Source organism: Streptomyces sp. A5-4 (assembly GCF_051131715.1).
In the GTDB taxonomy this organism is placed as follows: domain Bacteria; phylum Actinomycetota; class Actinomycetes; order Streptomycetales; family Streptomycetaceae; genus Streptomyces.
The window spans coordinates 6,465,395-6,580,737 of the sequence record NZ_CP178591.1 but is presented as its reverse complement, the minus strand read 5'-3'; the positions used below and the strand labels follow the sequence as shown (position 1 = coordinate 6,580,737).

Below are 115,343 nucleotides of genomic sequence, written 5' to 3'. Positions count from 1 at the left end.
GAACCCCTGCCGGCCTCCTTCGCAGGGTCCGATCACCGGGCACGCCTCCACCTCACCTCCCATGGCGTCACGGCACTCGCACGCGCCTACGGCCGCCCCCATCCCGCCGCCCCAGACACCCGCGTCGCCCCGAAGCCCGCACTCGGCTCGACGGCGGTACGTACCCGCTGACCAGCACGGCCCGGGGCCTTGACGCCCGCCACCCACGAAAGCCCTCATGCCCGACGCATCCCAGTTCCTTGCCACCGTTCTCGCCCAGCACCATCCCGCCCTCGGCGTCTTCATTCCGGCAGGGCTGCATCCACCCGCTGCCGAGCGTCGGCACATCGACGCGCTCACCCGCGCAGGCAGCGGCCTGATTGAGATCGGACTGCCTTCACATTCCGCGCCCCTCGATGGGCCAGTCATACGGGCCGCCTACCACCAGGCCCTGCGGCAAGGAACCGATCTGGCCCGCACGTTGCGTGCAGTCGAGCACGCGGCGGGCCGGGCCCCGACGGTGGTGATGGCCTACTGGGAGCCCGTCCAGCACGAGGGTCCGGAGCGGCTGGCCCGCGCCTGTGCGGCAGCCGGCGCTGCCGGTGTGATGGTCGTCGATCTTCCCGCGTACATGGCCGGACGCTGGCGCGACGCCACGCAGGACGCGGGCCTGTGCGCCCCACGCCTCGTTCCGCGCCACACCTCCCGCCCCGGCCTCCCGAGCGCTACCGCCGGAGCGTCGGGATGGCTCTACGCGCCCGCCAGCACGGCCACCACCGGCTACCAGGGCGCCCTGGACATTCCAGCCCTCGGCGCCTTCATCCAGCGCCTTCGCGCATCGAGCCCGCTGCCCGTGGTCTCGGGGGTGGGAATCTCCACCCCGGGCCTCGCAGCACGTGTCGCCCCGCTGGTGGACGCGGTCGTCATCGGCACCCCCATCGTCCGCGCCCTGGCCACCGACCCCGCCCAAGCCCCCTCGCTGATCGCATCGTTCGCCCGGGCCCTTCACCCGACCAGCACCACGGAGACCCGTGCCTGACTACCTCGCCCCGACCGAGGCCCTTTCCAACCTGACCACCGAAGCGCTCGACCTGCACCGAGCCCTGCGCGGCAGCGGCAGTGTCCACGTGCGCACCTTGGCCGCTCGGATCACCGAAGCCCAGACCCTTTCCGGCAACGCCCTGCGACTGCTCCTCACCCTCGCCCAGGACCAGCCGCGCAGCCGGGTCAAAGACCTGCTCCTCCTGGAACGGGTCGCGCAGATCGCCAAGGCTGGCCAGGACGCGGGCGCCGAACTGGCCGCGGCCCTCGCCCGCACCGTGGAGAACCAACGCCGTTGTGCCGGCGCAGCGTCGGGGCCAGTGGTTCTGATCGGCCCCTCACCGCAGCAGTTCATCGAGTCGGCTGCCGACCTCCTCGACTGCATTCCCGCCCATTACCACGCGATATACCGCGACGGCCTGCTGCCGCCCAATCTCCCCACGCACCAGCCCTCTTGAGGGCACCCCGTTTCCCTCACCCCAGGACAGGCCATTTCAGATCAGCCTCAATTCCGCGCCCTCTCGCTGGGTGCGGGAGTTCAATCCAGCACCCTCCTCGCCCTCTCAGCGGAAGGAATTCTTCCCAAGGTCGATTACGCCATCTTCGCCGACACAGGTTGGGAGCCCGAAGCCGTTTACTCTCACTTGGACCGTCTGGAACATGAGATAGCAAGACCTGCTGGCATACACGTTTTTCGCGTCTCGTCCGGCAACATTCGCAGTGACGCCTTGAATCCCGATCGTCGATTCGCCTCCATGCCTCTCCACGTCCTCAATAAGGACGGCCGACCTGGGATGACTCGGCGGCAATGCACAGGCGAATATAAAATAAAGCCCATCAAGCAGAAGGTTCGCGAACTACTCGGACACCCCTATCCTGCACGGATCCCCAAGGGGGTTTTCGTCGAGCAGTGGGTCGGCATCTCCACCGATGAATTCCATCGGGCCAAGGATGCCGACGTCAAATACATGCACAATCGACACCCCCTGCTGGACCTAGGCTGGAGCCGAGCGGACTGCATCCGTTACCTGACCTCGCTCGGGCTGGCAGAAACACCAAAATCAAGTTGCCTTGGGTGCCCTTTCCACGGCAACGCCCAGTGGAGACACATCAGGGATACGTCTCCTTCTGAATGGGCGGACGTGGTCGCATTCGACGCCGCCATTCGTCAGGGAAATGCGCGCGCCAACGCAACGGGTAACAGGCTACTCGGCGAGGCATTTCTGCACCGCTCCCGCGTCCCCCTGAGCCAGGCGCCGATCGACCATGTCACCGCTGCGGAGCGGGCCGCCCTCCAGGACGAGGCGGACAAGCTGGAGAACGGTGTCGTGGACGGCTGCTCGCCCTGGGCGTGCCGCGGGGATACGGACGCGCCGGCGCAGGACGACTTCGGGCTGGCCACTTGATAGTTGATCTCTTCGCGGGTCCGGGTGGCTGGAGCAGAGCACTGGGAGTGCTCGGTGTTCGGGACGTCGGCCTGGAGTGGGACGAGTGGGCCTGCAAGACCCGGGTGGCCGCAAGCCAGTTGACGGTGCGGACCGACGTGGCGATGTATCCGACGTGGCCCTTCATCGGCCGTACCCGCGGGCTGATCGCGTCCCCTCCGTGCCAGGCATGGAGCATGGCCGGCAAGCGACTCGGCCTGGTGGACCAGCCGCTCGTACACGAGGCCGTCGAGAACCTCGCCGCCGGCCGCGACATTCGCGAACGCCTCCTCGCCGCCTGCCGCGACGAGCGCTCCCTGCTCGCGGCGGAACCGATGCGCTACCTCCACGCCCTGAACGCCGTCGGCGAACCCGAGTGGGTCGCCATGGAGGAGGTCCCGGACGTCCTGCCCTTGTGGAAGCAGTACGCCGCCGTCCTGAGGTCCTGGGGCTTCTCGACCTGGTGCGGCATCCTGAACGCGGCCGACTACGGCGTACCGCAGACCCGCAGGCGGGCGATCCTGCTCGCTTCCCGGGTGCGCACTGCCCAGCCCCCCACTCCGACACACGCCCAAGTCGGCGAGCCTGACTCGCTGTTCGGGCCGGGCCGCACGCGCTGGGTCAGCATGGCCGAGGCTCTGGGATGGGGCGCCACCGACCGGCCCGTTCCCACCGTCTGCGCCGGCGGCGGACCCGGCGGCGGCCCCGAACCCTTCCCCTCCGGGTCCCGCAAGACCCTGTCCGACGCCCGGGAGCGGGGTACCTGGACACCGCGGCCGGACGGGATCGTCCTGCAGTCCCGCCGCGAAGGCGCCGGGTGGGCGGCCCGGCACGGGGCCCGCGAGAACCGGGCCGCGAGCGCTCCGGCGCCGACGTTCACCGCTGAGGCGCACCGCTGGTCCTGGTCCCTGCGGAGCAACAACCAGGCCAACGCCACCATCCGCTCCATCGAGGAGCCGGCGGGGACGCTGTTCTTCGGGCACCGCGCTAATGAATGCACCTGGATCGCCGAACCACCCGCCGCTCAGCAGGAAGACGCGGCGTCGGCGCCCGTCCCGGAGCCGATTCGTATCACCGCCCGCGAGGCCGGCACCCTGCAGACCTTCCCGGCGAACTACCCCTGGGCGGGCAACAAGGGCCAGCAGTTCTCGCAGATCGGCAACGCCGTGCCCCCGTTGCTCGCGGCCCACCTGCTCGCCCCGCACTTGAACATTGCCCTCAACCCCGACGACTTCACCCTGGCCGCCTGATGCCCCGCACTCCCGCACCCGACGAGGACGACCTCGACTCCATCCCGCCGCCGCACCCGGTCTTCTACGTCGAGCAGGCCCTCCTCGGTGCTCTCCTGCTCGACCCGCAGCACCTTCGCGACGTGACCGGGATCGGACCCGACGCGTTCTCCACCGCGGCCCATGCAGCCCTGTTCACCGCGATCCGCTCCCTGCCGGCCCCCGACCCGGCCGAACACGCCAAGAACACGAAGTGGCTCGCCGCCGTGCTCACTGCCGCCCGCGAGCAGGCGCGCGGGCTGTCCGCCCCGTACCTGCACCATCTGATCCAGGTCTGCCCCTGGCCCCGGCACGCACCCGCGTATGCGCGGATGGTCGAGGCCGAGCACTCCCGGCGCCGTCTGGCGGGGGCCGCTCAGCGCCTCATGCACACCGCAGAGGACACCACGCTCCCGCAGCGCGTGGCCATGACGCTCGCCGAGGCCGATGCCCTCGCCACCGTGGTGGATGAGATCGCGGCGCGGTTCCCTCCACACGCCGGTTCCCTGCCCCGCACTCCGACTCCTGAGCCGACCGCAGCCCACGACGAGGACGCGGTCGACGAGGAGCGGCTGCTGCTCGCGACAGCGACCGTGCACCCCAGCGACGTCGAGCAGATGCGATGGCTCGTGCCCGGCGACTTCACGCAGCCTTTGCACGCCGGGCTGTGGCAGAGCCTGATCACCCTGACCCGGCGCCATGCGCCCGTCGATCCGGTGACGGTCCTGTGGGAAGCACGGCAACGCGGTCTGCTCGGCCCCGGGGCCGAGCCGCGAGAGCTGCTGGAACTCCTTGCCGGACCGGTCGGCTCCCCGGAGCACTGGGGCGAGCGCGTCCTGCAGCGCTCACTCCTCGCGACAACTCGGCACGTCGGCCGGCGGATCGAGGCGTTCACCAACGACCCGGCCACCACTCCGTACCAACTCGTCGTCGGCAGCCGCCGCGCGCTCGCCGACCTGTCCTCCCTACGCACCCGTTGGCAGCACGCCACCTCCTCACCGACTCCGGCGCAACGGACCGGACGCCCCAAGGCCACGAAGGCCACGGCCGTGCCCCGCGCCGGCCCCCCACGGACCACAGCACCGCCCGCCGCGCGCAGTTCCCGCTGACCCCCACCCGCCGGTCGCCGAACCCCCAGTGGTCCGGCGACCGGCAGAAGAGAGCCCCCTTCGTGACGACACCCGCCCTCGACGCGCACGTCCGCCTCGACAGCCACCCCACCCACTCCAGTGCCGTGACCGCCTCCCTGACCGGCGCCCAGGCCCACATCGCCCACCTGGCGCTGGAGGCCGACGGCTGGACCCCAGTCGGCGAGAACATCCTCGTCCTGGCCCGCATCGACAGCGAGGAGCCCTACTGGGCACAGCAGGCCGCCAGCGCCCTGAACGTCGCGGGGATCACCACCGAGATCACCCCCGGGCTGCGGGAGGCGATCGACGAGGAGTGGACCTGGGCCAACTATCCGATGCCCTGGTGCACCCGCAGCGAGATCCGTGAAGTCTCAGCCGAGGCCCAGAAGATTCACGACGACACCCGCCACGGCCATCTCCTCATCCACGCCCACGCCCAGGACGGCCACACCACCGTCGCGGTCGGCACGTACCTCAGCGGCGGGAAGAGCGTCTACCTTCACGGCGAGAATCACCTGCGGCAGATCGCCGACACCTTCGACTCGCCCGCCCAAGCCCTTGTCGCCTTCGAGAAGATGCACGGTGACACCATGCGTCCCGGCCCGGCACGCATGACCGACACCGAACGCGCTGCCGCTAAAGCCCAAACCCAGCTCGGCGCACCGGCTGTCGAGCCCGAGCCGCCGAGCCCAGGACCAGAGACCGTCCCGGTGTATGCCGGCGACGTCAGCGATCACGATGCCCTTCTGGACACCTTCCTCGACGCTCACAGCGACTGGTCGAAGTGGAGGACCTGGTCCGACGAGACCACCCACGCCATCCACGAAGACCAGACCCTGCGCATCGAGCTCATCCACGAATCGCCCGCCGACGACACCGCCTGGACCGTAGCGGCCTACGAGACACCGGTCTCCGACCGCATGTGGGCCCTCACCGCCACCGGCGCCACCCCCGCCCCCGTGCTGCAGGAACTGCTGGATGACCTCGCCGACGGCGAGTGGGACACCGCCGTCGGCACGCCGGTGGACGAGAAGACCGTCACCACCGCCACGCAGCCCCTTACCGACGCCGGGTGGAACCACACCGTAGACGGGCGATGGATCCGCTGGACAACCCCCGCCGGGGACGCCGGAGTCCAGTTCGACGCCTTCGCCGCCCAACATCATCCGGAACAGGCCCTCGCCACCTGGACTGTCTGGGCCGGCCCGAACCCCGACCGCCCCACCTGGACCCTCCACGCATCTCCGCACACCCCCAGCTCACTGCTGGCCAACCTCTCCGAGAACCTCGCCCACGGAACCGGCACCCACCAGGCGCAGGCCATCGGCCACGAACGCAGAGCCAACCTCGCCGCCTCACCGCCGACAATCCCAGCACCCAAGGCCGGCCCTGCAGTCAGCCGTACACGCTGAGCGCTGGGCCGTCGAAGCGGGGCAACATAGCGCCAGATCGCCGGTTAGCCAAACCGGCGATCCCGCGCATCATTGGTAGTCCACCGCCACGATCTGCCCGTGCGTCGAAAGGCACCACCCGCACCGAGTACCAAACCGCTTTAGCCAGATGCCCGGCAACCCTTCAGGCTGCTGCGTAGCTCGCCCGGAACAGATCCTCGGCACGCTCCACGTCCCGCGGGGTGCGCAGCTGCACCTCCAGGTCGCCCGTGCCGTGGTGGCCGAGTCCCGTCACGTTCCGGGTGAACCCGGGAATGAGATCGACCGCTTTTGGGTCGGCCTTGAGGTAGACGAGGAGTTTGCTCCGCTGTGGCGGGCAGACGCAGGCGAAGTTCCGCAGACGCTGATACGCCCGGTATTGCTTGCGCTGGATGCGGTTCACGCCGTTCCCCAGGCCCAGCAGTGCCTCGTCAACCGCCCGTACCAGCTCGTCCATCGGCTCACTCCGACCACCGACGAGCGTCTGCCGTTGCGCCCGGCGGGCTGTCGGTGTCCGGACGCTGACTGACGCCACGGTCTCAAGGCCCAGCAGCTCGCTGCCGAAAAGGCGGTAGCGCACCAGGTCGATGCTGCGCCGGTGCTCACGGACCGCGTGCACGTCGTAGCGCGTGAAGTCGCCGGCGATACAGATCAACCGCGGTCCGCTCCAGAGCACCTGGGCCGCAGCCGTCACCCCGAGCCGGTCGCGGACCAGGTGCTCGAACTCGCGGCGGTGGTCCACCAGCCACGAGAGGTAGAACAAGCCCTGGTTGATGACGCCGGCATCGACGCCACGCTTGTATTCGACTTTACCGACCGCAGGAGCTCGTGAACCGGCTCTGAACTGCGACGACTCATAGACTACATGTCCGCGACGGGGAGTTGGGGCCGTTGCTGTAGCCCGCCTGGGTGGTCGCATGGGACGGCCCGTCCACCGGGACGGTGGACGGGCCGTGAAGTGGTTGGGCGGGAGGGATCAGGACTTCAGTACCGGTTCGGCGATGCGAGCTTCAAGGTCGGCGACGCGCCGGTCCTGGAAGCGTAGGTTCGAACGGGCGGCCTTGAGTCGTTCGTCGAGGGTGCGGTTGTCGGTGGTGAGCTGGCGGACGCGCTGTTTGAGGGTGGTGTTCTCGGTGGCAATCCGCTGGATGGCACCCTCGGTCCACTCAGCTTGCAAGTCGTCTATCTGGCCGAGGAGTTCGCCAATCCGGGTGCGTTGGGTGAAGATCTCGGTGTGGGCGGCCCTGAGGGCGTCCTCGGCGTTCAGGGCGCGTTCGCGCCAGGTCGCCTCGCGCTCGTCGTCCTGTCCAGCAAGCGCGCGGGATTGGTGTTCGTCGGCCTGCGTCATCGCTGCGGCGACCGCGGATCTGGCCTCGACGTTGTCGTAGAGGAAGGTGCGCGAGACGTCCGCGCGGCGGGCGAGGGCGGCGACGCTGACCTGGGCTTTCTCGCGTCGGAGCCGGGCGATGGCCTGGTGGACGCGCTGAAGGGCGGCTTCGGTCTTGCGGCGGCGGGCGGCCAGGGCCGCCGCGGTGCGGGGTTCGGGAACAGTGACGGTGTTCATGCAGCTTCCTGTTCGAGGTCGTCGCCGTCGGCTGTGCACGTATCGCTGTACTCGTCCGGCTCGCCGTTGGCCGCGTCGGCAAGGTCGGCGGCGCGAAAGGCCGTGGACCACACGCGGTGGAAGTAGTCCTGGGGTTTGCGCAGGTCCAGGGCGAGGGCGTCGTCGAGGAGTCCGAGGCCGGCCAGGGCCTTCTCCAGGCCGTCGATGGCGCGGGCGGTGGGCTCGAAGTAGCGGTGGAGGTAGTCGGCGGTGGCGTCGTCGGGGGCGCCCTCAGCCAGCAGCCGCCACTGTTCCCGTTTGCGACGCCAGTAGAGGAGGTCGGCGCCGGACAGGACGAACTTGTCGCAGTTGTGGCAGTCGAGGTTGAAGGGGCAGGCGCCGCCGTTCACGACGGGCTGGAAGGTGCAGAATCCGCCCTCGGCGGGGGTGCTGCGGCGAGAGAGGTCGATGGCCAGGGCCTGGGCCTGTTCTCGGGTGAGCGGGGTGGTGTCGCTGGTGAGGGGTTCACCGGGGTGGGCGGCGCCGGGTCCGGCGACCCACACGTGCTGGAGGACGTTGTCCAGGTCGCTGCTGGTCAGGTGGACGTAGTGCTCGGCCATGCGGTCGGAGACCTGGCCGAGGTAGCGGCGGATGTGTGTCAGGGTCGCGCCGTGCCGCAGCAGCCGTGTGGCCAGGGTGTGCCGGGCCTGGTGGGCGACGTAGTGACCGCCGAGGTCAAGCTCGGCGAGCCAGCTGCGGAAGCCGGTGTGGAACCAGGTGTAGGACAGAGCGCGGCGGCCGTCGGGATTGAGGATGTCGGTGGGGAACAGGGCCAGGTGGGCGCGTTCGGCAGCAGTGGGCGGACGACCGGCGTGCCGGTCGGCATAATGCGTCAGGGTCTTGCGGCGGCGTTCTTCGAGCCGGTCCAGGAGATGATCGGGGATGCGGACGGCCGCGTTCAGGTTGCCGACCTTGGTCTGGTCGTGCCAGAGCAGGGGCAGCCCGCCGTAGCGGCCGACGCAGTCCAGGCGGAGCTCGAGGACCTCTCTGGCGCGCCGTCCTGTAACGATGATGGTCTCCCACGCATCCCGCAGACCCCGGTCGTGCGGGTCGCAGCCGTCGGCGAGCTGCTGCAGGTTGGTCTCGTCCACAAGCGCCCGGGCGACCTCGTCGGGGAAGGGGTTGCGGCTGCGGGCCGTGCCCCGGCCTCCGACCGGCATGGCGGCTATGAAGGTGCGGTCCAGGCCGATCTGCTCGGCGCTGCCGCTGTCCAGCGCGCCGCGCAGAAGGGACCGGCCATAGTTGAACACCATCCGCCGCGAGGTCTCGGTGACTTTCGACCTTTTGCCGTCCAGGCGGGCCTGGCCGCGGAAGGTGAGGCCGAGGCGTTCGCGGTTGCGCAGGTCCGCAACGAAGCGGTGGACATGCTCGCCGCGCAGCACGGTGGGGTCGTGGCCGCCGCCGAGCGCCTCGGCCTCCAAAAACGCAGACAGTTCGGCGCCGGCGCGGCGCACGAAGTCCACCGGCTGGGCAGTGCGCGGGCAGCTGGGCGAGCGCAGCACGTCGACGATGTGGTCCCACAAGAGGTCGCGCAGCCACCGCTGGGTGACGCAGGTCAGGTCGACGTAGCTGGAGCGGTGCGGGAAGCGCACCCCGAAGTGCTCGGTCTCGATGTAGCCGGCATCCCGAGTGTCGGAGGGGGTGAAGTAGATCTTCCGCAGGGCCTGTTGCACCTCCTGGACCATGCGCTGGTGGTAGGCGCGGCGGAAGACCGAGGCATCCAGGCCGGCCAGGGACGCCACGTCGCGGCGCTGGCACTCGTCCGCGAGCGACTGCATCCACGTCAGATGCCACACAGCGACGGGCTGCATGCCGTGAACGTGCATGCCCCACTGAAGCTCGGCCCTCAGCAGGGGCCGCAGCCCGCGCAGGTTGACCGATCCGGTGCGGTGCACCGGCAGCTGCGCGCGGCACCAGGCACGGAAGGCGATATCGTCCTCGCAGGTCACCGGGACAGGGCGATCACGGCGCTCGTAGGTGGCGAAGAAGTTTTTCGGCGGCTTCGCCCCTCCCGGCCGCCCGGCCCGGTTGTAGCCGCGCTCGTGCGCGCCGCACAACCCCAGGGGCGAGGCGGCCAGTTCGTCGCACACGTCCGCACGACACTCACCGTAGCCCGGCAGCGCCGGCTGGTCGGCCAGCCACCGCTCGAACTCCGCCTCGCCCCTGCCGGGGAGCCGCTTCCGGTAGCTCAGCCACCGGTTGCGGTGCCGGAAGCACAGCACCAGCTGCAGGCTGAACGCCGGACGCTGCGGGCAGATCCGGCACATCATCGCCTCCGGCATCTCCGTGGCCGGCAGCGGCTCCGCACTCCGCAGGAACTGAGCCCGGCTCATCCCGCGCGCCTCCGCCTCCTGCCACTGCCCAGCGTGTACCGAGCACATCGCGTAGCGCCTCCAGCGGGGCCTCTCACAGTCGACGACCGTGCAGCTCCACGGATAGACCGGGTGCGTCGGCGGGATCTTCAGCACCCCGCCGCGCAGCACCGGGTCGAACTCGGGCCCGTTGACCAGCGCGGTGAGCACCTCCAGCCGGTCCCGACCCATGCGGGCATCCTGGAGCGGCAGCTGCGACAGCGCCGTCACTTCGTCTCACCCCAGACCGTGCGCAGGGCGGCATCGAAGACCGGGTCATGGACATCGACGTGGCCGTAGACCTCATCCACCATCGTGGCCGAGGCCCAACCGCCGGCGTCCCGGGCAATCAACGTGTTGCCCTCGGCGGCGTCAAGAACCGCGGACGTGAACGAGTGCCGGAAGGCATGGGGTTTCACGACCCCGAGTCCGGCTCGATTCCCGGCCCGGCCGAGCATCCGCCTGGCTCCGACCGGCGCCCACGGCTGTCCGGTATCGGCGCCGTGCAGCTGGACCAGGAGCATGCCGTGCCCGGCGCCGCGCGGGTACTCGGTGGTGACGTACTCGAAGTAGGTGTGCACCATCGCGGGGCTGACCCGTTTGATCAGCCCGCCGGTCACGGTGCCGTGCTCGACCCGCCAGGGGTGCTTGGTCTTGGCCTCAGCCCGGTTCGGATTGCCGGGCCGGTGGCAGACGTGCAGGTGAGGGGTGTGGCACTCGCCGCAAGCCGCATTTTCCCGCAAGTGCAGGTCGACCAGGTGAAGTCCGCAGAGCTCTCCGATGCGAAGCCCGCCGTCGGCGAGCCAGGTGACCACCAGCCGGTCCCGGGCGGCGTTCACCGTCTCCAGCAGCCTCTCCCGGGCGCCCTCCGGGAGCATCTTCGGATGCCGGCGGTGCGGCCCCTTCGGCGCCAGCGGGTTGGTGGGCCGCGACGACTTCACGTGCCCGAGGAACGACCGGCGCCGGTCCACCCGCGACGGCAGCCGCGACTTGTCGAGCTTCTTGCCGAGTTCGCCGTTGATCCCGAGGGAGGACTGATGCAGATAGAAGCCCTTCAGACAGGCCGCCGCGATCGACAACGCGGAGCGGCCGTAGGGGCGCTTGCCGACCCGCCACGGCTCGCCGAGCGGCATGCGGACCTCGGCACCGACCATGCCCATGTACCTTTCCACGTCGCGCAGTTGTACTGCGGCGAATGTCAGGCACTCCCGCTCCAGCCACCGCAGGTGGTCCACCAGCAGATACGCGTACGTCCTCTGCGTTCCCGAACCATCGTGCAGACGCAGGAACCGGTCCGCTTCCGTGTGCACCGTCCCCTCGGGCCACACGATCGTCCACGACCGCCGCCCGTCCTTCCGCTCGATCTGCTGGACCCGCAAGTCCCCGACCACCACGTGCCGTGCCACTCGTCCTCCGTACCGACTCCAGAACATGACAGACGTCCCGGACATGGTCGGTAAACAAGCCTGGGACGTGCTGGTCACAGTCCCAGACGGACATCACGGGCAGGACTACCTGCGGTCGGTAAACTCCACGATGACCGGTGAGCCGTTCTCGTCGAGACCGAGCGAGTCGATCCGACCGCCGTGGAATCCCCGCGAGTTCACGATTTCTGAAGGTATCGAAATCTGAACTGTAGGTGCTGCTGGGGGATTTGGAGGCTCTCTGGCCGTGGGTTCGCAGGTTACCCGGTCGTCGTTTCGGTGCCTGCCGGGCTGGCCGCACGGGTGTAGCGCAGGCTTGCCTGGGCGCTGAGGTTGAACATCGTGGAGATGCGGAGGGGATCGGGTCCGGCGGCGATCGCTTCTTCGAGGACCCGGTCCTGGCGGAGGCTGTCGACCGTGGCGGGCAGCCCCTTGAACAGGCGCTTGAGCCAGAAGTCGCTGACTGGACTCTTTTTCTTGGCTGTCTGCTGGGTGAGGAGGAGATGAGGGTTTGCCGAGTCCGGCCAGCGGGCGTCACGGTAGCGCCGGTACTTGCGGATGGCTTCGGCGGTGAAGTCGTCGAGTGGCCGGCTGACCTCGCCCCGCCGGAGGCGCCCGGTGCTCAGCTCGATGTCGGAGTCTTGGAGCATTCTGATCTCGTGCGGGAAGAGGGCGTGGATGCCGGCAAGGGCGACGACGGCCAGGAGGGCCGGGCTCTCAGCCGCGGCTCTGGCCACTTGTTTGAGTTGGTCTCCCGCGACCGGTGTGGGCGGGTTGACGAGGGTGTTGCCGGGCCTGATGCGTCGGGCTGGGTCGGCGAAGATCAGCCGCTGTGACTTGAGCGTCTTGAACATGTCCCGGAGCGCGACGATTTCGCGCTGGACGTTGTTCCGTTTGGCCAGCCAGTCAGTGATGTCCTCGGGGGTGACCTGCCTCAATGTCGAGTATCGGGGGGCACAGTACTCGGCAGTGAACGGGACGATCAGCCGCAGGTGGATGTCAACTGTGTGAGGCGACCTGGGGCGACGGCGAGGGGCTCCGTTGCGGAGGACGTCGAAGTAGGCGGTCACCTCGACGCGTATCTGCTCGGGAAGCCTTGCGAGGTGAGCTCTGACCAGTTGTTCGAGGGGGTCGGGTGCGTCGTCGAGCAGGATGTCGAGATCGTCGAGTATGTCGATGAGATGGACTGCGGGAGCATCGATGTCCCGGGAGAGTGCGTGCACCGTGGTGGCTTTGATCCTTTCGAAAGGCTGGTGCAGGGCCGAGAGGATCATTAATCCGCACTTCACGCGCTTGATGGTGCAGCGGTTCCAGCCCCGTACCACCGCGACGTCCCTGGCCCGATCGACGAGGAAGTCCGCATATCCGGGATCTGCCGGGGTGAATCCTGTCCAGGAGCGCCCCTTCGAGCCGTTCGGGTTCCGATAGCGCCGGAAGTCCCGGACCGGCTCGAAGAGCGTGAGCTGGATGCTCTCGGGCGGCTTCAGCAGCAGGGGGTGTCTGTGCGTCGTCTCGCTCGGCAAGTCAGGCACCTCCGCTGTTCTTGCGGTGAGGTGGTGGCGCCGATTCCATTTGATCAGGTCAGCGAGAAACGTCTGGTGCCCGATTGTGGCTGCGACCGTGAGGTCCAACCGGGCCCCGTGGCCGGCTGAAGGGACCTTGATACGGCCGGCGACGATTGCGGCCTGGTGACGGCAGGCCCGGCAGACTCCGTCACGCAGGGGGACGGTCGCGCCACACGTGCCGCACGAGTCGGCAGGGTACTTGTACCACCATGCCCTGCACGCATAGCAGAGGATCTTCGCGCCGCCCGGGTTAGGGTGCAGGCCCCAGGCCATGCAGACCTCGCAACTCTCAGGCGTCCCAAGCCCCTTGGCCTTCGCTTCCTTCGTCACAACGGCGGCATCAAGTTGCGGGAGGCCGGGCCGCCGCCGCTCCGACGACGGTTCTCACCAACAGCGGGACGGATGGCCGCCCTGCTCTCATCCTGCTCCGGTCGTTTCGCGCGGGCCTCCTCGGGCTCACGGACAAGCAGATCGCTGGGCTCGCATTGCAGCACCTCGCAGATCACGTCGAGATCGTCCAGGCGGATCGTCACCGGCTGGCCGGCCCACAGGTTGGACATCTTGCCAGCACTGATCACCAAGCCCGCGTCGGCCAGCATGCGCTGGAGTTCGGAGGACTTCCAGATGTCCCGCTTGGCCGCGGTCATCCGCAGGTTCCACTTCATGACGCTCCTCCGAATCGCGCCCGTCCACGCTCACCCGCACGGACCCACGCGTCCTCGACATGAGTCTGGTTGACGTGTACGTAGATCATGGTGGTGTTGATCCACTTGTGGCCAAGCAGCTCTTGGATCGCCACCACATCCATGCCCTGACGGTAGAGCTCCGAGGCAGCGAAGTGCCGAAGCGTGTGCGGCGTCAGCTTGCCTGCCTGCGAAGGAAGGTGCTGGGCGACCATCTTCTTCAGATGCAGGCGGAGCGTGTCGGTATCCACCCGCAGGCTCGAGCCGTCCGCGGCCCGCCGCTCCGAGGGGAACAACGGCGCCTCTGGCTCATCCACCCGATCGTCGTACTGCCAGCGGGGGCCGTCGACCCACCACTCCAGCAGCGAACGGCTCCCGTTGATCAGCGGGACGAGCCGTTCCTTCTTCTTGCCGCGCCTCCCCTTGCCCCGCAGAAGAATCTTTCCGAACTGGCCGAGCTCCCAGTGGATGTCGTCGACGTTCGCCAGGCACAGCTCCGAGACCCGGGGACCTATCAGACTCGCCAGCCTCATCGCGGTGTAACTCCGGACGATCGACAACGGTTTACGCGCCTGCGGCACCTCGTCACGCCAAGCCGAGAACAGATGCTCGACCTCCCCGAGCGGCGGCGGAACCCGCAACCGGGACAGGGTCGATCCACGGGGCCGGTTGATCTCATCCAACGGCGACTCGACGACATAGCCGGTTGCCCTGTGGATGGCGGGCTTGTGCCGTAGTTCAAGGAACTCGAAGTACACGCTGAGAGAGTGCGCCTTGTGGACCTTCGTGCCATGAGCCAAGCCCTGTTGATGTCGACCGAAGAACCGGTCCAGATCGCGAGGTTCCATCTCCCACAGCGGGCGCGTGAACCATGAGCGCACTTCGACGATCACGCCGACATCGCCGGCGACCGTCCCGTCACTGACACCGGCCGAAGCCCGGGCGAGCACGAACTCGGACAACAGATCCTGCTCGAAGGCCGCGACCTCCTCCGGCGTCGTCAAGCGCAGTTCCGGACGCAGATCCCGCACGATCGCCAGGGACACGAAACCTCCAGCTCGGCCATTTGACCAACTGATCGGACTGGACGATATTATCTCAAGAATTGTGAGATTCCATCGGGATGGACAACCTCTCGCGTGGGACGGATAGACCTCCAGGTCAGGCGCACGCTGCGGCGAGACCACGCTTCGGTGCGCTTGAGGAACCCTCGGGAGGAGAGTCAAACCGGCCCGGTGCTGTACTCGCTCGCCAGGAATCGGACACCCAGCAACGTCTCCATGTGCGCCTCGACGAGGCTCTGCACATCCGCCTCGACATCAGCAAGACGCGGCGTGACCGCGGTCACGCCGCTCTTTGTGTTGAACAGCTTCAGGCCCGACACCTTCCCCTCCTCGGTATGAATGCCGCAGGAGAACGCCCCCAAGGGCACAAATATTTCCGAAGGAGTCAACGGGCTGACTCGTTGCGATACCCCCGGGCATCGCAGCAGCTTGCCCGTGCGGCAGCCACAACACGCTCCGGCACCGCGACCACAGCCAAGCCATGAAACTGACTACCCGTCAGCCAAGTCAGCAATGGGTCAGCATTAATACCCGAAAAGGCTGTCCCTGAGTGTCGAAGCCTGATGAAGCCTCGCAACCCAAAAAACCCACTCTGACCTGCTGCGATCCAGCTCAGAGGGTACTCCCTGCTACGCTAGCCAACGCTGGTCACGTGATCAGGCTGTGACCGCTCGTTCGAGCAACGTCAGCGCCCGGTGCGGGAGTTCCGCGCGGTGCTCGTCGGCGCCGCTCAGCCAGTGCACCCGGGGGTCCCGGCGGAACCAGGAGTCCTGGCGGCGCGCGAAGCGTTTGGTGGCGCGCACGGTCTCGGTGCGCGCCTCTTCCTCGGTGCACTCCCCCGCCAGCACCGCGAGCACCTGCTGGTACCCGAGTGCGCGTGCCGCCGTGCGCCCCTCCCGCAGGCCGCGCGCCTCCAGCGTGCGCACCTCCTCCACGAGCCCCGCCTCCCACATGCGGTCCACTCGTGCGGCGATGCGTGCGTCGAGCTCGGGGCGGGCGACATCGACGCCGATCTGGACGGTGTCGTAGACCGACTCGTGGCCGGGGAGATTGGCCGTGTAGGGCTTCCCGGTGATTTCGATCACTTCGAGGGCGCGAACGATGCGGCGGCCGTTGCTGGGCAGGATCGCGCGCCCGGCGGCGGGGTCGGCGGCGGCGAGGCGGGCGTGCAGCGCACCCGGGCCGCGCAGCGTCACCTCTTCCTCCAGGCGGGCCCGTACGGCGGGGTCGGTGCCGGGGAAGTCCAGGGCGTCGATCGCCCCGCGTACGTACAGGCCCGAGCCGCCGACCAGGACGGGCGTGCGGCCCTCGGCGAGCAGCCGGTCGATGTGCACCCGGGCGAGCCGCTGGTACTCGGCGACACTCGCCGCCTCGGTGACGTCCCAGATGTCGAGGAGTTGGTGCGGGACTCCGGCACGCTCTTCGGGCGTCAGCTTGGCGGTGCCGATGTCCATCCCCCGATAGAGCTGCATGGAGTCCGCGTTGACGACCTCGCCGTCGAAACGCCGGGCCAGGGCGACACCCAGATCGGATTTTCCGGCCGCTGTGGGGCCGACAACGGCGATGACCCGCGGGGCAGTAGCTGCAGTACTCACTGCCCCAGTCTCGCAAACCCGTGGGCACCTCCTCGAACGAGCTACGTGACGGCGCACGGGCGGGGTCGTTGCCTGTTGCGAGGTTCCGACCGCCGGTTTACGGACCGGTGCCCCCGGGCGACGCAATGAGACGCTCCGGGCGGCGCGGAATTTCGCCCACACGAGTAACGTATGGAGTAGACATGGGCGTTTTTGCACGGTTTCGCCGCAAGTCCAAGGATGCCGCCGAAGGCGCAGCCGAGGAGGGGCAGGCCGCCACTCTGACGGCCGACCCCGCGGAGGAGACCGAAACGGAGAGCAAGGAAGTCGCGGCCGAAAAGACCGCCGAGGCTTCCGAGCCCGCCGAGCCGGCCACCGCCGCCGAGAGCGTGGAGATCCCCAAGCAGCAGTCGGTGGAGGAAGCGGCGGACAATGGGGCCGGCGAGAGCGCTCGTAAGTAGTCCCCCGAAGAGCAAAGGTGATCCATGGGCTTCCTGGATTCGTTGAAGGCCAAGCTTGCTCCTGCGAAGGACAAGGTCTCCGGCCTCGCGCAACAGCACGAGGGCAAGATCGAGCAGGGCCTGAGCAAGGCCGCCAAGGCGGTCGACAGCAAGACCAAGGGCAAGTACAGCAGCCAGATCCAGTCGGGCACGGGCAAGGCCAAGGACGCCCTGGACCGGATCGCCCACAAGGACGACGGCACCCCGCCGCCGGCCGGAGGCACGAAGCCTCCGACCTCTTCCTGACGGGCTGACAGGGCTGACGGAACGACGGTCCGGGCCGCAGACAGCGGCCCGGCGGGTCGGTTCGGCAGATCAACGGTGGACGGCCGTGGAGCGGACTCGCTCCACGGCCGTCCCCGTGTGTCCGCCCTCGCCACCCCTCGTTACGACCAGGCGGCGACGAAATACCCCACGCCGTACGGAGCCTCCTCGTACAGCAGCGTGCCGCCCAGCCCCGCTCCCTGAGCGGCGCCCGCGAGCACCTGCCAGGGCGCCCGGCCCGCCACCTTGAGTTCGTACGCCGCCTGCTCGTCCAGCGCGAGCAGAGCGGTCGTGTCGGCCGCGCCCAGCGCACGGGCCGCCGCCGCGTCGAAGTCCACGGCCCGCCCGTCCAGGTAGCCGGGGGCCTTGAGCGTCCGGCAGGCACTGCCGTCGCCCATCACCAGCAGGGCCACCCGCTCGGCCGCCTCGGCGAGCTCCCGGCCCGCCCGCGCGCACCGCTCTCCGGCCAGCCGCTCCTCGACGCCGAGCCCGCGGACCGGCGCGGCCGCCCAGTCCGTGCGGTCGAGCAGCCAGGCGGCCACCGCGAGGGACGGCGGGAGCGCGCGCTCCCGGGCGCCGTCGCCGCCCGCCGGGCCGAGCCGCACCTCCAGGTCCACGCCGAAGCCGCCGAAGCCGCCGACCGCACCCTGCGGGTGACTTCCAGCGCCGTCCTGAGCGGCGGGGCCGACCACGACGAGCAGGTCGGGGCGCGAGGCCGCCAGTACCCCCAGCGCGTCGGCACAGGCGGCCCGTGCGGCGTCGAGTTCCGGGGCGGCGCCCGCGGCGACCTCGGGCACGAGAAGCGGCGGACAGGGGCATACGGCGGCGGCGACAAGCATGTCCGGCAGCCTAATCCAGCCGGTCGAACCGGCGGCGACCACCGACTGCCGCCGCGCTGCTGTCAGACCGTGCCGGGCCCGTCGGCCGGCTCCGAGTCCCACTCCAGCTCGCACACCATGAAGCGGTACGCGAAGGACTGGCCGAGGGGCCCGTCGCAGATCAGTGCCCAGCCGTCCACCGTCCGGTAGATCCGGGTGCGCTTCGGCTTCGTCGGATCGCTCGGGCGGTACAGCCGCACCAGCTCCCGCAGCTGCGCCTCGGCGCTCTCCCGGGTGCCGTCCACGGTGGCGAGCAGTTCCATCGGTTTGTACTCGCCGTGCCACGCGGGGTTGTCCAGCAGCAGTCCCCAGCGCACCATGACACTCCCCGTGGTGTGTGCTGCTCCGTCGTGCCCCGCTCCGACCCGCAGCGGGGTCAGTTGCTGCCGCAGCCGCCCGTGACGGCCGGCAGCGGCTCGGGCGCTCCGACGGACGGCAGTCCGAGCATCACGCCGGCCGGCTTGGCGGCGCCGACCGTGTTGCGCTTCTCCCAGGCGTCGCCGGCGCGGGTGCGCCGTACGCCCTTGGTCTCGCCCTCGGCCAGCAGGTGGTGCGGCGCCGCGTAGGTGATCTCGACGGTGGCGACGTCGCCGGGGCGGACCTCGGCGTCGGGCTTGGTGAAGTGCACCAGGCGGTTGTCGGGGGCGCGGCCGGAGAGGCGGTGCGTGGCACCGTCCTTGCGGCCCTCGCCCTCGGCGACCATGACCTCCAGGGTCCGGCCGACCTGCTTCTTGTTCTCCGCCCAGGAGATCTCTTCCTGGAGGGCGACCAGCCTCATGTAGCGCTCCTGGACGACCTCCTTCGGGACCTGGCCCTCCATGGTGGCGGCCGGGGTTCCGGGGCGCTTGGAGTACTGGAAGGTGTAGGCCTGCGCGAAGCGTGCCTCGCGCGCCACGTGCATGGTCTGCTCGAAGTCCGCCTCGGTCTCGCCGGGGAAGCCCACGATGATGTCGGTGGAGATGGCGGCGTGCGGCATGGCCGCGCGCACCTTGTCGATGATCCCCAGGAAGCGGTCCTGCCGGTACGAGCGGCGCATCGCCTTGAGGACCGTGTCCGAGCCCGACTGCAACGGCATGTGCAGCTGCGGCATCACGTTCGGCGTCTCGGCCATCGCCGCGATCACGTCGTCCGTGAAGTCGCGGGGGTGCGGTGAGGTGAAGCGGACCCGCTCAAGCCCCTCGATGCGCCCACAGGCGCGCAGCAGCTTGCTGAACGCCTCGCGGTCGCCGATGTCGGAGCCGTACGCGTTCACGTTCTGTCCGAGCAGGGTGATCTCGGAGACGCCCTCGGCGACCAGTGCCTCGATCTCGGCGAGGATGTCGCCGGTCCTGCGGTCCTTCTCCTTGCCACGCAGCGCGGGGACGATGCAGAAGGTGCAGGTGTTGTTGCACCCGACGGAAATGGAGACCCAGGCGGCGTATGCGCTCTCGCGCCGCGTCGGCAGCGTGGAGGGGAACGCCTCCAGCGACTCCGCGATCTCGACCTGCGCCTCTTCCTGGATACGGGCGCGCTCCAGCAGCACCGGCAACTTGCCGATGTTGTGCGTACCGAAGACGACGTCGACCCAGGGGGCCTTCTTGACGATGGTGTCGCGGTCCTTCTGCGCCAGACAACCGCCGACGGCGATCTGCATGCCGGGCCGCTTCGTCTTCATCGGCGCGAGCCTGCCGAGGTTGCCGTACAGCTTGTTGTCGGCGTTCTCCCGGACCGCGCAGGTGTTGAAGACGACGACATCGGCGTCGAACTCCGCCGTGCCCTCGGGCGTGCGGACATAGCCCGCGCCCTCCAGCAGGCCGGAAAGCCGCTCGGAGTCGTGGACGTTCATCTGGCACCCGTAAGTGCGCACCTCATATGTCTTCTCGCTCATCTCGCTCCCCAGCGTACGGGGCCCCGTACCCCCTGGTCCTCACGGGCACTGAACTGGCAGGATCGCGCGCATGCTCCAAGCCCTCCCCCGTATCAGCCGCCGCCGCACCCTTCAGGGCTCCGCCGCCGCGCTTGTGGTGTTCGGGCTGCTGATGTGGTGGCTCCTGCCGATCGGGGAGTCCGAGCCGCGCGGGCGGATCACCTTCAGTACGGGCGTACCGACCGGGGTCTACCAGCGCTACGGCGAGCTCCTGGACACGGCCCTGGCGCACGATCTGCCGGACGTGGACATGCGGCTGCGGACCAGCGAGGGCTCACAGCAGAACCTGGCGCGGGTGGCCGGCGGTGAGGCCGACTTCACCATCGCCACCGCCGACGCCGTCGCGAAGTATCTACAGGACGGGATGCCGGGCGCGGAGCTGCTGCGCAGCTGTGCGCGGCTGTACGACGACTATGTGCAGCTCGTCGTGCCCAGGGGCTCCAAGGTGCGCACCGCCGCCGATCTGCGCGACAAGCGGGTCGGCGTCGGGCAGGACGGTTCGGGCGTGCGCCTGGTGTCGAACCAGCTGCTGACGGCCGCCGGGCTCAATCCCCACCTGGACATCACCCCGGTGTCCGCCGGCATCGACACCATGCCGGGGCTGTTGGAGGACGGTGACATCGACGCCTTCTTCTGGTCGGGCGGCCTGCCCACCAGTGCGGTCAGGGACCTGTCGAAACGGTTCGAGATCCGGCTCGTCCCGCTGGGCGAGCTGGTCGACAAGCTGCACGCGGCCGGCGGCGGCGCCCGCCACTACCGGTCGGCCGTGATGCCCGCCGACGCGTATCGCAGTGCCCAGGACGGGGAGGCCGTGCCGACCGTGGCGGTCGCCAACCTGCTGGTGACCACGGAGCTGATGGACGCGTCACTGACCGAGGGCCTGACCCGCACGGTGATAGGGAGTCGCGACCGGATCGGCAATCAGGTGCACGCGGCGCAGCTGGTGGACCTGCGTTCCGCGATCTATACGGACCCGCTGCCGCTGCATGAAGGGGCGCAGCGCTACTACCGGTCCGTCAAGCCGTAGCGACCGGTCACTGCGCGGGCCCTTCCGACGGCATGGCCGGCTTGGGGGACGTGCGCGGGACGGTGACGGTCACCCGCAGACCGTGGGGCGCGTTCTGGGCGTATGTGAGCCTGCCGCCGCAGGCCGTCAGCAGGGCCCGCGAGATGGACAGGCCAAGGCCGGAGCCCCTGACGTTCTGATGGCGGTTGCTGCGCCAGAAACGGTCTCCGATGCGGGACAGCTCGTCCTCGGTCAGGCCGGGGCCGTCGTCGGCGACGTCGACCGTGCAGTGCTCGCCGTTCGACGCGACGGTGACCTCGACCGCCTCGCCCTCGGGCGTGAACTTCAGGGCGTTGTCGAGCAGCGCGTCCAGGACGCTGGAGAGCGCGACGGAGTCGCCCCAGGCGGTGACGGCGGTGGAGCCGTGCTGGAGGAGGCGCACCCCCTTGTCGTCCGAGAGGGGCCGCCAGGCGGCGACCCGCTCGGCGGCCAGCGCGCCGAGGTCGATCAGTCGCAGGTCGGCGGAGGCGTGCTCGGCGAGCGCCAGTCCCAGCAGGTCGTCGAGCACCTGGGCGAAACGCTTGCCCTCCGTACGGACGGAGGCGATCTCCTCGTTGTCCTCGGGGAGCTCCAGGGCGAGCAGCTCGATGCGCAGGAGGAGGGCGGCCAGCGGATTGCGCAGCTGGTGGGAGGCGTCGGCCACGAAGGCGCGCTGCTGCTCCAGCACGTCCTCGACGTTGTCGGCCATCTCGTTGAACGAGCGGGCCAGCCGCCTGAGTTCCGGCGGGCCACCACCCGCCGCCACCCGGGAGTTCATCAGCCCGGTGGCGATGTCGTGGGCGGCGGCGTCCAGGACGCGTACGGGCCGGAGCACCCAGCCGGTGAGCCGCACGGCGGCGCCGAGCGCGACGAGCATCGCCGCGCACTCGCCCGCCGCGATCAGCAGCCAGCCCTGGAGGATCTGCGAACGCATCTGTCCGGTCGGCGAATCGGTGACCACCACGGCGACCACGTCACCGTCCCGCACCACCGGCGAGGCGACGACCAGCCGCCCGTTCTGCCAGGGCCAGACCTGCTGCGGATCGTGGCTGCGGCGCTTGTACAGCGCCTCTTGGAAGGCGTCGCGGCCCTCACCGGTCCTGGGGACGGCCCAGTCCGCGGGGGCGCTGGCCATGGCCTCGCCCTCCCGGTAGAAGACCCCCGCCTTGATCCCGTACACCCCGCTGTAGCTGGCGAGTTCGGTCTCCAGGGTCCTGCGCCGTTCGTCCTCGCCGCTCGTGTCGCGTTCGGTCTTCTTGCGTTCGGTGACGAACTGGGCGAGCGCCGCGAACCGCGCCGTGTCGTCGATCCGGTCGACGACCACCCGCTGCTGCTGCGCCGCGGCCACGCTCACCGCGAGCGGGAAGCCCAGCGCGAGGAGGATGCCCGCGAGGAGCACGATGAGCAGCGGGAGAAGGCGGGTACGCACGTGGGACTACGGTCCTTGCAGCGCGGGCGGCGCGACGAGCCGGTAGCCGACTCCGCGCACCGTCTCGATGAGGGTGGGCATCCGCAGCTTGGAGCGCAGCGACGCCACATGGACCTCCAGTGTGCGGCCCGTCCCCTCCCAGCTCGTACGCCACACCTCGCTGATGATCTGCTCGCGCCGGAAGACGACGCCGGGACGCTGCGCGAGGAGCGCGAGCAGGTCGAACTCCTTGCGGGTCAGCTGTACGTCCGCTCCGTCGACGGTGACCCGGCGGGTGGGCAGTTCGATCTGTACGGGGCCGAGCGCGAGGGCGCTGTCGGCGCCCACGGGGGGCGCGTCGCCGCTCGTGGTGCGCCGGCTGACGGCGTGGATACGGGCGAGCAGCTCACCGGTGTCGTACGGCTTGACGACGTAGTCGTCGGCGCCGAGGTTGAGGCCGTGGATCCGGGAGCGCACGTCGGCCCGCGCGGTCACCATGATCACGGGGGTGTCGGTGCGCTTGCGGATCTTGCCGCACACCTCGTAGCCGTCCTGGTCGGGCAGCCCGAGGTCGAGCAGGATGACCCCGAAGGGCTCCTTGTCGGCGGGCAGCAGGGCCTGGATGGCCTCCTCGCCGCTACGGGCGTGGACGACCTCGAAACCGTGGCGGGCGAGGATGGCGGCCAGGGCCGCCGCGACGTGGTTGTCGTCCTCGACGAGCAGCAGTCTCATGGCCCCCCTCCGGAGTATTGGTCGTTTTGGTCTCGCTGCATCCACGCCGATGCGTCACGGTCGAGTCAAGGCCCTTCCCGTTACGGGCATGTTCCGTTATGGACCCGGTATCCCCCGCCGTCGTCCTGTTCACGCGGAGTGTCCTGCCGAAGCCGGATCGTTATGCTCAATTTCCCCTCAGATGTAATGACGCTGATCGCAGCGGCTGACTAGGGTCCTCCCAATCGAGGAGGACGGAGCAAAAAGCCGATGAGCGGAGTTTCAGTGACCAAGGCCGGCGAGGATGCTGCAGCCGCAGCCGACGACCTGGTCGTGCTGAGCAACGTCAACAAGCACTTCGGCGCGCTGCATGTGCTCCAGGACATCGATCTGACCGTCGCCCGTGGCGAGGTCGTGGTCGTCATCGGACCCTCGGGGTCCGGCAAGTCCACGCTGTGCCGCACCGTCAACCGCCTGGAGACGATCGACTCGGGCACCATCACGATCGACGGCAAGCCCCTCGCCCAGGAGGGCAAGGAACTCGCCCGCCTGCGTGCCGATGTCGGCATGGTCTTCCAGTCGTTCAATCTCTTCGCACACAAGACGGTGCTGGAGAACGTCACGCTGGGCCAGATCAAGGTCCGCAAGATGGACAAGAAGACCGCCGAGGAGAAAGCACGCGTCCTGCTCGACAGGGTCGGCGTGGGCTCCCAGGCGGACAAGTACCCGGCGCAGCTCTCCGGGGGCCAGCAGCAACGAGTCGCGATCGCGCGGGCGTTGGCGATGGACCCCAAGGTCATGCTCTTCGACGAGCCCACTTCGGCGCTCGACCCCGAGATGATCAACGAGGTGCTGGAGGTCATGCAGCAGCTGGCGCGCGACGGGATGACGATGGTGGTCGTCACGCACGAGATGGGCTTCGCACGCTCGGCCGCCAACCGGGTCGTCTTCATGTCCGACGGAAAGATCGTCGAAGAGGCCACACCCGACCAGTTCTTCAGCAACCCGCGCAGCGACCGGGCCAAGGACTTCCTGTCGAAGATCCTTCACCACTGAAGCCCCACGACCACGACATAAGGATGTTCACGATGAAGCTCCGCAAATCGGCTGCTGTCGCCATTGCTGTGCTCGCGCTGACCGCTACCGCCTGTGGTGGCGAGTCCGGTACCGCCGGCGACAAGCCCAAGGACCCGGCCGGCGGCAAGAACGCGCCGAAGCTCCCGACGTACACCGCCGCCAAGGACGTCAAGATCGACTCCCCGGTCGTGAAGAAGGCCAAGTCGGTCGGCAAGCTCACCATCGGCGCCAAGAACGACCAGCCGTTCCTCGGCTTCGAGGACACGGACGGCAAGCGCTCCGGCTTCGACGTCGAGATCGCCAAGATGGTCGCCGCCGACCTCGGCTTCTCGCCCGACCAGATCACCTTCAAGACGGTCGACTCCGGTGTCCGTGAGACGACCATCTCCAAGGGCGACGTGGACCTCTACGTCGGTACGTACACGATCAACGACGAGCGCAAGAAGCAGGTCGGCTTCGCCGGTCCGTACTTCATGGCCGGCGCCGATCTGCTGGTCCGCAAGGACGAGACCACGATCAACAGCTCCGAGGACCTCAAGGGCAAGAAGGTCTGCTCCATCGTCGGCTCCACTCCCCTCCAGGAGATCAAGAAGCCGAAGTACGGTGCGAAGACCGTCGAGCTGTCGAAGTACTCCGAGTGCGTGCAGCAGCTCATCAACAACGAGGTCGACGCGGTCACCACGGACGACGCGATCCTCAAGGGCTACGCGGCCCAGCGCCCGACGAAGCTCAAGGTGGTCGGCAAGCCGTTCACCGAGGAGCCCTACGGCATCGGCATGAGCAAGGACGACAAGGCGCTCCGCGACGCGATCAACGACTCGCTCGAGTCGCACCTGAAGAACGGCGACTACAAGAAGGCGTACGACGCGACGCTGGGCCTGTCCGGCTCGCCGTTCTCCGAGCCGCCGGCGCTCGAGCGCTACTGATAGCGCCGCCTTCCGGAGTGACCTACCGGGCCCCGTACGCGCTTGAGGGGAGCGTACGGGGCGCGGTGTCCCCTGCCCGTTCGCTGTCGCCCACGAGGACTTCCCCGTGAATGTATTGCTCGACCACTTGCCGGAGTTCCGTGACGGCTTCATAGGCACCGTTCTGCTGACCGCCGCCAGTGCGCTGTTCGCGATGGTGCTGGGCGTTGTCATGGCCGGCTTCCGTGTCTCTCCCGTCCCGCCCCTGAGGTTCTTCGGCACCGCCTGGGTCACACTCTTCCGCAACACTCCGCTGACACTGCTGTTCCTGGTCGTCTGGTTCGTGGTGCCCCCCGTTTTCGGCACCGGCATGAATCCGTGGACCAAGGCCCTGCTGGCGCTCAGCTGCTACACCTCCGCATTCGTCTGTGAGGCCGTCAGGTCCGGTGTCAGCACCGTGTCGCTCGGCCAGGCCGAAGCGGCCAGGTCACTGGGCATGACGTTCTTCCAGACCCTGCGGATGGTCGTTCTGCCCCAGGCCACCCGCACCGTGGTCGGACCGCTGAGCAGCATCTTCATCGCGCTCACCAAGAACTCGGCGATCGCGGGCGCATTCAGCGTCACCGAGCTCTTCGGGGTGCAGAAGATGCTGAGCGACCAGGGGTTCGCCATCGCCCCGATCTTCCTCTGGGTGGCTCTCGCCTACCTGGTCATCACCTTCACCATCAGCGGTCTCTTCCGGCTGCTTGAGCGGCGCCTGGAGGTCGCACGATGAGTTCGAGCGTCCTGTACGACGCCCCGGGTCCCAAGGCCCGGGTACGTAACCGCACTTACTCCGTTCTCGGGACCCTCATGGTGCTCGGACTGATCGCCTTCGCGATCTTCCGACTCGCCGACCGGGGCTATCTCGCGCCCGAGATGTGGAACATCTTCAACAACGCAGGCGTCCGGTCGAACATCGGCGAAGGCATCCTGTCCACCCTCACGGTCTTCGTGGTGGCGGCAGTACTTTCGCTGGTGCTCGGCGCCCTGCTTGCCGTGGCGCGGCTCTCCGACCACCGGCCGGTGAGCGCGGTGGCCACCGGATTCATCGAGTTGTTCCGGGCCGTCCCGCTGCTTATCACCATCTACGCACTGTGGGTCGTCTTCCTGACCTACAAGAGCAACCTGGGTTTCATCGGCGAGAGTTCGGCCTACTGGGCCCTCGTCATCGGGCTCAGCGTCTACAACGCGTGTGTCCAGGCCGAGGTGCTCAGGGCCGGTGTCAACGCCGTGCCCAAGGGCCAGGTGGAGGCCGCGTACGCGCTCGGCCTACGCAAGTCGCAGGTCATGACGATGCTGCTGATACCGCAGGCAGTGCGCTCCATGCTGCCCACGATCATCAGCCAGCTGGTGGTGACCCTGAAGGACACCTCGCTCGGATACATCATCACGTACGACGAACTGCTGTTCGCCGCCCGCAAGATGGCCAACAACATCATCGTCAATGACGAGAACCCGTATGTTCCCGTGGTCCTCGTCGTCGGAGCCATCTACGTCGCGATGTGTCTGGCGCTTTCCTCGCTCGCCACCTGGATCGAGAAGCGCGGTCGCCGGGCCAAGACCGGCATCACGCCGGCCGCCGCGGTCGAACCGTTGGAGGCGCCGGGTGTGCTCGACGCATCCGCGGGTCCGCTCGGGCCGCACCCGAAGGACGGCGCCGCCGGCCCCGACGGGCCCGCCGACAAAAAGAACTGACGATATGTAAGGCAGCGGCCCCGCGCCGCTGCCTTACGTCACTTGACGCAAGCACTCGCAGTGGGTTGCATACGTTCTGTGATCGTGCACCGGGTTCAAACTGCCACTTCCCGCAAGTCCGTACGGACCGGAGGGGACGCGCCGTGGACCCGGTGATCGTCGTTGGTGCCGGTCCCGTCGGACTGGCACTGTCCCTGGCGCTCGCCGCCCAGGGCGTCCCCTCCGTCGTGCTCGACGAGGGCTCCGACAAAGAAGAAGTGCGTACGGCCAGTACGGCCGTACTGCGGCCGGACACCGCCGAGCTGGTGGAGCGGCTCGGCTGCGCCGCCGTCCGTGACGAAGGGGCGCACTGGACCGGATGGCGGTCCATGCGGCGCAACCAGGACATCAGGTATCTCACCCTCGGTGACGACGGCGACCTACCCGCCCCGCTGCACCTGCCGCAGCACACCCTCACCAACGGTCTGCGGGACGCCGCCGACGAGCAGGAGCTCGTACGGATCGTCACGCACAGTCGCCTCGACACCGTCGAACAGGACGCCGACGGCATCACCGCACACACCCGGGAGCCCGGCTCCACCTGGTGGCGCGGCAGTTTCCTGGTCGGCTGCGACGGTGCGCGGTCGACGGTGCGCAAGCTCCTCGACATCCGCTTCCCGGGGCGTACGGCGGTGGAGCGGCACGCCGTGGCCGCGCTGCGCACCGAGCTCCCCTGGCCCGGCGAAGCGTTACTCCACAGGCTGCCGCCGTGGCGCACGGGCGGCGAGGAAGTGACCGCCCGGCCGCTCACCGGTGACCTGTGGCGGCTGGACTGGCTACTGCCGGCGCGCGGCGAGCTGGTCACGCCCGAGGCCCTGGTGACACGCGTGCGGGACACCTTGGCCGGCTGGTGCGGCGAGACACCTCCGTACGACCTGATCGACACCGGTGTGTACACCCTCCACCACCGGCTGGCCCGCCGCTGGCGGCTGGGCAGGGCCTTCCTCGCCGGAGACGCGGCCCACCTGCTCGGAGCGCTGGGCACCCAGAGCCTCGACGAGGGCCTGCGGGACATCGACAACCTGGCCTGGAAGCTGGCGCAGGCCTGGCACCTGGGGGCGTCGGAGACGCTGCTCGACAGCTACCAGGCGGAGCGGCGCACCGCCGTCGCCGCCCGGCTGCGCGCCGCCGATCAGGCGCTGCCGATACTGCGCGGTGGCGGCGGCCTGCGCACATACCTGCCGGGCACCGCGCGCGGGCACGACCTGATGCTGACGGACGGACACCTGGGGCGTGGCGCGTTGGGGGCGCCACCCGAGTACACGCGCTCCCCCCTCGCACCCCCGCACGCCGAGGCGCAGACGCTCGTCGGTACGCCGCTGGGCGGACCGGTCGTGGATGTGCGGGCGACGGCGACGGACGGCACGACCGTGCGACTGCGGGACCGGCTGGGACGCGGGCGACTGCTGGTGATGCTGGTCGCACCGGGCACCGGTGTCTGGGACCGGCGGCACTGGATGAGCGCCGGGGTGATGCCACGGCTGGCCGCCGCGGTGGCGGCCCTGCCCGCGACGGCCGAGCTGCTGGTCGTCGAAAGCTACCCGGGGGCCTCCGCGCACACGGTGCTGCTCGTACGGCCCGACGGGCATCTGGTCACCGCGCTCACGGGGGTGCGTCCCGCCGAGCTGTACGCGGCGGCGGACGCGGCGCGCGGGGGCGCGCCGTCCACGGCGGGCGCCCCTCCGCACGCCGACAGTCCCGGCCGGACCGACCGGACCGACCGGACTGCGGACATCAATTGACCGTCACAGGCGCACATGGTGTACTCCGAAGCGTGACCGACACCAATGTGCGCCTGTGGCGGAGGGTCCATATGGACCTCGTCCGCTATGCGGGCTGCGTGTGTCGACCGTCCTGCTGATTCGCCCTCTTTCCTCGCGCCGTGCCGTGCTCCGCTCATGGCCGCGCGTCCACGCGAAATTCTCAGGACGGTTTTTGTGTCTCTCTCCGCACCTCTTTCCGCTGTGCCCGAGCGCGCCGCGGACACCCCTGCCGATCGCACCGCGGGCTCTGGCTCCGCGGGTCGCGCCCCTGCGGGCCCTTCCGCTGCGGAGCTGCTCGCATTCGTCCGTCGCACCGCTGCCGACGCCTCCCTCGTGGCCTCCCTGCCGCTCGACCCCGAGGGACGTACCTGGGTACGGCTCGACGGGCCCTACGGGAGTGAGGCATGGCTCATCGGATGGCCGCCCGGCAGCGGTACGGGCTGGCACGACCACGGCGGCTCGCACGGAGCCTTCGCCGCCGCGGGAGGCTCACTGCGCGAGGAGTCACTCGCGGCGCGCCTCCCCACCGAGGGCTGGAAGACCCTCGAACTGGCCGACGACGTCGACCGTGAGCGGCGGCTGACAACGGGCGAAGGGCGCGCCTTCGGTGCCCACCATGTCCACCAGGTACTGAACGAGTCCCCGGGCGAACACGCGATCTCGGTGCACGCCTACTACCCGCCGCTGCCGATGATGCGGCGCTACAGCCGCACCGGCGCGGTGCTGCGCCTGGAGCACGTCGAGCGTCCGGAGGAGTGGCAGTGAGCGGGAAGACGGTCGGCATCGACGAACTTCTGGAGCGCGTCCGCGAGGGGCTCGACCGCGTAGGCCCTCAGGAGGCCTTCGAGGCATCCTCGGCGGGCGCCCTGCTCGTGGACATCCGGTACGCCGAACTGCGCGAGCGGGACGGCCTCATTCCCGGGGCGCTGGTCGTCGAGCGCAACGAGCTGGAGTGGCGGCTCGACCCGCAGGGCAGCCACCGTGCCGCGGAGGCCGCCGACCACGGTCTGCGGATCGTGGTGATCTGCAACGAGGGATACGCGTCGAGCCTCGCGGCGGTCTCACTGCGACAGCTGGGGCTGCACCGGGCGACCGACCTCGACGGCGGCTTCCAGGCATGGCGGGCGGCGGGACTGCCGGTGACACCACCGGTGACGCCGTAAGGACGGTAAGGAACGCCCTCTCTGGAGGACGCCCCTTACCGAGGTGCGGAACCGTTCGGCCGCGCGCGGCCGGCTGTGTGCGGGCCGGGCGGGGCGGGACCAACGGTGCCCGGGGGCGCGCCGGGGGAAACGGCGGTCTCCGGGAACGGCTCGCCACCAGCGCTCACGGTGGGCGCTCCCCGCACGGCGGCATTGGGCTCGGCCTCCTCGGCGAATCCGTACCGCGCGAGGTGACGAAGGTGATAGGTGGAGGCGCCGGTGTTAAAGGCCGAGAGCCCGGGCAACGGTCGCCGAAGTGGCCGGCAGTGGAGGGCAGTTGCTGAAGAATCTGCTGCCGTGACGGCGCCTTGAGGGCGGCCGGCTCCGCGATCTCGGTACCGCCGGGGTGCTTTGCCACGCGTACGCGATTGCCTGTGCAGAAGTTGCTGTGCATGGGGGCCGGCCTGCACATTCACCCGGAGGTAAACCCCACCAACCGGCGCAGGCAGGCCAGTTGAGCCGACACCACAGTCCGCCGGGGCGGGCCCTCGGCCAGGTGCGAAGCCGGGCCCGCGGTCCGGGCCAGGGAGACAGTTCCGAGGCCGGGGCACCGGGGCCGGGGGCAGCTCGAATGTGGTTCAGATCCGGCTCGGCCTCAGCTCCGCTCGGAGCAGGCCGTACCAAAAGCCCCCTGCGTCGCTCAGAGAAGGCCGTGCACACCCCGGGCCGCACGGGCGTACTCCACGCCCCCCGCACCGCTCAGAGCGGGTCGTATTCCACGCCCCCCGTGTCGTCCTCGCCCTCTTCTTCCAAAGCGCGCCTGACCACCCGCAGGGCCATGCCCTCCGAGTACCCCTTGCGGGCGAGCATGCCCACGAGACGGCGCATTCGACGGTCGCGCTCCAGGCCGCGGGTGGAGCGGAGCTTGCGATCGACGAGCTCGCGGGCCCGCTCCTCCTCCTGGTCGGAGTCGAGTCGGCCCACGGCCTCGTCGATCAGGGCCGCGTCCACTCCCTTGGTCCGCAGCTCCCGCACGAGCGCCCGCCGGGCCAGGCCCCGGCTGTGGTGGCGGGACTCCACCCAGGCGTCCGCGAAGGCCGCGTCGTTGATGAGCCCGACCTCTTCGAAGCGGGACAGCACCTCGTCCGTAATCTCTTCGGGGATGTCCCGCTTCTGGAGCGCGTCCGCCAACTGCTTGCGTGTACGCGGATTCCCGGTGAGCAGGCGCAGGCAGATCGCGCGCGCCTGCTCACCCGGATCCTGAGGCGGCAGCCCCTTCCCGGCCCTCGACGGGGCGGAGCTGCCGCTGTCCTCTGCGTCCGTACTCCCCGGCCAGTCCATTCTCCGGGTCATGGCTTAGCTCTTGGCCGCCGCGGTCTTGGCCGTCTTGGCCTTGCTCGCCGGAGCCGGTACCGACTTCGCAGCGTCGGCCGTCACCGCGTCCGTGGCCACCGCCGCGCCACCGACCGCCGCGTCCACCGCGGGCTCGACAGCCGGGGTCTCCGGCTTCTTGACGCCGACGCCCAGCTTGTCCTTGATCTTCTTCTCGATCTCATCGGCGAGATCGGGGTTGTCCTTCAGGAAGTTGCGGGCGTTCTCCTTGCCCTGGCCGAGCTGGTCGCCCTCGTACGTGTACCAGGCGCCGGCCTTGCGAACGAAGCCGTTCTCCACGCCCATGTCGATCAGGCCGCCCTCGCGGCTGATGCCCTGGCCGTACAGGATGTCGAACTCGGCCTGCTTGAAGGGCGGCGCACACTTGTTCTTGACGACCTTGACGCGGGTGCGGTTGCCGACCGCGTCGGTGCCGTCCTTCAGGGTCTCGATCCGCCGGATGTCGAGTCGCACCGAGGCGTAGAACTTCAGCGCCCGGCCACCGGTCGTCGTCTCCGGGGAGCCGAACATCACACCGATCTTCTCGCGGAGCTGGTTGATGAAGATCGCGGTGGTCTGGGACTGGTGCAGCGCGCCGGTGATCTTTCGGAGTGCCTGGCTCATCAGCCTGGCCTGGAGACCGACGTGCGAGTCGCCCATCTCGCCCTCGATCTCCGCACGCGGCACCAGAGCCGCCACGGAGTCGATCACGATGAGGTCGATGGCACCGGAGCGGACCAGCATGTCCACGATCTCAAGCGCCTGCTCGCCGGTGTCCGGCTGGGAAAGGATCAGGTTGTCCGTGTCGACGCCGAGCGCCTTGGCGTATTCAGGGTCGAGCGCGTGCTCGGCGTCCACGAAGGCGACGGTGCCGCCGGCCTTCTGCGCGTTGGCCACGGCGTGCAGCGTCAGTGTCGTCTTACCGGAGGATTCCGGTCCGTACACCTCCACCACACGGCCACGCGGCAGTCCGCCGATGCCGAGTGCGACGTCCAGTGCTGTCGATCCGGTGTGGATCACTTCGATGGCTTCGTTCGGCCGGTCGCCGAGGCGCATGACTGCGCCCTTGCCGAATTGCCGTTCAATCTGGGCGAGCGCGGCGTCGAGCGCCTTCTCGCGGTCGGTGCCTGCTGCCATGGGTTCCACCCGATTTGCTTGAGTCGATCGCTTCACATCCAAGACGCTAACCCCTGCCACTGACAATGCGTCCCGACGCCGTCCTGGCCTGTGGATAACTCAAGGAGAGAAACCGGGCCAGAACCCCATGAGAAAGGATGTTCGATTTCGGTGTCAAGCGCACCACGCCCACCCCGTCCGAGTCTCAGGAGTCGTCTTCCCCGGACGGCCGCGTCCCGGGTGCCCCTGATGTTCCGGGCGGCCGGGCCGCCTGCCGCGGCTCGTGGCGCAGGGTCCGCCGCAGCCGCACCAGGCCCGAGAGACCTCGTCGCCGTGGATGCCTGCCGTGCACCCGCGGGTCGTCCGTCACGTCGTACCGCTTCACGTACGCGCCCAGGAAGGCCTGCAGTGTCGCGACCGCCGGAATCGCGATCAACGCACCGACCGCGCCCATCAGCGCCGTCCCGGCGACGACCGATCCGAAGGCCACCGCCGGGTGGATGTCCACCGTCTTCGCGGTCAGCTTCGGCTGGAGCACATAGTTCTCGAACTGCTGGTAGATCACGACGAAGATGAGCACCCACAGCGCGTACCAGGGGTTGACGGTGAAGGCGATCAGCATCGGCAGGGCGCCCGCCAGATACGTGCCGATCGTCGGGATGAACTGCGAGACCAGCCCCACCCACACGGCGAGCGCGGGCGCGTACGGCACATCCAGGATCACCAGCAGGATGTAGTGCGCGAAGCCGGAGATGAGCGCCATCAGGCCACGCGAGTAGAGATAGCCGCCCGTCTTGTCGACCGCGATCTCCCAGGCGCGCAGCACCTCGGCCTGCCGGGCCGGCGGCAGAACCGAGCACAGGGCGCGCCGCAGCCGCGGTCCGTCGGCCGCGAAGTAGAACGAGAACAGAAAGATCGTCAGCAGTCTGAACAGCCCGCCCAGGACGGTCGCCGACACGTCCAGAACGCCGGTCGCGCTGTTCTGGACGTACCTCTGCAGCCAGTCGGAGCGCAGCAGGCTGTCCTGGACCTCGACCCGCGAAAGCTCCGTGTGGAAGCTCTGGTTGATCCAGTTGATCACCGAGTCGAGGTACTTGGGGAAGTCCTCGACCATCTCGATGATCTGCCCGGCCAGCATCGAGCCGAGCAGCACGACGAAGCCGACCGCCGCGATCACGACACCCAGGAAAACCAGGAAGGTGGCGAGGCCCCGCCGCATGCCGCGCGCCGCCATGCGGCCGACCGCGGGCTCGATCGCCAGCGCCAGGAAAAAGGCGATCAGGATGTTGGTCAGCAGCCCGATGAGCTGGTGGAACGCCCAGTCGCCCAGTTGGAAGCAGGCATAGAGCGCGAGCGCGAGAACCATCGCGCGAGGCAGCCAACGGGGCATACGGGCCGAAGCTTGGGCCGCCGCGAAGGCTGTGGGCGACGACGCCGTCGGCGACTCTTCGTTCCGGGCGGAATTCTCGGCGGACTCGTCAGTGGGTGCCACCGGATCAGTCTCGCCCATGCGCGTGCGGTCCGGCCGGCCGCCCCGGCGTCAGCGTTTGTCCGCGGGAACGTCCATCGAGGAACAGACGACACGCCAGACGGCCTTCGCGTCCCACCCCGCGGCGAGTGCCTCGTGGACCGTACGGCCTCCGAGCTCGGTCATCACATGGTCCAGGGCGAAGGAGTCGGCGTACGCCTCACCGAAGTGGTCCGCCATCCGATCCCAGAAAATCGTCAACCGCATGAACCAAGTATCGCGCCCCTGAGAGTGCAGCCCTGTCCGTACACCTTGCCGTGAGCGTTCTGGGCCCTACGGTCGTTGCATGGCTGGATCCGGAGCTTCCCTTCTCTCGCGCGGCGAGCACTTCATCTGGCTGACGGCCCGGGTGCTCGAGCAGCGGCGGTTCGCCTACCACTTCCTGGGCGGCGGCAGCGATGCGGTCGAAGCGGCGCTCGCCGCGTACCAGGGTGAGGACGGCGGCTATGGACACGCGCTCGAACCCGATCTGCGGGGGCCCGTCAGCCAACCGCTGCACACCGCGCACGCGCTGTCCGTCCTCGACTCCATCGGCCGCTGCGAGGGCCTGCGGGTGGAGCGGATGTGCCGCTATCTGTCCGACATCTCGACGAAGGACGGGGCGCTGCCCGCCGTCCACCCTTCGCTACGCGGCTATCCCGCCGCGCCCTTCATCCCCATCGTCGACGACCCGCCGAGCGAATTGCTGGCGACCGGCCCCGTGGTGGGGCTGCTGCACCGAAACGAGGTGTGGCACGCGTGGCTCTTCAGGGCGACCGACTTCTGCTGGGCCGCCATCGACGCGCTGCGCGCTTCCCACCCGTACGAGATCCGGGCGGCGGTCGCCTTCCTGGACGGCGTGCCCGACCGGGCGCGGGCCGAGGCGGCGGCGGACCGGCTCGGCCGCCTGGTGCGCGAGCAGCGGCTCGTGGTGCTGAACCCGGATCGGGCCGACGAGCACCCCCTCCCGCCGGGGTACGCGCCGGGTGAACACCATTTCCCGTACGACTTCGCCGCTGTGCCCGGTTCGCTGGCCCGGGGCTGGTTCACCGACGAGGAGATGAGCCGCTCGCTCGACTTCCTCGCGGCCGAGCAGCAGGAGGACGGGGGTTGGCCGATCCGCTGGCGGCAATGGGCCCCGGGGACCGCTCTGGAGTGCCGGCCCATGCTGACGATCGACGCGCTGCTCACGCTGCGGGCCTACGGGCGGGTCATCGACGGGGACCTCACTGGCGCCGGTGGCGCACCGGCCGGGGCCTGATCCGGGCGTCGTCCCACCCGTCGCGCCCGGGGAGGGGCCGGGGCAGCGCGTGGGCGGGTGTCCTCCCGGTCATCCGCCCAGCGCGCGCACGCCCGCGGTGACGGCCACCGCCGCCCCGACCACCACGAGGAAGGGGGCGCGCAGGACCAGCGCGAGCGCCGCCGCGGCGAGCCCCGCGCCCCTGGCGTCCAGCGTCAGGTACTGGCCGGTGCTGAAGGTCTGCTGGGCGGTGAGCGCGGCCAGCAGGGCCACCGGCAGCAGGGCGGCCAAGCGCTTCACGAGGGGGCGCTCCAGTGCCCCGGCGGGCACAAGCAGCCCCAGCAGTTTCACGAGGTAGCAGCCGACGGCGGTGGCGCCGATCGCGATCCAGACACTCATCGCCCCTCCTCCTTGGCCGTGCCACGGGCTCTGCGGCCCTGGAGCATGAGAACCACCGGCGCGGCGAGCGCGGCGGCGAGCACCGGCACCCCCGCGGGCAGCACCGGCAGGAGACCCAGCGCCAGGGCGACCGCCAGAGCGGCGACGGCCCGTTCCATTCCGGTACGCAGCATGGGCGCGAGGAGAGCGAGGAAGACGGCGGGACTCGCGGCGTCGAGGCCCCACGCGTCGGTGTCCCCGATGGCCTCCGCGCCCAGCGCGCCGGCGAGGGTGGTGAGGTTCCACAGCACGTAGAGGCTCAGTCCGGTGACGGTGAACCCGAGCCGGGCGCTGCGACGCGTGGGCTGCGCGAGAGTGACTGCGGTGGTCTCGTCGATCACCCAGTGGGCGGCGAAGGGGCGCACGAACCGCGGGAGCGCCAGGAGCTGGGACAGCCGCAACCCGTAGAAGGCGTTGCGTACGCCGAGGAAGAAGGCGCCCGCCGCCGCGGTGAAGGGGTTGCCACCCGCCGCGAGCGCGCCGACGAGTGCGAACTGCGAGGCGCCGGTGAAGACCAGCAGGCTGAGAGCGCAGGTCTGCAGGAGGGTGAGGCCGGAGCCTGCCGAGGTCACGCCGAACGCGAAGCCGGAGAGGCCGACGGCGACGCCGACACCCAGCGCGTCGCGGACGACGGCGCTGTCGGGTCTGGCCTCTGGTTCGGTGCGTATCGGTTGTGCTGGGAGTGCTGTCTGTTCTGCCACGCCCCGGACGTTACGTGCGGCGGACTACGCGGTCTTGTACGTTCTTGCGCGCTCCCGCCGGTACGCGCCCGGCGGAACCCCGACGATCCGGGTGAAGTGCCTGTTCAAGTGCGGTTGGTCGGTGAAGCCGACGGCGACGGCCGCGTCGGCGGGCGCCGTCCCGGCCTCCAGGAGGCGGCGGGCGCGGCGCACGCGCGCGTTGGTGAGCCAGGTGTGCGGCGGCATCCCGTAGGCGGACTTGAAGGCGCGCAGCAGCGCGAAGGGGCCGGTGCCCAGCTCCCGCGCCAGCTGTTCCAGGGACGGCGGCTCGGCCATGCGTTCCTCCAGGAGGCTCTTGGCGAGGGCCGCGGTGTGGGCGCCGGCCGCGGCGGGCGCACGCGCGGGCAGTGCCTGGCCGTGCCGTCGCAGCAGCCGGGCCACTGCTATGCGCAGCAGGCTGTCGGCGGCGAGCGCGTTGCCCTCCTCCGCCGCCTGGTGCACCGCGTGGATGAGCCGCGCGGTGTCCGGGTCCTCGACGATGGTCTCGGCGAAAACAGCCGTCCCCCGCAGCGCGGTCGTCTCTTCGGCGATGTCGGCGACCACCCGCGCCGACGGATACAGCGTGGCGTACGACCAGCCTTCGGGCACCCCGGCGTGGGCGGAGTGCGGAACCTCCGGGTTGATCATGACGACGGTGCCGGGACGGGCCCGGATCGTGCCGTGCGGCATGACCACGTCCTCGATCCCGCGGAAGACCGCACCGAGGACGAACCCCTCATGGCTGTGGCGCGAGAAGGAATGGCGGACATAGCGGGCCCGCAGCAGGTCGAGGCCCGGCACCCCCGGGTACTGCCAGTGCCGTGCCCACTCGTCCTTCCCGTCCGCCGCCGTCGCCATGGGTCCATTCTGCGCCGTCCGCGCGTCGCTGACCTGCGCGTCCATGTGCCGGACGCCCGATGTCAGTGGTCCAGTGCAGGATGGGGCCATGGCCAGGACCGCGCTCGACGCCTTCTCCCCCGCGACCCGCGGCTGGTTCGCGGGCGCCTTCGACGCGCCCACCGCGGCGCAGGAAGGCGCCTGGCGGGCCATCTCCGAGGGGTCCGACGTGCTGGTCGTGGCCCCGACCGGCTCCGGCAAGACCCTGGCCGCCTTTCTCGCCGCCCTCGACGACCTGGCGTCCACGCCCCCGCCCGCCGACGCGAAGAAGCGCTGCCGGGTGCTGTACGTATCGCCGCTCAAGGCCCTAGCGGTCGACGTCGAACGCAATCTGCGCAGCCCGCTCACGGGGATCCGCCAGGAGTCGCTGCGCCGCGGTCTGCCGGAGCCCGAGATCCGTGTCGGCATCCGCTCCGGCGACACCCCGCCCGCCGAGCGGCGGTCGCTGGCCACCAAGCCGCCGGACATCCTCATCACCACACCCGAGTCGCTGTTCCTCATGCTCACCTCCGCCGCCCGTGACGCCCTGTCCGGCATCGAGACGGTGATCCTCGACGAGGTGCACGCCGTCGCGGGCACCAAGCGCGGCGCGCATCTCGCCGTGTCCCTGGAGCGGCTGGACGAGCTGCTGCCGAGGCCGGCCCGCAGGATCGGCCTGTCGGCGACGGTCCGGCCGGTGGACGAGGTGGCCCGCTTCCTCTCGCCGCAGCGCAAGGTGGAGATCGTCCAGCCGCCGTCGGGCAAGAGGTTCGACCTGTCGGTGGTCGTTCCCGTCGAGGACCTGGGCGAGTTGGGCGGCGCCCCGGCCAAGGAGGACGACGCGGGTGACAAGCCGTCGATCTGGCCCCATGTGGAGGAGCGCATCGCCGATCTCGTCCAGGCACACCGCTCCACGATCGTCTTCGCCAACTCGCGGCGCCTCGCGGAGCGCCTGTGCAACCGGCTCAACGAAATCGCGTACGAGCGCGCCACCGGCGAGACCATGCCCGACGCGCACTCCCCCGCCGAGATCATGGCCGAATCGGGCGCGGCCAAGGGCGCCCCGCCACTGCTCGCCCGCGCCCACCACGGCTCGGTCTCCAAGGAGCAGCGCGCTCTCGTCGAGGAGGACCTCAAAGCGGGCCGGCTGCCCGCCGTCGTCGCCACTTCCAGTCTGGAGCTGGGCATCGACATGGGCGCGGTCGATCTCGTCGTCCAGGTCGAGTCACCCCCGTCCGTCGCCTCTGGACTGCAGCGCGTCGGCCGCGCGGGCCACCAGGTCGGCGCGGTCTCCACGGGAGTCGTCTTCCCCAAGTACCGGGGCGACCTGGTGCAGTCGGCCGTCGTCACCGAGCGCATGCGCAGCGGCTCCATCGAAGCCCTGCGCGTCCCGGGCAATCCTCTGGACGTCCTCGCGCAGCAACTCGTCGCCATGGTCGCCCTCGACACCTGGCAGGCCGACGACCTGCTGGCCCTCTTCCGTCGCGCGGCTCCCTTCGCCTCGCTTCCCGATTCCGCCTTCACGGCCGTCCTGGACATGCTCGCGGGGCGCTACCCGTCAGACGCCTTCGCGGAGCTTCGCCCCCGCGTCGTGTGGGACCGCATCGCCGGTACGGTCACGGGCCGTCCCGGGGCGCAGCGCCTCGCCGTCACCTCCGGCGGCACCATCCCCGACCGCGGCCTCTTCGGTGTCTTCCTGGCCGGGGCCGACCCGAAGAAGGGGGGCGGCCGCGTCGGAGAGCTCGACGAGGAAATGGTCTACGAGTCCCGGGTGGGTGACGTCTTCACCCTGGGCACCACGTCCTGGCGCATCGAGGACATCACCCGCGACCGGGTGCTGGTCTCTCCCGCGCCCGGTGTGCCGGGCCGGCTGCCGTTCTGGAAGGGCGACCAGCTGGGCCGCCCCCTCGAACTGGGCCGCGCGCTCGGCGCGTTCCTCCGTGAGATCGGCTCGGTCACCCCGGAGGCCGCCCGGGAGCGCCTGACAGCCGCCGGGCTCGACGTCTGGGCCACCGACAACGTGCTCTCCTACCTGGACGAGCAGCGCCGCGCCGCCGGGCACGTTCCGGACGACCGCACCATCGTCGTCGAGCGGTTCCGCGACGAGCTGGGCGACTGGCGCGTCGTCATCCACTCCCCCTTCGGCGCCCAGGTGCACGCCCCCTGGGCACTGGCGCTCGGCTCCCGGCTGGCCGAGCGGTACGGCATGGACGCCCAGGTCATGCACGCCGACGACGGCATTGTGCTGCGGCTGCCCGACGCGGACCTGATGGGCTTCGACCTGCTCGACGAGGAACCGTCGCGCCAGGGCGCGGAGTTCGACAGCGAGCAGGCCCCGGTCGGCGCCTCCGACATCGCCTTCGACAAGGGCGAGGTCACCCAGATCGTCACCGACCAGGTCGGCGGCTCCGCGCTGTTCGCAGCTCGTTTCCGCGAATGCGCCGCCCGCGCGCTGCTGTTGCCCCGCCGCAGCCCCGGCAAGCGCACACCCCTGTGGCAGCAGCGCCAGCGCGCCTCCCAACTCCTGCAGGTGGCATCAGAGTTCGGGTCGTTCCCGATCGTCCTCGAAGCCGTGCGCGAATGCCTCCAGGACGTCTTCGACGTTCCCGGCCTGACCGAGCTGATGGGCGACATCGAAGCCCGGCGGGTCCGGCTCGTCGAGGTCACCACCACGGAGCCGTCCCCCTTCGCCCGCTCCCTCCTCTTCGGATACGTCGCCCAGTTCCTGTACGAGGGCGACTCGCCCCTCGCCGAGCGCCGGGCCGCCGCGCTCTCTCTCGACTCCAAGCTCCTCTCCGAGCTTCTCGGCCAGGCCGAGCTGCGGGAGCTGCTCGACGCGGAGGTCCTGACCGAGCTGGAGCAGGAGCTCCAGTGGCTCACCGAGGACCGCCGGATCAAGGACATCGAGGGCGTCGCGGATCTTCTGCGTGTCCTGGGGCCCCTGACGGACGCCGAGTTGGCCGCGCGCGGCGCCGAGCCCCAGTGGGCCGGCGAGCTGTCGTCCGCGCGCCGGTCGATCCGCGTCCGGATCGCCGGGGCGGACCACTGGGCGGCCATCGAGGACTCGGGCCGCCTGCGCGACGCGCTCGGCACCGCGCTGCCCGTCGGCGTACCGGAGGCCTTCACCGAGCCGGTCAAGGACCCACTCGGCGACATCCTGTCCCGCTACGCCCGCACCCATGGGCCCTTCACGTCCGCCGCGGCGGCGGCCAGGTTCGGCCTGGGGTCGGCCGTCACGGACGGCACCCTGCAGCGTCTCGCCGCGAACAACCGGGTCGTGCAGGGCGAGTTCCACCCCGCCGGGATCGGCCAGGAGTGGTGCGACACCACGGTGCTGCGGCGGCTGCGGCGCCGTTCCCTGGCCGCGCTGCGCCACGAGCTGGAGCCGGTCCCGCCCTCGGCGCTCGCGACATTCCTCCCGCAGTGGCAGCACCTGGGGAGCAGCAGCCTGCGGGGCATCGACGGGCTGGTGCGCGCCGTCGAGCAGCTGCAGGGCGCCCCGGTCCCCGCCTCCGCGCTCGAAAAGCTGGTCCTGCCGTCCCGCGTCTCGGGCTACGCACCCGCGATGCTCGACGAGCTGACCACCACGGGTGAGGTCCTGTGGGCCGGGTCGGGTGCGCTGTCGGGCAAGGACGGCTGGGTCTCCCTCTATCTCGCCGACGCGGCTCCGCTGCTCCTCCCCCAGCCCCACCCTCTTGAGCTGACCGCGCTGCACGAATCCGTTCTCACGACTCTCTCCGGCGGTTACGGCCTGTTCTTCCGCCAGATCGCCGACCAGGTCCGCGCCACCACCCACCCCGACTCCACCGATCCCCAACTGGCCGACGCCGTCTGGGACCTGGCCTGGTCGGGCCGTCTCACCAACGACACCCTCGCGCCGCTGCGCTCCCTCCTCGGCTCCGGCCGTACCGCGGGCTCCACGGCGCACCGGGCGAAACGCACCGTGCCCCGCGGGCGCTACGGCACGCTGACGGCCTCCGCCCGCACCGCATCCCGCACCGGCCCACCCACCGCGTCCGGCCGCTGGTCACTGCTCCCGGCCCAGGAGCCGGACCCCACCCACCGCGCGCACGCCCTGGCCCGCACCCTGTTGGACCGGCACGGCGTGGTCACGCGGGGCGCGGTCGCCGCCGAAGGGGTCGAGGGCGGCTTCTCAGCGACGTACCGCATCCTGGCCGCCTTCGAGGACAGCGGGCAGGCGCGACGCGGTTATGTCGTGGAGGGGCTGGGCGCCGCCCAGTTCGCGATGGACGGTGCGGTCGACCGCCTGCGCGCGGCGGCCACCGCCCGCGACCGCGGGGACGCGGAGCACACCAATCGCGCGGTGCTCCTCGCCGCGGCCGACCCGGCCAATGCGTACGGCGCGGCCCTGCCCTGGCCCGAGCCCCCCGCCGGGGCGGGCCACAGGCCCGGCCGCAAGGCGGGATCCCTGGTCGTCCTCGTCGACGGCGAGCTGACCCTCTACATGGAGCGGGGCGGCAAGACCCTACTGGCCTGGCCCGCCACGCCGGACGATCCCTCGGCTCCGGACCCGCGCCTCGCCGCGGCAGCGGAAGCTCTCGCGACGGCGGCCCGTGGAGGCGCCCTGGGGACCATCACGGTGGAGCGCACCAACGGCTCCCCCGCCCTGACCTCACCCCTGGGCCAAACCCTGGAAGCGGCAGGCTTCCACGCCACGCCCAGAGGCCTCCGCCTCCGCGCCTGACCACCCCCACCCGCGCCGGGACCCGGACTCCAGCACGAGCCCCCCACCGGGCTCAGCCGCGCCAGCACACCGCAACGTCACCAGCACCCTTCCCCTCCGCCCGGCCTGACCCACGCCCCCCTTGCCTCGCTTCCCCTCTCCACCCCACCAAACCCAGGCCCCACGTCCACCCCATACGCCGGCGTCTCCCCTTCCGCCCCAGCAACCCACGTCCACCCCTCGCCGCACCTCCCCCTCCGACACTCCGACCACCGCACCCCCGCCGGAGGCGCCCCGCGCCCCACCCCACGCATGATGGATCCCATGCCCGAAGGAGACTCCGTCTGGCAGGCCGCCCACCGCCTGCACTCCGCCCTCGCCGGCCACACCCTGACCCGTTCCGACCTCCGCGTCCCCAGATTCGCCACCGCCGACCTGACCGGCCGCACCGTGCTGGACGTCACCCCGCGCGGCAAGCACCTCCTCGCCCGCGTCGAGGGCGGCCTGACCCTGCACTCGCACCTCCGCATGGACGGCGCCTGGAAGGTCTACGCGCCGGGCGAGCGCTGGCGCGGCGGCCCCGCCCATCAGATCCGCGCCATCCTCGGCACCGCCGACCACACCGCCGTCGGCTATCGCCTGCCCGTCCTGGAGCTCATCCGCACCCAGGACGAGGAACAGACCGTCGGCCACCTCGGCCCCGACCTCCTGGGACCCGACTGGAACGCCGACGAGGCCCTGCGGCGTCTCCTCGCCGCCCCCTACCGCCCCCTCGGCGAGGCGCTGCTGGACCAGCGGAATCTCGCGGGCATCGGCAATGTCTACAAGTCGGAGCTCTGCTTCATCGCCCGGGTGACCCCCTGGCTGCCCATCGGGGAACTCCCCACCCCCGAGCGCCTCGTCGCCGCCGCCAAGCGCCTCCTCGAAGCGAACCGCGACCACCCGGGCCGGCGCCGCACCACTCTGCGCACCCTCACACCGCCCCTGTACGTGTACGGCCGCGAGGGCCGCCCCTGCCTTCGCTGCGGCACCTCGGTGCGCCTCGCCGAGCAGGGCGACGGCAGCCGCGCCCGCCCCACCTACTGGTGCCCCCGCTGCCAATCGGGCCAGACCCCGTAATCCCCCGCTCGATAACCACAGTTGACGACCCATCAGGTTCGGTCGTACCGTCCCGACATGCCCCTCAAGGCGTACGACCTCACCGGCCGCACCGCACTCGTCACGGGCGCCGCGAGCGGCATAGGCCGCGCCGGCGCCCTGCTGCTGGCGGAGGCCGGCGCGACCGTCCACTGCGCGGACCGCGACGAGGACGGCCTGCGCGAGACCACCGCCCTGATCGCCAAGGCGGGCGGCGCCGCACATGCCCACCCTCTCGACGTCACGGACCGCGCCCAACTGGCCGAGGCGGTCGCCCGAACCGGACGCTTGGACATCCTCGCGGCCATCGCCGGGATCATGCACAGCAGCACGGTGCTGGAGACCCTCGACGAGGACCTGGACCGGGTCCTGGCGGTCAATTTCAAGGGCGTCCTGTACGCCTGCCAGGAAGCGGCCCGCGCCATGATCGCCGCCGAGACCCCGGGCAGCATCATCACCATGGCCTCGGGCGCCGTGGACTCCGCGAGCGCCGGCCTGCTCTGCTACAGCGCGGCGAAGGCCGCCGTGATCCAGCTCACCAAGACCCTCGCCACCGAACTGGGCCCCCACGCCATCCGCGTCAACGCCGTCGCTCCGGGCTGGATCCGCACCCCCATGACGGAACGCCACGACGCGGAACTCCAGGACCGGATCGAGTCCATGATGGTCCGCGCGTCCCCGCTCGGCCGGGTGGGCGAACCCGAGGATGTCGCGCACGCGATCCTGCACCTCGCGTCCGACGCGTCAGGCTTCACGACGGGTCAGATCCTGCGCCCGAACGGCGGCGTCGTGATGCCCTGGTAGTCACCCCGGCCGAGGCCGCGGAGATCACATGCACCGGCAGCAGGCTCAGGCCCCAGCCGCCCGCCGCCACCGCACCCTCGATGACCCCCGTCAGCTCCGGCAGCAGGGCCAGCCGGAGCACGGCCCACCACCACAGCGCGCCCAGCACCAGCGCCAGGGCGAGCAACGGTCCGCGCCGAACCGCCGACCCACGCCACACAGGCCCCTCGCGCGTCTCGGATCCCTCGCGCCCCAAGAAGTCACGCCGTGTCATGGCTGCCTCCTCCGGCGGCCGACGCTAACCGGGTGCGATCACCCGGCGGGAGGGCGCACCGGAAGCATGTCCGGCGCGCGCACCCCCGCCACGCGCCCTACGCGCTCTCTGCCTGGAACATCCACGCGTGCTTCTCGAGCTCGGCGGTCAGCCCGATGAGGAGATCCTGAGTGATCGGATCCGGGTCACCGGTGGCCGTGATCCGCTCGCGCATCCGGCCGATCACCACTCCGAGCGCGTCCACCAGGATCCGTACGGCGTCGACATCCTTGATCCACCCGGCCGGCACCTCACGGATCGCGGTCGCTTCCGACACCGTCGTGGAGCGCCCGTCCGGATTGACGCCGATCGCGGAGGCTCGTTCGGCCACCGTGTCGGAGTGCTGCCGCGCCGTGACGACCACGTCGTCCAGCTGCAGATGTACGGAGCGAAAGCGCGGTCCAACCACGTTCCAGTGGACCTGCTTGGCCACCAGGGAGAGATCGACCAGGTCCACAAGCGCACCCTGAAGCGCCTCGCCGACCACCTTGAGATCAGCTTCGGGCAGGGTGCTCTTCACGACAGACATGCGCTTCCTCCTCAGGAACCGATTTTCACACTTCACACCACCATGGCACATACGCCCCAAAAGGGTCACACCGGGGTAGGCGGAAGCCGGTCCGGACCGGCTTCCGCACCAGAGCGCACACGAGTGGGGACATGAAAGAACCCCGGCCGGTCCCTCAGGACCAACCGGGGCTGCACCACGAACTCAGGCCGGACTCACATCGGAGTCAGGCGGCAACCACGTCCACCGCTTCCGCAGGTGCCTTGATCGTCACCCGCTTCGGGGGCACACCGGCCACCGAGGCCACGGAAACAGAATTGAGCATCGTACGCACCGGCACAGGCTCGCTCGCCGCTGCCGATGCCGCCAGTTCAGCGAGCGACAGTTCATCGCTCACTTCACGCATGAGCTCGGACATCCGTACATCAAGCGCGTCGCAAATCGCAGAGAGCAGCTCAGAGGAAGCCTCCTTCTGCCCCCTCTCCACCTCGGAAAGATAGCCGAGCGAGACTCGGGCGGAAGAGGAGACTTCGCGCAGAGTACGGCCCTGGCGCTGGCGCTGCCGACGCAGTACGTCACCAAGCAGGCGACGGAGCAGAATCATCGGTGGCTCCCTCCTCGGACCGCGTAGCCGCATCCTTCACGCCCCACCGTACCGCCTCGCGCTGCGGCTGTGCGGGGAGCGATGTCGTGTTCACTCAGGGCTGCAAACATCAAATCCCCCCGTTCTGTTCCGTATCCTGTGCCCGCGCGTTCTCGATCAGTTCGTCGGAGAGCAGGGTCAGCACTCTCCGTACACTCTCCATACGGATTACCGCCCGGTCCCCGTTCAACCTCAACGCGGCGACTTTCCCGGTTCCGTCAGGCCCCTCGACCGCCACGAACACCGTGCCGACCGCCTGCCCGTCCTGCGCGTCGGGCCCCGCGACACCCGTGGTCGCGATCCCCCAGTCGGCCCCGAGCACCCGCCGCACGCCTACGGCCATCTGCCGCGCGACCTCCGGATCAACGGCCCCGCGCTGCGCCAGAAGCGCTCCGTCGACCCCGAGGACGTCCCTCTTCACCTCGGTCGCGTACGCCGTCACGGACCCGCGGAACACACGCGAGGCGCCGGGCACGGCGGTCAGGTCGGCGGCCACCAGACCACCGGTCAGCGATTCGGCGACGGCGAGTGTCTCTCCCCGCCCCGCGAGCCGCTCCAGCACCTGCGCGGGCACGCCGACCACCGCTCGGCCCTTGGTCACCGGGACGGCTCCGACGATGACGAACCCGCGGACTCCACGGCGGCCCGTTCGGCCGCCCGCTCCGCCGCGAGGCCGGCCCGGCGCAGCAGCACTGCCTGCCGCACATAGTCGAGGCCGGTCACCACGGTCAGCACGACCGCCGCCGCCATCACCCAGAACCGGAGCGAGGCGAGCGGGCCGGTCAGCGCCAGCACATACATCCCAACCGCGATGCCCTGGATCAGGGTTTTCATCTTGCCGCCGCGGCTGGCCGGAATCACCGCGTGCCTGATCACCCAGAAGCGCATCAGCGTGATGCCGAGCTCCCGGAAGAGAATCACCGCGGTCACCCACCACGGCAGATCCCCGAGAACAGACAGACAGATCAGCGCCGCGCCCATGATCGCCTTGTCGGCGATCGGGTCGGCGATCTTCCCGAAGTCGGTGACGAGGTTGTACCTACGAGCCAGATGACCGTCGAAAAGATCCGTGATCATGGCAACGGCGAAGGCCGCCCACGCGAATGACCGCCAGGCCGGGTCATAGCCACCATTATGGAAAAGCAACAAGACGAACCCGGGCACAAGCAGCAGCCGCACCATGGTCAGAATGTTGGCGATGTTCCACAAGCTGGCCTGATCGACGGCCACGGCGCCCAGCTTGCCGGCGCCGGACGCGGACCTGGCGGTCCCGCCCGCCGCGGACGCCGGGACTCCGGTCATCTGCCCGCCTCCTCATGACATCCGAGCGGCTCGGCCACCAGGTCCACGCCCTCGGTGCCGATCACCTTTGCTTCGACCATACGACCGACGGTCAGCCCCTGGCCTGTCGTGAAGATCACTTGGCCGTCCGTCTCGGGCGCCTGGTGCGCCGCCCGGCCCACCGCGTCCTCGTCGTCCTCCTCGGAGCCCACGGACTCGACGAGCACCTGGAGGGTCTCCCCGAGCCTCTCCTCGGCCCGCTGCGAGGTCAGCTCCTCGGCGAGCCGCGAGATGTGCGCCAGCCGCTCCGCGATGACATCGGCGTCGAGCTTCTTGTCGTACGTGACCGCCTCGGTGCCGTCCTCGTCGGAGTATCCGAAGACGCCGATCGCGTCGAGCCGTGCGCCCGTCAGGAAGCGCTCCAGCTCCGCCAGATCAGCCTCGCTCTCGCCGGGGAAGCCGACGATGAAGTTGGAGCGCACGCCCGCCTGCGGCGCCTGGGCACGGATTGTCTCCAGCAGCTGCAGGAAGCTGTCGGTGTCACCGAAACGCCGCATCGAGCGCAGTACACCGGCCGACGAGTGCTGGAACGACAGGTCGAAGTACGGCGCGATCTTGGGCGTCGAGGTCAGGACCTCGATCAGTCCGGGCCGCATCTCGGCGGGCTGCAGGTAGCTCACCCGCACGCGCTCGATGCCGTCGACCTCCGCCAGCTCAGGCAGCAGGGTCTCCAGAAGGCGGATGTCGCCGAGGTCCTTGCCGTACGACGTGTTGTTCTCGGAGACCAGCATGACCTCCTTCACGCCCTGCTCGGCCAGCCAGCGCGTCTCCCCCAGTACGTCGGAGGGGCGCCGGGAGATGAAGGAGCCGCGGAAGGAGGGGATGGCGCAGAAGGAGCAACGGCGGTCGCAGCCGGAGGCCAGCTTCACCGAGGCGACGGGGCTCTTGCCGAGCCGGATCCGCAGCGGCGCCCGTGGCCCGGAGGCCGGCGCGACACCCTCCGGAAGGTCCTCGGGCGGCGTGTCCTGCGCGTGTCCGGGCAGTGCCACATCGGCTGCGCCCTGCCGGTCGGCCGGGCTGATGGGCAGCAGCTTGCGCCGGTCGCGCGGGGTGTGGGAGGCGTGCACGCCTCCATTGAGAATGGTCTGGAGGCGGTCGGAGATGTCGGCGTAGTCGTCGAAGCCCAGTACGGCGTCGGCCTCGGGAAGCGATTCCGCGAGCTCCTTGCCGTACCGCTCGGCCATGCAGCCGACGGCGACGACGGCCTGGGTCCTGCCATGACCCTTCAGGTCATTGGCTTCCAGCAGGGCGTCGACGGAGTCCTTCTTGGCGGCCTCGACGAATCCGCAGGTGTTGACGACGGCGACTTCCGCGTCCGAGGCGTTCTCGACAAGTTGCCAGCCGTCCGCTGCCAAGCGGCCTGCCAGCTCCTCCGAGTCCACCTCGTTACGGGCGCAGCCGAGAGTGACAAGGGCGACGGTGCGGCGTTCGGACATGGGCTCCAGCCTACTTTGTCCCGACGCGCGCCCCCGCCGCGAGGGCTGGCAGGGCCCATGACCCGGCCCACGCCCGGCTCCGCGCCCGGTGCGGTACCGGGCACAGGCCCTGTCCGGCGGGGTCAGCCGACCTCCGGGTCGCCCTTCGTGTAGGTCAGCCGCTCGACCTGTCCGGGCTGGAATTCGTCCTTGACGTCCTTGCCGTTCACGAAGAGGTCCATCGCTCCGGCGTCACCCAGTACGAGGTCGATCTTTTCCTTGTCCGTGAAGGTCTTGGACTGGCCCTGGAGCAGCAGCCCGTCGAAGAGCAGCCGTCCGTTGTGGTCCTTCGCGGAGATCCAGCTCTTGCCGTCCTTCGCGGTCAGCCTGACCGTGACCTTGTCCTGCGGGGCCGCCGCGATGGCGCTGTCCGAAGGGTTGGGCTTGGGGTCGGCCGGCTTGCTGGGGCTGGGCTTGGTGGTCGGCTTGGTGCCTGACGTGGAGCCCTCGGCCACATTCGCCGAGCTGTTGCCCTCGTCCCCACCGCTGAAGAGCGTGAAGCCGACGAAGCCCACCACGGCGACGATCGCGGCGACCATGGCCGCGGTCCAGTTGGGGCGCCGCCGCTCGGGGCGGATGCGTTCGGCTTCGAAGAGCGGTGCGGCGGGCGTCGGCGTGGGGCGCCCGCCATGGGCGTCGTCGTACTGCGCGATCAGTTCTGCCGGGTCCAGGCCGACGGCCCGCGCCAGCGTGCGGATGTGTCCGCGCGCGTACACATCGCCGCCGCAGCGGCTGAAGTCGTCCTGCTCGATCGCGTGCACGATCGGAATGCGGACGCGGGTCGACGAACTGACCTCGTCAACCGTCAGACCTGCGGCGATACGAGCCTGCTGGATGGCACGACCGATCGAAGGCCGGTCGTCTTCGGGAGAGTTGCCGATAGACACGGGGGCGCCTTTCGAGCGTGAGCCACCTGCTGGATGTTCAGTCTAGGGGGGGTATGAAAGAGAGAGGCAACCGGGAGGGCGGTCTTTGTACGCCATCAGAATCGTCTGACAGCCCGATGGCTGGACCATGTGCCGCTCCCCTCCCCTCAACTTGACGTACGAACAACAGAAACGGTTGCTCGGCGATCTCTTACGGGTGAGACTCGCCCCGGATCTCGGCCAGCATGCCATCCAGTTCGTCCGGTTTCAGGTTGACATCGCGTGCCTTCGACCCCTCGCTGGGGCCGACGATGTTCCGTGACTCCATCAGATCCATGAGCCTGCCCGCCTTCGCGAAACCGACACGCAGTTTTCGCTGGAGCATCGAAGTCGAGCCGAACTGCGTGGAGACGACCAGCTCGGCCGCCTGGCACAGAAGGTCCAGGTCATCGCCGATGTCCTCGTCGATTTCCTTCTTCTTCGCGGTCCCGACCACGACGTCTTCCCGGAAGACCGGAGCCATCTGGTCCTTGCAGTGCTGGACGATCAGCGCGACCTCGTCCTCCGTCACGAACGCGCCCTGCATACGGGTCGGCTTGTTCGCACCCATCGGCAGAAACAGACCGTCACCCTTGCCGATCAGCTTCTCGGCGCCCGGCTGGTCGAGGATGACCCGGCTGTCCGCCAGCGACGAGGTCGCGAAGGCGAGCCGGGAGGGCACATTGGCCTTGATCAGGCCGGTGACGACGTCCACGGACGGCCGCTGGGTGGCGAGCACCAGATGAATGCCGGCGGCTCGGGCCAACTGGGTGATGCGGACGATGGAATCCTCGACATCGCGCGGCGCGACCATCATGAGATCCGCGAGCTCGTCGACGATCACCAGCAGATACGGATACGGCGTCAGCTCCCGCTCGCTGCCCTCGGGCGACTTGATCTTCCCGTTCCGCACGGCCTGATTGAAGTCGTCGATGTGCCGGTAGCCGTACGCCGCGAGGTCGTCGTAGCGCAGGTCCATCTCCCGCACCACCCACTGGAGCGCCTCGGCCGCGCGCTTGGGGTTGGTGATGATCGGGGTGATCAGGTGCGGGATGCCCTCATACGCGGTGAGCTCGACGCGCTTGGGGTCGACCAGCACCATCCGCACGTCCTCCGGGGTCGCCCGGACCATCACCGAGGTGATCAGGCAGTTGATGCAGGAGGACTTTCCGGAGCCGGTGGCGCCCGCGACCAGCACGTGCGGCATCTTCGCGAGGTTGGCCATCACATAGCCGCCCTCGACGTCCTTGCCGAGCGCGACCAGCATCGGATGGTCGTCCTCGGCCGCGTCCGCCAACCGCAGCACGTCGCCGAGCTTGACCATCTCGCGGTCGGTGTTGGGGATCTCGATACCGACGGCGGACTTACCGGGGATGGGGCTGATGATGCGTACGTCGGGACTGGCGACGGCGTAGGCGATGTTCTTGGCCAGCGCCGTGATGCGCTCGACCTTCACGGCCGGGCCGAGCTCCACCTCGTACCGCGTGACGGTCGGCCCCCGGGTGAAGCCGGTGACCGCCGCGTCGACCTTGAACTCTGTGAAGACGGTGGTCAGTGAGGCGACGACGATGTCGTTGGCGGCGCTGCGCGTCTTGCCGGGCCCGCCGCGCTCCAGCAGGTCGAGCGAGGGCAGGGAGTACGTGATGTCCCCGGCCAGCTGAAGCTGCTCGGCCCGGGGCGGCAGCGGCTGGGACTGGGACTCGTCGGGACGCGCTTTGGTCCGGTCCGCCACCTGCGGGCGGGCGGGCGGGCCCGCGTCGGCCGCGCGCGTGGGCGCGGGTGTCGCCTCGGGCTCTCCCCCCGATTCCCGCGCGCCGGGCACGGCTGCGGGACGCTCGGTGGACACCCCTTGCGTCAGATCCGCCACCAGCGGCGAGGGCGGCAGCCCGTTCAGCACGGCGCCGTCGAGCGCCGCGGCGGCTGCCGCCGCCACGTCGACGGCGTCCAGGGGGCGGGCGGAGTCGGACTGCACGGAGGCTCTGCGAGGCCGCCGCCGGCGGGTGAGCGCCTCATCCTCGGCCTGCTCCGCGTCGTACACCTCGGGCGCTTCACTCCGGCGCGAGGAAGGACGGCGCGCGCTCTCGGGAAGCGCCTCGCGCCACTGCTCGTCGTAGCGCTCGTCGTCCTCGGTCCCGTCCTCACCCGGCAGCGGCTCTATGATCCGCAGCTTCACGCCGAGAAGTCGCAACCGCTGCGGGATCGCGTTGACCGGCGTCGCGGTGACGACGAGCAGCCCGAAGAGGGTCAGCAGCAGAAGCAGCGGTACGGCGAGGACCTCGCCCATCGTGAAGATCAGCGGCATCGAGGCGGCCCAGCCGATCAGCCCGCCCGCGTCCTGCATCGCCTCGGTGCCGTCGGCGCGGCCCGGTGAGCCGCACGCGATGTGGACCTGGCCGAGCACGCCGACGACGAGCGCGGAGAGCCCGATCACGATCCGGCCGTTGGCCTCGGGCTTCTCGGGATAGAGGATCACCCGCACGCCGATGACGCCGAGCAGTATCGGCACCAGCAGGTCGAGTCGGCCGAAGGCGCCGGTCACCAGCATCTCGACGAGGTCGCCGACCGGGCCGCGCAGCTGGGACCAGGTGCCGGCCGCGACGATCAGCGCGAGGCCGAGCAGCAGCAGCGCCAGGCCGTCCTTGCGGTGCGCGGGGTCGAGTCCCTTCGCGCCCCGCCCTATGCCGCGGAACATCGCGCCCACGCCGTGCGCCATGCCCAGCCAGACGGCGCACACCAGTCGGTACACGCCCCCGGTGGGGGACGGTGCGGCCTTGGGCGCGGGCCTGGCCACCGCCTTCTTGACGGGGGCCTTACTCGTGGGCGCTTTTTTCGCGGGCGCGATCTTCTTGGCGGGCGCTGCCTTCTTCGCGGCGCCAGTTGTACGGCCGGCGCGCGGCTTCGCGGTGCCCGCCGTGCCCTGGGAGCCCTTGCCGGACGTACGTGAGGCCATGGGGCTAGAGGTTACCTGTGCGGACCCCGGCGGACACGTGTGCCTACTGCTTCACCCGTTCGTGTCGTGCCGCGGGAGGCCCGTGACTGACGCCCGCGCTGACGCCTGCTCAGGCGGGCGTCAGGGCGGGCACCGGGGCCGGTTGCCCGGTCCCGGGCATCGGCCCCGCGTGTCGGTCCGACCGTCAATTCCCGGTGGCGACCCCGGGCGTGGGCCTGCTTGCCGCTTCCGTGCGTCAGTTCTGCGCGGACAGCGGGGGCGGCACATTGCCGCCGGTGCCCGGTTCGAGCGCGTCGAGCGCCCGGCGCAGACCCGTCAGTTTGCGCTCCAGGTGAGCCGCGGTGGCGACGGCCGCCGCGTCGGCCGAATCGTCGTCGAGCTGCTTGGAGAGCGCCTCGGCCTGCTCCTCAACGGCCGCGAGCCGCGCCGAGAGTTCGGCGAGGAGCCCGGCAGGCTCCTTTACGTCGCCCGCACCGCCCGCCCGGCTGCTGCCTTCCAGCTGAAGGCGCAGCAGCGCGGCCTGCTCCCGCAGTTGGCAGTTCTTCATGTACAGCTCGACGAACACCGAAACCTTGGCGCGCAGCACCCACGGGTCGAAGGGCTTCGAGATGTAGTCCACCGCGCCGGCCGCATAACCCCGGAAGGTGTGGTGCGGGCCGTGGTTGATGGCGGTGAGAAAGATGATCGGGATGTCCCGGGTCCGCTCTCGCCGCTTGATGTGGGCCGCGGTCTCGAAACCGTCCATACCCGGCATCTGAACGTCCAGCAGAATGACCGCGAAGTCGTCCGTCAACAGCGCCTTGAGCGCTTCCTCCCCTGACGATGCCCGTACCAGTGTCTGATCGAGCGCAGAGAGGATGGCCTCCAGCGCCAACAGATTCTCCGGCCGGTCATCGACCAGGAGGATCTTGGCCTTCTGCACCATGGCCCGTCCTCCTCGTCCCGGCACTGCACCGGGCGCCGCCCCAGGGGACGACTCTCTTGCGTCGCCCGTCCTTGTGCCGGTCATGCTAGCCGCACCCCGCCTGTCGCCACACCCAGTCACCGCTATGTCACCGTGTACGTAGCAGAAACGCGGTGGGAGAACAGAAGGTTCCCCGAATACCGCGCCCTCACACGCCTCCGGCCACAGTCAGTCAGCAACCAGCTCACTTTCGCACAACCAACGATCACTCTCCACGCATCCACTGGTCCATCACCGACAGCAAATGATCGGGATCGACCGGCTTCGTAACGTAGTCGGAAGCACCGGCCTCAATGGCCTTCTCCCGGTCGCCCTTCATCGCCTTGGCGGTCAACGCGATGATCGGCAGGCCCGCGAACTGCGGCATCCTTCGGATCGCCGTGGTCGTCGCATAGCCGTCCATCTCCGGCATCATGATATCCATCAGCACGACCGTCACATCGTCGTGCTGTTCGAGGACTTCGATGCCCTCGCGGCCGTTCTCCGCGTACAGCACGGAGAGACCGTGCTGCTCCAGCACGCTGGTGAGCGCGAAGACATTGCGGATGTCGTCGTCGACGATCAGCACTTTCTCATGGCTGAACCGGATGCCGCGACGGGGCTCGGGCGTCGTCGACTGGCTCATCATCTCCCAGGGCTCCTGTGCGGACTGCGCCGCGGGCGCCGCGGCCGACTTGCCCGCGGACAGTGCGGGCAGATGCCCGGAGCCGCCCAGCCCCTTGCGGCGGCGCCTGAACAGCCCCGGGGAACCGGGCTGCGAGGAGCCGGATCGGGAGTCCGGGTCGACCGGCGGAAGGGCGTCCACCAGTGAACCGTCATCGTTGGCGCTCCCGCGCAGCGGTTCCAGACCGCCGGGCGACAGCTGCGGGTAGCCCTGCGGGGGCAGTTCGCTCGGGTGCAGCGGCAGATACAGCGTGAAGGTGGAGCCGCGGCCCGGCTCGCTGGAAGCGTGGATCTCGCCACCGAGCAGCCGGGCGATCTCCCGGCTGATGGACAGCCCAAGACCCGTACCGCCGTACTTCCTGCTGGTCGTCCCGTCGGCCTGCTTGAACGCCTCGAAGATCACCCGCATCTTGCTCGCCGCGATACCGATGCCGGTGTCGGTCACCGAGAAGGCGATGAGATCGGCGTCCGCGTCACGCAGCGAGCCTGCCTCAAGGAGTTGTTCACGGATCGCGTTGGGCACATCGGCGCTGGCCGGCCTGATGACCAGCTCGACGGCGCCCGTGTCGGTGAACTTCACCGCGTTGGCCAGCAGGTTGCGCAGGACCTGCAACAGCCGCTGCTCGTCGGTGTGCAGCGTCGCCGGCAGCTCCGGAGAGACCCGGACGGAGAAGTCCAGGCCCTTCTCCGCGGTGAGCGGCCGGAAGGACGCCTCCACGTAGTCGACAAGCTGGACCAGCGCGATCCGGGTCGGGCTGACGTCCATCTTGCCCGCCTCGACCTTCGACAGGTCGAGGATGTCGTTGATCAGCTGGAGCAGATCGGAACCGGCTCCGTGGATCGTTTCGGCAAACTCCACCTGCTTCGGCGAGAGATTCCCCTCGGCGTTGTCGGCGAGCAACTTGGCCAGAATGAGCAGCGAGTTGAGCGGCGTCCGCAGTTCGTGCGACATGTTCGCCAGGAACTCGGACTTGTAGCGCATCGAGACCGCGAGCTGCTCGGCACGCTCCTCAAGCACCTGCCTGGCCTCCTCGATCTCGGTGTTCTTCACCTCGATGTCGCGGTTCTGCTGCGCCAGCAGCTCGGCCTTGTCCTCCAGTTCGGCGTTGGACACCTGGAGCGCCCGCTGCCGGTTCTCCAGCTCCTCCGAGCGCTCACGCAGCTGCTCGGTCAGCTCCTGGGACTGCTCAAGCAGCACTTCGGTCTTCGAGTTGACGCTGATCGTGTTGACGCTCGTCGCGATCATCTCGGCGATCTGGTTCAGGAAGTCCTTCTGGATCTGGGTGAAGGGCTGGAAGGATGCCAGCTCGATCACGCCGAGAACCTTCCCCTCGAAGAGCACCGGCAGCACGATCACATGCGCGGGCGGGGACTCGCCAAGGCCGGAGGAGATCTTGAGATAGCCCGCCGGCACGTTGTCCACCAGGATGGTCCGCTTCTCCTCGGCGGCGGTGCCGATGAGTGTCTCGCCCGGCTTGAACGAGGTCGGCATGGAGCCCGACGAGTAGCCGTAACTGCCGCGCATGCGCAGCTCGTACGCACTGTCCGCGTCGGCGCCGACCTCGGCGGCCACCTGCCTGCTCAGCGCCAGGAAGAACGCCCCGTGCTGCGCCGAGACCACCGGGGTGAGCTCGCTCATGATCAGCGAGGCCACGTCGTCGAGGTCGCGGCGGCCCTGCATCAGGCCGGAGATCCGCGCCAGGTTGCCCTTGAGCCAGTCCTGTTCCTTGTTGGCCAGGGTGGTGTCGCGCAGGTTGGCGATCATCGTGTTGATGTTGTCCTGCAGGACCTGGATCTCGCCCGCCGCGTCGACGTCGATCTTCAGATTGAGATCACCGCGGGTCACCGCGGTGGCCACGGCGGCGATCGCGCGCACCTGACGGGTCAGGTTGCCCGCCATCTCGTTCACCGACTCGGTCAGGTCGCGCCAGGTGCCGTCCACGTCACGCACCCGCGCCTGCCCGCCCAACTGGCCGTCCGTACCCACCTCACGGGCTACTCGCGTCACCTGCTCGGCGAACGACGACAGCTGGTCGACCATCGTGTTGATGGTGGTCTTCAGCTCCAGGATCTCGCCGCGAGCGTCAATGTCGATCTTCTTGGTCAGGTCGCCCTTGGCGATGGCGGTGGTGACCATGGCGATCTGGCGCACCTGGCCGGTGAGGTTGGACGCCATCGAGTTCACCGACTCGGTGAGGTCCTTCCACGTACCGGACACTCCAGGAACGCGTGCCTGGCCGCCGAGTTCGCCCTCGGTGCCCACCTCGCGGGCCACCCGGGTGACCTCGTCGGCGAACGAGGACAGCGTCGTCACCATGGTGTTGACCGTATCGGCGAGCTGCGCGACCTCGCCGCGCGCCTCGACCGTCACCTTCTTGGTCAGGTCTCCGTTGGCGACCGCCGCCGAGACCTGCGAGATGTTGCGCACCTGCGACGTCAGGTTGTTCGCCATCAGGTTGACGTTGTCGCTGAGGTCCTTCCAGATGCCGGTGACTCCACGCACCCGGGCCTGGCCGCCGAGGATGCCCTCGGTACCCACCTCACGCGCGACCCTCGTCACCTCGTCGGCGAACGAGGACAGCTGGTCGACCATCGTGTTGACGGTCGTCACCAGTTCCAGGATCTCACCCTTGGCATCAACGGTGATCTTCTTCGACAGATCGCCCTTGGCGACCGCCGTAGTCACTTCGGCGATGTTGCGCACCTGCGAAGTCAGGTTGTTCGCCATGAAGTTGACGGACTGGGTGAGGTCCTTCCAGGTGCCGCTGACGCCCTGGACCTCCGCCTGGCCGCCGAGCATGCCCTCGGTGCCCACCTCGCGGGCCACCCGGGTCACCTGCTCCGCGAAGTTCGACAGCTGGTCGACCATCGTATTGAGGGTGTTCTTCAGCTCCAGGATCTCGCCACGCGCATCCACGTCGATCTTCTGCGACAGGTCACCACGAGCGACCGCCGTCGCGACCTGCGCGATGTTACGGACCTGAGCGGTCAGATTCCCCGCCATGCCGTTCACCGAATCGGTCAGATCGCGCCACACACCGGCGACGCCGGGCACCTGTGCCTGACCGCCGAGGCGGCCGTCCGTCCCCACACCCCGGGCCACCCGGGTCACCTGGTCGGCGAACGAGGACAGCTGGTCGACCATCGTGTTGATGGTGTTCTTCAGCTCCAGGATCTCGCCGCGCGCATCCACGTCGATCTTCTGCGACAGGTCACCACGAGCGACCGCCGTCGTCACCTGGGCGATCTGACGCACCTGCGAAGTCAGGTTCCCCGCCATGAAGTTGACGGAGTCGGTCAGTTCCTTCCAGGTACCGCTGACGCCGTCCACCCGGGCCTGGCCGCCGAGGCGGCCCTCCGTACCCACGTCACGCGCCATGCGCGTCACCTGGTCGGCGAACGAGGACAGCTGGTCCACCATCGTGTTGACCGTGTTCTTCAACTCCAGCATCTCGCCGGAGACGTCCACGGTGACCTTCTGCGACAGATCGCCGTTGGCGACCGCCGTCGTCACCTGCGCGATATTGCGCACCTGACCGGTGAGGTTGCGGAAGGCCGTGTTCACCGAGTCGGTGAGGTCCTTCCACGTCCCCGCCGCGCCCGGCACCTGCGCCTGACCGCCGAGCAGGCCCTCGACGCCGACCTCGCGCGCCACCCTGGTGACCTCGGAGCCGAAGGACTGGAGCTGGTCCACCATCGTGTTGACGGTGTTCTTCAACTCCAGCATCTCGCCCGCGACATCGACGGTGACCTTCTGCGACATGTCACCGTTGGCGACCGCCGTCGTCACCTGCGCGATGTCCCGCACCTGCGTGGTGAGGTTGCGGAAGACGGTGTTCACCGAGTCGGTGAGGTCCTTCCACGTCCCCGCCGCGCCCGGCACCTGCGCCTGACCGCCGAGCAGACCCTCGCCGCCGACCTCGCTCGCGACCCGAGTGACCTCGTCCGCGAACGTACGCAGCGTCTCGGTCATCTGATTCATGGTCTCGGCCAGCTGGGCGACCTCGCCCCGGGCGCTCACCGTGACCTTCCGGGACAGGTCGCCGTTGGCGACCGCGGTGGTCACCTCGGCGATCCCGCGCACCTGCGCCGTCAGGTTCCCGGCCATGAGGTTGACGGAATCGGTGAGGTCCTTCCACACGCCCGCCACACCGGGCACCTGGGCCTGACCGCCCAGTTCGCCTTCGGTACCGACCTCGCGTGCGACGCGGGTGACCTCGGACGAGAAGGAGGAGAGCTGGTCGACCATCGTGTTGACGGTGTTCTTGAGCTGCAGCATCTCGCCGGCCACATGCACGGTGACCTTGCGTGACAGATCGCCCTTGGCGACCGCTGTCGTGACGAGAGCAATGTCACGTACCTGAGCGGTGAGCCGGTAGGCCATGGTGTTGACCGAATCCGTGAGATCTTTCCACGAACCGGACATTCCGCGAACCTGGGCCTGACCGCCCAGCTTGCCCTCGGTACCCACTTCCAGGGCAACCCGGGTGACCTCGTCGGTGAACGCGGAGAGCTGGTCGACGAGGTTGTTGACCGTGCGTCCGACCTTCAGGAACTCCCCGCGCAGCGGGTGTCCCGACCCCTCGGGGACCTGCGAGCGCAGTTCCATCCGCTGGTCCAGATCGCCGTCGGCGACCGCCGAAAGCACCCGTCCGACCTCGGAGACCGGTCGTACGAGGTCGTCGACCAACTCGTTCGAGGCATCGATCGCGGTGGCCCAAGAGCCTTCACAGGCGCCCGTTTCCAGCCGTTCGGCCAGTTTTCCCTCACGCCCGACCATGCGACGCACCCGGGCGATCTCACCGGTCAGATGCAGATTCCGGTCGGCGACCTCGTTGAAAACAGCCGCAATTTCGGACATCACCCCGTCGCCCGACACCGTCAGGCGCTTACGGAAGTTGCCGTCTCTCATCGTTACCAGTGCCGCCAGCAGCCTATTCAGGGCCGCTGTGTCCACTTCGGTTGTCCCATTGCTCCGGGACCGTCCGCCTTTTGCGCGCGTAGTCGTGCTCCGCGCGGCTGCGCCAGACTCCACCGTGTCCCTCCCGCAGGGGTCGACCGTACTCACCGGCTTACACACCGGTGCTTCTCCCGAAGCTTTCCCAGTGTTTCACCCTGGCCGAACCCGGCCATAACAGTTCGGCAGCTTCGCACACCCTCCCCGCACCTTGAGGGCGGAAACACTGGTGACCGGCATCCGCACGGACTGCGAAGGTAAGTAACCTGGCATCCGGCTGTCCAGCCGCCCCGGTCCGCCCGGCGGGGGCGGTGACGTGAGATCCACCACCGGGCACCGGAGGGGCGGGCCGACCATGGCAGAACCGGGCGTCGAGACACGAACGAGGAGCGTTGTGATCACCGCGCGGGCCGCTGCCAGCTTCGACCCCGTCGGGCGGTCGGTCGCGACCGCCCGTGCCTTTGTGCGGGACACCCTTCAGGGGTGGGGCTATTCCGACATCGTGGACGACGCGGTCGTGCTGACCAGCGAACTGGTCACCAACGCGGTGGTGCACGCGGGCACCACCGCCGACGTGCTCTGTCTGCGCACGGAAGAGGGCGTACGCGTCGAGGTGGCCGACCGCTACCCCGAGCGCGAGGTGCCCCTCCAGGGGACCTCCCAGCACTTTGGCAGCCCCGACCGCGAAGGCGGCCGCGGCCTCCTGCTCTGCGCGGCCCTCGCCTCCCGGTGGGGCGTCGAATACGCGCCCAGCACGAAGCAGGTCTGGTTCCAACTCGACCTCCCCGACCGCCCCGTCGGCATACGCTCCGCCGGTCCCGTGCTCCCCGTCGAGCTGCTCCCGGTCGCCGACGGCCGGGTCCGCGTCGCCGTCGTCCAGATCGACCGCACCGGGGCCATCCGCGCCTGGAACGAGGACGCGGCCGAGCTCTTCGGTTACGACGCCGAGCAGGTCACCGGCAAGCAGCTCACCGACTTCGCCGCCTGGCCGCACACCCCCGGCATCGCCACAGGCATCGCCGACGCCCTCCAGTTGTCCCGCTGGGAGGGCAGTTACGGCATCCGCAGCTCCGACGGCCGCGTCATCGCCGTCTACGCGTCCCATCTGCGGGTCCGGGACGTGAACGGCGAGCCGTCCACGGTCTGTCTGCTGGTGCGCGACGCGGAGCGCGCGGTCATCCAGTCCCCCCAGCGCACCCCCACGGACACCCCCGGTGGCGGGCTCACCGACAGCCGCGCCGCGGACCCCTTCGAGGTCTTCATCGGCTCCCCCGCCCCTGACGACCTCGACGGTCTTCTCCAACGCACCGTGGAGCGCGCCCGCGACATGCTTGACGCCGACTCGGCGTTCCTGCTGCTCGCGACCGACGACGAGACGGAGCTGGAGGTGCGGGCCACCACGGGCCTGCCCTCCGCCCGCCAGCGCTTCGCCCGCGTCCCCGTGGAGGCCGGCACCGGCCGCTACGGCTCCGCCAGGATGCCCGCCGTCCACGAGGACCTCACGGCCGTCCCCGGCGCCGTACCGCTCCTCAGCGGCACCGGCATGCGCTCCGTCGTCACCGTCCCGCTGAAGGTCGAGGGCCGCCTCACCGGGTCCCTCGGCGTCGCCGCCGAGGCGGCGGGCCGCTACTCCAACGAAGAGGCCCTGCGCCTGCAGTTCGCGGCCGACCGCATCGCGCTGGCCGTCGAGTCCGCGCGGCTGGGCGAGCTGGAGCGACTGCGCCGCGGTTCGCTCTCGTTCCTCGTCGAGGCCTCCGATCTCCTCGCCGGCACCCTCGACCGCGACCAGACCCTCGCGCTGATGGCCCAGATGACCGTGCCCACGCTCGCCACCTGGTGCGCCGTCTACACCATCGCCGACCAGTCCTCCGAGCCGTACCTCTCCTACGTGCTCCACGAGGACGAGGAGCGCATCGACGGGCTCAAGGCCCTGCTGTCCAAGATCGCCCCGCCGGACCCGGTGCCGACGCCGGGCGCCCGCATCTGGACCGCCCCGAGCGAGGCGGCCCACCAGTCCGCACTCCGCACGTCCATGCGCAGCCTCGGCCTGGGCTCCACCCCGCAGCTCGGCTCGGGCATCGGCACCACGCTCGCCACCGCCGCGGCGGTCGGCGGCGAGACCGTCGTCCTGCCGCTGGTCGCCCGCAATCGTGTCATCGGCATGCTCACCCTCGGCAAGCCCACCGACGACCACTTCCGCCAGGAGATCCTGGAGCTCGCCGAGGACCTCTCCCGCCGTGCCGCACTCGCCCTCGACAACGCGCGCCTGTACTCCGAGCGCATGGCCATCAGCCAGTCCCTCCAGCGCAGCCTGCTGCCGCCCGAGTTGCCGCACGTCCCGAACGTCGAGGTCGAGGTCATCTACCGCGCCGCGGGCGAGGGCAACGAGGTCGGCGGCGACTTCTACGACCTCTTCCCGATCCGCGACGGGGCGTACGGCTTCGCCATCGGCGACGTCTGCGGTACGGGGCCGGAGGCGGCCGCCGTCACCGGCCTCGCGCGCCACGCCCTGCGGCTGCTCGCCCGCGAGGGCTTCTCCGGCCCGGCCGTCCTGGAGCGCCTCAACGCGGCGATCCTCGACGAGGGAGCCCGCAGCCGCTTCCTGACGCTCCTGTACGGGGAGTTGTGGCCCCAGGAGGACGGCAGCTCCATCCTCAAGATCGTCTGCGCGGGCCATCCGCTGCCACTGCGTCTGCGCCAGGACGGCTCGGTCGAGGCCGCCGCCGAACCGCAGCCGCTGCTGGGCGTCATGGAGGACCTGGAGCTGTACGAGCAGACCGTCACCCTGGACCCCGGCGACGTGCTCCTGTGCGTCACGGACGGCGTCACCGAGCGCCGTGAGGGCACCCGCATGCTCGGCGACGACGGCCTGGCCGAAGTCCTCGCGACCTGCACGGGCCTGACGGCCGGCGCGGTGGCCGCCCGCATCCTGCGCGCGGTCGAGCGCTTCGCGGCGGAACCGGCCTCCGACGACATGGCCATCCTCGCCATGCGCGTCCCCGAACTGCACGCGCAGTAGGCCCTCCAGAGGCTCAGTGGGTACGCGAAAGGCCCCCGCCAACAGGCGGGGGCCTTTCGTACTGAGCCCCAATACGGAATCGAACCGTAGACCTTCTCCTTACCATGGAGACGCTCTACCGACTGAGCTATTGGGGCCTGTTGCTCTGTGGCAACGGGATAGATCATACCCGAGTCTGCGCGTGTTTCGAAACCGCCCGTTCCTCAGAAGGCAGGCTGAAGAAGTCCCCCGAGCGCGTTGCACGCCGACACGACGCGCTGGAGGTCCCGCCGCGACAACCCGCCGCCGACCGGCAGCGCCAGAGTCTCGTCCGCGGCGCGTTCGGTCTCGGGCAGACAGACCTCCTGCCGAAGTCCAGGCAGCCGGTGCACGGGCGTCTTCACGGGCACCTGGCAGTCCACGCCCTTGCGCCGCACAGCGCGCGCGAACGCGTCACGGTCGGGCCGCCCATTGCCGGGGACCCGCACGACGTACTGCTGATACGTGTGCCCTGCGCGAGCCACCGGAGTACGAACCCCGGTGAGTCTCTCGTCGAAGTACGCGGCCTGGGCACGCCGTTGAACCAACGCGCTCCCGTCGGCGCCGACCCCGTCGGGCTGCTCCAATACCAGGAGCCCGCGCCTGCGCCCCAGATCCTGAAGCCACCCCAGGTCGGCCGGGCAGCCGAATCGAGGTACGGCCACGACGGCCGCCGTACGCGAAGTCACAGCGGCCGCAGCCGCGCCCGCATCCAGACAGTAGCTGTCCGGGTCGATGTCCACGAACACCGGCAGCGCCCGCACCGCGACCACCGCCTCTGCCACCTCGACGTTCCCGTAAGCCGACAAGATGACCTCGTCGCCGGCACCGACACCTGCGGACTTCAGCATTCCGATCGTCCCCATACCTCGGAATCGTGGCCGCACAACGTGAACAACAAGTGACCGGGCATAAAAAAACGCTGGTCCCAGAACCGAAGTTCTGGGACCAGCGTTGAATAATTGTTCGGCGGCGTCCTACTCTCCCACAGGGTCCCCCCTGCAGTACCATCGGCGCTGAAAGGCTTAGCTTCCGGGTTCGAAATGTAACCGGGCGTTTCCCTAACGCTATGACCACCGAAACTCTATGAAGTTAACCAAACCGGTGTATGCACAGTTCGTTACTTCAGAACTAACACAGTGGACGCGAGCAACTGAGGACAAGCCCTCGGCCTATTAGTACCAGTCAGCTCCACCCGTTACCGGGCTTCCACATCTGGCCTATCAACCCAGTCGTCTACTGGGAGCCTTAACCACTCAAGGTGGTGGGAATACTCATCTCGAAGCAGGCTTCCCGCTTAGATGCTTTCAGCGGTTATCCTTTCCGAACGTAGCCAACCAGCCGTGCCCTTGGCAGGACAACTGGCACACCAGAGGTTCGTCCGTCCCGGTCCTCTCGTACTAGGGACAGCCCTTCTCAATATTCCTACGCGCGCAGAGGATAGGGACCGAACTGTCTCACGACGTTCTAAACCCAGCTCGCGTACCGCTTTAATGGGCGAACAGCCCAACCCTTGGGACCGACTCCAGCCCCAGGATGCGACGAGCCGACATCGAGGTGCCAAACCATCCCGTCGATATGGACTCTTGGGGAAGATCAGCCTGTTATCCCCGGGGTACCTTTTATCCGTTGAGCGACAGCGCTTCCACAAGCCACTGCCGGATCACTAGTCCCGACTTTCGTCCCTGCTCGACCCGTCGGTCTCACAGTCAAGCTCCCTTGTGCACTTACACTCAACACCTGATTGCCAACCAGGCTGAGGGAACCTTTGGGCGCCTCCGTTACTCTTTAGGAGGCAACCGCCCCAGTTAAACTACCCATCAGACACTGTCCCTGATCCGGATCACGGACCGAGGTTAGACATCCAGCACGACCAGAGTGGTATTTCAAGATTGACTCCACACACACTGGCGTGCATGCTTCAACGTCTCCCACCTATCCTACACAAGCCGAACCGAACACCAATATCAAACTATAGTAAAGGTCCCGGGGTCTTTCCGTCCTTCTGCGCGAAACGAGCATCTTTACTCGTAGTGCAATTTCACCGGGCCTATGGTTGAGACAGTCGAGAAGTCGTTACGCCATTCGTGCAGGTCGGAACTTACCCGACAAGGAATTTCGCTACCTTAGGATGGTTATAGTTACCACCGCCGTTTACTGGCGCTTAAGTTCTCAGCCTCGCACACCCGAAGGTGCACTAACCGGTCCCCTTAACGTTCCAGCACCGGGCAGGCGTCAGTCCGTATACATCGCCTTACGGCTTCGCACGGACCTGTGTTTTTAGTAAACAGTCGCTTCTCGCTGGTCTCTGCGGCCACCCCCAGCTCACGGAGCAAGTCCGATCACTAGTGATGGCCCCCCTTCTCCCGAAGTTACGGGGGCATTTTGCCGAGTTCCTTAACCATAGTTCACCCGAACGCCTCGGTATTCTCTACCTGACTACCTGAGTCGGTTTAGGGTACGGGCCGCCATGAAACTCGCTAGAGGCTTTTCTCGACAGCATAGGATCATCCACTTCACCACAATCGGCTCGGCATCAGGTCTCAGGCACATGTCATCCGGATTTACCTGGACAACGCCCTACACCCTTACCCCGGGACTACCACCGCCCGGGCTGGACTACCTTCCTGCGTCACCCCATCGCTTACCTACTACCACCTTGGACCGGCGGCTCCACCACTTCCCTTTGCCCGAAGGCTCCAGGACGGCTTCACGGCCTTAGCATTAATGGGTTCAGTACTGGGCGTTTCAAAGCGGGTACCGGAATATCAACCGGTTGTCCATCGACTACGCCTGTCGGCCTCGCCTTAGGTCCCGACTTACCCTGGGCAGATCAGCTTGACCCAGGAACCCTTAGTCAATCGGCGCACACGTTTCTCACGTGTGTATCGCTACTCATGCCTGCATTCTCACTCGTGAACCGTCCACCACTCGCTTACGCGGCGGCTTCACCCGGCACACGACGCTCCCCTACCCATCCGCACTCCCGTTGGGGATATGTGTACGAATGACACGACTTCGGCGGTACGCTTGAGCCCCGCTACATTGTCGGCGCGGAATCACTAGACCAGTGAGCTATTACGCACTCTTTCAAGGATGGCTGCTTCTAAGCCAACCTCCTGGTTGTCTGTGCGACTCCACATCCTTTCCCACTTAGCGTACGCTTAGGGGCCTTAGTCGATGCTCTGGGCTGTTTCCCTCTCGACCATGGAGCTTATCCCCCACAGTCTCACTGCCGTGCTCTCACTTACCGGCATTCGGAGTTTGGCTAAGGTCAGTAACCCGGTAGGGCCCATCGCCTATCCAGTGCTCTACCTCCGGCAAGAAACACACGACGCTGCACCTAAATGCATTTCGGGGAGAACCAGCTATCACGGAGTTTGATTGGCCTTTCACCCCTAACCACAGGTCATCCCCCAGGTTTTCAACCCTGGTGGGTTCGGTCCTCCACGACCTCTTACAGCCGCTTCAACCTGCCCATGGCTAGATCACTCCGCTTCGGGTCTTGAGCGCGCTACTAAACCGCCCTATTCGGACTCGCTTTCGCTACGGCTTCCCCACACGGGTTAACCTCGCAACACACCGCAAACTCGCAGGCTCATTCTTCAAAAGGCACGCAGTCACGACTGTATGTGCAAGCACATACAGCGACGCTCCCACGGCTTGTAGGCACACGGTTTCAGGTACTATTTCACTCCGCTCCCGCGGTACTTTTCACCATTCCCTCACGGTACTATCCGCTATCGGTCACCAGGGAATATTTAGGCTTAACGGGTGGTCCCGCCAGATTCACACGGGATTTCTCGGGCCCCGTGCTACTTGGGTGGTTCTCAAACGAGCCGTTGATGTTTCAGCTACGGGGGTCTTACCCTCTACGCCGGACCTTTCGCATGTCCTTCGCCTACACCAACGGTTTCTGACTCGTCTCATCGCCGGCAGACGATGAAAGAGAACTCCCACAACCCCGCACACGCAACCCCTGCCGGGTATCACACGCATACGGTTTGGCCTCATCCGGTTTCGCTCGCCACTACTCCCGGAATCACGGTTGTTTTCTCTTCCTGCGGGTACTGAGATGTTTCACTTCCCCGCGTTCCCTCCACATACCCTATGTGTTCAGGTATGGGTGACAGCCCATGACGGCTGCCGGGTTTCCCCATTCGGACACCCCCGGATCAAAGCTCGGTTGACAGCTCCCCGGGGCCTATCGTGGCCTCCCACGTCCTTCATCGGTTCCTGGTACCAAGGCATCCACCGTGTGCCCTTAAAAACTTGGCCACAGATGCTCGCGTCCACTGTGCAGTTCTCAAGCAACGACCAGTCACCCATCACCCCCGCTATACAGCGGAGTTCACTGGGGCCGGCATCGCGAAGGTTCAGGCTGCGAAGCCCGTACCCTCAGATACCCAACAGCGTGCCCGACCCGGTTCCCTCCCTCCCACTTTCCACGCCGAAGCAGTACTTGTGAGAGAACAAAAACCGTGCCGAATAGTCAACGTTCCACCCATGAGCAACCAGCACCGGACGTTCGCCGATGAACTGGCCTCTGACCAGCCGAAGCCGGTAAGAAATGCTCCTTAGAAAGGAGGTGATCCAGCCGCACCTTCCGGTACGGCTACCTTGTTACGACTTCGTCCCAATCGCCAGTCCCACCTTCGACAGCTCCCTCCCTTACGGGTTGGGCCACCGGCTTCGGGTGTTACCGACTTTCGTGACGTGACGGGCGGTGTGTACAAGGCCCGGGAACGTATTCACCGCAGCAATGCTGATCTGCGATTACTAGCAACTCCGACTTCATGGGGTCGAGTTGCAGACCCCAATCCGAACTGAGACCGGCTTTTTGAGATTCGCTCCACCTTGCGGTATCGCAGCTCATTGTACCGACCATTGTAGCACGTGTGCAGCCCAAGACATAAGGGGCATGATGACTTGACGTCGTCCCCACCTTCCTCCGAGTTGACCCCGGCGGTCTCCTGTGAGTCCCCATCACCCCGAAGGGCATGCTGGCAACACAGAACAGGGGTTGCGCTCGTTGCGGGACTTAACCCAACATCTCACGACACGAGCTGACGACAGCCATGCACCACCTGTACACCGACCACAAGGGGGGCACCATCTCTGATGCTTTCCGGTGTATGTCAAGCCTTGGTAAGGTTCTTCGCGTTGCGTCGAATTAAGCCACATGCTCCGCTGCTTGTGCGGGCCCCCGTCAATTCCTTTGAGTTTTAGCCTTGCGGCCGTACTCCCCAGGCGGGGAACTTAATGCGTTAGCTGCGGCACCGACGACGTGGAATGTCGCCAACACCTAGTTCCCAACGTTTACGGCGTGGACTACCAGGGTATCTAATCCTGTTCGCTCCCCACGCTTTCGCTCCTCAGCGTCAGTAATGGCCCAGAGATCCGCCTTCGCCACCGGTGTTCCTCCTGATATCTGCGCATTTCACCGCTACACCAGGAATTCCGATCTCCCCTACCACACTCTAGCCTGCCCGTATCGACTGCAGACCCGGGGTTAAGCCCCGGGCTTTCACAACCGACGTGACAAGCCGCCTACGAGCTCTTTACGCCCAATAATTCCGGACAACGCTCGCACCCTACGTATTACCGCGGCTGCTGGCACGTAGTTAGCCGGTGCTTCTTCTGCAGGTACCGTCACTTGCGCTTCTTCCCTGCTGAAAGAGGTTTACAACCCGAAGGCCGTCATCCCTCACGCGGCGTCGCTGCATCAGGCTTTCGCCCATTGTGCAATATTCCCCACTGCTGCCTCCCGTAGGAGTCTGGGCCGTGTCTCAGTCCCAGTGTGGCCGGTCGCCCTCTCAGGCCGGCTACCCGTCGTCGCCTTGGTAGGCCATTACCCCACCAACAAGCTGATAGGCCGCAGGCTCATCCTTCACCGCCGGAGCTTTCAACTTCCCACCATGAGGCAGAAAGTATTATCCGGTATTAGACCCCGTTTCCAGGGCTTGTCCCGAAGTGAAGGGCAGATTGCCCACGTGTTACTCACCCGTTCGCCACTAATCCACCCCGAAAGGCTTCATCGTTCGACTTGCATGTGTTAAGCACGCCGCCAGCGTTCGTCCTGAGCCAGGATCAAACTCTCCGTGAATGTTTTCCCGTAATCGGGAGACACACACGACGAGCGGGACAACACAACCGGAATAAGGCGTGTCGTCCACAGCGTCCTCGCTAGTGTTGCCTGATCGCACCCCCGCCAGAGCGGGGGCCGTCCAGGTCTTTTTCAAAGGAACCACCAACCCACCAGTAAAGATGGGCCGGGGTATCAACATTTGGCGTTGACTTTTGGCACGCTGTTGAGTTCTCAAGGAACGGACGCTTCCTTTGGTCCCTTTTCACGGGGCCCTCCGGGCGCTTCCCTTCGGTATTTCGTGTTTCCGACTCTATCAGACGCTTTCGTGTCCGATTCCCCGTCGGCGGGACGCTTTCCAGGTTCCCGCTTTCGCGTTTCCCTTTCCGGCGATTCCGACTTTATCAGAAGTTCTGAGTCGGAATTCCCGACCCGGTCGGGCTGACTCCGACACACGAATGTGCCCGGTTCCCGTTCAGGTGGAGACGTAAACGTACTGGAGCGGGGCTCCTCGATGCAAATCGGGGCCCCGCTCCAGTGTCGGCGTCAGACCTCGACGACGACGGGCAGGATCATCGGGCGCCGGCGGTAGGTGTCGGAGACCCACTTGCCCACCGAGCGGCGGATCAGCTGCTGGAGCTGGCGGGGCTCGGCGACGCCGTCGGCGGCCGACTTGGCGATGGCCTCTTCGATCCTGGGGATCACGGCGAAGAAGACCGCATCGTCGATGCCGGAGCCTCGTGCGTGGATGTCGGGGCCCTTCACGATCTTGCCCGTGGTGCTGTCGACCACGACGAAGACCGAGATGATCCCCTCGTCACCGAGGATGCGGCGGTCCTTCAGAGAGGACTCCGTGACATCGCCGACCGACAGGCCGTCGACGTACACATAGCCTGCCTGGACCTTCCCGACGATCTTCGCGCGGCCGTCGACCAGGTCGACCACCACGCCGTCCTCCGCGATGACGATGTGGTCCTTGGGGACACCCGTGAGGGCTCCCAGCTCGGCGTTGGCGCGCAGGTGGCGCCATTCGCCGTGGACCGGCATCAGGTTCTTCGGCTTGCAGATGTTGTAGAAGTACAGCAGCTCGCCGGCCGAGGCGTGGCCCGAGACGTGGACCTTGGCGTTGCCCTTGTGAACGACGTCGGCGCCCCAGCGGGTCAGACCGTTGATCACGCGGTACACCGCGTTCTCGTTGCCCGGGATCAGCGACGAGGCCAGGATGACGGTGTCGCCCTGGACGATGCGGATCTGGTGGTCCCGGTTGGCCATGCGTGAGAGCGCGGCCATCGGCTCGCCCTGCGAGCCGGTGCAGACCAGCACGACCTGGTGGGCCGGGAGGTCGTCGAGTGTCTTGACGTCGACGACGAGGCCGGCCGGGACGTTCAGGTACCCCAGGTCGCGGGCGATGCCCATGTTCCTGACCATCGAGCGGCCGACGAAGGCGACTCTGCGGCCGTTCTCGTGCGCCGCGTCGAGGACCTGCTGGATGCGGTGAATATGGCTGGCGAAGCTGGCCAGGATGATGCGCTTCTGGGCGCTCGCGAAGACCTGCCGCAGGACGTTCGCGATGTCCTTCTCGGGCGGTACGAAGCCCGGGACCTCGGCGTTCGTGGAGTCCGACAACAGGAGGTCGATGCCCTCCTCGCCGAGCCTGGCGAAGGCGCGCAGGTCGGTCAGGCGACCGTCCAGCGGAAGCTGGTCCATCTTGAAGTCGCCGGTGTGGACGACCATGCCCGCCGGGGTGCGGATGGCGACGGCCAGCGCGTCCGGAATCGAGTGGTTGACCGCGACGAACTCGCAGTCGAAGGGGCCCACGCGCTCCCGCTGTCCCTCGGTGACCTCAAGGGTGTACGGGCGGATGCGGTGTTCCTGCAGCTTCGCCTCGATCAGCGCGAGGGTCAGCTTGGAGCCGATCAGCGGGATGTCCTGCTTCAGCCTCAGCAGGAACGGGACACCACCGATGTGGTCCTCGTGGCCGTGCGTGAGCACGATGCCTTCGATGTCGTCGAGGCGGTCCTTGATGGACGTGAAGTCCGGCAGGATCAGGTCGATTCCTGGCTGCTCCTCCTCGGGGAAGAGCACGCCGCAGTCGACGATCAGCAGCCGGCCGTCGTATTCGAAGACCGTCATGTTGCGGCCGATCTCGCCGAGGCCGCCGAGCGGTGTGACGCGCAGACCGCCCTTCGCAAGCTTCGGCGGCGTACCGAGTTCAGGATGCGGATGACTCAAAAGACTCTCCTCACCACACACGCCACGTACCGCTGAGGCACGTGGCGCGTATGACATTCGTGCACTTGCTGTTGTCTGGGTGGATGTGCGTATTCAGTTGTGAAGTCTGTGATCAGAGCTGTACGCCACCGGCCGCGAGGTCCCTCTTGAGCTGCGCTTCTTCCTCCGGCGTGAGCTCGACGAGGGGCAGGCGCAGCGGGCCGGCGGGCAGACCCTGGAGGGCGAGCGCGGCCTTGGTGGTGATGACGCCCTGGGTGCGGAACATGCCGGTGTAGACCGGCAGCAGCCGCTGGTGGACCTCGGTCGCTTTCCGGACATCGCCGGAGAGGAAGGCCTCCAGCAGGGCTCGCAGCTCGGGCGTGACCACGTGGCCGACCACCGAGACGAAGCCGCAGGCGCCGACGGACAGGAGCGGGAGGTTCAGCATGTCGTCGCCGGAGTACCAGGCCAGGCCGCTCTGCGCGATGGCCCAGCTGGCGCGGCCGAGGTCGCCCTTGGCGTCCTTGTTGGCGACGATCCGCGGGTGCTCGGCCAGCCGGACGAGCGTCTCGGTGTTGATCGGGACGCCGCTGCGGCCGGGGATGTCGTAGAGCATGACCGGAAGCTCAGTGGTGTCGGCGATGGCCGTGAAGTGCCGGAGCAGCCCCTCTTGCGGGGGCTTGTTGTAGTACGGCGTCACTGCGAGGAGGCCGTGGGCGCCCATCCGCACGGCCGCGCCGGCCAGCTCGATGCTGTGGCGGGTGTCGTTGGTACCGACGCCGGCCACCACGTGGGCCCGGTCTCCGACGGCTTCGACCACAGCCCGTACCAGGTCGTTTTTCTCCGCGTCGCTGGTGGTCGGGGACTCACCAGTGGTGCCGTTGACGATCAGGCCGTCGTTGCCTGCGTCCACCAGATGGGCCGCGAGGCGCTGGGCACCGTCGAGGTCGAGTGCGCCGTCAGCCGTGAACGGCGTGATCATGGCGGTGAGGACCCGCCCGAAGGGGGTCTGCGGAGTGGAGATCGGAGCCATGGGTAACACGCTACTCGCTGCTCATCGCCTGATGTCCCCTCGGGGGACGTGAGACGTGTCTGAACAAGAACCCGGCACTGCTTGCTCGGGGGTTCAAGCAGTGCCGGGTCCCTTTGATCAGCCTAGATGAAATTCCCGAAGTGTCGCAATACGGACACTTCGGGCGGCTACCCCGCACATCTGTGCCCAGGACCTCCGTGGAGCCTGCTCAGGACTACGGCGCGACCCGCCCGTTGCCGTTGAACGCGGCGTGCGTGAGGGGCATGAGTCCGGCCCAGTGCGCCTCCATCTGCTCCCCCACCATCTCGATCTCGCGCTGCGGGAAGGACGGGACCTTCGCCAGCTCGTGCTGGGTGCGCAGGCCGAGGAAGTGCATCAGCGAGCGCGCGTTGCACGTCGCGTACATCGAGGAGTAGAGACCGACGGGGAGGACCGCGCGGGCCACCTCACGGGCGACGCCGGCGGCGAGCATCTCCTGGTAGGCGTCGTACGACTGACGGTACGAGTCCTCCATGGCGCGGCCGGTGAGCTCCTGCTGGGCCTCGGTGCCGTCGACGAACTCGTACTTGCCGGGACGGCCCTGCTGGACGAGCTTGCGGGACGCTCCGGGTACGTAGAAGACCGGGTCGAGCTCCCGGTAGCGACCGGATTCCTCGTTGTACGACCAGCCGACGCGGTGCCGCATGAACTCGCGGAAGACGAAGATCGGGGCGCTGATGAAGAAGGTCATCGAGTTGTGCTCGAAGGGGCTGCCGTGGCGGTCCCGCATCAGGTAGTTGATGAGCCCCTTGGAGCGCTCCGGGTCCTTCGACAGCTCCTCCAGGGACTGCTCGCCCGCGGTGGAGACGCGGGCGGCCCACAGCACGTCGGAGTCGCCCGCGGTGTGCTTCACCAGCTCTACGGTGACTTCGCTGCGGAACGTGGGCTTGGCGGTCTCGGCGGGGGTGCCGTCAGGGGTCACAGTCACCTGCGGGGGTCCTTCCATTTGCGTCGCTCGGGCGACGCACACTCTACGGCGCGGCGCCGGTCCCGACGGCCCGTCCGATCCCGTTGGGCCACTCGGACATTCTTCTGCCAATTCCGGGAAATCGGGCACCAAGCAGCCGTTTTATACGTCTGTACCTGTAGACACCCCCCGTGAAAGATTTAAGGAGCCGCCCCATGCTGCGCCGGCGAGAGTCCGTCCCCTTCGCATTCGTTGCCGAGGCCGACCGATTCCGCAGTAATGTCACCCCACCTCCTCGCGAACGTGCCAGCGCCTCGCAGCGCTTCGGCAGTGTGCTGATCGGCATGACCGTCGTCGCCGGACTGGTCGGATCGTTGCTTTTCGGGCTTCCCGCCCTCGATCCCGCACAGTCTCCCGCCGCGACGCAGAAGTCCGAAGCCGCCGAAGGGCGGTGAATCGTGGTCGGTGACTCTTCCGGCCCCCCTGAGGTGGCCCGGCGAAGACCGCCTCGGTAGCCTCACCGGGCACAGCCGAATCGAGCGTGCTGGTGAGTGAGGATCAGTCGTGCCCCTGCCCTTCCTGACGGCCGACCGTGTTTTTGAAGCGCCCGGTGAGACGGCCGGAGATGTTGCGCTGCCTTTCGACGACCATGACCAATGGCGACGGCCCTACCGTCCCGGGCCGTGGCGCGTGGGAGCGGCGGCCCTTCTGTTGTTGCTGGCGTCGTTCGTTCTGCTGGCCGCGATGACCATTGCCTTTACCGGCGCCCTGCCGGGCGCCGGGATCTGTATGGGCATCGCCGTCGTGGTGATTGCCTGCGCCCTGCGGCTGCTGCGCGTCGGTGCCTGGGTCAGTCGGCACGGGCTGCGTCGCGTGAGCTTCTTCGTAACGACCACCGTGGCGTGGGACCGGGCGTCGACCGTGCGTACGGTCCAGCAGCCGGTCCGCTGGCTCGGGCTGCCGCGCGCCGTGCAGGGCCAGGCGCTGGTCCTCGTACGACCCGGTGGTGAACCGCTGCAGCTGCTCACCGATCACAACGCGGACTTCCTGTCGCGGGTCGAGGCCTTCGACCGGGCGGCCGACACGGTTGAGGCCTGGAGCGACGAGTACCGGCCCGTCTGAGCCGCGCAGAGCAGGCGAATGGGGGGCGTCCGACCGGGCGCCCCCCATTCGCGTGTATGCCAGGTCCGCGCGTGCTCCTACGCGCGTACCGCCCTGCTGTCGTGCAGGGCGATCGCGTGCTGCATCGCCTTGCGCGCCCGCGGGGTGTCCCGTGCGTCGTGGTACGCGACCGCGAGTCGGAACCAGGAGCGCCAGTCGTCCGGCGTGTCCTCGGTCTCCGCGCGGCGCCGGGCGAACACCTCGTCGGCGGAGTCACGGTCGATGCGCCCGCCCAGCGTACGTACCAACTCGTCCACCGGCAGACCGCCTTCGGCTTCCAGCTCGACGGCCAGCAGGTTCGCCTTGCGGGCGAACTGCGTGGTGTGCCACAGGAACCAGAGGCCGATGGCGGGCAGGATCAGCACCGCCACCCCGAAGGTGACGGTCAGCAGGGTGCCTTCCCGAATGAGCAGGTAACCGCGGGTGCCGACCAGGACGAAGTAGACGATCAGGACGGCGGCGAGGGTGAAGTACGTGATCTTTGCGCGCATGGCTGTTCGTGCCGTCAGTTCAGGTCGAGGAAGTTTTCCAGGCCGAAGGTGAGGCCGGGAGTGGTCACCACGCGGCGCACGCCGAGCAGGATGCCCGGCATGAAGCTGCTGTGGTGCAGGGAGTCGTGCCGGATGGTGAGGGTCTCGCCCTCACCGCCGAGGAGGACCTCCTGGTGGGCCAGGAGGCCGCGCAGGCGCACCGAGTGCACGGGGACACCGTCCACGTCCGCGCCACGGGCGCCGTCCAGCGCCGTGGTGGTGGCGTCGGGCTGAGGGGCGCTGCCGGCCTGCGCGCGCGCCGCCGCGATGAGCTGCGCGGTACGGGTCGCGGTGCCGGACGGGGCGTCGGCCTTGTTCGGGTGGTGCAGTTCGATGACCTCGACGGACTCGAAGTACGGCGCGGCCTGCTGCGCGAACTTCATGGTGAGGACCGCGCCGATGGAGAAGTTGGGCGCGATGAGCACACCGGTCCGCGGGTTGGCGTCGAGCCACGAGCCGAGCTGCGCGAGGCGTGTGTCGGTCCATCCGGTGGTGCCGACGACGGCGTGGATGCCGTGGCGCACACAGAAGTCGAGGTTGCCCATCACCGAGGTGGGGGTGGTCAGCTCGACGGCGACCTGGGCGCCGGCCTCAGCGAGGGCTTCCAGCTTGTCGCCCCGGCCGAGGGCCGCCACCAGCTCCATGTCGTCCGCGGCCTCGACGGCCCGTACCGCTTCGGAGCCGATACGGCCCTGCGCACCGAGAACGGCCACACGCAGCTTGCTCATTGCTTGCCTCTTTCCAGACGTCTTTCCGAACGACCCGGGCGACTTTCCGATCGACCCGAACGATCAGGCCGGCCCGAACGGTCGCTCGGACCGGCCGGACCGGCCCGACCTGCCTACGTGACTGATTCGTGCAGGCGGTCGGCCTGCTTGTCCTTCAGTGGACCGATGACCGACAGCGACGGCCTCTGTCCCAGCACCTCGGCGGCCACTTCCCGCACTTCGTCGGGGGTGACTGCCGCGATGCGGGCGAGCATGTCGTCGACGGACATCTGCTCGCCCCAGGCCAGCTCGCTCTTGCCAATGCGGTTCATCAGCGCACCGGTGTCCTCGAGACCGAGGACCGTCGAGCCGGCGAGCTGCCCGACGGCGCGGGCGATCTCCTCGTCCGGCAGTCCGTCGGATGCGACCTTGTCGAGCTCGTCGCGGCAGATCTTCAGTACGTCGTGGACCTGGCTGGGCCGGCAGCCCGCGTAGACGCCGAAGAGACCGCAGTCGGCGAAGCCCGAGGTGTACGAGTACACGCTGTAGGCCAGGCCGCGCTTCTCGCGTACCTCCTGGAAGAGACGCGAGCTCATGCCGCCGCCGAGGGCGGTGTTGAGCACGCCGAGTGCCCAGCGCCGGTCGTCGGTGCGGGCCAGACCCGGCATGCCGAGGACGACATGGGCCTGCTCGGTCTTGCGGTTCAGCAGTTCGACACGGCCCGCGGTGCGGATCGTGCGCGAGCCGTCGCGCGGGGCGAGCGGCACCGCGTCCGTACGGCCCAGTGCGCCGGCCTTCTCGAAGGCCTTGCGGACCTGGCGTACGACCGTGGCGTGATCCACGTTGCCCGCGGCCGCGACGACGAGGTGCGTCGGGTCGTAGTGCTTCTTGTAGAAGCGGCGGATCCGATCGGCCGTCAGCGCGTTGACGGTGTCGACGGTGCCCAGGACCGGGCGGCCGAGGGGCGTGTCGCCGAGCATGGTGTGCGCGAACAGGTCGTGCACGCAGTCGCCCGGGTCGTCCTCGGTCATCGCGATCTCTTCGAGGATGACACCGCGCTCGGCGTCGACGTCCGCTGGCTCGATGAGGGACCCCGTCAGCATGTCGCAGACGATGTCGATGGCGAGCGGGAGATCGGTGTCGAGCACCCGTGCGTAGTAGCAGGTGTACTCCTTCGCCGTGAAGGCGTTCATCTCCCCGCCGACCGCGTCGATGGCGGAGGAGATGTCGAGAGCACTGCGCTTCTTGGTGCCCTTGAAGAGGAGGTGCTCCAGGTAGTGCGTGGCGCCGTTCAGTGAGGGGGTCTCGTCGCGGGACCCCACATTCGCCCAGATACCGAAGGTCGCCGAGCGGACGGAGGGCAGGGTCTCGGTGACGATGCGCAGGCCCCCGGGGAGGGTGGTTCTGCGGACCGTGCCGATGCCGTCCTTGCCCTTGAGCAGTGTTTGGGTACGGGCGACGGCCCGCGCCTCCGAGGAGGCGCGGGCCGTCGTCACAGAACTACGGGACGTCACTTGTCGGTGTCGTCCTTCTCATCGGCGTCGGAAGCCTCTTCGCCCTCGATCACGGGGATCAGGGAGAGCTTGCCGCGGGAGTCGATCTCGGCGATCTCGACCTGGACCTTCTGGCCCACACCGAGGATGTCCTCGACGTTCTCCACGCGCTTGCCGCCGGCGAGCTTACGGATCTGCGAGATGTGCAGCAGACCGTCCTTGCCCGGCATGAGCGAGACGAACGCACCGAAGGTGGTGGTCTTGACGACCGTACCCAGGTAACGCTCGCCGACCTCCGGCATGGTCGGGTTGGCGATCTGGTTGATCGTCGCACGGGCGGCCTCGGCGGCCGGACCGTCGGAAGCACCGATGTAGATGGTGCCGTCATCCTCGACCGAGATGTCGGCGCCGGTGTCTTCCTGGATCTGGTTGATCATCTTGCCCTTGGGGCCGATGATCTCGCCGATCTTGTCCACGGGGATCTTGACGCTGATGACCCGGGGGGCGTTCGGGGACATCTCGTCCGGGACGTCGATGGCCTCGTTCATCACATCGAGGATGTGGAGGCGTGCGTCGCGGGCCTGCTTCAGCGCGGCGGCCAGGACCGAGGCGGGGATGCCGTCGAGCTTGGTGTCGAGCTGGAGCGCGGTGACGAAGGTCTTCGTACCGGCGACCTTGAAGTCCATGTCACCGAACGCGTCCTCCGCACCGAGGATGTCGGTGAGGGCGACGTAGTGCGTCTTGCCGTCGATCTCCTCCGAGATCAGACCCATGGCGATACCGGCGACGGCGGCCTTCAGCGGCACACCGGCGTTCAGCAGCGACATGGTGGAGGCGCAGACCGAGCCCATGGACGTCGAGCCGTTGGAGCCCAGCGCCTCGGAGACCTGGCGGATCGCGTACGGGAAGTCCTCGCGCGACGGCAGCACCGGCACGATGGCGCGCTCGGCGAGCGCTCCGTGGCCGATCTCGCGGCGCTTGGGCGAACCGACGCGACCCGTCTCACCGACGGAGTACGGCGGGAAGTTGTAGTTGTGCATGTAGCGCTTGCGGGTCACCGGGGAAAGAGTGTCCAGCTGCTGCTCCATACGGAGCATGTTCAGGGTGGTGACGCCCAGGATCTGGGTCTCGCCACGCTCGAACAGCGCCGAGCCGTGCACGCGCGGGATGGCCTCGACCTCGGCGGCGAGCGTACGGATGTCCGTGACGCCACGGCCGTCGATGCGGACCTTGTCCTTGATGACGCGCTCTCGGACGAGGGACTTCGTCAGCGCGCGGTACGCACCGGAAATCTCCTTCTCGCGGCCCTCGAACTGCGGGAGCAGCTTTCCGGCGGCGATCTCCTTGATGCGGTCCAGCTCGGCGTCACGGTCCTGCTTGCCGGCGATGGTGAGCGCCTGCGAAAGCTCGGACTTGACGGCGGCGGTCAGCGCCTCCAGGACGTCGTCCTGGTAGTCGAGGAAGACCGGGAAGTCACCGGTCGGCTTCGCGGCCTTGGCGGCGAGGTCCGACTGTGCCTTGCAGAGCGCCTTGATGAAGGGCTTCGCGGCTTCCAGACCGGCGGCGACGATCTCCTCGGTCGGGGCCTCGGCACCGTCCGCGACGAGCTGGATGGTCTTCTCGGTGGCCTCCGCCTCGACCATCATGATCGCGACGTCGCCGTCGTCCAGGACGCGGCCCGCGACCACCATGTCGAAGACTGCGTCCTCGAGCTCGGTGTGCGTCGGGAAGGCGACCCACTGGCCCTTGATCAGGGCGACGCGGGTGGCGCCGATCGGGCCGGAGAAGGGCAGGCCCGCCAGGATCGTGGAGCAGGAGGCGGCGTTGATCGCGACCACGTCGTACAGGTGGTCGGGGTTGAGCGCCATGATCGTCTCGACGATCTGGATCTCGTTGCGCAGGCCCTTCTTGAAGGAGGGGCGCAGCGGCCGGTCGATCAGGCGGCAGGTGAGGATCGCGTCCTCGGAGGGCCGGCCCTCACGGCGGAAGAAGGAGCCGGGGATCTTGCCGGCCGAGTACATCCGCTCCTCGACGTCCACCGTGAGGGGGAAGAAGTCGAGATTTTCCTTGGGCTTCTTGGAAGCGGTGGTGGCCGACATCACCATGGTGTCGTCGTCCAGGTACGCCACGGCGGAACCGGCGGCCTGCTTGGCCAGCCGGCCCGTCTCGAAGCGGATGGTGCGGGTGCCGAAAGTACCGTTGTCAATAACGGCCTCGGCGTAGTGGGTCTCGTTCTCCACTAGCGTTATCTCCTCGTCTTCGTCCCCTGGCCCGTGTGGCGGAGGGACGGTGGCGGAGAAGCGCTTCCAACTGCGGGCCGGTCTTCGATCGAAGCTCCCGGGGTGTGTGATCCGGGGGCCACTACCGAGGACCGGCGGCTGGGAAGCCGCTTCTCGCTCGTACTGTGTTTCGTTGTACGAACCAGACTACTGAGCGTCCGGTACGTCTCGCACGTACAGCAAAGGGAGCGGTCCCCCAGAATTGGGAACCGCTCCCTTCACGACGTCCGTCTTACTTGGCGCCGCCGGCCGCACCGCGGCGGATGCCGAGGCGCTCGACCAGGGCACGGAAGCGCTGGATGTCCTTCTTGGCCAGGTACTGAAGGAGGCGGCGACGCTGGCCGACCAGGATCAGCAGACCACGACGCGAGTGGTGGTCGTGCTTGTGGACCTTCAGGTGCTCGGTCAGGTCCGAGATACGGCGCGAAAGCATGGCGACCTGGACCTCGGGGGAGCCGGTGTCGCCTTCCTTCTGGGCGAACTCGGTCATGATCTGGTTCTTCGTTACGGCGTCGAGCGGCACGCGTACTCCTCTTGGTCTTCGTGGCTTCCGAGTGCCCCAGGTCTAGTTCTCTGGGGAGCTTCCATCTACTCGGGAGCGGGGGTCCGTCGAGCGCAGTCCGCACAGTCCTTGTCGGGACTGCGGCGGACGCGTACACAGACGGCCACTACGCAGAGTACCAGCCAGTCAGGAGGTCATCGCACGGATGGAGTGGTAGACGTCGAAGACCGCCAGGCACAAGGGTACGAGTGACAGCAGCACGCACGCTTCCGCGATCTCCAGGGAGCGGCCCCAGAAGGGGGTGACGCCCTTGCGCGGCACGATCAGCCCGATGGCGGTGATCAGTGCGGCGACGGCGGCGACCGTGGCGGCGAGCCAGACCGTACGGACGTCGAGCCCCGCGCCCTCACCCTTCAGGGCCTCCCGGACGAGACCTTCGGGCGGGTTCAGCGCCAGGCCGAGCCCGAGCAGCACCAGGGCGCCGAGGCCCGCGGCCAGGGCGCAGCCGACCTGCGCGGTGTATCGGAAGAGGTGGGCGCGCGTCAGCATGGCCAGGCCCGTGGTGAGGGCGAGCAGCTGCCCCCACAGGCTGTCGGAGAATCCGAGCACCGCGGCGGCGCCCACGGCCACCAGGGCGCAGCCGCCGACCAGGCCGACCAGCAGCTCGTGGCCGCGCCTGGCCTGGGCGGCGATGCGCTCGCCGTCGACCGGGCCGGGCGGCTCGGGGTCGCCCCCGTAGCCGCCGGCGCTCGTGCGGGGCGGCTCGAAGCCGATGGGGAGGCGGGCGAAGCGGGTGGAGAGGCCGGGCAGGAAGGCGAGGGCTCCGACGGCGAGCGGGGAGCACACAGCCGCGGTCTCGACGGGCTTCATGCCGGTCGCGATGGCGGCGAAGGTGACCAGCAGGCCGACGGCCGCGGCGAAGACGAAGGCGACGAAGGGCCCGTCCCCGGCGGGGGCGACGATCATCAGGATCACCGCGGCGACCAGCACGGCGGTGCAGGCCAGCAGGAACTGCAGCCTGCCGATGCCCTGGCCGGCCGCGAGCGGGAGCAGCCCGGCGCCGGCGACCGCGGCGTTCGCCAGCGACCCGATGCCCAGCGCGACGGCGGAGCCCCGGTCGTCGTAGACCCGTGCGCGTACGCCGGCGAGGGCGAGCAGCAGTACCGCGGTGACGGCGGCGAGGACGCCCGGGAGGCCGTGCATGTCGTGCCGGGGGTCGGCGGTCCACAGCACGAAGGCGAGCAGGACGAGCAGGACGGATCCGCCGAGGAGACCGGCGGCGCGCATCAGGCGGTCGTTCCACAGGGTGCGGTCGCGGGCCACGGCGGAGGCGACGGCGTCGGAGACGTCGTCGAAGACCGCCGGGGGCAGCGACTCGGCGAAGGGGCGCAGCGAGAGGAGCTCGCCGTCGAGGATGCGCTGGGCGAGCAGGGAGCGCGTGCTGTCCAGCACGGTGCCGTCGCGGCGCACCAGGTGGTAGCCGACGGGGGCGCCCGGCGCGGGGCCCTGACCGGAAAGCCGGAGGATCTCCGGGTGGAGGTCGGCGACGGGGACGTCGTCGGGCAGGGCCACGTCGACGCGTCCGTCGGGCGCTACGACGGTGACGCGGCAGAACCCCGTTCCGCTGCTGGACGGTGTCGCGGGAGCCGGGTGACCGGCTCCGGTGGCTGCCGCTCGGGCCGTCATGCTCACCTGCTGCTCCCCCTGTGCTGTTCACGTGTGGTGATCCGTGCTGTTCAAGTGTGTTGATTGCGTGTGGCGTTCCGGGTGATCGCCTCTGGTCATGGATCGTGAGCTTCGCGCCCCGTCCCTAATGACCGTTATTTTGCAGTAGTTCGCGGTTGCGCACACGCGTCGCGTCACCTTATCGCCAACCGGTCAACGGTCGCGCCAGTAAGATCCATCCGCGGACAGGACCCGTCGCCACGGGGCGCCGAAAGGAACTTTTCTGTCCGGCAAGGGAATTGGTGAGCTGTGAGCCAGATCGTCGTCAAGCGCCCTCCGCGGGCTCTGCCCACCGAAGTACCTGATGATCAGGTGCAGTTGCAACCACCGCCCGAACTGCCCAGAGGGCAGCAGGAGGGCGCCTTGATGCAGTTGTTGCCGATGCTCGGCATGGGCGGAAGCGTCGTCTTCTTCTTCATGACGCCGAACCCGATCATGCGGATCATGGGCATGATCATGATCGCTTCGACGGTCGCCATGGCCATCGCGATGCTGGTGCGCCACCGGCGCGGCACCCAGGGCCAACTCGCCGACATGCGGCGCGACTACCTGAAGTACCTGACGCAGACCAGACGTACGGTACTGAGGACCGCTCACCTCCAGCGTGACGCGCAGTTCTATCTGCACCCCTCCCCCGAGCAGCTGTGGGCGCTGGTCGCCGAGGGCAGCCGGGTGTGGGAACGCCGGATCGGCGACGCCGATTTCGGGCAGGTGCGTATCGGACTCGGCAGCCAGCAGCTCGCCACCCCGCTCGTCGCCCCCGAAACCGCGCCGGTGGACGATCTGGAGCCGCTGACCGCGGGGGCCATGCAGCAGTTCCTGTCGGCGCACGGCACGCTGGACGGCCTGCCCATGGCCGTCTCGCTCCGCGCCTTCTACCACTTGACGATAAGCGGCGACGTGCAGTCCGTACGTTCCACGGCACGCGCCATGATCGGCTCCCTCACCTCCCTGCACTCCCCAGAGGACCTGGTCGTCGCCATCGCCACGGGGCCCGACGCGGCCCCTCACTGGGAGTGGGCGAAGTGGCTCCCCCACGTACAGGCCCCGGGCGAAGGTGACGGTGCGGGCAGCCGACGCCTGATCACCACCGACGCGCAGGACCTGGACGGAATGCTGGCCGCGCGTTTGGACGGCCGGCCGCGCTTCCAGTCGGGCGGACATCCGCTGCTGGAGCAGCCGCACATCGTCGTCGTACTCGACGGCCGGTCAGTGCCGGGCCTGTCCGCGCTGGCGGCGGCCGAAGGGCTGCAGGGCGTAACGGTCATTGAGGTGGTTCCCGGCGAAGTTGACGGGGCGCGCGGCGGGCTGTCCGTGGTGGTGCACCCGGACTCGCTGCAACTGGAGTCGGGGCACGGCCACGTCTACGACGGGGTGCCGGACCGACTGAGCGGCGAGGCCGCTGAGGCACTGGCACGTCAACTCGCGCCGCTACAGATGGCGAGCGGTGGAGACGACGACGAACCACTGCTCGCCAACCTGGAGTTCACCGACCTGCTGAACCTGGGCGACGCGGCGTCCGTCGACGTGAGCCGCACCTGGCGCCCCCGCTCCCAGGCGGAGCGGCTTCGCGTGCCGATCGGCGTCGGCGAGGACGGCGCTCCGGTGATGCTGGACCTCAAGGAGGCCGCGCAGGAGGGCATGGGGCCGCACGGCTTGTGTGTGGGCGCCACCGGCTCGGGCAAGTCCGAACTGCTGCGTACGCTCGTACTCGGCCTTGCCGTCACCCACTCCTCGGAGACCCTCAACTTCGTCCTCGCGGACTTCAAGGGCGGCGCGACCTTCGCCGGCATGTCGCAGATGCCGCACGTCGCCGCGGTACTCACCAACCTCGCGGACGATCTGACCCTCGTTGACCGCATGGGTGACTCCATCCGCGGCGAGCTCAACCGCCGGCAAGAGATGCTGCGCGACGCGGGCAACTACGCGAACATCCACGACTACGAGAAGGCACGGGCCGCGGGCGCCCCCCTGCAGCCCATTCCCTCCCTTGTCCTGGTGATCGACGAGTTCAGTGAACTCCTCACCGCCATGCCGGACTTCATCGAGATGTTCGTACAGATCGGCCGGATCGGGCGCTCCCTGGGTGTGCATCTGCTGCTCGCGTCGCAGCGCCTGGAGGAGGGCCGGCTGCGCGGTCTGGAGACGTATCTGTCGTACCGGATCGGGCTGCGGACCTTCTCCGCGGCCGAGTCGCGCGCGGCGCTGGGCGTCCCCGACGCGTACACGCTGCCCAACGTCCCCGGCTCCGGCTTCCTGAAGTTCGGCACGGACGAGATGGTGCGGTTCAAGGCGGCGTACGTCTCCGGGGTGTACCGCGCGAACCTCGATCAGCGCGCGGCGCTCGGCGGGCCGCTTCCGGTGGACCGCAGGCCCATGCCGTTCACGGCTGCGCCGGTGCCGGTCCGTTACGTCGCTCCGGACATCCGGAGTCTCGTACCGGACGCGCGCACCACGGAGGACGACGCGCTGGCCGACACCGTGCTCGATGTGATCGTGCGGCGGCTGGAGGGGCGGGGCGCGGAGGCGCACCAGGTGTGGTTGCCCCCGCTCGACAGCCCGCCGCCGCTGGACGAGCTGCTGCCCGGGCTCGCGGGTGTGCAGAGGCGCGGGCTGACGCAGCCCGGGTTCGAGGGGGCGGGCAGGCTCGTCGTACCGCTGGGTGTGGTCGACAAGCCGTTCGAGCAGCGCCGCGACACGCTGTACCGGGACTTCTCCGGGGCAGCCGGCCATATGCAGATCGTCGGTGGCCCGCAGTCCGGCAAGTCGACGCTGCTGCGGACGCTCATCTCGTCCTTCGCGCTGACGCACACGCCGCAGGAAGTGCAGTTCTACGCACTGGACTTCGGCGGCGGCGGCATGATGTCGATCGCCGGTCTGCCGCATGTCGGCGGAGTCGCGTCACGGCTCGACCCCGAGCGGGTACGACGTACGGTCTCCGAGGTCTACGGCATCCTGGCGCGGCGCGAGGAGTACTTCCGCAGTGCGGGCATCGACTCCATCGCCACTTTCCGCAGGCTGCGGGCGCGCGGCGACATCTCGGTCACCGAGCAGCCGTGGGGCGACGTGTTCCTGGTCATCGACGGCTGGGGCAACTTCCGCACGGACTACGAGGGCCTGGAGCAGCTGGTCCTGGACATCGCGGCGCGCGGACTCGGGTACGGCATCCATGTGGTTCTCACCGCGTCACGCTCGATGGAGGTGCGCGCGAACCTCAAGGACCACCTGATGAACCGCCTCGAACTGCGGCTCGGCGACACCATGGACTCCGAGCTCGACCGCAAGTTCGCGGTCAATGTGCCGGCGGGTGTGCCGGGGCGCGGCCTGACGCCGGAGAAGCTGCACTTCATGGCGGCGGTGCCACGGATCGACGGCATCAACTCCGACAGCGACCTGTCTGAGGCCACGGCCGCCATGACACAGGAGGCCGCGCGGCACTGGACGGGGCCGGGGGCGCCCGCGGTGCGCCTGCTGCCGCGCGAGCTGCCGGTGTCGGAACTGCCCGCGGGCCACGCCGTCCCGGAGCGCGGAATCGCCTTCGGTATCGACGAGAACAATCTGGAGCCGGTCTTCGTCGACTTCGAGCACGACCCCTTCTTCCTGGTGTTCGGCGAGAGCGAGTCGGGCAAGTCGAATCTGCTGCGGCTGCTCATCAAGCAGCTGAGCGAGCGGTACGACGGCAACGCCTGCAAGCTCTTCGTGATCGACAACCGGCGCGCGCTGCTCGACGTGACCCCGCCGACGCACCTGGCGGAGTACGTGCCCATGTCCAACAACATGGAGCACCACGTGGACGCCCTCCTGGACCTGATGCAGCGCCGCACCCCGTCGGCCGACGTCACGGCGCAGCAACTGCGGGAGCGCAGCTGGTGGCAGGGGCCGACGGTGTACGTGGTTGTCGACGACTATGACCTGGTGTCCACGTCGAGTGGAAACCCGCTGGCCAGGCTCACGGAACTGCTGCCGTTCGCGCGGGACGTGGGCGTGCGGTTCATCATCGCCCGCAGCTCGGCGGGGGCCAGTAGGTCGGCGTACGAGCCCTTCATGCAACGGATGATGGAGCTGGGCGCGCAGGGTGTGATGCTCTCCGGCGACCCGAACGAGGGTGACATCTTCGGCAACGTACGCCCGCGTCCGATGCCTGCGGGGCGGGGCGTCTTCGTGTCGCGGCGGCGGGGGAAGCCGCTGGTGCAGACGGGGTTCATGGGGGGTGGGGAGGGGTGATCGGGCTCGGTGTTTTCACTGCCCTGCTGGCCCTCACACTTCTGCTGATGGGCCTGTCCGACCAGCGGAGGATGTGGTGGAGGTTCCAGGCCCGACGGTTTCGGAACCCCAATGCGAACGAACCGTCGGACTCGGCGTTCAGGGTGCAGCGGATCCTGCTGCTCGGCGTCGCGGTCGGCGTGGCCGCCGTGTGCATCCAGGTCTTCGCCTCGACTGTGGAGTCCCGCCCCGGACGGGGACGAGGTACGGGGCTGGGTGGAGTCGGCTGCGGACGGGCTTGAGAGCGACAGTCCCAAACACAGGTTTCCCGACAACCCGGACCGGACCCGGACGAGCGCGGGGGCTCGTGGGGCGAGTACATCAATGCGGACCTGCGCGAGTCCGGCCTGGACGCCCCGACGGCGAACCTGGCGTCCGAGTCCGGTTCCTGGAGCGGCAAGTCAGGAAGCGCCGAGCGCTATCAAGTGGGCAGCACGGACGGCGAGATGTGCCTGACGGTCACCGCGCGACCGCTGGCCGGGCAACCGGAGCCCGACAGTGGCTTTTTGGACTCGCGGCTGTACACGCTCAAGACGCGGGTCGCAGGCGGCGTCTGCGAGTAACCGCAGGCCGTTCCCGGTGCGCCTTGCCGGGACGGTCCGGAATATGACCATCGACAGCACACACGGGGGAAGGAACCCACGGATGGCTTGGGACGAGTGGGAGCAGCTGAAGGCCGACGCGGCCGAGAGGCAGTCGTCGGGAATGCAGCTGAATCAACTCCCGGCCGATGGTGGCGGAGGCAGCACGGGAGGCCAGGGAGATCTGGTCGTTCATGATGACGAATTGGGCAAGTTGGGAAATATGGCCTACAGCCTTCGTGAAGGGCTGCGCGTGGATGCAGATCACGCGCGCCAGAACACCTTCAATGCCTCGATATCGCTCTTCAATGATGGACTCGACATGGGCTCGGCCCTCACCCAGCTGCACGATGCTTGGAACAGCCAGCTGGGAACACTCAAAGGGGCCTGCGCACACATCCCCAACCATCTCGACTTCACCCGTGCTCAGCACGCGAAGGACGAGGTCAAGGTGCAGACCGAAATGCACAATGCGGCTGGTGACCTCATGAGCGTCTCGCGCATTCAGGACTACATAAAGTAACGGGTGATACGCATGCTGAACGTTCCACAACTGACCAACTTGCGGTTGGGGAGCCTGAAGTCCGCAGTCACTGACTGGGAACAGATGACCGTCAAACTTCGAAGGCTCGCCACCGGCAGCGGCGGGGAGACCAGCGCTGCAGACCTCAAAGCCAAGGCCGAGGCTGCGGACTGGCGCGGTGCCAACGCCACAGTGACGAAGGTTTTTGGTGACTCAGACCGCTGGCGAATTCAGCGATGTGGTCACTGAAGCCGACAGCATCCACAAGGTCCTGCGAGACTCTCACACTGCCTTCAAAAAGCACCAGGAAGACCTACGGGCAGCCGTCGACAAATGGACGAAGAAGAACGTCTATATCAGCGACAACGGTGGCGCCTCCTCCGCTGCTCCTCCCGGTGCGGTGGCCGGCAAGGCCAAGATTGACGCGCCGACCCAGGAGGACTGTGACCACGCTGTCGCGGAGATTGGCAAGGAACACGGCATGTCCCGCGAAGATGTGCGGAATCTGTCAAGTGATTCGGAGCATGCGTACAACGATGGGGCAGATCTTTCCGATACCGATAACACCAAGGGGTGAAGCGGATGAGGAAATCTGCCGCAACCGCAACGTTCTTGACCATCCTGCTCACGGTCAGTGCATGCAGTTCAGGAGAAGCAAAGTCCGATCCGGAATCCGTCACCGCTGAGAGCCGTACCTGCGAAGAGGTATTGGGTGATGCAGGTGTCGACTGGCTCAAGGACAAGGCCGGGTCCGATCGACTTCTCATGAGAGAGACGAACGACCAGCAGCAGGCACGAGCATTGATCTACAAGCAGATGCGCAGCTGGGAGCCGAAGGACAGCGCCGATACGTATGACCCCTACTCTTTCACTGATGCCCACGTGTGCGGGGCCGGCAAGAAGGACGACGAGTCCGGCGCGAAGTTCAACCTTCGCTACGATGCTTCGCAATACCCGTTCTCCGAGATTCCTGGCGACGAAGGTAAAGCCCCCGCACCCGGCAACGCCGACGTCAAATTCGCCGTCCGGCAAGATCGCGGCAGTTCAACTGCCTACACGGTCTACTTCAAGTGCGCCATTCCCGGCGCCCGTCCGGAGCAAGAAGAGCAGCTCCCGATCGCGGCAATCATGACGGACACGTTGACCGGCGATCGGGATTCCGGGGTACATTTCCGCCACCTTTTGCACTCCGTCCAGGTGATGGCCCGCACGCTCGACTGCCAGAACAAGCCCGACATACCGACAGAGCCCCCCTCTTCCGTCAAGTAACGCGATCGGCCTGACTAACACTGACCTCGGGTACGAGCACATCAGCGGATTCGGGCCCCTCTGGCAGCACCCGCCGGAGGGGCCATCACCGGGGCGAGCGCCGGCTTCGACAGCGCCTCAGCCAGCGATGCCCAAATGTTCGGGCCAACACCTCAGCGATCGCTACCACCCGCATCTCCTCTACACCGGATTGAGGCCCCATTGAAATGCAAAGAGAAGACAAGAAGACACACTGTCAGACTATTTGTTTCAGTTTCTGGAATATTGGCCTTCAGCCTGTGCTCCTCTTCATGCTCAGCACCGGAACGAGAATACGAAACACCTAGTTCACTTTGCGGCACGCCGGTACCGTCCACCCTTCTCGAATCACTGCTGCCTCCCGGGAAAGAAATTTCGCTAAGGCCTGGCATCAAGATGGATGGAATCGAGCGTTGCCGTATCTACATAGACGACAAGGAAGCCCTCTCCGCCAGCATCGAGTGGACGAAAAGGGGTACTTCACTGCTGGAAGTGGCCGCACAGCCACACGGCGTCGAACCTGGTGACCAACTGTCAAAAGACGGGCGCTACATATACTCAAAGACTGGTGCTGCAGGAAAAGTAACCTGCTCAAATCCGATCAAGGAAGACAGCACACTATTCACGGCGATAAGGATCTCCGGAGCCAGCACACCTGATGAATCAGCCATGCTGGAGCTCATCAGGGGATACTCCGAAGGAGTGGCGGCCTCCACCAAGTGCTGAGGAGGAATTGGTAATTCTTCTGACGGGAGCATGCCTTCGACTGCGAAGCATCTCTCTGGTAATCCGAAGAGGAAGAATGGGCATGGCCGCCAGAGGTAAAAAATACACAATCCCTCTTGTATTGCTAGGCGTTACAGTCTGCTCGGGGGGAGCCGCCGCGTACCTGCTGAAGATCCCGCCTTTCAAGCAGCCGGGTGAATTTCGGGAGAGTGCCATTTGCCAATCGCTCGGCAGATCCACAAGGCTAATTCCTGCATTGAGTCAGACGCTACCCGCCGAATCCACATACAAATTTGACGATGCCTTGTTGGAACCACGGGTCGGAGGCAATGGCAGGTATTCAACCTCCTGCTTCGTCAGAGGGCAGGAAGACCTTCTCCTCAGCGCGCGGACCGAGATGATGCGTGAAGAGTCATCGGAGAGTTGGACACGCAGCAAGGTATTCAACAACCAGAAAGACAAGGGGGGAAGTCTTGAGGCCTTCGGAATGGACGTCAAAGGCCTCGCTTCGGCGAGCAAAGCGGCAATCCTTGTTCCCTGTGAACCAGCCGGCCAGATCCCCGGGGGGCCGTACAGCCTCGGCATCATTGTCGACTTGAAGAAGCCAGGAACATCAAATGATAAAGAAATCCGTCAGAGCTTGATAACTCTGACCCTCAGCGCGGCACAATACGCTCACAAGAATGCCGAGTGCGACCTCCCACCAACCTTCGCAACGGCACCTGAGCGAGAGCCGGGCCAGGCCGGGCCGGGGTGATGTATGCCCCGAGCGGAAGCGGGTCGTGACGTAGGCGTTCCATGCACGAACTTGCCGGACGTATCTGGACGAGACGAGCGGCATGTAGGGGCTAGCGACGCAGGCAATCGTCAGTGAGGTGCAAGAACAGGGTGGGCAACTCCCGCGCATGCCCACCCTGTTACTTCGCGACGCTACCGCTCAGTGGAAGGCCTGCGCGCCCTTGATGTCTCCGGCCTTGTAGTCGGGGGCCGCCCTCTGGACCGCCTGCGAGATCTGGATGAGGGAGGTGTGGATCGCCTTGGCTTCCCTGTCCCAATCGCGCTGGGCGGTGTTGTACGCCTCCCGGGCCTCGCCTTCCCAGAGGTCGGAAAGCGTGGCGATCTTCGCCTGGATGGCATCGAGGCTTTGGTCGAGCCTGTCTGCCTGGGCCTTGATGTCCCTGGCCGCGTCGTCGAGCCGTGCGTACGTGACAACCGTGGTGCCGTCGTCATGCGCCATGAGGTCCTCCTGGACTTGTTTCCGCTTGTGGTGTGGCGGCCGAGCGCGAGCTCTTGCCGCCGCTGAACATCAGTACTTGTTGAGGTTGGAAGTTGCCCTCTCCGCCCCCGCGTCACCCGAGTAGCCTTCGGCCACATCAATGCCCTTCAGGGCTGCCTCGACCTCGTCCTCGGTGTTGCCGGAAATGGTGCGAGCGGCCTGAATCGCTTCCTGGAACTTGAGCAGTAGTTTGCCGATCTTCACCATGTTGTTGTTGATCTGCGTCTGCTTCGCGTTGAACGCGCCGGCGCCGATCCCCTTCCAAGCACCTTCCAGGCTGTCAATCGTTGCCTGCAGGTTGTGCAGTTGCCTCTTGACGCTGTCGTAGTTGGTGGTGAGTTCGACTTGCAGCTGCCCGAGGGCTTGGCCGTTTACCTTCTGGACCGACATACGACGGTATTCCTCTCTACAGGGCCTCGTTGGGCCGTCATTTCACCAAGCGGTGGGTGGGCCAACGCGGCTGGTGAATGCTTAAGGGTGAGCGCCTGCGCTCAGATGCTGCGGCGTCTGCGGACCAGCACGAAAGCCCCTGCACCAAGGGCCAGTACGGCTGCGACGGCAGCTGCACCAAGGATCAGGCCACTCTGGCTGTCGTCGCCGGCCGTCCTGCTGGAGCCTGCCACGACGGTGTCGCTGCCCGGCTCGCCCTTCGAGTCTTGCGACGCGGAGGGTGCGGGCGAACCTGAGGGGCTGGACGCCTTCTCGTCGGTAAGAGGGTCGATGTCCGGCGCGCCGGGGTTGCCCTTGCCGTCAAGGATCACCTGGCCGGGACGGATAAGACCATGCCCCAGGTAATTACTGAGGGTGCCCGTCTTCCAGCCCCGGCCAGCCGTTTCGAAGAGAACGCGAAGTACCTGGTTCGCGGTCCAGTCCGGGTGCGCGGACCAGACCAGGGCCGCGGAGGCGGAGGCGATCGCGGTGGCTGCGCTGGTTCCGCCGTCACCGTCGCAGTAGCTTTGGAGTTCCTTGTCGCACCAGCGCGGAATGTTGTTTCCGGGGGAAGCGATATGGACGTTTCCACCATGCTGGGAATACTTCGCCACTGTGCCCTTTTCGTCGGCCGAGGCTACGCCGACGACTTCCGGATAGGCGGCTGGGTACTGCGCCTTGTTGCCTTCCTTGGCGTTATTTCCAGCAGCGGCGAAGAAGAGCTTGCCCTTGCTCTGGGCATACTTCACTGCCTCCTTACCTTTAGCGGTCATGTACTCGCCACTCCACGACATACTGATGATGCGGGCATCACTGTCCGCCGCAGCCCGGATGGCGTCTTCCTCATCCCAGGCATTCACCTTGCGCTTGCCGGAAAACGCTCCGTTGGCCACCCGCACAGGGATGATCTTGGCGCCTGGCGCAAGTCCCTGCAGACCGGCCCCCTTGCCAGTTCCCGCAATCAGCTCAGCCATGGTCGTCCCATGACCGCTGTAGTCATCCGTCGTCCCATCGGTTTCCGTAGCGTCAACGCCCTTCAGGACCTGTCCCCTGAGCGAAGGTGTTGACGGACTTACGCCCGAGTCGATGACGGCGACCTTGATGCCTTCGCCAGTGGTGGTCTTCCACATCTCCTTGGCCTGCATGGCGTCCAAGTACCACTGCTTCGACTGCACATCCGCCGCAGCTGCGACTGGGGCCGTACCGGCGACGGCGATGCTCCATGCACCAGCCAGAGCCAGCGTGCAGATCAGACTCCGCAGCCGAGCACGCGGCGCGGAGCGCCTCCGCTGTTGGCTCATTCCAGCTGTCACCTGAATTCCGAACCTTCCCTGTGCTTAGTCGATCACCGGCGGTACAGAGCCGCGTCGCCGCGCCGCCCATGTCTCTTCGTCTTCCGTCAAGTAGTCCGGACGCACCGATCCGGTGCATTCCTGCTCCTCGTCCCTGGGGCGCTGTTGCCCTGGGCGGCCACCGGCCAAGCCGGTACCCCCTGCGGTGAAGCCTCCTCCGCCGGACCGAGAGCCTGGGACGCCGCCACGGGGAGTACCGACGACTCCGTTCGAGCTGGGAGTACCCCGCCCTGTGGGTACGCCGTTCGCGGGGTTCGCCCCGATGACGCCGGACCGGCGGGGCTGCGCAGCTCCGCTCCGCCCCGGTGTCTTTGCCTCGGCACCGATGACGGTTCCACGTGGGATGCGTGATCCGGCCGTGCCCTGAGCGGCACGCTGCTGTGTGCCGCCTGCGATGCCGTCGCCGCGACCGGCGCGAGGGCCCGAGGCGCCGCCTGCGCCTGCACGTCCTGCCGTCGGCTGCCCTGCCGTGCCGGGCCGTCCGGCCATTGGGCTCTGGCCTCCGGCAACACCACCTGCGCGTCCAAACGCTGCGGCCCCGCTGCCCATGGCCCCGGGTCGACCGGATCCTGGAGTCTGGCCTGCCGCCCCGGGTCCGCCTGAACGTCCAGGCGTCGCGGTGCCACCGCCTGTGGTCCCCGGCCGCCCGCTGACTCCAGTTGCACCAGAGCGTCCCCCTGTCGAGGAGCCGGTTCCGGTAGCGCCGGACCGCCCCGGTGTCCCGATTCCCTGGCTGCCTGCTCGGCCCGACGCAGCCAAAGGTCGCTGCGCCCTGCCTTGGGTCGGTTTCACGAAGCTGCTCGCCACCTGCGGAAGCGGACCGCCTGGGGAGCCTACTGCTGTCGTGGTGGGCGAGGTCGGCGTAGCGACCGGCGATGAAGTGGGAGCCGGCGGCGCCGCAACGCTGTCGATCTCCATCGATGTGTTTCGCTCCGGAAGCGGCGTGACTGCGCCGGGAGCTTCTGCTCCAGAAACGCCGCCTGCGCCCCTCAAGGCGGGCTGATCCGGGCCCGAGTGATGTGTGGTGGCACCCGACGTCTGCTGTCCGTTGACACCCGATGTGTCAGCGCCCAGCGGGGCTTCCCCCTGGGCAGACTCCCTTTGTCTCCCGTCTTGCGACGGTCGTGGCACATCCGCCTTAAGCATCCCCGGAAACTTCGGCGGCTCCTGCCCCGCCAGCGTCTCTTCCGACACCGCGTAGAACGACGCCAGGCGGTTCATCTGGTTGATGGCCTCCTGGCGGTCCTTCTCCACCTTTACGGCCTTCTGGTAGTCCGGGTTGTCCTCGGTGCGCTCCGGAAGTTTGAAGTCGTCGGGGCGCTTCTGGACGAAGCGGCCGTCCCGGTCCGGCTTGGAGCTGCGTACCGAGGCCAGGCCCGTGCCCGCGACCGTGATCTGCGTGCCGGCAGCGTCCGCGAAGTCGCCCAGGAGGCCGGCGTGGGTGGCGAGGGAGAGGCCGAATCGGCGGAACTCTGTAGCGGCCTCGCCCTTCCACTCGACACTCGTGACGTAGTCCTTGAGCTCCCGTCCAGCATCCTTGAGCCCGTCCCTGGCCTTCCATAGGGCGGTGCCCGCGCTTTCCAGGTCTTCCGGGTTGGCGCTCTCGATGAGGTCGAGCATCTCGTTGAGTCGGCGGGATTCGAAGTTGGTGCGGCCTGTACGCGACCCGCCGCTGCACGAGCCCGTATCCGTCACGTCGAGTTGGGCATCGACTCTTGCCCGGTCCTGCTTGCCCGGAGTCTCGTCACTCATCGGTACCCCCCGGACGTGGACTTCTCATCGTTGGCCTTCGGCGTCTCGGACTTCGCGTCCTGCTGCTGCTCGCGCTGCTCTCGGCGTTCGTGCTGCTTCTCTTGCTCTCGGTCCAGACGACCCTGAATCGTGTGGAACCTGCGCCGCAGGTCCTCCTCAAGGTTATCGAAGCCGACCTCCGCACCGTGCACGGCGATGCTCAGCAGCTCTATCTGGTCCCCGAGCGACTTGGAGAGCGTGACGAGTTCCTCATGGACACGGTTGTACTGGCCGAAGAGCCCGTCCGCCTCGGTGAAAGGTGCGTTGCCACCGCTCAGGGACGCCCTGGAGATTCGCTGCGCGGCCACTTTGGTGCTGCCGCCCGCGCCGCCCTCGAAGTCCTTCAACAGCCCGTTCACACGCGTCTGGAACCGCTTCAGCGCGCCTACCCCCCGCTCAAGGTCGCTCCCCCCGCCCCTGCCCCCGCTTACATCGAGCATTGCGCTCGTGCCTCCCCGTTCCCCGTTTGCTCAATCTGCTGCACGTTGCGATCGCAGTGCCGCGAACGTCATTGATCACATGAGTGTCACTGTAGCCACTGACTGTGACAGTCCCAACTGGCATAACGCCCAGTCGCCTTCTCCCGTGAGTGACTTCAGGCACTACGCCCCGGACGCGCTCCGCGCCGCGCGTCGTCGCGCGTCGCGAAGAGCCACCGCGCCGCCCGTGATCGCGGCCACCAGGACGCCGCCGCCCACCACGACGTACGTGGCGAGGCGTTCCGTGCGCTCCTCCGGGGTTTCCCCCAGGTGGAGTTCGGCCGGTGTCGGCGCCTTCGCCCGGGTTACACCTTCATGAGCGACCGGGCGATCGATGGGTTTGTCGTCCTCCGTCAGAGCGCGTACCGGGTCGACCACGCCCCAGCCCACCAGACGGTCGTGGCCGGCCACCGATCGTTCCGCCGTCTGCTGGATCTGGGCGGTGACCTGCTGGTACGACCAGTTCTGGTGCTTGCTCCTGATGAGTGCCGCGATGCCCGCGATGTACGGCGCGGAGAAGCTCGTACCGTTGTCGGCGCAGTGGCCGCCGCCCGGGACGGTGGAGATCATATCGACGCCGGGGGCCGCGACGCCGACGAATTTGCCGGACTGCGAGAACGGCGCGCGCTCGTTGTTACGGTCCGAGGAGGCCACGGCCAGGACGCCCTTGTACGACGCCGGATAGGTCTCCTTGACGTTGCCACCCAGGCCGTCGTTGCCCGCCGATGCGACGACCACGATGTTCTGGGCCAGCGCCGCGTCCACCGCCTGTTCGAGGATGGGCGTGGGCTTCACCGCGTTGGCGGTGTCCTGCGAGATGTTGATGACATCGGCACGCGCCTGGATCGCGTAATTGATCGCAGCAGCAAGTGTTTTGGCCGTGCCGTTCCCCTCGGCGTCGTTCTGCTGGATGGGGATGATCGTCGCGTCGGGGGCCAGGCCGACGAATCCGGTGCCCTTCGCCGGGCGTGCGGCGATGATGCCCGCGATCTTGGTGCCGTGGCCCACCCTGTCCGTGGTGCCGTTCTCCTTGCCGCGTTCGAGCTTCTCGCCCTTCGTGTCCTTCGTGGGCAGCAGATTGCGGCCACTGCCGGTATCCACCGCGCGCTTGAGCTGGGGGTGCTTGATGTCAACGCCGGTGTCGATGACCGCGACCCGTACCCCCTTGCCGGTGGACTGCGTCCACAGCTCGTCGAGCAGTACGCGCTGAAGCGACCAGGGTCGGCCCTCGTACTTCTTTCCCGGGAAAGTGCACTGGGTACTCGAATCCGCCCCCGCGACGGGCATGGGCAGGACAAGGAAAGTCATCGCGGTGGCTGCCACGGTGGCGAACAGGCGGCGGGGTGCGAGTGGGGACGTACGCCTCATGTTCGGCCCGCCCCTCAGCCTCGTGTCCGGCCTGCTCTCCAGTCCCGTGTCCCGCCCGCTCCTCATGAGCCCTGCGGCTGGCGGGCCGCGCCGGTCGACAAGCGCGGGCCCGTCGGCAGGAGTTGGGACCAGGTGGCGGGAATCGGCGCCGGATTCACGTCCTTGTAGCCGAGTCTGCTCTGCGCCTCCTGCGACTCCTGCTGCCGCGCCAGCTTCTCCTTCTTCGAGCCGGAGGAACCGATGCCGGAGTCGTCCGTCGCACTGTCTCCGTTGGACTGCATGGCATAGCGCAGCCCCGTGTCAGTGACGAGGAAGAGGAAACCCGAGTCCGTCCTGGAACCCTGGAACTGGCGGAACAGCTGGCCCGATCCGGGAGTTACGTAGGCGCTGCTCGACCCGGTCGGCAGTGTCTGCGGGAAGTCCGTGCCCGCCCAGGTGCTCAGGTTGGTCGCGCCGCTGTCCTCGTCGACCCCGCGCAGAACGTTGCACACGGTGTTACGGCTGCCCTCGCCCGGGGGCGCCGAGTTGACCGCCACCGGGGCGTACCGCGGCCAGTCGTTGCTCTCCCCGAACGGCCGGCCCGGTCGGAAGAGAGCGGGGTTCACGGACTTCGCCCTGCCGTCCTTCGCCATGTCCGCCAGGGGCCGACTGCTGAGCAGGAGCTTCGCGGTGAAATCCGAGATCGGGGCGACCCTGCCCGCGAGGACCACGTACTGCTGACTCCCGGTCCCGTCGACCGCCTTGAGGACCGTGCCGACCCTGTTCAGGTCGGGCCCCAGATCGCCGGGGGCACCCGCGGCGACGCCGGGGGTGCCGGGGATCGTGGGGAACGTGATGGGGTCGCCCTTGTGGAGAGTGGCCAGCCAGGCCGCGGACACGCGTTGCGGGGTGCGGCGGTCGCCCACCACCTGACGCAGCAGCAGCTCGTCCTGCTCCACGGCGTATGCCTTGCCTGCGGCATCCACGATGTACCGGGTCCGGTCGGGGCCAGGTCCTTCGACGTACAACAGCTCACCGCCACCGAGCCGTTCGGAGCCCTCGGTCTTCTTCCGCTCGCGCTCGGCGAGGACGAACGCCGCCTTCTGGATGGCCCTGCCGCCCGCGCCCGGCCGCTCGCAGACCATCCAGCGTTTGACGGCGGCGGCCTCCTTGCTGTCCGGCAGCCGGTCGGGCCCGTAGGGGATGCCGAGGGTGGCGCCGTGCGGGATCTTTCCGCTGTCGAGCACCGACTCGTCGACGTTGGTGACCTTGCCCTTGTCCAGGTCGAGGAGCAGCTTCGCGGAGGACATGTTCAGGACCGGGTGGAGTTGCTTCTTGCCGTCGGTTTCCAACACCACGTACCGGGTGGTCGATTTGCTGGCGATAATGACGTTCTCGCCCGGCGTGTCCCACTGCTTGGGCGCGACCGGCTTGAACATCCCCCAGGCGCCGAAGCCCGCGAGGATCACCACGCCGACGATCGCTCCGGGCACCACCGCGCGCAGCGGGCGCGGCGCGCCCTCCTCCGAGCCGGTCGAGTTGGGCTGCACGAACTGCGCAATCAACCTCCGCTTCGCGAAGGTATAGGCGTTAAGTTCGTCCCGTCGTGATGCCATCTGTCCGCTTTCCCTATCCCCCACTGGACAACCGGGCCCCCTCGGCTCACTGAAGGGCCTGGCCTCGTACCGGTCCCCTACTATGCACGCCGCGTGTTCGGCATGATCGCTCAGGTAGTGTGACCGCCCGTCAACGCCCAAGCAGAAACAGCGGTTACGCACACGAGGGGGCAACGCAGCGATGAGTACGGCGACGCGTCGACGCACCGGCCGGACTACCGCGCGAGAGCCCGGGGCTTCCCAACGGCAACGCAGCAACGGGCAACCGTCACCAGCTCCGGCAGGAGCCCCGGGAGCCCCGGGGAACGGGCCGTCGACGGCGACTCCGCGCCCCCTGTCGCGCACCAGCCGTGTCGGCCCTTTCCAGCTGCGGCAGTTGGTCCTCGTCGAGGTGGCCCTCGCGACGGCCGCGGTCGGGGTCGCGCTCGGAGGCCTCTGGTTGGTGCCCACCCTTGCCGTCGCCTGCGCGCTCGTACTGCTCGCCGTGATCCGGCGCCGTGGGCACGCCGTACAGGACTGGATATCGACCGCACTCGCCCTGCGCGCCCGCAACCGCGCTTCCGGGCGGTTCGCGCGGGGTGAGCAGGACGTGGACCCGTCGCTGGCTCCGGTCGCCGAGAGTGTGCCGGGATTCGGCCCCTTCACCTACATCGACCGGGACCGGCGCACCGTCGGGATGGTCGGCGACGGCACCTTCCTGACCGCAGTGGTACGGGTCGAGGCGAGCGGTGACGCGCTGCGTCCCGCATTCGGAGCGCGGGCGCTGTCGCTGTCCCTGCTGGGCGGCGCCCTCGAAGTGGACGACATCGTGGTGGAGTCGGTGCAGCTGGTGCAACAGGTACGTTCGGCTCCCGCGCCGCACCTGCCGCAGCAATCGGTCGCCCGGCTCTCGTACGCCCCCCTGCAGGAGCGGACCGGGGCGCCCGCGCTGCGCATGACGTGGGTGGCGGTGAAGCTGGACCCGGAGCTGTGCCGGGAGGCCGTCGAGGCGCGTGGGGGCGGCATCGAAGGGGCACAGCGCTGCCTTGTGCGAGTCGCGGACCATGTGGCGAGCCGTATCACCGGGGCAGGGTTCCGGACCGTGGTACTGGATCAGGAGGAGCTGAACTCCACGGTGGCGACCTCCGCCTGCGCCAATCCGACCCAGTCGGCCCGCGCGGGCCGGCCGGACACCGCGCCGCATCGGCGTACCGCGGAGACCGCGCGGGTATGGCGGTGCGACGACCGACGGCACACCACGTACGCGGTCGCCCGCTGGCCCGAGTTGGGGCCCGGCGAAACTCCGCTGCCCCAACTGGTGTCCCTCCTCACCGCTGTTCCCGCGTACGCCACGACATTCAGCATCACTCTGCGCCAGGGCGCACGTCGAGGAGCGACAACCATGCACGGCCATGTACGCATCACCGGTGGGAGCGACAGCGAACTGATCGGCGTACGAGCCGCGTTGGAACAGGCCGCGCGGTCGGCGAAGGTCGGCCTGGTCCGGCTGGACCGCGAACAGCTGCCCGGCGCGCTGGCCACGCTGCCCCTGGGGGGTGCGCGATGACGGCCCGGACGGCCGCCGGTCGCCTGCGGGGCCTGCTCGGACCGCGTCACGCGGGGCACAGCATCGAAACGGATCGTCTGGGTGCGCTCTCGCTGCCCGTCGGGGACGACGGTGTGGTGATCGGCGACGATGGCGAGGGCCGACCGCAGCTGGTGGGATTCCACCGTTCCACCCCTTACGACGTTCTGCTCATCGGCGGCCTGTGGACGGCGCAGGTGCTGGCGCTGAGGGCGGCGGGCACCGGCGCGCGGGTGGCGGTGGAGACGGGGCGCGCGCCCGGGTGGACGCGCCTGGCGCAGGCTGCGGGCGCGGGGCTGGAGTGCATCACGCTCCACGACGTGGGCCGGGTCCCGCCGATGGGTGCGACCGTGGGCAGTCCGGTGCTTGTGGTGCGCGACTGTGGGATGCGGCCGCCTCGGGGGCGCGTGGTCTCCGCGCCGTGGCAGTCGGTGCTGACGTTGCTTCCGTATGTCAGCCCGGTTGCGCCCCGGTTGATGCGGGACTCCACCCTGGTGGGCGTCCAGCGCGTCTCGCCGGAGGAGGCGGAGCAGATCGGCCGGATCCTGGGGCTTTCGCGGACCGAGTGCGAGGCTCTGCCGACGCTGGCGGACGGTGTCACGCTGTGGTGCGCCGGACGTGAGCGGCACTGGGTGATGACGAGCGCCACGGACGCCGAGTCGGGCCTGCTGGGTGTCGCGCGGCGGATGGACTGAGTACGTGACTCTCCCCCGCGGGGTGGGGACGCTGGCTAGGATGCCCGAAGTGGTGTGAGTCGTACGGGACCTGTCGTACGCGGTTACCGGAAGGAAGCTTGACTCATGGGGAGCGCGCAGGAGAAGGAAGAGCTGTACGCCCTCGATATCTCTGGCATCGAGTGGCACAGCGCGCCCGGTACGAGCGAGAGCGAGGAGCGGGTCGAGATCGCCTATCTGCCCGGCGGAGCGGTGGCCATGAGGTCGTCCGTGGACCCGGAGACCGTGCTGCGGTACACCGAGGCCGAGTGGCGCGCGTTTGTACTCGGGGCACGTGATGGGGAGTTCGACCTCCACTGACTCCACATCCACATCCACCTCCACGGACACTGACTCCGCTCACTCCGACTCCGAGGAGTGGAGCATGCTGAGGTGTACGGGCCGCAGCGGTCGACGGTGACGCTGCGGTCTCGGTGTGCCGCCGCGTGCGGGAGAAGTCGGGATGTGGGTTGTGCTCGCCGATGCCCTCCCGGGCGGTTCGCCATGACACAGGCCACAGCTGCCGATACCGGATTGATGAGCAGCGCTCTCGGGACGACCTGAAGTGCTCGTAATTCGTGTGCATATGTACGGAACCGATCACTTCGACCCTCACACTCTGCTGCCCTGAGGTCACTTGAGGGCACTCTCGGGCACAGAGTGATGCACGGGACAGTTGTCGGGAGGCGGACGGGCCTGCTGGACTGACACTGCTGACGCTTAGGCTGGGACCGTGCGCGGACCGTGCGTAGCAGGGGGAACCTGCGGGCAGGTGGTCCACGGCACACACACGGGGAGAGCCTGGCGGACAGGGTGACCGGAAGTGGTCGCCCCCACTCACCACGGCACGAGGGTGTTCGACCACATCAGGAGGCAAAGTGAACGGCGAGCGGAACGAGAATCGCGGGGGCTGGACCACGCCCGCCGACGATCAGTCCGACGCGGAGCCCGAGATGACGGGTGAGTTCACCATCGACTACACCCCTCCTGCTTGGTATACGCAGAATGCGGCCGGGAGTGCGGGGAGTGCGGCAAGCACACCGAGCGCACCTGCGCCCCAGAGCGCCACGCCGCCTCCCCCGCCGCCGGCCGGGAGTCCCATCGCGGTGCCGGGCCTGCCTGTGGGCAGTGGCTTCGAGCCCAATTGGGCTCCGCCGTCCCAGGCGTCACAGGCACCCGCAGCTGCCCCCGCGCCCTCCCCCACTTCCGTGCCTGCTCCTTTCACCCCTCCGGTCGCCCCTCCGGCCGCAGCGCCGGATCCCTTCGGCGGCGGTGACCTGGAGAGCGGCGCCACCATGCGCTTCAACCCTGCCGCGCTGAAGCGCGAGATTCATGAGCGTGCCGCCGCTGAAGCTGCGGGGGCCGGGAGCGCCGAGTCGAGTCGGGACGACGTGGTCACGCCTGCGCCCGCACCTGCCAACGGGGTCGACATTACGGACAGTTCGTCGACGCCGGAGGGCCCGGACGGTGAGGCCGGGCAGGTCGACGTGGAGGGTTCGGACGCCGGCCCCTCCGTGGAGCCGTTGGCCGACGCCGAGGTTCGGAGCGACAACTCCTCCGCTGACACAATGGGGGACGACGACGAGGCCGACGCGGACATCGAGGTCGCGACCGAGGACGAGGCCGAGCCCGACGTCTCGGCTGAGGCCGCGGAACCGGATGATGCCGGGACACCCGACTCCGTGCCTACGACGGTGGCCACGGATGGGGACGCCGAAGGCGTCGGAGGCTCCGAGGACTCCGATGTCGGCCTCACGAACGTGGGCGTGGACGACGTCGTACGTGCCGAGGAGCCGGCCGACTTCGTGCCCGTCGGCGAGGTCGAAGACGCCGCTCCTCAGGACGCCCCGCCCGTCGACGCGCCCCGGGACACCCCGCCCGCCGGGGCGCAGCCCTGGTCGCCTCCGCCCGCACCGCAGAACGGTCTGCCGCCACTGCCCCCCGCGTTCCAGGCTGCGGCGCCGGCTTCGGCCCCGCAGTGGCCGGTCACGCCGCCGGCGGCCGAGCCTTCCGCTCCGCAGCCCCTGAGCGGTCCGGCTGCCTGGACCACTCCGGCGCCGGCGCCTGCTCCGGCGCCGCCGAGCGAGGCGTCGAGCTCCCCGCAGTCGGGCGCCCCGCAGGGTGGGTATGCCTACCCGCAGCCCGGTGCACCAGCTCCGGCAGCCCCCCTGCCGCCGCAGACACCGGCACAGCTTTCTCCGCAGGACGGCTACGGCTTCCCGCACCCCGGTGCGCCCGTAGCTGCCGCGCGGCCCCCGGCACCGCAGCCCCCGCAGGCCGGGTACGGATTCCCTCAGCCCGGCGCACCGACGCCTTCCGCTCCGGCTCCCGCTCCGCAGGGTGGCCACGGGTTCCCGCAGCAGCCGCAGCCCGGCGCCCCGAATGCACCGCAGTCGCAGGCCCAGCAGACCTCGCAGCCGCAGGCTCCGCAGGACGGCTACGGCTTCCCCCAGCCCGGCACTGCGACGCCCCCGGCTCCGGCCCCGGCTCCGCAGGACGGCTACGGCTTCCCCCAGCAGGCGCAGCCCGGCGCACCGGCGTCCAACCTGCCCGCACCCGTCGCGCCGCACCAGCCACACCTGCCCGCACAGCAGCAGCCTCCGCACCAGCCGCGGGCCCAGGCACAGGCCCACCCGCAGGCACAGGCCCAGCCACAGCAGCAGATGCCGCAGCAGGAGGGCCCCGTCGACCCGCGCGCCGGTGCCGCCTGGCCCACGCCCGTCGCGCACGACCAGCGGCAGCGCTCCGTGCCCGGCGCCCCGCTCGGCTACACGGCCGCCGTCGAGTTGTCCTCCGACCGCCTGCTGCGCAACAACAAGCCGAAGCCCAAGAGCAGCCGCAACTCCGCGGGCGGCGGCCGCTTCAAGATCGGCGGCAAGAAGGAGGAGGCCGAGCGCCAGCGCAAGCTGGAGCTGATCCGTACGCCCGTCCTGTCCTGCTACCGGATCGCGGTCATCAGCCTCAAGGGCGGTGTCGGCAAGACCACGACGACCACCGCGCTGGGCGCGACCCTGGCCACCGAGCGGCAGGACAAGATCCTGGCGATCGACGCCAACCCGGACGCCGGCACGCTCGGCCGCCGCGTGCGGCGCGAGACCGGGGCCACCATCCGTGACCTGGTCCAGGCGATCCCGTACCTCAACAGCTACATGGACATCCGCCGCTTCACCTCGCAGGCGCCCTCCGGTCTGGAGATCATCGCCAACGACGTCGACCCGGCGGTCTCCACGGCGTTCAACGACGAGGACTACCGGCGCGCGATCGGCGTGCTCGGCAAGCAGTACCCGATCATCCTGACCGACTCCGGCACCGGCCTGCTCTACAGCGCGATGCGCGGCGTGCTCGACCTCGCCGACCAGCTGATCATTGTCTCCACGCCGTCGGTGGACGGCGCGAGCAGCGCGAGCACCACGCTCGACTGGCTCTCCGCGCACGGTTACGCCGACCTGGTCGCGCGTTCCCTCACCGTCATCTCCGGGGTCCGCGAGACCGGAAAGATGATCAAGGTCGACGACATCGTGCAGCACTTCGAGACGCGCTGCCGCGGCGTGGTCGTGGTGCCGTTCGACGAGCATCTGGCGGCGGGCGCCGAGGTCGATCTCGACATGATGCGGCCGAAGACGCGCGAGTCGTACTTCCACCTCTCCGCACTGATCGCCGAGGACTTCGTACGGGCTCAGCAGCAGCAGGGGCTGTGGACCGGCGACGGCAGCAACCCGCCACCGCACCAGGCGCCCCCGCTGCCAGGCCAGCAAGTCCCGGCCCAGCAGGCACCGGGACAGCAGGCACCGGGCCAGCCCATGCCGGGTCACCATGCACCCGGTCAGCCCATGCCCGGCCAGCAGCAGCCGTACGCACCACAGCAGCCCCACCCGCAGCAGCAGTACCAGCAGCCGCAGCCGCCGTACGGTGTCCAGCAGCCCCACCCCCAGCAGCAGCAACAGCCGCAGGGACCGCACGCGCAGCAGCCACCGCAGGGCTGGCAGCAGCAGCCCTCCCCCGGTCAGCCGGCCGCGCACCTCGCCGGCCCGCCGCAGATTCAGCCCGGCCAGCCGTATCAGCCGGGCCAACCGATGGGCCTGCCGCCTCATTCGGCCCAGAATCAGCAGCCGGGTCAGCCGGGTCAGCCCGAATTCCAGGGGCCCGTCCCGCCCGACGGCCGGCCCCAGCCGCAGACCCGGCAACCGTCCCACCAGCAGCCGCCACAGGCTCCGCCAGCCCCTCAGCAGTAGGCTTGCGAGGGTATAGACCAATGAGGGCCCACACCGTCTCCGCGGTGTGGGCCCTTCGTCATTCCTGTCACTACTCGCACGGCATTCCCGCAGTACACACCGGGTTTTGAGCATCGTTGACGCAACCGGACCGACGCTGATAAACCTTCGCATCACCAGCTGGCGCACCGAGATCAACCCGCCCTCCCCGTGCGAGTGATGACGCGAGGTCACCGTCCCATGGTCAAAAAGATTGCGCGCAGTACCCGGCAACGCCCCCGAATCCGAACCCTTCTGGCCGTGGGCGCCACCGCCCTCGCCCTGGCCGCATCGGCCGCGACACCGCTCAACCCCGCTCCGCGCCAGGCCGCCGCGGCCGGGGACGACGGCAAGCAGACCCTGACCGTCGCGGTCGCGCAGAGCGTCGACTCACTCAGCCCGTTCCTGGCCCAGAGACTGGTCTCCACCAGCGTCCACCGGCTCGTGTACGAGTACCTGACGAACTACGACGCCAAGGACAACCACGCGATTCCCGGCCTGGCTACCGCCTGGAAGCCGTCACCGGACAAGCTGACGTGGACGTACACGATCCGCGAGAACTCCAAGTGGTCCGACGGCGAGCAGGCCACCGCCGAGGACGCCGCCTGGACGTTCAACAAGATGATGACCGACGAAGGAGCCGCCACCGCGAACGGCAGCTTCGTCGCGAACTTCAAGAAGGTCACCGCCCCCAGCCCCACCGAGCTGGTCATCGAGCTGAAGAAGCCGCAGGCCACCATGGCCGCGCTCGATGTGCCGATCGTGCCCCGGCACGTGTGGGAGAAGGTCGGGGACTTCTCGAAGTTCAACAACGACAAGAAGTTCCCGATCGTCGGCAACGGGCCGTTCATCCTCACCGACTACAAGGTCGACCAGTACGTCAAGCTCAAGCCGAACAAGCAGTTCTGGCGCGGGGCGCCCAAGTTCGACGAGCTCGTACTGAAGTACTACAAGGACGGTGACGCCGCGGTCGCCGCACTCCAGAAGGGCGAGGTGTCCTTCGCTTCCAACCTCACCCCGGCCCAGGCAGCCGCCCTCGGCAAGGCCAAGAACATCAAGGTCAACGACGCGCCGGGCCGCCGCTTCTACGCGCTCGCCACCAACCCGGGCGCCCGGTCCAAGGACGGCAAGAAGTTCGGCAACGGCAATCCGGCCCTGCTCGACCCCAAGGTCCGCGAGGCCCTCTTCGCGGCCACCGACCGCAAGACCATCATCGACAAGGTCTTCCAGGGGCACGCCGTCGAGGGCGAAGGGTACATTCCGCCGCGCTTCTCGACGTACTACTGGCAACCGGCCGGAGACCAGAAGATCGACTACGACCCGGCGAGGGCGGCTCAGCTCCTCGACGAGGCGGGCTACCGGAAGAACGGCGCCGGGAAGCGCGTCGGGAGGAACGGCAAGGCCCTCGACTTCCGCATCCTGTGCCACGCCACGGACCCGAACGACAAGGCCATCGGCAAGTACATGCAGGAGTGGTGGGGCGAGCTGGGCATCGGCCTCAAGGTCGACTGCCTCGACAATGTCAGCGACCCGTGGCTGGCCGGCGAGTACGACCTGGCCTTCGACGGCTGGTCCGTCAACCCCGATCCCGACTTCGTCCTCTCCATCCACACGTGCGGCGCGCTGCCCGCCACGCCCAAGGACACCGGCTCCACGGACAACTTCATCTGCGACAAGAAGCTCGACGAGCTCTACGCGAAGCAGACGGCCGAGTACGACGAGACGAAGCGCGCCGATCTGGTCAAGCAGCTCCAGTCGCGGCTGTACGACACCAAATACATGAATGTCATGGCATATCCGAACGCCGTCGAGGCGTACCGTACCGACCAGATCAAGTCGATCACCACAATGCCCTCGGCCGCGGGCAATCTCTGGGGTCAGGACGGGTATTGGAGCTGGTGGTCGGCCGTACCGGCGGACAGCGCGGGCTCCGACGAGGACAGCGGGTCCTCCGCGGGTCTCTTCTTCGGTATCGGCGCGGCCGTCGTCCTCGCCGCCGGACTCGGGATCTTCTTCGCCCTGCGCCGCCGTTCCACCGCGGAAGACCGTGAGTAGTCCATGAGCACTGCGAGTACCACCCCCCTCGTGGAGGGGACGGCCGAGGGTCCGGTCCAGGTGCGGACCGGCCCCTCGGGCCCCCGCGCCCGCAACGCGGGTGCCTACCTGGTGTACGTCGCCGGGAAGCTGGGCGGCGCGGCCGTCTCGCTCTTCGCCGTCCTGGTCACCAGCTTCTTCCTGTTCCGGATCCTGCCGGGCGACCCGGTGCGCACCATGACCCAGGGCCGTCAGGTGTCCGCAGAGCAACTCGCCTCGCTGCGCGCCCAGTTCGGTCTCGATCTGCCGGTGTGGCAGCAGTTCACCGACTACTGCGGCAAAGCGCTCACCGGCGACCTCGGCACTTCGTACCAGTTCCACGCGCCCGTCAGCGATCTGATCATCGAGAAGCTGCCCGCGACGCTGCTGCTGACCGGGGTCGCCGTCGTCATCTACTCGATGCTCGGCCTGTGGCTCGGCACGCGCTCGGCGTGGCGGCACGGCGGGCTCGGCGACAAGATCAGCACGGGGGTCGCACTGACCCTGTGGTCCGTGCCGTCCTTCTGGCTCGGCCTGCTGCTGATCATCACGTTCTCGGTGGGCATCGGGCCGATCCCCGGGATGTTCCCGACCGGTGGCATGGAGTCGGGCGACGAGACCGGAATCGCGTACGTCGTCGATGTCGCGCACCACCTGGTGCTCCCGGTGCTCACTTTGGTCGCCGTCGGGTACGCGCAGACCCTGCTGGTCATGCGGTCTTCGCTGCTCGACGAAATGGGCAGCGACTACCTCACGACGGCGCGCGCCAAGGGGCTGCGCGACGACGCGGTGCGGCGCCGGCACGCCGTACCCAATGCCCTGCTGCCCACCGTCACCATGGTCTTCATCAACCTGGGTCACGTGGCGGCCGGTTCGATCCTCGTCGAGACCGTCTTCTCCTGGCCGGGGCTCGGCGGGCTCTTCTACCAGGCGCTGAGCGTGCCCGATCTGCCGTTGGTGCAGGGGCTCTTCGTGGTGTTCGCCGGAGCGATGATCGTCATGAATCTCCTCGCCGACCTGCTCTATCCGCTGCTCGATCCCCGGGTGGGCCGATGACGACCGCGAAGAAACCTGCCGAAGACACTACGGAGAAGGCACCCGCCACGGCCCGCTCCCTGGCCTGGGTACGGCGCCGGCACTCCGTGGCCCGGTTCTGGCGCTCGTACCGCAAGCAGCGGGCCGGACTTCTGGGGCTCTGCGCCCTGGTGGTGATCGCCCTCATCGCACTCGCGGCGCCGCTGCTTGTCGGCGGGGACGTGCAGAGTGTGACGAACGCGCCCGGCACCGCACTGGAGTCACCGAGCGGTGAATTCCCGCTCGGAACCGACCAGTTCGGGCGTTCCCTGCTCGGGCTGCTGATCTGGGGCGCGCGGATCTCGCTCACTGTGGGCCTGCTGGCCGCCGCACTGTCGGTGGCCATCGGTACGCTTGTCGGCATCATCTCCGGGCACTTCGGGGGCTGGTTCTCGACCGTGCTCATGCGGATCACCGACTGGTTCCTCGTGATGCCGACCCTGGTGCTCGCGATCGTGCTGGCCACCGTGATGTCACGCAGTGTGTGGACGGTGATCCTGGCGATCGGCGTCACCAGCTGGCCGACGACGGCCCGTCTGGTGCGGGCGCAGACCCTCGCCGTCGAGTCGCGTCCCTACATCGAGCGGGCGACGGCGCTCGGCGGCGGCCACAGCCACATCATGAGCCGCCATGTGCTGCCCAATGTCATGCCGCTGGTCCTCGCGCAGACCACGCTCGGCATCTCCAACGCCATTCTCACCGAGGCGACACTGGCCTTCCTCGGCCTCGGCGACCCGAACGTCGTCTCGTGGGGCGGCATGCTCCAGGACGCGCGGGAGGCGGGTGCGGTCAGCTCGGGCCACTGGTGGTACCTGGCGCCGCCCGGCATCGCCATCGCGGTCGTCGCGCTCGCCTTCACGCTCTGCGGGCGCGCCGTCGAGTCCGTACTCAATCCGAAGCTGGGGGCCACCCGTTGAGCGCGCCGATCACCCGGAGTCCGCTGCTCGAAGTGAAGGACCTGCACGTCACATACGGCGCGGGGACCCGGGCCGTACGCGGTGTGGACCTGAGCGTCGACGCCGGGCAGAAGCTGGGCATCGCGGGCGAGTCCGGCTGCGGAAAGTCGACGCTGGCGCTCGCGCTGCTGCGGCTGCTGCCCGCCTCCGCCCGGGTCAGTGGCGAGATCCTGCTCGACGGTGAGGACGTCCTCACCATGAAGTGGGGCAGGCTGCGGGCCGTGCGGTGGGCGGGGGCCTCGATCATCTTCCAGGGCGCGATGCACTCGCTCAACGCGGTGCACCGGGTCGGGGACCAGATCGCGGAGCCGATCGTGCTGCACCAGAAGTCCACCCCGGGCGCCGCGCGCAAGCGGGTCGCCGGGCTGCTGGAGCAGGTGGGGCTGCCGGGCTCGCGCGCCGAGGCCTACCCGCACGAGCTGTCCGGCGGGCAGCGGCAGCGGGTGATGATCGCGATGGCGCTGGCCTGTGCTCCCCGGCTGATCATCGCCGACGAACCGACCACCGCGCTCGATGTGATGATCCAGGCTCAGATCCTGCGGCTGATCGAGCAGTTGGTGGCCGACCAGGACATCAGCCTGCTGATGATCAGCCACGATCTGTCGGTGCTGGCCGACACGTGCGACCGGCTCGCCGTCATGTACGCGGGGCGGATCGTCGAGGAGGGCCCGGCTCAGCAGGTGTTCGCCGAGGCGCGGCACCCCTACGGTGTGGCCCTGTCCGCGGCGTTCCCCCGGATCGGCGACCCGGCCTCGCGGCGGGCGCCGCGGGGGCTGCCGGGTGATCCGCCGGATCCGTCCGACCTGCCGGGCGGCTGTACGTTCCATCCGCGGTGCCCGGTCGCGCTGGAGGTGTGCACGACGGAGGACCAGGTGTTGCGGGTGGCGGGGGCGGGGCGGCGGGCGGCCTGCGTACATGTGGACGCGGCGGCGGCGCGGTCGTCGTGACGGGGGCTTTCCCCTGCCCGCCCCTTCCCGCGACCGGAGCTCCTCGCCGGGCCCAGGCCCGCGAGCGCCGGACGGGCTGAGAACGCCGGGCCACTTCAGCCCGTCCGGCGCTTGAGACCACGCCCCGGCGCGTCCCGGGAGTCCGGGGCCAGGGGCCGGGCGGGGGAACGGCCCGCCGCAGTCGCACCCGCACTCCCCCACCCGTCCGCACCCACCCCACCCCGGAGTCGCCAGACATGAGCGCCACGCCTCTCCTCTCCGCCGCCGGCCTGCACGTCACCTTTCCCGGTCGCCGCGGCGCCCCCGCCGCCCGCGCCGTAGACGGCGTCGACCTCGACATCCGTCCCGGTGAAATCGTCGCGCTGGTCGGCGAGTCCGGGTGCGGCAAGACCACCCTTGCCCGGAGCCTGCTCGGCCTGGTGCCGCCCACCTCGGGCGCCATCACCTTCGGCGGCCGGCCACTGGACTACCGCTCACGGGCCCTGAAGGCGTACCGCAAGCGCGTACAGCTCGTCCTCCAGGACCCGAGCGGGTCACTCAACCCCCGCCACACCGTGTACGACGCGGTGTCCGAGGGGCTGCGCATCCACGGGTGCCCGGGTGACGAGCGGGAGGCCGTCGCCGGGGCGTTGTCCCGCGCCGGGCTGCGACCGCCCGAGCGTTTCTTCCTGCGGTACCCGCACGAGCTCTCCGGCGGCCAGCGCCAGCGCGTCGTCATCGCGGGTGCGCTCGTCCTCGATCCCGAACTCATCGTCGCCGACGAGCCGGTGGCCTCGCTGGACGCGTCCGTGCGAGGTGAGATCCTGGCGCTCCTGCTGTCGTTGCGCGACGAACTGGGCCTGTCCGCACTGGTGGTCACCCACGATCTCGGTCTGGCCTGGAACATCGCCGACCGCGTGGCGGTGATGTATCTGGGCCGGATCGTGGAGACCGGCCCCGCGGAGCGAGTACTGACGGTCCCTCAGCACCCGTACACCCAGGCACTGTTGTCGGTACTGCCGGAATCCGGTGAGCAGCCGGTCATCCTCACCGGCGAACCGCCGGACCCGTCCCGCATCCCGGGCGGCTGCCGCTTCCACGCCCGGTGCCAGATCCTCGCGTCCGGCGAGGCCGCGCGGGCCGGCGTCGACTCCGCGTGCCGTACGAAGCCGCTGCCCGTGCTGACCGGCGGCGACGAGACGCAGGTCGCCTGCCACTGGGCGGCGGCGGACGCACCGACACCGGCCGTCTAGCCCGGCGCTGCGGCTCGGCCCGCCCCGACAGCCGCACCCGCAGCGCCTCAAGCATCTGCGGGGTGATCGTCCCGCCGCGCAGCGAGGACTTCGGTCGGCGGCACTTCCTCGTGGCCGATCCGAACGGAGTGCCGATCAGCCCGCGTACGCCCCGATGAGCTCGGTCGCACGCTTCACATCGGCGCCAATGGCCACCAGGAGCGCGTCGATCGACTCGAACTTCTCCATGCCGCGTACGTACGCGAGGAAGTCGACGGCGACATGCAGCCCGTACAGGTCGAGGCCCACCCGGTCGATGGCGTACGCCTCGACCGTCCGCTCCGTGCCGTCGAACTGCGGGTTCGTGCCGACCGAGATCGCGGCGGGCATCGTCTCGCCGTCCGCGGTCAGCCAGCCCGCGTACACCCCGTCGGCGGGGATCGCGGTGTGCGGCAGCGTCTCGACGTTCGCGGTCGGGTAACCGAGCTCGCGCCCGCGCTGCGCACCGCGCACCACGATGCCCTCGACGCGGTGCGGACGGCCCAGGATCTCCATGGCGCCCTCCACATCGCCCTCGGCGACGAGCCGCCGGGTCAGCGTGGAGGAGAACGGCTCGCCGCCGCCCGCCTCGCCGCGCACATACAGGTCGACGACCTCGACCTCGTAGTCGTAGGTCGGCCCGAGCTCGGACAGCAACGCCACATTGCCCGCCGCCCGGTGCCCGAAGCGGAAGTTGGGACCCTCTATGACGGCGCGCGCGTGCAACTTGTCGACCAGCACCTTCGCGATGAACTCGGCCGGTGACAGCGTCGAGAACTCGGTCGTGAAGGGAAGGATCAGCAGCGCGTCCACGCCCAGGTCGGCCATCAGTTCGGCGCGGCGGTGGTGCGGAGCCAGCAGCGGCGGGTGGCTGCCGGGGCGTACCACCTCGCTGGGGTGCGGGTCGAAGGTGACGACGACCGACGGGAGGCCCAGCTCGCGGGCGCGGTCCACCGCCCGGCCGATGATCAACTGGTGTCCACGGTGCACACCGTCGTAGGAGCCGATGGTGACGACGCTGCGTCCCCAGTCCTGGGGGATGTCCTCCAAGCCACGCCAGCGCTGCACTGTGACCGCTCCTCGCCCGAAACTGTGTACGTGGGATTGACTCTTACGCAGGCCTAAGACTGCCATGCCCGACGCCTGCGGCTCGCATCGGCATGGGGTCGCTGAGGGTCTCGACCGTCCGGCGGGCGCTCGGTCCGATCACCACCGCCCATTCCTGCGGCGCCTCGGCCAGCCAGCCGGCGACCAGCGCGGCGAAGCCGGGCACCTCGCGGGCCAGCTCGACCAGCCGCCGGTCGAAGCAGGTCGCGCCCTCGGGGGTACGGACGAGGAGCAGCCCGGTGCGATGCACCAGGTCCCGGGTCCGGGCCTCGGCCCTGCTCCCGGCGCCGAGCGCGGCGGCACACAGCAGCGCGTCGAGCACGGCCAGGTCCCTGGCCTCGTACTGCTCGTACTCCATCAGTACGTCGAGCAGCTCGGCCCGCAGCGGACGCGAGGCCCGGCTGCCGGGCGCGGCGAGCACCGGGGCCAGGGCGCGCCGCACCTGGACGGGGCGGCCTCGCAGCAGGCTGGTGACCAGGGGAAAGAGCACGGCCCTGCAGGCGGGGCCGTGCTCCATGCGTCGGTCCACGTACGCCGCGGCGTGGGCGGCGCCCTCGGGGCTGCGGTCGACGTACTCCCGGACGAGCGCGGCGGCGCGGCGGGCCAGCGCGGGCGTGTTGACGTCGGCGAGGGCGCGCAGCACCTCCCCGGCGGGCTCGCCCCCTCGCGCGAGGCGCGCCTGGAAGGCGGCGAGCACGGGCTCGGGGTGGGTGAGGAGCGCCGTGGTGAGGGCACTCGCGGGCAGCTGCGGTTCGTCGGCGGCGAACGCCGCGAGCGCTTCGGGCAGGTACTGGGACCTGGTGTGCGGATCGCGTACGAGCAGGGCGAGCGCCCGCCCGTGCAGGGTGGCGTCGGCCGGCCGGGCCAGCAGCGAGAGCGCGGCGTACCGCAGCAGCTCGAAGTCGGCTTCGGACGTCACGTGCGGGGCGGTGGCCGGCCCGTAGGCCGCCGCCGCGACCCGCCTGTCCGGCCGTTCGGCGTCGTGGGCCCAGCGGTCGACGGCCCGGCAGAGCGCGGAGGGCTCGTCCTCGGCGAGGGCGGCGAGGAGCTCGTCGGCGCGGGGGTGCGCGCAGTCGACGAGGGTCTCGGTCAGATCGTCGATGGCCAGCTCGCGGCGCGCGTACAGCAGCGCCTGGGCGGCCCCGGCGACGGTGGGCCGTACGGCGGCGCCGTCCGCCGCGGGCAGCGGGCGCTCGTCGTCGAACCAGCGGCACAGCAGCGGTTGTACGTTCCCGGGCCCGTCGGCGAGCAGCCGCGCGACGGCGTCCAGATACCGCTCCTGCGGGGCGGAGCCGCCCGGTGCCCCGTCCGCGGGCACCAGCCGGCGCAGCAGATCGACGCGCTCCGCCTCTTCCACCCGCAGCGCCTCCCAGAACCAGGGCCCGAACTCGGCGAATCCGCCGAGGTGTTCGGGCCCGCCCTCACGGAGGGAGCGGCCGGTGACACGGTCGGCGAGGTGGCGCAGGACGGGCAGGTGCGACTCGGTGTCGACCACGCGCAGCAGGGCCTCCCCGAGCAGATGGGCGGCCCACCAGCAGGCGTCGCCCGTGCGCGTGGCGACCGGCCCCCCAGCCACTGGATCGCGGGTGCCGGCAGATCCGACAGGTGTGGGGGCGCCGGTCTCCGCCGGTCCCCCAGCCGCTGGTTCACGGGCCTTTGCCGGGGCCGGAGCCGCTGGGACGACGGCCTCCGTCGCCGGGTTCGGCCGGGACTTCAGACTGTCGAGCGCGTCGATCAGGCCCTCCAGCCTGCGGGTCAGCGCGGCCGGGCCGTGGTCGCGGCCCAGCAGCAACAGCGCCTGGACGACCGGGCCGATGCGGTGCCGCGGCACCGGCAGGGAACGCGGGCCGTCGGCCTCTCCCGCGATGCCCGTGTCGGCGTGCGAGCCCGGCGGCGGCGGCACGTGCGGCGGGCCCGGCCGCGGGCTCGCGGCCGGGCGTGACGGGAGGCGGACCGGGGCCCGCGCGGTGCCCGGTGCGGAGCCCACGCCCGGATCCGAGTCGTCGCGGGCGCCGGGCAGGTCATCGCGCTCGCGGTGGACCAGGGCGTGCAGCGCGACGTCGACGTCGAGATGCGCGCCCTGCAACCAGTCCGCGAACTCCTCATGGGCGAACCGGTATCCACCGCCCGCGGGCACCAGCAGCCCCTCCGTCAGCACCGCGGACGCCCACCCCGTACGCCACGGGAAGATCTCCTCGAAGGATTCGCGGTCCAACTCGCCCTGCCCCGGCCCCAGGCAGCGCCGCGCCGCCTCGTGCACCTGTCCCGAGACCCGCGCCGCCAGCCGCCTGACCGCCGTGCCCCGCGGCGAGGGCCGGGCCGCCGCCGCCAGCCGCACCGCGACCCGCAGGCACATCAGGTCCAGGTGCGCGGCGAACACCTCGTCGCGGCCCGGCCGTCCCCCGACGTCCTCGGGCAGCGCGTCCCGCACCTCCGCCAGCAGCCGCAGTGTCAGCGGATGCCGGGCGTCGCGCTGCGCGAGCGCCGTGTCCCCGATGCCGTACCGCTTGCGGGCCCGCTGCGCCTGGCGCGCCGACAGGTCACCGACGCGGACGGCCGCGGGCAGCCGGCGCGCCGGGCGTCCGGGCCGGTGCAGCGCCCCGCGCGGGAACAGCTCGCCGGCCTGCTCCCAGTGCTCGGGGCGACAGGCGACGACCAGCCGCACCCCGGCGGTCCGCAGCCAACTCGCCGTCCCCGCAGCCCATTCGGGCAGCCGGTGCGCGAGCGCGGGCGGCATCTCCTCGGGGCCGTCGAGGAGCACAAGCAGCGGCCGGCCGGCGTCGCAGGCCAGCCGTGCGACGCGCTCGGGGGTGGCCGGCGCCGGGTCGTCCCGCTCCCCCGAGGCGGCGACGATCCGCCCGGCCTGCCGCAGGGCGCGCGCCATCGCGTCCGCGACCGACCGGTCGCCGGCCCGCAGATCGGCGCCGCGCAGCCACAGCGTCGGGGCCGGTTCGGCGCCTTGGGCCCGCCGGGCGGCCAGCGCGGCCAGCTCCGTCGTGCGTCCGCTCCCCGGATCACCGACCAGACCGAGCACCAGGGAGTCGTCGGACGCCTCGAAGGACACGAACTCCCGGGTGACGTCGGGTCGTTCGACCGGATCCCGCCGGTTGCTCGGCCCGCCGACGGATCCGACGCAGGTCGCGGTGAGCTGGAGCGCGCCCGCGAGGTTGAGGTCGCGCCCGTAGCCGGGGACGGTCGCCGCGTTGCGTCGCAGCAGCTCCGCCAGCGGCCCGTGCGGGTCGGTGGCGGCGGCTTCCCGCAGGGGCACGGCGAAGCCCGCTCCCCGGCGCCCGGACTGCAGCGCGGTGCCGAGTACGGCGAGCACCGCACCGGTCCCGGCGTCGACCACGGGACCGCCGGTGGCCTCTCCGCCGAGCCGCAGCGCGTCGCTGCCTGCCGTCCCGATCGCCAACTCCACGGCGCAGTCCACCAGATGGAAGCGGTCGGTGGCCGTGTAGGTGACCGAGGCCGGGCCGAGGACGCGTGCGTCGCGCCAGCCGTCCGCCACCAGTCGTACGTACGTCCCCGTCTCGACGCCGTCCCGGGCGGTGACCGGTACCGGCCGCACGCCGAGCCCCTCGGTGCGCACCAGCGCGAGATCCATCTCGGGAAGCGGCGTGATCTCGTCGGCCTCGGCGAGGCAGGTCCGCTCGCCCGGCGCGTGCAGCACGACGCGGGTCAGGCCGTCGACGGCCTCGTGGCTGGTGATGACGGTGCCCCGGTCGTCCGCGACGAATCCGGTCCCGCGCGGGCGTCCCGCCAGGTCGCAGATCCGCACCAGTGTGACCGGCGACACCGGCACATCCCGTACCGCCATCGCCGACCTCCCGCCGCCCCGTACTTCCCGACGGTAGGTCGCCAGTGATCAGCAGGAGAAGGACGCACAGCGAAAGCGCCCCCCAGTGCACCCTCCATTCACTCCGAGCGCCTGCCCATTGGGGTGAATCCGCGGGGCCGGGTGGACAGACCCCTTCCGAGGGGGATCGTGGAGCGGGCGGCCGGGGGGGCTGTCCGCTCCACGACGGGGCCCGCCGCGTGGGCCGCGTCGTAGGCGGGTCAGCCGAAGACCGCGAGGCTCTTCGCCTTGCCGCGGCTCTCCTCGACCAGGGCGAGGAAGCGCCCCTCGGGGTCGAAGACGGCGACCGGGCTGGTCTCGTACGACGGCATGTCGAGCCGAACGCCGTTCGTCAGCAGGCCCGCCCGCTTCTCGTCCACGTCCCAGCGCGGGAAGGCCGCCGCGGCGGCGTCCGCGATCGGCATGACCGCGAAGTCCGCCTGGAGCTGGTCCAGTGTCTTCGCCGCGTCGAGCCCGTACGGGCCGACCCTGGTGCGCCGCAGCGCGGCCAGGTGTCCGCCGACGCCGAGCCCGGCGCCGAGGTCACGGGCGAGGGCGCGGATGTACGTACCGGAGGAGCAGACCACCGAGACGATCAGGTCGACGACGGGCGTCCCGTCCTCGGCCACCGCCTCGCGCACGTCGTGCACTTGGAAGGACGAGACCGTGACCGGCCTGGCCGGGATCTCGAACTCCTCGCCCTCGCGCACCCGCGAGTACGACCGCTTGCCGTCGATCTTGATGGCGCTGACCTTGGACGGCACCTGCATGATCGCGCCGCTCAGCGCGGCGACACCCGCGTCGATGCCTTCCCGGCGCACCCCGGAGGCGTCGACGGAGGCGATTATCCCGCCCTCCGCGTCGTCCGTGATGGTGGACTGGCCGAGCCGGATCGTACCGAGGTACTCCTTCTCGGTCAGTGCGAGGTGGCCGAGCAGCTTGGTGGCCTTCTCGATGCCGAGGACGAGCACCCCCGTGGCCATCGGGTCGAGGGTGCCCGCATGGCCGACGCGCCGGGTCTTGGCGATCCCGCGCATCTTGGCGACTACGTCGTGCGAAGTGAAGCCGGACGGCTTGTCGACAATGACAAGGCCGTCCGGCGTCGTGGTGGAACGCTTCATTCCGCGGTTTCGTCCTCGGTCTCGTCGTCCTCTTCGTCCTTGCGGTACGGGTCGGCGTCCCCGGCGTACGTCTTGCCGGTCGACACCTCGCGCACCTCGGCGTCCTTGGCACGCGCCTTGTCGAGGAGGTCCTCCATGGTGCGCGCGTTGTCCGGCAGGGCGTCCAGGACGAAGGCAAGGGACGGCGTGTGCCGCACCCCGGTCTGCCGGCCGACCTCGGAGCGCAGCACGCCCTTGGCACTCTCCAGCGCCTCCGCCGAGGCTGTGCGCTCCTCTTCGTCGCCGTAGACCGTGTAGAAGACCGTGGCCTCCCGCAGGTCACCGGTGACCCGGGCGTCCGTGATGGTCACGAAGCCCAGCCGCGGATCCTTGATACGCCGGTCCAGGGTCTCCGCGACCACGACCTGGATGCGGTCGGCCAGCTTGCGGGCCCGCGCTTTGTCGGTCACCGGTCCGTCTCCTCTTTCGCTTTCATTTCAGTCTTCGTCGCCGTGCAGCCGCCGTCGAACCGACAGCAGCTCCACCTCGGGCCGGGCGGCGATCATTCGCTCGCACCGGTCCAGTACGTCTGTG

General features: G+C 68.8%; 91 protein-coding genes, 1 tRNA gene, 3 rRNA genes and 1 pseudogene (2 of these 96 running past the window's edge). 40 read left to right on the top strand and 56 right to left on the bottom strand.

Annotation, left to right across the window (positions count from 1 at the left end; translation table 11 throughout):
- From ACLLJJ_RS30840 to ACLLJJ_RS30810, 7 genes are all read left to right on the top strand, one after another.
- Nucleotides 1-171, top strand: partial view of a hypothetical protein gene (locus tag ACLLJJ_RS30840; protein WP_434597410.1) — the 3' portion only. Its footprint begins 99 nt before the window's first position; the window shows 171 of its 270 coding nt (coding positions 100-270); the start codon falls outside the window, past its left edge; its stop codon occupies nt 169-171.
- A 46-nt stretch (nt 172-217) separates the two neighbouring features.
- Nucleotides 218-1,018, top strand: coding sequence for a tryptophan synthase subunit alpha (locus tag ACLLJJ_RS30835; RefSeq protein ID WP_434597408.1), 801 nt, complete (start codon nt 218-220; stop codon nt 1,016-1,018).
- Nucleotides 1,011-1,478 (top strand): hypothetical protein, encoded by a 468-nt coding sequence (locus ACLLJJ_RS30830; RefSeq protein WP_434597406.1) that lies wholly within the window; start codon nt 1,011-1,013, stop codon nt 1,476-1,478. Before ACLLJJ_RS30835 ends, ACLLJJ_RS30830 begins: the two co-directional genes overlap by 8 nt.
- A gap of 66 nt (nt 1,479-1,544) precedes the next feature.
- On the top strand, nt 1,545-2,426 hold the full coding sequence (locus ACLLJJ_RS30825; protein ID WP_434600573.1) for a hypothetical protein: 882 nt from the start codon (nt 1,545-1,547) through the stop codon (nt 2,424-2,426).
- The gene (locus tag ACLLJJ_RS30820) at nt 2,423-3,694 is read left to right on the top strand and encodes a DNA cytosine methyltransferase (protein ID WP_185298122.1); all 1,272 of its coding nucleotides are present in this window, start codon (nt 2,423-2,425) and stop codon (nt 3,692-3,694) included. The genes ACLLJJ_RS30825 and ACLLJJ_RS30820 overlap by 4 nt, the downstream gene beginning before the upstream one ends.
- Entirely contained in the window at nt 3,694-4,821 is a 1,128-nt protein-coding gene (locus tag ACLLJJ_RS30815; protein WP_185298123.1) for a DnaB-like helicase N-terminal domain-containing protein, read from the top strand. Before ACLLJJ_RS30820 ends, ACLLJJ_RS30815 begins: the two co-directional genes overlap by 1 nt.
- A 62-nt stretch (nt 4,822-4,883) precedes the next feature.
- Nucleotides 4,884-6,254, top strand: a complete 1,371-nt coding sequence (locus ACLLJJ_RS30810; protein WP_434597403.1) for a DUF317 domain-containing protein — start codon at nt 4,884-4,886, stop codon at nt 6,252-6,254.
- A 163-nt stretch (nt 6,255-6,417) separates the two neighbouring features.
- Here ACLLJJ_RS30810 and ACLLJJ_RS30805 read toward each other — a convergent pair.
- The 9 genes and pseudogenes from ACLLJJ_RS30805 to miaA form a co-directional block, all read right to left on the bottom strand.
- Nucleotides 6,418-7,080 (bottom strand): annotated as a pseudogene (locus ACLLJJ_RS30805) (DUF5655 domain-containing protein); the annotation flags it as partial.
- 168 nt (nt 7,081-7,248) lie between these two features.
- On the bottom strand, nt 7,249-7,836 hold the full coding sequence (locus ACLLJJ_RS30800; protein WP_185300726.1) for a DUF6262 family protein: 588 nt from the start codon (nt 7,834-7,836) through the stop codon (nt 7,249-7,251).
- On the bottom strand, nt 7,833-10,457 hold the full coding sequence (locus ACLLJJ_RS30795) for a tyrosine-type recombinase/integrase (RefSeq protein ID WP_185300725.1): 2,625 nt from the start codon (nt 10,455-10,457) through the stop codon (nt 7,833-7,835). Before ACLLJJ_RS30795 ends, ACLLJJ_RS30800 begins: the two co-directional genes overlap by 4 nt.
- Nucleotides 10,454-11,632, bottom strand: coding sequence for a tyrosine-type recombinase/integrase (locus ACLLJJ_RS30790; protein ID WP_434597399.1), 1,179 nt, complete (start codon nt 11,630-11,632; stop codon nt 10,454-10,456). Before ACLLJJ_RS30790 ends, ACLLJJ_RS30795 begins: the two co-directional genes overlap by 4 nt.
- A gap of 278 nt (nt 11,633-11,910) precedes the next feature.
- A complete protein-coding gene (locus ACLLJJ_RS30785) occupies nt 11,911-13,173 on the bottom strand; it encodes a hypothetical protein (protein WP_434597396.1) in 1,263 nt (420 codons plus the stop codon).
- A 368-nt stretch (nt 13,174-13,541) separates the two neighbouring features.
- Nucleotides 13,542-13,880, bottom strand: a complete 339-nt coding sequence (locus ACLLJJ_RS30780; RefSeq protein ID WP_434595796.1) for a helix-turn-helix domain-containing protein — start codon at nt 13,878-13,880, stop codon at nt 13,542-13,544.
- Nucleotides 13,877-14,944, bottom strand: coding sequence for a tyrosine-type recombinase/integrase (locus ACLLJJ_RS30775; protein WP_434597394.1), 1,068 nt, complete (start codon nt 14,942-14,944; stop codon nt 13,877-13,879). Before ACLLJJ_RS30775 ends, ACLLJJ_RS30780 begins: the two co-directional genes overlap by 4 nt.
- A gap of 176 nt (nt 14,945-15,120) precedes the next feature.
- Nucleotides 15,121-15,282 (bottom strand): hypothetical protein, encoded by a 162-nt coding sequence (locus ACLLJJ_RS30770; RefSeq protein ID WP_434600701.1) that lies wholly within the window; start codon nt 15,280-15,282, stop codon nt 15,121-15,123.
- Nucleotides 15,283-15,618: 336 nt separating this feature from the next.
- On the bottom strand, nt 15,619-16,557 hold the full coding sequence (miaA, locus tag ACLLJJ_RS30765) for a tRNA (adenosine(37)-N6)-dimethylallyltransferase MiaA (protein ID WP_434597391.1): 939 nt from the start codon (nt 16,555-16,557) through the stop codon (nt 15,619-15,621).
- A 182-nt stretch (nt 16,558-16,739) separates the two neighbouring features.
- On the opposite strand from miaA, the gene ACLLJJ_RS30760 reads away from it, so the two are divergent.
- Together ACLLJJ_RS30760 and ACLLJJ_RS30755 are read left to right on the top strand one after the other, a co-directional pair.
- Complete coding sequence (locus ACLLJJ_RS30760; RefSeq protein ID WP_434597389.1) at nt 16,740-16,997, top strand: hypothetical protein; 258 nt, start codon at nt 16,740-16,742, stop codon at nt 16,995-16,997.
- A gap of 24 nt (nt 16,998-17,021) precedes the next feature.
- Nucleotides 17,022-17,282 carry an antitoxin gene (locus tag ACLLJJ_RS30755; RefSeq protein ID WP_347120204.1) on the top strand — a complete coding sequence of 87 codons (261 nt, stop codon included), beginning with the start codon at nt 17,022-17,024 and terminating at the stop codon, nt 17,280-17,282.
- A gap of 140 nt (nt 17,283-17,422) precedes the next feature.
- Here the strand turns inward: ACLLJJ_RS30755 and ACLLJJ_RS30750 are convergent, their stop codons facing one another.
- The 3 genes from ACLLJJ_RS30750 to miaB all read right to left on the bottom strand — a co-directional run bounded on the left by ACLLJJ_RS30750 (nt 17,423) and on the right by miaB (nt 20,045).
- Entirely contained in the window at nt 17,423-18,139 is a 717-nt protein-coding gene (locus ACLLJJ_RS30750; protein ID WP_434597386.1) for a class III extradiol dioxygenase subunit B-like domain-containing protein, read from the bottom strand.
- A gap of 62 nt (nt 18,140-18,201) precedes the next feature.
- Nucleotides 18,202-18,498: a hypothetical protein gene (locus tag ACLLJJ_RS30745; protein ID WP_434597384.1), complete on the bottom strand. Its 297-nt coding sequence runs from the start codon at nt 18,496-18,498 to the stop codon at nt 18,202-18,204.
- Nucleotides 18,499-18,554: 56 nt separating this feature from the next.
- Entirely contained in the window at nt 18,555-20,045 is a 1,491-nt protein-coding gene (miaB, locus tag ACLLJJ_RS30740; protein WP_434597382.1) for a tRNA (N6-isopentenyl adenosine(37)-C2)-methylthiotransferase MiaB, read from the bottom strand.
- Between the two features lie 70 nt (nt 20,046-20,115).
- On the opposite strand from miaB, the gene ACLLJJ_RS30735 reads away from it, so the two are divergent.
- Nucleotides 20,116-21,111, top strand: coding sequence for a TAXI family TRAP transporter solute-binding subunit (locus tag ACLLJJ_RS30735; protein ID WP_434597380.1), 996 nt, complete (start codon nt 20,116-20,118; stop codon nt 21,109-21,111).
- A 7-nt stretch (nt 21,112-21,118) separates the two neighbouring features.
- Here ACLLJJ_RS30735 and ACLLJJ_RS30730 read toward each other — a convergent pair whose 3' ends face one another.
- Complete coding sequence (locus ACLLJJ_RS30730) at nt 21,119-22,558, bottom strand: sensor histidine kinase (protein ID WP_434597379.1); 1,440 nt, start codon at nt 22,556-22,558, stop codon at nt 21,119-21,121.
- 6 nt (nt 22,559-22,564) lie between these two features.
- Nucleotides 22,565-23,269, bottom strand: a complete 705-nt coding sequence (locus ACLLJJ_RS30725) for a response regulator transcription factor (protein WP_434597377.1) — start codon at nt 23,267-23,269, stop codon at nt 22,565-22,567.
- A gap of 249 nt (nt 23,270-23,518) precedes the next feature.
- On the opposite strand from ACLLJJ_RS30725, the gene ACLLJJ_RS30720 reads away from it, so the two are divergent.
- From ACLLJJ_RS30720 to ACLLJJ_RS30685, 8 genes are all read left to right on the top strand, one after another.
- Nucleotides 23,519-24,304, top strand: a complete 786-nt coding sequence (locus ACLLJJ_RS30720; protein ID WP_434597375.1) for an amino acid ABC transporter ATP-binding protein — start codon at nt 23,519-23,521, stop codon at nt 24,302-24,304.
- Nucleotides 24,305-24,336: 32 nt separating this feature from the next.
- Nucleotides 24,337-25,251: a glutamate ABC transporter substrate-binding protein gene (locus tag ACLLJJ_RS30715; RefSeq protein WP_434597372.1), complete on the top strand. Its 915-nt coding sequence runs from the start codon at nt 24,337-24,339 to the stop codon at nt 25,249-25,251.
- 106 nt (nt 25,252-25,357) lie between these two features.
- Nucleotides 25,358-26,005, top strand: a complete 648-nt coding sequence (locus ACLLJJ_RS30710) for an amino acid ABC transporter permease (RefSeq protein WP_434597370.1) — start codon at nt 25,358-25,360, stop codon at nt 26,003-26,005.
- The gene (locus ACLLJJ_RS30705; protein WP_434597368.1) at nt 26,002-26,967 is read left to right on the top strand and encodes an amino acid ABC transporter permease; all 966 of its coding nucleotides are present in this window, start codon (nt 26,002-26,004) and stop codon (nt 26,965-26,967) included. The genes ACLLJJ_RS30710 and ACLLJJ_RS30705 overlap by 4 nt, the downstream gene beginning before the upstream one ends.
- Before the next feature lie 143 nt (nt 26,968-27,110).
- Nucleotides 27,111-28,748 (top strand): FAD-dependent monooxygenase, encoded by a 1,638-nt coding sequence (locus tag ACLLJJ_RS30700; RefSeq protein ID WP_434597366.1) that lies wholly within the window; start codon nt 27,111-27,113, stop codon nt 28,746-28,748.
- 71 nt (nt 28,749-28,819) lie between these two features.
- Complete coding sequence (locus tag ACLLJJ_RS30695; RefSeq protein WP_309506048.1) at nt 28,820-28,867, top strand: hypothetical protein; 48 nt, start codon at nt 28,820-28,822, stop codon at nt 28,865-28,867.
- 76 nt (nt 28,868-28,943) lie between these two features.
- Nucleotides 28,944-29,534: a cysteine dioxygenase gene (locus tag ACLLJJ_RS30690; RefSeq protein ID WP_434597364.1), complete on the top strand. Its 591-nt coding sequence runs from the start codon at nt 28,944-28,946 to the stop codon at nt 29,532-29,534.
- A complete protein-coding gene (locus ACLLJJ_RS30685; RefSeq protein ID WP_434597362.1) occupies nt 29,531-29,932 on the top strand; it encodes a rhodanese-like domain-containing protein in 402 nt (133 codons plus the stop codon). The genes ACLLJJ_RS30690 and ACLLJJ_RS30685 overlap by 4 nt, the downstream gene beginning before the upstream one ends.
- A 738-nt stretch (nt 29,933-30,670) precedes the next feature.
- On the opposite strand, the gene recX is transcribed toward ACLLJJ_RS30685, so the two are convergent.
- The 4 genes from recX to ACLLJJ_RS30665 all read right to left on the bottom strand — a co-directional run bounded on the left by recX (nt 30,671) and on the right by ACLLJJ_RS30665 (nt 34,133).
- Nucleotides 30,671-31,264: a recombination regulator RecX gene (recX, locus tag ACLLJJ_RS30680; RefSeq protein WP_434597361.1), complete on the bottom strand. Its 594-nt coding sequence runs from the start codon at nt 31,262-31,264 to the stop codon at nt 30,671-30,673.
- Between the two features lie 3 nt (nt 31,265-31,267).
- Nucleotides 31,268-32,419, bottom strand: coding sequence for a recombinase RecA (gene recA, locus ACLLJJ_RS30675; protein WP_434597359.1), 1,152 nt, complete (start codon nt 32,417-32,419; stop codon nt 31,268-31,270).
- A 184-nt stretch (nt 32,420-32,603) separates the two neighbouring features.
- On the bottom strand, nt 32,604-33,788 hold the full coding sequence (locus tag ACLLJJ_RS30670; RefSeq protein ID WP_434600572.1) for an AI-2E family transporter: 1,185 nt from the start codon (nt 33,786-33,788) through the stop codon (nt 32,604-32,606).
- A 150-nt stretch (nt 33,789-33,938) separates the two neighbouring features.
- Complete coding sequence (locus tag ACLLJJ_RS30665) at nt 33,939-34,133, bottom strand: DUF3046 domain-containing protein (protein ID WP_434597357.1); 195 nt, start codon at nt 34,131-34,133, stop codon at nt 33,939-33,941.
- Nucleotides 34,134-34,212: 79 nt separating this feature from the next.
- Here ACLLJJ_RS30665 and ACLLJJ_RS30660 point away from each other — a divergent pair, with 79 nt between their 5' ends.
- Entirely contained in the window at nt 34,213-35,166 is a 954-nt protein-coding gene (locus ACLLJJ_RS30660; protein WP_434597355.1) for a hypothetical protein, read from the top strand.
- A 69-nt stretch (nt 35,167-35,235) separates the two neighbouring features.
- Here the strand turns inward: ACLLJJ_RS30660 and ACLLJJ_RS30655 are convergent, their stop codons facing one another.
- The 3 genes from ACLLJJ_RS30655 to ACLLJJ_RS30645 are packed head-to-tail and all read right to left on the bottom strand — an operon-like array spanning nt 35,236 to nt 37,160.
- A complete protein-coding gene (locus ACLLJJ_RS30655; RefSeq protein ID WP_434597353.1) occupies nt 35,236-35,544 on the bottom strand; it encodes an AzlD domain-containing protein in 309 nt (102 codons plus the stop codon).
- The gene (locus ACLLJJ_RS30650) at nt 35,541-36,284 is read right to left on the bottom strand and encodes an AzlC family ABC transporter permease (protein ID WP_434597351.1); all 744 of its coding nucleotides are present in this window, start codon (nt 36,282-36,284) and stop codon (nt 35,541-35,543) included. The genes ACLLJJ_RS30655 and ACLLJJ_RS30650 overlap by 4 nt, the downstream gene beginning before the upstream one ends.
- A gap of 24 nt (nt 36,285-36,308) precedes the next feature.
- Nucleotides 36,309-37,160, bottom strand: coding sequence for an AraC family transcriptional regulator (locus tag ACLLJJ_RS30645; protein WP_434597350.1), 852 nt, complete (start codon nt 37,158-37,160; stop codon nt 36,309-36,311).
- Nucleotides 37,161-37,248: 88 nt separating this feature from the next.
- On the opposite strand from ACLLJJ_RS30645, the gene ACLLJJ_RS30640 reads away from it, so the two are divergent.
- The 3 genes from ACLLJJ_RS30640 to ACLLJJ_RS30630 all read left to right on the top strand — a co-directional run bounded on the left by ACLLJJ_RS30640 (nt 37,249) and on the right by ACLLJJ_RS30630 (nt 43,803).
- Nucleotides 37,249-41,883, top strand: a complete 4,635-nt coding sequence (locus ACLLJJ_RS30640; protein WP_434597348.1) for an ATP-dependent helicase — start codon at nt 37,249-37,251, stop codon at nt 41,881-41,883.
- A 303-nt stretch (nt 41,884-42,186) separates the two neighbouring features.
- Complete coding sequence (locus tag ACLLJJ_RS30635) at nt 42,187-42,981, top strand: Fpg/Nei family DNA glycosylase (protein ID WP_434597346.1); 795 nt, start codon at nt 42,187-42,189, stop codon at nt 42,979-42,981.
- A gap of 57 nt (nt 42,982-43,038) precedes the next feature.
- Entirely contained in the window at nt 43,039-43,803 is a 765-nt protein-coding gene (locus ACLLJJ_RS30630) for an SDR family NAD(P)-dependent oxidoreductase (protein WP_434597344.1), read from the top strand.
- Here the strand turns inward: ACLLJJ_RS30630 and ACLLJJ_RS30625 are convergent.
- The 10 genes from ACLLJJ_RS30625 to ACLLJJ_RS30580 form a co-directional block, all read right to left on the bottom strand.
- Nucleotides 43,751-44,002 (bottom strand): hypothetical protein, encoded by a 252-nt coding sequence (locus ACLLJJ_RS30625; RefSeq protein WP_434600571.1) that lies wholly within the window; start codon nt 44,000-44,002, stop codon nt 43,751-43,753. The two genes, ACLLJJ_RS30630 and ACLLJJ_RS30625, sit on opposite strands and share 53 nt — an antisense overlap.
- Nucleotides 44,003-44,153: 151 nt before the next feature.
- On the bottom strand, nt 44,154-44,624 hold the full coding sequence (locus ACLLJJ_RS30620) for a Dps family protein (protein WP_434597342.1): 471 nt from the start codon (nt 44,622-44,624) through the stop codon (nt 44,154-44,156).
- Nucleotides 44,625-44,829: 205 nt separating this feature from the next.
- Complete coding sequence (locus tag ACLLJJ_RS30615) at nt 44,830-45,207, bottom strand: helix-turn-helix domain-containing protein (RefSeq protein WP_347120178.1); 378 nt, start codon at nt 45,205-45,207, stop codon at nt 44,830-44,832.
- Nucleotides 45,208-45,316: 109 nt separating this feature from the next.
- Nucleotides 45,317-45,829, bottom strand: a complete 513-nt coding sequence (locus ACLLJJ_RS30610; RefSeq protein ID WP_434600570.1) for a CinA family protein — start codon at nt 45,827-45,829, stop codon at nt 45,317-45,319.
- A gap of 14 nt (nt 45,830-45,843) precedes the next feature.
- Nucleotides 45,844-46,548, bottom strand: a complete 705-nt coding sequence (gene pgsA / locus ACLLJJ_RS30605) for a CDP-diacylglycerol--glycerol-3-phosphate 3-phosphatidyltransferase (protein WP_434597339.1) — start codon at nt 46,546-46,548, stop codon at nt 45,844-45,846.
- A complete protein-coding gene (rimO, locus tag ACLLJJ_RS30600) occupies nt 46,545-48,023 on the bottom strand; it encodes a 30S ribosomal protein S12 methylthiotransferase RimO (RefSeq protein WP_434597337.1) in 1,479 nt (492 codons plus the stop codon). The genes pgsA and rimO overlap by 4 nt, the downstream gene beginning before the upstream one ends.
- A 122-nt stretch (nt 48,024-48,145) precedes the next feature.
- Nucleotides 48,146-48,949 carry a helix-turn-helix domain-containing protein gene (locus ACLLJJ_RS30595; RefSeq protein ID WP_434597335.1) on the bottom strand — a complete coding sequence of 268 codons (804 nt, stop codon included), beginning with the start codon at nt 48,947-48,949 and terminating at the stop codon, nt 48,146-48,148.
- 190 nt (nt 48,950-49,139) lie between these two features.
- Complete coding sequence (locus ACLLJJ_RS30590; RefSeq protein ID WP_434597332.1) at nt 49,140-51,917, bottom strand: DNA translocase FtsK; 2,778 nt, start codon at nt 51,915-51,917, stop codon at nt 49,140-49,142.
- 235 nt (nt 51,918-52,152) lie between these two features.
- Nucleotides 52,153-52,842, bottom strand: a complete 690-nt coding sequence (locus tag ACLLJJ_RS30585) for a response regulator (protein ID WP_434597330.1) — start codon at nt 52,840-52,842, stop codon at nt 52,153-52,155.
- A 244-nt stretch (nt 52,843-53,086) separates the two neighbouring features.
- Complete coding sequence (locus tag ACLLJJ_RS30580; RefSeq protein WP_434597327.1) at nt 53,087-58,579, bottom strand: HAMP domain-containing protein; 5,493 nt, start codon at nt 58,577-58,579, stop codon at nt 53,087-53,089.
- A 277-nt stretch (nt 58,580-58,856) separates the two neighbouring features.
- Here ACLLJJ_RS30580 and ACLLJJ_RS30575 point away from each other — a divergent pair, with 277 nt between their 5' ends.
- Entirely contained in the window at nt 58,857-61,520 is a 2,664-nt protein-coding gene (locus ACLLJJ_RS30575) for a SpoIIE family protein phosphatase (RefSeq protein ID WP_434597324.1), read from the top strand.
- A gap of 64 nt (nt 61,521-61,584) precedes the next feature.
- On the opposite strand, the gene ACLLJJ_RS30570 is transcribed toward ACLLJJ_RS30575, so the two are convergent.
- The 8 genes from ACLLJJ_RS30570 to thyX all read right to left on the bottom strand — a co-directional run bounded on the left by ACLLJJ_RS30570 (nt 61,585) and on the right by thyX (nt 71,852).
- Nucleotides 61,585-61,657 (bottom strand) — tRNA-Thr (locus tag ACLLJJ_RS30570).
- A 66-nt stretch (nt 61,658-61,723) separates the two neighbouring features.
- Nucleotides 61,724-62,404, bottom strand: a complete 681-nt coding sequence (locus tag ACLLJJ_RS30565) for a DegT/DnrJ/EryC1/StrS family aminotransferase (protein ID WP_434597321.1) — start codon at nt 62,402-62,404, stop codon at nt 61,724-61,726.
- 98 nt (nt 62,405-62,502) lie between these two features.
- A 5S ribosomal RNA gene (gene rrf, locus ACLLJJ_RS30560) occupies nt 62,503-62,619 on the bottom strand.
- A 74-nt stretch (nt 62,620-62,693) separates the two neighbouring features.
- A 23S ribosomal RNA gene (locus tag ACLLJJ_RS30555) occupies nt 62,694-65,816 on the bottom strand.
- 303 nt (nt 65,817-66,119) lie between these two features.
- A 16S ribosomal RNA gene (locus ACLLJJ_RS30550) occupies nt 66,120-67,644 on the bottom strand.
- Together the 16S, 23S and 5S rRNA genes form the textbook arrangement of a ribosomal RNA operon.
- Before the next feature lie 525 nt (nt 67,645-68,169).
- Nucleotides 68,170-69,855: a ribonuclease J gene (locus ACLLJJ_RS30545; RefSeq protein ID WP_434597319.1), complete on the bottom strand. Its 1,686-nt coding sequence runs from the start codon at nt 69,853-69,855 to the stop codon at nt 68,170-68,172.
- A gap of 112 nt (nt 69,856-69,967) precedes the next feature.
- Complete coding sequence (gene dapA / locus ACLLJJ_RS30540; protein ID WP_434597317.1) at nt 69,968-70,867, bottom strand: 4-hydroxy-tetrahydrodipicolinate synthase; 900 nt, start codon at nt 70,865-70,867, stop codon at nt 69,968-69,970.
- Nucleotides 70,868-71,081: 214 nt separating this feature from the next.
- Entirely contained in the window at nt 71,082-71,852 is a 771-nt protein-coding gene (gene thyX / locus ACLLJJ_RS30535) for an FAD-dependent thymidylate synthase (RefSeq protein WP_434597314.1), read from the bottom strand.
- Nucleotides 71,853-72,028: 176 nt separating this feature from the next.
- Between thyX and ACLLJJ_RS30530 the strand changes: the two genes are divergently transcribed.
- Nucleotides 72,029-72,268, top strand: a complete 240-nt coding sequence (locus ACLLJJ_RS30530) for a hypothetical protein (protein WP_283522700.1) — start codon at nt 72,029-72,031, stop codon at nt 72,266-72,268.
- Nucleotides 72,269-72,377: 109 nt separating this feature from the next.
- Nucleotides 72,378-72,935, top strand: coding sequence for a hypothetical protein (locus tag ACLLJJ_RS30525; protein WP_434597312.1), 558 nt, complete (start codon nt 72,378-72,380; stop codon nt 72,933-72,935).
- A 77-nt stretch (nt 72,936-73,012) separates the two neighbouring features.
- Here the strand turns inward: ACLLJJ_RS30525 and ACLLJJ_RS30520 are convergent, their stop codons facing one another.
- The 6 genes from ACLLJJ_RS30520 to eccD form a co-directional block, all read right to left on the bottom strand.
- Nucleotides 73,013-73,465, bottom strand: a complete 453-nt coding sequence (locus ACLLJJ_RS30520; RefSeq protein WP_434597310.1) for a hypothetical protein — start codon at nt 73,463-73,465, stop codon at nt 73,013-73,015.
- A 14-nt stretch (nt 73,466-73,479) separates the two neighbouring features.
- Nucleotides 73,480-74,232: a 4-hydroxy-tetrahydrodipicolinate reductase gene (dapB, locus tag ACLLJJ_RS30515; protein ID WP_434597308.1), complete on the bottom strand. Its 753-nt coding sequence runs from the start codon at nt 74,230-74,232 to the stop codon at nt 73,480-73,482.
- A gap of 113 nt (nt 74,233-74,345) precedes the next feature.
- Entirely contained in the window at nt 74,346-75,725 is a 1,380-nt protein-coding gene (locus ACLLJJ_RS30510) for a M16 family metallopeptidase (protein WP_434597306.1), read from the bottom strand.
- Nucleotides 75,722-77,944 (bottom strand): polyribonucleotide nucleotidyltransferase, encoded by a 2,223-nt coding sequence (locus ACLLJJ_RS30505; RefSeq protein ID WP_434597304.1) that lies wholly within the window; start codon nt 77,942-77,944, stop codon nt 75,722-75,724. The genes ACLLJJ_RS30510 and ACLLJJ_RS30505 overlap by 4 nt, the downstream gene beginning before the upstream one ends.
- 271 nt (nt 77,945-78,215) lie before the next feature.
- Nucleotides 78,216-78,506: a 30S ribosomal protein S15 gene (gene rpsO, locus ACLLJJ_RS30500; RefSeq protein WP_283522706.1), complete on the bottom strand. Its 291-nt coding sequence runs from the start codon at nt 78,504-78,506 to the stop codon at nt 78,216-78,218.
- Nucleotides 78,507-78,671: 165 nt separating this feature from the next.
- Nucleotides 78,672-80,171 carry a type VII secretion integral membrane protein EccD gene (gene eccD / locus ACLLJJ_RS30495; RefSeq protein WP_434600569.1) on the bottom strand — a complete coding sequence of 500 codons (1,500 nt, stop codon included), beginning with the start codon at nt 80,169-80,171 and terminating at the stop codon, nt 78,672-78,674.
- A 288-nt stretch (nt 80,172-80,459) separates the two neighbouring features.
- Here eccD and eccCa point away from each other — a divergent pair, with 288 nt between their 5' ends.
- From eccCa to ACLLJJ_RS30465, 6 genes are all read left to right on the top strand, one after another.
- Nucleotides 80,460-84,434, top strand: coding sequence for a type VII secretion protein EccCa (gene eccCa, locus ACLLJJ_RS30490; RefSeq protein ID WP_434597302.1), 3,975 nt, complete (start codon nt 80,460-80,462; stop codon nt 84,432-84,434).
- Between the two features lie 684 nt (nt 84,435-85,118).
- The gene (locus ACLLJJ_RS30485; protein WP_434600568.1) at nt 85,119-85,577 is read left to right on the top strand and encodes a hypothetical protein; all 459 of its coding nucleotides are present in this window, start codon (nt 85,119-85,121) and stop codon (nt 85,575-85,577) included.
- A 208-nt stretch (nt 85,578-85,785) separates the two neighbouring features.
- The gene (locus tag ACLLJJ_RS30480) at nt 85,786-86,154 is read left to right on the top strand and encodes a hypothetical protein (protein WP_434597300.1); all 369 of its coding nucleotides are present in this window, start codon (nt 85,786-85,788) and stop codon (nt 86,152-86,154) included.
- Between the two features lie 35 nt (nt 86,155-86,189).
- On the top strand, nt 86,190-86,846 hold the full coding sequence (locus ACLLJJ_RS30475; RefSeq protein ID WP_434597299.1) for a hypothetical protein: 657 nt from the start codon (nt 86,190-86,192) through the stop codon (nt 86,844-86,846).
- 414 nt (nt 86,847-87,260) lie between these two features.
- Nucleotides 87,261-87,590, top strand: coding sequence for a hypothetical protein (locus ACLLJJ_RS30470; RefSeq protein ID WP_434597297.1), 330 nt, complete (start codon nt 87,261-87,263; stop codon nt 87,588-87,590).
- A gap of 82 nt (nt 87,591-87,672) precedes the next feature.
- Nucleotides 87,673-88,347 carry a hypothetical protein gene (locus tag ACLLJJ_RS30465; RefSeq protein ID WP_434597295.1) on the top strand — a complete coding sequence of 225 codons (675 nt, stop codon included), beginning with the start codon at nt 87,673-87,675 and terminating at the stop codon, nt 88,345-88,347.
- Between the two features lie 180 nt (nt 88,348-88,527).
- Here ACLLJJ_RS30465 and ACLLJJ_RS30460 read toward each other — a convergent pair whose 3' ends face one another.
- The 6 genes from ACLLJJ_RS30460 to eccB form a co-directional block, all read right to left on the bottom strand.
- Nucleotides 88,528-88,827, bottom strand: a complete 300-nt coding sequence (locus ACLLJJ_RS30460; protein ID WP_434597293.1) for a WXG100 family type VII secretion target — start codon at nt 88,825-88,827, stop codon at nt 88,528-88,530.
- Nucleotides 88,828-88,896: 69 nt separating this feature from the next.
- Nucleotides 88,897-89,256 carry a WXG100 family type VII secretion target gene (locus tag ACLLJJ_RS30455; protein ID WP_434597291.1) on the bottom strand — a complete coding sequence of 120 codons (360 nt, stop codon included), beginning with the start codon at nt 89,254-89,256 and terminating at the stop codon, nt 88,897-88,899.
- A gap of 101 nt (nt 89,257-89,357) precedes the next feature.
- Nucleotides 89,358-90,608, bottom strand: coding sequence for a S8 family serine peptidase (locus tag ACLLJJ_RS30450; RefSeq protein WP_434597289.1), 1,251 nt, complete (start codon nt 90,606-90,608; stop codon nt 89,358-89,360).
- Between the two features lie 1,787 nt (nt 90,609-92,395).
- Nucleotides 92,396-92,878, bottom strand: a complete 483-nt coding sequence (locus ACLLJJ_RS30445; RefSeq protein WP_434597287.1) for a hypothetical protein — start codon at nt 92,876-92,878, stop codon at nt 92,396-92,398.
- Nucleotides 92,879-93,040: 162 nt separating this feature from the next.
- Nucleotides 93,041-94,285 carry a type VII secretion-associated serine protease mycosin gene (mycP, locus tag ACLLJJ_RS30440; protein ID WP_434597285.1) on the bottom strand — a complete coding sequence of 415 codons (1,245 nt, stop codon included), beginning with the start codon at nt 94,283-94,285 and terminating at the stop codon, nt 93,041-93,043.
- Between the two features lie 62 nt (nt 94,286-94,347).
- Nucleotides 94,348-95,880: a type VII secretion protein EccB gene (gene eccB / locus ACLLJJ_RS30435; RefSeq protein WP_434597282.1), complete on the bottom strand. Its 1,533-nt coding sequence runs from the start codon at nt 95,878-95,880 to the stop codon at nt 94,348-94,350.
- A gap of 181 nt (nt 95,881-96,061) precedes the next feature.
- Between eccB and eccE the strand changes: the two genes are divergently transcribed.
- The 9 genes from eccE (at nt 96,062) to ACLLJJ_RS30390 (ending at nt 108,689) form a co-directional block, all read left to right on the top strand.
- The gene (gene eccE, locus ACLLJJ_RS30430) at nt 96,062-97,426 is read left to right on the top strand and encodes a type VII secretion protein EccE (RefSeq protein ID WP_434597279.1); all 1,365 of its coding nucleotides are present in this window, start codon (nt 96,062-96,064) and stop codon (nt 97,424-97,426) included.
- Nucleotides 97,423-98,139, top strand: coding sequence for a hypothetical protein (locus tag ACLLJJ_RS30425; protein ID WP_434597277.1), 717 nt, complete (start codon nt 97,423-97,425; stop codon nt 98,137-98,139). Before eccE ends, ACLLJJ_RS30425 begins: the two co-directional genes overlap by 4 nt.
- 105 nt (nt 98,140-98,244) lie before the next feature.
- Complete coding sequence (locus tag ACLLJJ_RS30420; protein ID WP_434597275.1) at nt 98,245-98,478, top strand: DUF397 domain-containing protein; 234 nt, start codon at nt 98,245-98,247, stop codon at nt 98,476-98,478.
- Between the two features lie 557 nt (nt 98,479-99,035).
- Nucleotides 99,036-102,389 carry an SCO5717 family growth-regulating ATPase gene (locus ACLLJJ_RS30415; RefSeq protein ID WP_434597273.1) on the top strand — a complete coding sequence of 1,118 codons (3,354 nt, stop codon included), beginning with the start codon at nt 99,036-99,038 and terminating at the stop codon, nt 102,387-102,389.
- Between the two features lie 219 nt (nt 102,390-102,608).
- Nucleotides 102,609-104,462, top strand: coding sequence for an ABC transporter substrate-binding protein (locus tag ACLLJJ_RS30410; protein WP_434597271.1), 1,854 nt, complete (start codon nt 102,609-102,611; stop codon nt 104,460-104,462).
- 3 nt (nt 104,463-104,465) lie between these two features.
- Nucleotides 104,466-105,536, top strand: a complete 1,071-nt coding sequence (locus ACLLJJ_RS30405) for an ABC transporter permease (RefSeq protein ID WP_434597269.1) — start codon at nt 104,466-104,468, stop codon at nt 105,534-105,536.
- Nucleotides 105,533-106,471: an ABC transporter permease gene (locus tag ACLLJJ_RS30400; protein WP_434597267.1), complete on the top strand. Its 939-nt coding sequence runs from the start codon at nt 105,533-105,535 to the stop codon at nt 106,469-106,471. Before ACLLJJ_RS30405 ends, ACLLJJ_RS30400 begins: the two co-directional genes overlap by 4 nt.
- Nucleotides 106,468-107,457, top strand: coding sequence for an ABC transporter ATP-binding protein (locus ACLLJJ_RS30395; RefSeq protein ID WP_434597265.1), 990 nt, complete (start codon nt 106,468-106,470; stop codon nt 107,455-107,457). Before ACLLJJ_RS30400 ends, ACLLJJ_RS30395 begins: the two co-directional genes overlap by 4 nt.
- A 236-nt stretch (nt 107,458-107,693) precedes the next feature.
- Nucleotides 107,694-108,689 (top strand): ABC transporter ATP-binding protein, encoded by a 996-nt coding sequence (locus ACLLJJ_RS30390; RefSeq protein ID WP_434597263.1) that lies wholly within the window; start codon nt 107,694-107,696, stop codon nt 108,687-108,689.
- Nucleotides 108,690-108,824: 135 nt separating this feature from the next.
- Here ACLLJJ_RS30390 and ACLLJJ_RS30385 read toward each other — a convergent pair whose 3' ends face one another.
- The 5 genes from ACLLJJ_RS30385 to ACLLJJ_RS30365 all read right to left on the bottom strand — a co-directional run.
- Nucleotides 108,825-109,775 (bottom strand): bifunctional riboflavin kinase/FAD synthetase, encoded by a 951-nt coding sequence (locus ACLLJJ_RS30385; protein ID WP_434597261.1) that lies wholly within the window; start codon nt 109,773-109,775, stop codon nt 108,825-108,827.
- Nucleotides 109,776-109,818: 43 nt separating this feature from the next.
- Nucleotides 109,819-113,631 (bottom strand): trypsin-like peptidase domain-containing protein, encoded by a 3,813-nt coding sequence (locus ACLLJJ_RS30380; RefSeq protein ID WP_434597259.1) that lies wholly within the window; start codon nt 113,629-113,631, stop codon nt 109,819-109,821.
- A gap of 239 nt (nt 113,632-113,870) precedes the next feature.
- Nucleotides 113,871-114,770 (bottom strand): tRNA pseudouridine(55) synthase TruB, encoded by a 900-nt coding sequence (gene truB, locus ACLLJJ_RS30375; protein ID WP_434597257.1) that lies wholly within the window; start codon nt 114,768-114,770, stop codon nt 113,871-113,873.
- On the bottom strand, nt 114,767-115,219 hold the full coding sequence (gene rbfA, locus ACLLJJ_RS30370) for a 30S ribosome-binding factor RbfA (protein ID WP_347125730.1): 453 nt from the start codon (nt 115,217-115,219) through the stop codon (nt 114,767-114,769). The genes truB and rbfA overlap by 4 nt, the downstream gene beginning before the upstream one ends.
- A 27-nt stretch (nt 115,220-115,246) precedes the next feature.
- On the bottom strand, nt 115,247-115,343 hold the 3' portion of the coding sequence (locus ACLLJJ_RS30365; protein WP_283515848.1) for a DUF503 domain-containing protein. Its footprint extends 197 nt past the window's final position; 97 of the gene's 294 nt are visible here — the last part of the coding sequence; its start codon lies off the right edge, out of view; the stop codon is at nt 115,247-115,249.

Coding starts and splice junctions, on each gene's coding strand:
- ACLLJJ_RS30835 (WP_434597408.1), top strand. CDS start 218: ATGCCCGACGCATCCCAGTTCCTTGCCACCGTTCTCGCCCAGCACCAT.
- ACLLJJ_RS30815 (WP_185298123.1), top strand. CDS start 3,694: ATGCCCCGCACTCCCGCACCCGACGAGGACGACCTCGACTCCATCCCG.
- ACLLJJ_RS30800 (WP_185300726.1), bottom strand. CDS start 7,836: ATGAACACCGTCACTGTTCCCGAACCCCGCACCGCGGCGGCCCTGGCC.
- ACLLJJ_RS30780 (WP_434595796.1), bottom strand. CDS start 13,880: ATGAAGTGGAACCTGCGGATGACCGCGGCCAAGCGGGACATCTGGAAG.
- ACLLJJ_RS30760 (WP_434597389.1), top strand. CDS start 16,740: ATGGGCGTTTTTGCACGGTTTCGCCGCAAGTCCAAGGATGCCGCCGAA.
- ACLLJJ_RS30755 (WP_347120204.1), top strand. CDS start 17,022: ATGGGCTTCCTGGATTCGTTGAAGGCCAAGCTTGCTCCTGCGAAGGAC.
- ACLLJJ_RS30750 (WP_434597386.1), bottom strand. CDS start 18,139: ATGCTTGTCGCCGCCGCCGTATGCCCCTGTCCGCCGCTTCTCGTGCCC.
- ACLLJJ_RS30745 (WP_434597384.1), bottom strand. CDS start 18,498: ATGGTGCGCTGGGGACTGCTGCTGGACAACCCCGCGTGGCACGGCGAG.
- miaB (WP_434597382.1), bottom strand. CDS start 20,045: ATGAGCGAGAAGACATATGAGGTGCGCACTTACGGGTGCCAGATGAAC.
- ACLLJJ_RS30735 (WP_434597380.1), top strand. CDS start 20,116: ATGCTCCAAGCCCTCCCCCGTATCAGCCGCCGCCGCACCCTTCAGGGC.
- ACLLJJ_RS30725 (WP_434597377.1), bottom strand. CDS start 23,269: ATGAGACTGCTGCTCGTCGAGGACGACAACCACGTCGCGGCGGCCCTG.
- ACLLJJ_RS30720 (WP_434597375.1), top strand. CDS start 23,519: ATGAGCGGAGTTTCAGTGACCAAGGCCGGCGAGGATGCTGCAGCCGCA.
- ACLLJJ_RS30715 (WP_434597372.1), top strand. CDS start 24,337: ATGAAGCTCCGCAAATCGGCTGCTGTCGCCATTGCTGTGCTCGCGCTG.
- ACLLJJ_RS30705 (WP_434597368.1), top strand. CDS start 26,002: ATGAGTTCGAGCGTCCTGTACGACGCCCCGGGTCCCAAGGCCCGGGTA.
- recX (WP_434597361.1), bottom strand. CDS start 31,264: ATGACCCGGAGAATGGACTGGCCGGGGAGTACGGACGCAGAGGACAGC.
- recA (WP_434597359.1), bottom strand. CDS start 32,419: ATGGCAGCAGGCACCGACCGCGAGAAGGCGCTCGACGCCGCGCTCGCC.
- ACLLJJ_RS30670 (WP_434600572.1), bottom strand. CDS start 33,788: ATGCCCCGTTGGCTGCCTCGCGCGATGGTTCTCGCGCTCGCGCTCTAT.
- ACLLJJ_RS30665 (WP_434597357.1), bottom strand. CDS start 34,133: ATGCGGTTGACGATTTTCTGGGATCGGATGGCGGACCACTTCGGTGAG.
- ACLLJJ_RS30660 (WP_434597355.1), top strand. CDS start 34,213: ATGGCTGGATCCGGAGCTTCCCTTCTCTCGCGCGGCGAGCACTTCATC.
- ACLLJJ_RS30655 (WP_434597353.1), bottom strand. CDS start 35,544: ATGAGTGTCTGGATCGCGATCGGCGCCACCGCCGTCGGCTGCTACCTC.
- ACLLJJ_RS30645 (WP_434597350.1), bottom strand. CDS start 37,160: ATGGCGACGGCGGCGGACGGGAAGGACGAGTGGGCACGGCACTGGCAG.
- ACLLJJ_RS30640 (WP_434597348.1), top strand. CDS start 37,249: ATGGCCAGGACCGCGCTCGACGCCTTCTCCCCCGCGACCCGCGGCTGG.
- ACLLJJ_RS30635 (WP_434597346.1), top strand. CDS start 42,187: ATGCCCGAAGGAGACTCCGTCTGGCAGGCCGCCCACCGCCTGCACTCC.
- ACLLJJ_RS30630 (WP_434597344.1), top strand. CDS start 43,039: ATGCCCCTCAAGGCGTACGACCTCACCGGCCGCACCGCACTCGTCACG.
- ACLLJJ_RS30620 (WP_434597342.1), bottom strand. CDS start 44,624: ATGTCTGTCGTGAAGAGCACCCTGCCCGAAGCTGATCTCAAGGTGGTC.
- ACLLJJ_RS30615 (WP_347120178.1), bottom strand. CDS start 45,207: ATGATTCTGCTCCGTCGCCTGCTTGGTGACGTACTGCGTCGGCAGCGC.
- pgsA (WP_434597339.1), bottom strand. CDS start 46,548: ATGACCGGAGTCCCGGCGTCCGCGGCGGGCGGGACCGCCAGGTCCGCG.
- rimO (WP_434597337.1), bottom strand. CDS start 48,023: ATGTCCGAACGCCGCACCGTCGCCCTTGTCACTCTCGGCTGCGCCCGT.
- ACLLJJ_RS30590 (WP_434597332.1), bottom strand. CDS start 51,917: ATGGCCTCACGTACGTCCGGCAAGGGCTCCCAGGGCACGGCGGGCACC.
- ACLLJJ_RS30585 (WP_434597330.1), bottom strand. CDS start 52,842: ATGGTGCAGAAGGCCAAGATCCTCCTGGTCGATGACCGGCCGGAGAAT.
- ACLLJJ_RS30575 (WP_434597324.1), top strand. CDS start 58,857: ATGGCAGAACCGGGCGTCGAGACACGAACGAGGAGCGTTGTGATCACC.
- ACLLJJ_RS30565 (WP_434597321.1), bottom strand. CDS start 62,404: ATGGGGACGATCGGAATGCTGAAGTCCGCAGGTGTCGGTGCCGGCGAC.
- dapA (WP_434597317.1), bottom strand. CDS start 70,867: ATGGCTCCGATCTCCACTCCGCAGACCCCCTTCGGGCGGGTCCTCACC.
- thyX (WP_434597314.1), bottom strand. CDS start 71,852: ATGGAAGGACCCCCGCAGGTGACTGTGACCCCTGACGGCACCCCCGCC.
- ACLLJJ_RS30530 (WP_283522700.1), top strand. CDS start 72,029: ATGCTGCGCCGGCGAGAGTCCGTCCCCTTCGCATTCGTTGCCGAGGCC.
- ACLLJJ_RS30520 (WP_434597310.1), bottom strand. CDS start 73,465: ATGCGCGCAAAGATCACGTACTTCACCCTCGCCGCCGTCCTGATCGTC.
- dapB (WP_434597308.1), bottom strand. CDS start 74,232: ATGAGCAAGCTGCGTGTGGCCGTTCTCGGTGCGCAGGGCCGTATCGGC.
- eccD (WP_434600569.1), bottom strand. CDS start 80,171: ATGACGGCCCGAGCGGCAGCCACCGGAGCCGGTCACCCGGCTCCCGCG.
- ACLLJJ_RS30485 (WP_434600568.1), top strand. CDS start 85,119: ATGGCTTGGGACGAGTGGGAGCAGCTGAAGGCCGACGCGGCCGAGAGG.
- ACLLJJ_RS30470 (WP_434597297.1), top strand. CDS start 87,261: ATGGATGGAATCGAGCGTTGCCGTATCTACATAGACGACAAGGAAGCC.
- ACLLJJ_RS30465 (WP_434597295.1), top strand. CDS start 87,673: ATGGCCGCCAGAGGTAAAAAATACACAATCCCTCTTGTATTGCTAGGC.
- ACLLJJ_RS30460 (WP_434597293.1), bottom strand. CDS start 88,827: ATGGCGCATGACGACGGCACCACGGTTGTCACGTACGCACGGCTCGAC.
- ACLLJJ_RS30455 (WP_434597291.1), bottom strand. CDS start 89,256: ATGTCGGTCCAGAAGGTAAACGGCCAAGCCCTCGGGCAGCTGCAAGTC.
- ACLLJJ_RS30445 (WP_434597287.1), bottom strand. CDS start 92,878: ATGCTCGATGTAAGCGGGGGCAGGGGCGGGGGGAGCGACCTTGAGCGG.
- mycP (WP_434597285.1), bottom strand. CDS start 94,285: ATGAGGCGTACGTCCCCACTCGCACCCCGCCGCCTGTTCGCCACCGTG.
- eccB (WP_434597282.1), bottom strand. CDS start 95,880: ATGGCATCACGACGGGACGAACTTAACGCCTATACCTTCGCGAAGCGG.
- eccE (WP_434597279.1), top strand. CDS start 96,062: ATGAGTACGGCGACGCGTCGACGCACCGGCCGGACTACCGCGCGAGAG.
- ACLLJJ_RS30425 (WP_434597277.1), top strand. CDS start 97,423: ATGACGGCCCGGACGGCCGCCGGTCGCCTGCGGGGCCTGCTCGGACCG.
- ACLLJJ_RS30420 (WP_434597275.1), top strand. CDS start 98,245: ATGGGGAGCGCGCAGGAGAAGGAAGAGCTGTACGCCCTCGATATCTCT.
- ACLLJJ_RS30410 (WP_434597271.1), top strand. CDS start 102,609: ATGGTCAAAAAGATTGCGCGCAGTACCCGGCAACGCCCCCGAATCCGA.
- ACLLJJ_RS30405 (WP_434597269.1), top strand. CDS start 104,466: ATGAGCACTGCGAGTACCACCCCCCTCGTGGAGGGGACGGCCGAGGGT.
- ACLLJJ_RS30400 (WP_434597267.1), top strand. CDS start 105,533: ATGACGACCGCGAAGAAACCTGCCGAAGACACTACGGAGAAGGCACCC.
- ACLLJJ_RS30390 (WP_434597263.1), top strand. CDS start 107,694: ATGAGCGCCACGCCTCTCCTCTCCGCCGCCGGCCTGCACGTCACCTTT.
- ACLLJJ_RS30380 (WP_434597259.1), bottom strand. CDS start 113,631: ATGGCGGTACGGGATGTGCCGGTGTCGCCGGTCACACTGGTGCGGATC.
- truB (WP_434597257.1), bottom strand. CDS start 114,770: ATGAAGCGTTCCACCACGACGCCGGACGGCCTTGTCATTGTCGACAAG.